Origin of the sequence: Acidovorax temperans, assembly GCF_006716905.1 — a bacterium.
GTDB classification, from domain to species: Bacteria; Pseudomonadota; Gammaproteobacteria; order Burkholderiales; family Burkholderiaceae_C; genus Acidovorax; species Acidovorax temperans.
In genome coordinates, this window is record NZ_VFPV01000005.1 from 56,259 (window position 1) to 168,256 (window position 111,998).

The 111,998-nt window shown below is 62.5% G+C and carries 110 protein-coding genes, 5 pseudogenes and 1 CRISPR repeat array (1 of these 116 only partly in view); of the genes and pseudogenes, 54 read left to right on the top strand and 61 right to left on the bottom strand.

Annotation, left to right across the window (positions count from 1 at the left end; genetic code table 11):
* A protein-coding gene (locus BDD18_RS21185) for a thiolase family protein (RefSeq protein WP_199865950.1) crosses the window boundary here: on the bottom strand, positions 1–221 show its beginning. The gene continues 973 nt to the left of window position 1, outside the view; 221 of the gene's 1,194 nt are visible here — the first part of the coding sequence; it begins with the start codon at positions 219–221; its stop codon lies beyond the left edge, outside the window.
* Positions 218–616 (bottom strand): Zn-ribbon domain-containing OB-fold protein, encoded by a 399-nt coding sequence (locus BDD18_RS21190; protein ID WP_142085783.1) that lies wholly within the window; start codon positions 614–616, stop codon positions 218–220. Before BDD18_RS21190 ends, BDD18_RS21185 begins: the two co-directional genes overlap by 4 nt.
* Before the next feature lie 138 nt (positions 617–754).
* Between BDD18_RS21190 and BDD18_RS21195 the strand changes: the two genes are divergently transcribed.
* The 5 genes from BDD18_RS21195 to BDD18_RS21215 all read left to right on the top strand — a co-directional run bounded on the left by BDD18_RS21195 (position 755) and on the right by BDD18_RS21215 (position 5,563).
* Positions 755–1,450, top strand: coding sequence for an SDR family oxidoreductase (locus tag BDD18_RS21195; RefSeq protein WP_060987190.1), 696 nt, complete (start codon positions 755–757; stop codon positions 1,448–1,450).
* Positions 1,451–1,560: 110 nt separating this feature from the next.
* Positions 1,561–1,974 (top strand): bacteriohemerythrin, encoded by a 414-nt coding sequence (locus BDD18_RS21200; RefSeq protein ID WP_233559581.1) that lies wholly within the window; start codon positions 1,561–1,563, stop codon positions 1,972–1,974.
* 66 nt (positions 1,975–2,040) lie between these two features.
* On the top strand, positions 2,041–3,027 hold the full coding sequence (locus BDD18_RS21205; RefSeq protein ID WP_060987189.1) for a fumarylacetoacetate hydrolase family protein: 987 nt from the start codon (positions 2,041–2,043) through the stop codon (positions 3,025–3,027).
* Between the two features lie 124 nt (positions 3,028–3,151).
* A complete protein-coding gene (locus BDD18_RS21210) occupies positions 3,152–4,783 on the top strand; it encodes an AMP-binding protein (RefSeq protein WP_142085785.1) in 1,632 nt (543 codons plus the stop codon).
* Positions 4,784–4,795: 12 nt separating this feature from the next.
* Positions 4,796–5,563, top strand: a complete 768-nt coding sequence (locus tag BDD18_RS21215) for an SDR family NAD(P)-dependent oxidoreductase (RefSeq protein ID WP_142085788.1) — start codon at positions 4,796–4,798, stop codon at positions 5,561–5,563.
* 8 nt (positions 5,564–5,571) lie between these two features.
* On the opposite strand, the gene BDD18_RS21220 is transcribed toward BDD18_RS21215, so the two are convergent.
* The 3 genes from BDD18_RS21220 to BDD18_RS21230 all read right to left on the bottom strand — a co-directional run bounded on the left by BDD18_RS21220 (position 5,572) and on the right by BDD18_RS21230 (position 9,442).
* Positions 5,572–7,209, bottom strand: a complete 1,638-nt coding sequence (locus BDD18_RS21220; RefSeq protein ID WP_142085790.1) for an AMP-binding protein — start codon at positions 7,207–7,209, stop codon at positions 5,572–5,574.
* 3 nt (positions 7,210–7,212) lie between these two features.
* On the bottom strand, positions 7,213–8,196 hold the full coding sequence (locus BDD18_RS21225; RefSeq protein WP_170207444.1) for a Bug family tripartite tricarboxylate transporter substrate binding protein: 984 nt from the start codon (positions 8,194–8,196) through the stop codon (positions 7,213–7,215).
* Positions 8,197–8,329: 133 nt separating this feature from the next.
* Positions 8,330–9,442: an aldo/keto reductase gene (locus tag BDD18_RS21230; RefSeq protein WP_142085794.1), complete on the bottom strand. Its 1,113-nt coding sequence runs from the start codon at positions 9,440–9,442 to the stop codon at positions 8,330–8,332.
* A gap of 175 nt (positions 9,443–9,617) precedes the next feature.
* On the opposite strand from BDD18_RS21230, the gene BDD18_RS21235 reads away from it, so the two are divergent.
* The 9 genes from BDD18_RS21235 to BDD18_RS21275 all read left to right on the top strand — a co-directional run bounded on the left by BDD18_RS21235 (position 9,618) and on the right by BDD18_RS21275 (position 19,574).
* Positions 9,618–10,598, top strand: a complete 981-nt coding sequence (locus BDD18_RS21235; protein WP_142085796.1) for an amidohydrolase family protein — start codon at positions 9,618–9,620, stop codon at positions 10,596–10,598.
* Positions 10,595–11,488 (top strand): DMT family transporter, encoded by an 894-nt coding sequence (locus BDD18_RS21240; RefSeq protein ID WP_063460666.1) that lies wholly within the window; start codon positions 10,595–10,597, stop codon positions 11,486–11,488. The genes BDD18_RS21235 and BDD18_RS21240 overlap by 4 nt, the downstream gene beginning before the upstream one ends.
* 161 nt (positions 11,489–11,649) lie before the next feature.
* Complete coding sequence (locus BDD18_RS21245) at positions 11,650–13,050, top strand: aromatic ring-hydroxylating dioxygenase subunit alpha (protein WP_063460665.1); 1,401 nt, start codon at positions 11,650–11,652, stop codon at positions 13,048–13,050.
* Positions 13,051–13,087: 37 nt separating this feature from the next.
* Positions 13,088–13,657, top strand: coding sequence for an aromatic-ring-hydroxylating dioxygenase subunit beta (locus BDD18_RS21250; protein ID WP_063460664.1), 570 nt, complete (start codon positions 13,088–13,090; stop codon positions 13,655–13,657).
* Between the two features lie 33 nt (positions 13,658–13,690).
* Positions 13,691–14,971: a cytochrome P450 gene (locus BDD18_RS21255; protein ID WP_060987181.1), complete on the top strand. Its 1,281-nt coding sequence runs from the start codon at positions 13,691–13,693 to the stop codon at positions 14,969–14,971.
* Positions 14,972–15,124: 153 nt separating this feature from the next.
* Positions 15,125–16,435 carry an amidohydrolase family protein gene (locus BDD18_RS21260; RefSeq protein WP_142085798.1) on the top strand — a complete coding sequence of 437 codons (1,311 nt, stop codon included), beginning with the start codon at positions 15,125–15,127 and terminating at the stop codon, positions 16,433–16,435.
* Positions 16,436–16,495: 60 nt separating this feature from the next.
* Positions 16,496–17,410, top strand: coding sequence for a quinone oxidoreductase family protein (locus BDD18_RS21265; RefSeq protein ID WP_242421852.1), 915 nt, complete (start codon positions 16,496–16,498; stop codon positions 17,408–17,410).
* Between the two features lie 184 nt (positions 17,411–17,594).
* On the top strand, positions 17,595–18,995 hold the full coding sequence (locus BDD18_RS21270) for an aromatic ring-hydroxylating dioxygenase subunit alpha (protein ID WP_063460928.1): 1,401 nt from the start codon (positions 17,595–17,597) through the stop codon (positions 18,993–18,995).
* Between the two features lie 42 nt (positions 18,996–19,037).
* Entirely contained in the window at positions 19,038–19,574 is a 537-nt protein-coding gene (locus BDD18_RS21275) for a 3-phenylpropionate/cinnamic acid dioxygenase subunit beta (RefSeq protein ID WP_063460663.1), read from the top strand.
* A 14-nt stretch (positions 19,575–19,588) separates the two neighbouring features.
* Here the strand turns inward: BDD18_RS21275 and BDD18_RS21280 are convergent, their stop codons facing one another.
* Positions 19,589–20,329, bottom strand: a complete 741-nt coding sequence (locus BDD18_RS21280) for a DUF2889 domain-containing protein (protein WP_063460662.1) — start codon at positions 20,327–20,329, stop codon at positions 19,589–19,591.
* A gap of 122 nt (positions 20,330–20,451) precedes the next feature.
* On the opposite strand from BDD18_RS21280, the gene BDD18_RS21285 reads away from it, so the two are divergent.
* The gene (locus BDD18_RS21285) at positions 20,452–21,252 is read left to right on the top strand and encodes an SDR family NAD(P)-dependent oxidoreductase (RefSeq protein WP_060987175.1); all 801 of its coding nucleotides are present in this window, start codon (positions 20,452–20,454) and stop codon (positions 21,250–21,252) included.
* A 17-nt stretch (positions 21,253–21,269) separates the two neighbouring features.
* Here the strand turns inward: BDD18_RS21285 and BDD18_RS21290 are convergent, their stop codons facing one another.
* Positions 21,270–22,901: an ATP-dependent acyl-CoA ligase gene (locus BDD18_RS21290; RefSeq protein ID WP_060987174.1), complete on the bottom strand. Its 1,632-nt coding sequence runs from the start codon at positions 22,899–22,901 to the stop codon at positions 21,270–21,272.
* 149 nt (positions 22,902–23,050) lie between these two features.
* Between BDD18_RS21290 and BDD18_RS21295 the strand changes: the two genes are divergently transcribed.
* The gene (locus BDD18_RS21295; protein WP_082836424.1) at positions 23,051–23,824 is read left to right on the top strand and encodes a TetR/AcrR family transcriptional regulator; all 774 of its coding nucleotides are present in this window, start codon (positions 23,051–23,053) and stop codon (positions 23,822–23,824) included.
* A gap of 35 nt (positions 23,825–23,859) precedes the next feature.
* On the opposite strand, the gene BDD18_RS21300 is transcribed toward BDD18_RS21295, so the two are convergent.
* Complete coding sequence (locus tag BDD18_RS21300; RefSeq protein ID WP_170207445.1) at positions 23,860–24,879, bottom strand: universal stress protein; 1,020 nt, start codon at positions 24,877–24,879, stop codon at positions 23,860–23,862.
* A gap of 218 nt (positions 24,880–25,097) precedes the next feature.
* Between BDD18_RS21300 and BDD18_RS21305 the strand changes: the two genes are divergently transcribed.
* From BDD18_RS21305 to BDD18_RS21350, 10 genes are all read left to right on the top strand, one after another.
* On the top strand, positions 25,098–26,186 hold the full coding sequence (locus tag BDD18_RS21305; RefSeq protein WP_060987172.1) for an amidohydrolase family protein: 1,089 nt from the start codon (positions 25,098–25,100) through the stop codon (positions 26,184–26,186).
* Entirely contained in the window at positions 26,183–27,028 is an 846-nt protein-coding gene (locus BDD18_RS21310) for a fumarylacetoacetate hydrolase family protein (protein WP_060987171.1), read from the top strand. The genes BDD18_RS21305 and BDD18_RS21310 overlap by 4 nt, the downstream gene beginning before the upstream one ends.
* Before the next feature lie 19 nt (positions 27,029–27,047).
* Complete coding sequence (locus tag BDD18_RS21315) at positions 27,048–27,953, top strand: 3-hydroxyacyl-CoA dehydrogenase (RefSeq protein ID WP_142085802.1); 906 nt, start codon at positions 27,048–27,050, stop codon at positions 27,951–27,953.
* Entirely contained in the window at positions 27,950–29,125 is a 1,176-nt protein-coding gene (locus BDD18_RS21320; protein ID WP_063460659.1) for a thiolase family protein, read from the top strand. Before BDD18_RS21315 ends, BDD18_RS21320 begins: the two co-directional genes overlap by 4 nt.
* The gene (locus tag BDD18_RS21325) at positions 29,122–29,655 is read left to right on the top strand and encodes a carboxymuconolactone decarboxylase family protein (protein ID WP_242421851.1); all 534 of its coding nucleotides are present in this window, start codon (positions 29,122–29,124) and stop codon (positions 29,653–29,655) included. Before BDD18_RS21320 ends, BDD18_RS21325 begins: the two co-directional genes overlap by 4 nt.
* Positions 29,652–30,200 carry a glutathione peroxidase gene (locus BDD18_RS21330; protein WP_060987168.1) on the top strand — a complete coding sequence of 183 codons (549 nt, stop codon included), beginning with the start codon at positions 29,652–29,654 and terminating at the stop codon, positions 30,198–30,200. The genes BDD18_RS21325 and BDD18_RS21330 overlap by 4 nt, the downstream gene beginning before the upstream one ends.
* Entirely contained in the window at positions 30,187–31,383 is a 1,197-nt protein-coding gene (locus BDD18_RS21335; RefSeq protein ID WP_242421850.1) for an MFS transporter, read from the top strand. Before BDD18_RS21330 ends, BDD18_RS21335 begins: the two co-directional genes overlap by 14 nt.
* 67 nt (positions 31,384–31,450) lie before the next feature.
* Complete coding sequence (locus BDD18_RS21340; protein WP_063460924.1) at positions 31,451–32,029, top strand: glutathione S-transferase family protein; 579 nt, start codon at positions 31,451–31,453, stop codon at positions 32,027–32,029.
* A gap of 60 nt (positions 32,030–32,089) precedes the next feature.
* Complete coding sequence (locus BDD18_RS21345; protein ID WP_060987167.1) at positions 32,090–32,866, top strand: SDR family oxidoreductase; 777 nt, start codon at positions 32,090–32,092, stop codon at positions 32,864–32,866.
* A gap of 1 nt (position 32,867) precedes the next feature.
* Positions 32,868–33,296: a dihydroneopterin aldolase gene (locus tag BDD18_RS21350; protein WP_060987166.1), complete on the top strand. Its 429-nt coding sequence runs from the start codon at positions 32,868–32,870 to the stop codon at positions 33,294–33,296.
* Here the strand turns inward: BDD18_RS21350 and BDD18_RS21355 are convergent.
* The 8 genes from BDD18_RS21355 to BDD18_RS21390 all read right to left on the bottom strand — a co-directional run bounded on the left by BDD18_RS21355 (position 33,290) and on the right by BDD18_RS21390 (position 41,171).
* A complete protein-coding gene (locus BDD18_RS21355) occupies positions 33,290–34,510 on the bottom strand; it encodes an MFS transporter (RefSeq protein WP_063460656.1) in 1,221 nt (406 codons plus the stop codon). The two genes, BDD18_RS21350 and BDD18_RS21355, sit on opposite strands and share 7 nt — an antisense overlap.
* 55 nt (positions 34,511–34,565) lie before the next feature.
* Positions 34,566–35,402: an SDR family NAD(P)-dependent oxidoreductase gene (locus tag BDD18_RS21360; RefSeq protein WP_063460655.1), complete on the bottom strand. Its 837-nt coding sequence runs from the start codon at positions 35,400–35,402 to the stop codon at positions 34,566–34,568.
* On the bottom strand, positions 35,399–35,824 hold the full coding sequence (locus tag BDD18_RS21365) for a hypothetical protein (protein WP_063460654.1): 426 nt from the start codon (positions 35,822–35,824) through the stop codon (positions 35,399–35,401). The genes BDD18_RS21360 and BDD18_RS21365 overlap by 4 nt, the downstream gene beginning before the upstream one ends.
* Positions 35,825–36,083: 259 nt before the next feature.
* Entirely contained in the window at positions 36,084–36,434 is a 351-nt protein-coding gene (locus BDD18_RS21370; protein ID WP_060987163.1) for a nuclear transport factor 2 family protein, read from the bottom strand.
* 15 nt (positions 36,435–36,449) lie between these two features.
* Complete coding sequence (locus tag BDD18_RS21375; RefSeq protein ID WP_060987162.1) at positions 36,450–37,481, bottom strand: hypothetical protein; 1,032 nt, start codon at positions 37,479–37,481, stop codon at positions 36,450–36,452.
* A gap of 20 nt (positions 37,482–37,501) precedes the next feature.
* Positions 37,502–38,791, bottom strand: a complete 1,290-nt coding sequence (locus tag BDD18_RS21380) for a cytochrome P450 (RefSeq protein ID WP_060987161.1) — start codon at positions 38,789–38,791, stop codon at positions 37,502–37,504.
* A 47-nt stretch (positions 38,792–38,838) separates the two neighbouring features.
* The gene (locus tag BDD18_RS21385) at positions 38,839–40,416 is read right to left on the bottom strand and encodes a phytoene desaturase family protein (RefSeq protein ID WP_060987160.1); all 1,578 of its coding nucleotides are present in this window, start codon (positions 40,414–40,416) and stop codon (positions 38,839–38,841) included.
* 29 nt (positions 40,417–40,445) lie between these two features.
* Positions 40,446–41,171, bottom strand: coding sequence for a TetR/AcrR family transcriptional regulator (locus tag BDD18_RS21390; RefSeq protein WP_158603247.1), 726 nt, complete (start codon positions 41,169–41,171; stop codon positions 40,446–40,448).
* Positions 41,172–41,508: 337 nt separating this feature from the next.
* Between BDD18_RS21390 and BDD18_RS21395 the strand changes: the two genes are divergently transcribed.
* The 3 genes from BDD18_RS21395 to BDD18_RS21405 are packed head-to-tail and all read left to right on the top strand — an operon-like array spanning position 41,509 to position 44,567.
* Positions 41,509–42,780, top strand: coding sequence for a cytochrome P450 (locus BDD18_RS21395; protein WP_063460652.1), 1,272 nt, complete (start codon positions 41,509–41,511; stop codon positions 42,778–42,780).
* A gap of 10 nt (positions 42,781–42,790) precedes the next feature.
* The gene (locus tag BDD18_RS21400) at positions 42,791–43,777 is read left to right on the top strand and encodes a Bug family tripartite tricarboxylate transporter substrate binding protein (protein ID WP_157891323.1); all 987 of its coding nucleotides are present in this window, start codon (positions 42,791–42,793) and stop codon (positions 43,775–43,777) included.
* Positions 43,778–43,787: 10 nt separating this feature from the next.
* Entirely contained in the window at positions 43,788–44,567 is a 780-nt protein-coding gene (locus BDD18_RS21405) for an SDR family oxidoreductase (protein ID WP_142085806.1), read from the top strand.
* On the opposite strand, the gene BDD18_RS21410 is transcribed toward BDD18_RS21405, so the two are convergent.
* From BDD18_RS21410 to BDD18_RS21450, 9 genes are all read right to left on the bottom strand, one after another.
* Complete coding sequence (locus BDD18_RS21410; RefSeq protein ID WP_063460922.1) at positions 44,564–44,977, bottom strand: VOC family protein; 414 nt, start codon at positions 44,975–44,977, stop codon at positions 44,564–44,566. The two genes, BDD18_RS21405 and BDD18_RS21410, sit on opposite strands and share 4 nt — an antisense overlap.
* A 119-nt stretch (positions 44,978–45,096) precedes the next feature.
* Positions 45,097–45,417, bottom strand: coding sequence for a 2Fe-2S iron-sulfur cluster-binding protein (locus BDD18_RS21415; RefSeq protein WP_060987152.1), 321 nt, complete (start codon positions 45,415–45,417; stop codon positions 45,097–45,099).
* 27 nt (positions 45,418–45,444) lie between these two features.
* Complete coding sequence (locus BDD18_RS21420; RefSeq protein WP_063460921.1) at positions 45,445–46,569, bottom strand: acyl-CoA dehydrogenase family protein; 1,125 nt, start codon at positions 46,567–46,569, stop codon at positions 45,445–45,447.
* A gap of 29 nt (positions 46,570–46,598) precedes the next feature.
* Positions 46,599–47,414, bottom strand: a complete 816-nt coding sequence (locus tag BDD18_RS21425) for a crotonase/enoyl-CoA hydratase family protein (RefSeq protein WP_060987151.1) — start codon at positions 47,412–47,414, stop codon at positions 46,599–46,601.
* Positions 47,415–47,425: 11 nt separating this feature from the next.
* A complete protein-coding gene (locus tag BDD18_RS21430) occupies positions 47,426–48,523 on the bottom strand; it encodes an acyl-CoA dehydrogenase family protein (RefSeq protein WP_063460650.1) in 1,098 nt (365 codons plus the stop codon).
* A 10-nt stretch (positions 48,524–48,533) separates the two neighbouring features.
* Positions 48,534–49,703, bottom strand: coding sequence for an acyl-CoA dehydrogenase family protein (locus tag BDD18_RS21435; protein ID WP_060986061.1), 1,170 nt, complete (start codon positions 49,701–49,703; stop codon positions 48,534–48,536).
* Between the two features lie 39 nt (positions 49,704–49,742).
* Complete coding sequence (locus tag BDD18_RS21440) at positions 49,743–51,050, bottom strand: amidohydrolase family protein (protein ID WP_060986060.1); 1,308 nt, start codon at positions 51,048–51,050, stop codon at positions 49,743–49,745.
* Between the two features lie 365 nt (positions 51,051–51,415).
* Complete coding sequence (locus BDD18_RS21445; protein ID WP_142085808.1) at positions 51,416–53,215, bottom strand: putative bifunctional diguanylate cyclase/phosphodiesterase; 1,800 nt, start codon at positions 53,213–53,215, stop codon at positions 51,416–51,418.
* Positions 53,216–53,362: 147 nt separating this feature from the next.
* Positions 53,363–54,334, bottom strand: coding sequence for a Bug family tripartite tricarboxylate transporter substrate binding protein (locus tag BDD18_RS21450; protein ID WP_142085810.1), 972 nt, complete (start codon positions 54,332–54,334; stop codon positions 53,363–53,365).
* Positions 54,335–54,494: 160 nt separating this feature from the next.
* Here BDD18_RS21450 and BDD18_RS21455 point away from each other — a divergent pair, with 160 nt between their 5' ends.
* Positions 54,495–54,941 (top strand): hypothetical protein, encoded by a 447-nt coding sequence (locus BDD18_RS21455; protein WP_142085812.1) that lies wholly within the window; start codon positions 54,495–54,497, stop codon positions 54,939–54,941.
* 129 nt (positions 54,942–55,070) lie between these two features.
* Here BDD18_RS21455 and BDD18_RS21460 read toward each other — a convergent pair whose 3' ends face one another.
* The gene (locus BDD18_RS21460; protein WP_082836396.1) at positions 55,071–55,907 is read right to left on the bottom strand and encodes an IclR family transcriptional regulator; all 837 of its coding nucleotides are present in this window, start codon (positions 55,905–55,907) and stop codon (positions 55,071–55,073) included.
* 332 nt (positions 55,908–56,239) lie between these two features.
* Here BDD18_RS21460 and BDD18_RS21465 point away from each other — a divergent pair, with 332 nt between their 5' ends.
* On the top strand, positions 56,240–56,467 hold the full coding sequence (locus BDD18_RS21465; protein ID WP_060985465.1) for a ferredoxin: 228 nt from the start codon (positions 56,240–56,242) through the stop codon (positions 56,465–56,467).
* A gap of 118 nt (positions 56,468–56,585) precedes the next feature.
* On the top strand, positions 56,586–57,533 hold the full coding sequence (locus BDD18_RS21470; RefSeq protein WP_142085814.1) for a VOC family protein: 948 nt from the start codon (positions 56,586–56,588) through the stop codon (positions 57,531–57,533).
* 53 nt (positions 57,534–57,586) lie between these two features.
* On the opposite strand, the gene BDD18_RS21475 is transcribed toward BDD18_RS21470, so the two are convergent.
* The 3 genes from BDD18_RS21475 to BDD18_RS21485 all read right to left on the bottom strand — a co-directional run bounded on the left by BDD18_RS21475 (position 57,587) and on the right by BDD18_RS21485 (position 60,201).
* A complete protein-coding gene (locus BDD18_RS21475) occupies positions 57,587–58,324 on the bottom strand; it encodes an SDR family oxidoreductase (protein ID WP_063460647.1) in 738 nt (245 codons plus the stop codon).
* 11 nt (positions 58,325–58,335) lie between these two features.
* Complete coding sequence (locus BDD18_RS21480) at positions 58,336–59,190, bottom strand: SDR family oxidoreductase (protein ID WP_063460646.1); 855 nt, start codon at positions 59,188–59,190, stop codon at positions 58,336–58,338.
* A 66-nt stretch (positions 59,191–59,256) separates the two neighbouring features.
* Complete coding sequence (locus BDD18_RS21485; protein ID WP_063460645.1) at positions 59,257–60,201, bottom strand: LysR family transcriptional regulator; 945 nt, start codon at positions 60,199–60,201, stop codon at positions 59,257–59,259.
* Positions 60,202–60,315: 114 nt separating this feature from the next.
* Between BDD18_RS21485 and BDD18_RS21490 the strand changes: the two genes are divergently transcribed.
* From BDD18_RS21490 to BDD18_RS21505, 4 genes are all read left to right on the top strand, one after another.
* The gene (locus tag BDD18_RS21490; protein WP_142085816.1) at positions 60,316–63,801 is read left to right on the top strand and encodes an indolepyruvate ferredoxin oxidoreductase family protein; all 3,486 of its coding nucleotides are present in this window, start codon (positions 60,316–60,318) and stop codon (positions 63,799–63,801) included.
* Positions 63,802–63,844: 43 nt separating this feature from the next.
* Positions 63,845–64,594: an electron transfer flavoprotein subunit beta/FixA family protein gene (locus BDD18_RS21495; protein WP_142085818.1), complete on the top strand. Its 750-nt coding sequence runs from the start codon at positions 63,845–63,847 to the stop codon at positions 64,592–64,594.
* A complete protein-coding gene (locus tag BDD18_RS21500; protein ID WP_142085821.1) occupies positions 64,595–65,530 on the top strand; it encodes an electron transfer flavoprotein subunit alpha/FixB family protein in 936 nt (311 codons plus the stop codon).
* Between the two features lie 505 nt (positions 65,531–66,035).
* A complete protein-coding gene (locus BDD18_RS21505) occupies positions 66,036–67,595 on the top strand; it encodes a methyl-accepting chemotaxis protein (RefSeq protein ID WP_142085824.1) in 1,560 nt (519 codons plus the stop codon).
* Between the two features lie 164 nt (positions 67,596–67,759).
* A CRISPR array of direct repeats spans positions 67,760–68,389; the repeat unit is 36 nt; unit sequence GTTGTAGCTCCCGCTCTCACCCCGGATAGCTACACT.
* Between the two features lie 181 nt (positions 68,390–68,570).
* On the opposite strand, the pseudogene BDD18_RS21510 reads toward BDD18_RS21505, so the two are convergent.
* From BDD18_RS21510 to BDD18_RS21545, 8 genes and pseudogenes are all read right to left on the bottom strand, one after another.
* Positions 68,571–69,761: pseudogene (locus tag BDD18_RS21510) on the bottom strand (Tn3-like element IS1071 family transposase); the annotation flags it as partial.
* 152 nt (positions 69,762–69,913) lie between these two features.
* Positions 69,914–70,714: pseudogene (locus tag BDD18_RS21515) on the bottom strand (IS5 family transposase); the annotation flags it as partial.
* 179 nt (positions 70,715–70,893) lie between these two features.
* Entirely contained in the window at positions 70,894–72,147 is a 1,254-nt protein-coding gene (locus BDD18_RS21520) for an MgtC/SapB family protein (RefSeq protein WP_009238019.1), read from the bottom strand.
* The gene (locus BDD18_RS21525; RefSeq protein ID WP_009238018.1) at positions 72,120–72,314 is read right to left on the bottom strand and encodes a hypothetical protein; all 195 of its coding nucleotides are present in this window, start codon (positions 72,312–72,314) and stop codon (positions 72,120–72,122) included. Before BDD18_RS21525 ends, BDD18_RS21520 begins: the two co-directional genes overlap by 28 nt.
* Positions 72,315–72,322: 8 nt before the next feature.
* Positions 72,323–72,529: an eL24 family ribosomal protein gene (locus BDD18_RS21530; RefSeq protein ID WP_024542659.1), complete on the bottom strand. Its 207-nt coding sequence runs from the start codon at positions 72,527–72,529 to the stop codon at positions 72,323–72,325.
* Positions 72,530–72,969: 440 nt separating this feature from the next.
* Positions 72,970–73,506: a transposase gene (locus BDD18_RS21535; RefSeq protein ID WP_066690338.1), complete on the bottom strand. Its 537-nt coding sequence runs from the start codon at positions 73,504–73,506 to the stop codon at positions 72,970–72,972.
* A gap of 57 nt (positions 73,507–73,563) precedes the next feature.
* Positions 73,564–73,899, bottom strand: a complete 336-nt coding sequence (locus tag BDD18_RS21540; protein ID WP_066690341.1) for a helix-turn-helix domain-containing protein — start codon at positions 73,897–73,899, stop codon at positions 73,564–73,566.
* Positions 73,880–74,146 (bottom strand): type II toxin-antitoxin system RelE/ParE family toxin, encoded by a 267-nt coding sequence (locus BDD18_RS21545; protein ID WP_241229588.1) that lies wholly within the window; start codon positions 74,144–74,146, stop codon positions 73,880–73,882. Before BDD18_RS21545 ends, BDD18_RS21540 begins: the two co-directional genes overlap by 20 nt.
* 302 nt (positions 74,147–74,448) lie before the next feature.
* Here BDD18_RS21545 and BDD18_RS21550 point away from each other — a divergent pair, with 302 nt between their 5' ends.
* The 6 genes and pseudogenes from BDD18_RS21550 to BDD18_RS22220 all read left to right on the top strand — a co-directional run bounded on the left by BDD18_RS21550 (position 74,449) and on the right by BDD18_RS22220 (position 84,387).
* Positions 74,449–75,042 (top strand): recombinase family protein, encoded by a 594-nt coding sequence (locus tag BDD18_RS21550; RefSeq protein ID WP_066690344.1) that lies wholly within the window; start codon positions 74,449–74,451, stop codon positions 75,040–75,042.
* Positions 75,039–78,071: a Tn3 family transposase gene (locus tag BDD18_RS21555; RefSeq protein WP_125958919.1), complete on the top strand. Its 3,033-nt coding sequence runs from the start codon at positions 75,039–75,041 to the stop codon at positions 78,069–78,071. The genes BDD18_RS21550 and BDD18_RS21555 overlap by 4 nt, the downstream gene beginning before the upstream one ends.
* Positions 78,072–78,087: 16 nt before the next feature.
* Positions 78,088–79,437: pseudogene (locus BDD18_RS21560) on the top strand (Tn3-like element IS1071 family transposase); the annotation flags it as partial.
* 197 nt (positions 79,438–79,634) lie between these two features.
* On the top strand, positions 79,635–80,699 hold the full coding sequence (locus BDD18_RS21565; RefSeq protein ID WP_170207446.1) for a class I SAM-dependent methyltransferase: 1,065 nt from the start codon (positions 79,635–79,637) through the stop codon (positions 80,697–80,699).
* Between the two features lie 295 nt (positions 80,700–80,994).
* Positions 80,995–83,964, top strand: a complete 2,970-nt coding sequence (locus BDD18_RS21570) for a Tn3 family transposase (protein ID WP_338071836.1) — start codon at positions 80,995–80,997, stop codon at positions 83,962–83,964.
* Positions 83,965–84,159: 195 nt separating this feature from the next.
* Positions 84,160–84,387, top strand: a complete 228-nt coding sequence (locus tag BDD18_RS22220; protein WP_170207447.1) for a hypothetical protein — start codon at positions 84,160–84,162, stop codon at positions 84,385–84,387.
* Positions 84,388–84,457: 70 nt separating this feature from the next.
* Here BDD18_RS22220 and BDD18_RS21580 read toward each other — a convergent pair whose 3' ends face one another.
* The 4 genes from BDD18_RS21580 to BDD18_RS21595 all read right to left on the bottom strand — a co-directional run bounded on the left by BDD18_RS21580 (position 84,458) and on the right by BDD18_RS21595 (position 85,763).
* The gene (locus BDD18_RS21580; RefSeq protein ID WP_066693091.1) at positions 84,458–84,820 is read right to left on the bottom strand and encodes a hypothetical protein; all 363 of its coding nucleotides are present in this window, start codon (positions 84,818–84,820) and stop codon (positions 84,458–84,460) included.
* 93 nt (positions 84,821–84,913) lie between these two features.
* Positions 84,914–85,102: a type II toxin-antitoxin system RelB family antitoxin gene (relB, locus tag BDD18_RS23020; RefSeq protein ID WP_142085829.1), complete on the bottom strand. Its 189-nt coding sequence runs from the start codon at positions 85,100–85,102 to the stop codon at positions 84,914–84,916.
* On the bottom strand, positions 85,084–85,509 hold the full coding sequence (locus tag BDD18_RS21590) for a type II toxin-antitoxin system VapC family toxin (protein WP_066693088.1): 426 nt from the start codon (positions 85,507–85,509) through the stop codon (positions 85,084–85,086). Before BDD18_RS21590 ends, relB begins: the two co-directional genes overlap by 19 nt.
* Positions 85,506–85,763 (bottom strand): FitA-like ribbon-helix-helix domain-containing protein, encoded by a 258-nt coding sequence (locus tag BDD18_RS21595; protein WP_066693085.1) that lies wholly within the window; start codon positions 85,761–85,763, stop codon positions 85,506–85,508. Before BDD18_RS21595 ends, BDD18_RS21590 begins: the two co-directional genes overlap by 4 nt.
* A gap of 275 nt (positions 85,764–86,038) precedes the next feature.
* Between BDD18_RS21595 and BDD18_RS21605 the strand changes: the two genes are divergently transcribed.
* The 4 genes from BDD18_RS21605 to BDD18_RS21620 are packed head-to-tail and all read left to right on the top strand — an operon-like array spanning position 86,039 to position 90,518.
* Complete coding sequence (locus tag BDD18_RS21605) at positions 86,039–87,718, top strand: Mu transposase C-terminal domain-containing protein (protein WP_142085833.1); 1,680 nt, start codon at positions 86,039–86,041, stop codon at positions 87,716–87,718.
* A 2-nt stretch (positions 87,719–87,720) separates the two neighbouring features.
* Entirely contained in the window at positions 87,721–88,629 is a 909-nt protein-coding gene (locus tag BDD18_RS21610; RefSeq protein ID WP_003830789.1) for a TniB family NTP-binding protein, read from the top strand.
* Entirely contained in the window at positions 88,626–89,843 is a 1,218-nt protein-coding gene (locus BDD18_RS21615) for a TniQ family protein (protein ID WP_142085835.1), read from the top strand. The genes BDD18_RS21610 and BDD18_RS21615 overlap by 4 nt, the downstream gene beginning before the upstream one ends.
* Before the next feature lie 60 nt (positions 89,844–89,903).
* Positions 89,904–90,518: a recombinase family protein gene (locus BDD18_RS21620; protein ID WP_015063516.1), complete on the top strand. Its 615-nt coding sequence runs from the start codon at positions 89,904–89,906 to the stop codon at positions 90,516–90,518.
* Positions 90,519–90,525: 7 nt separating this feature from the next.
* Here BDD18_RS21620 and BDD18_RS22665 read toward each other — a convergent pair whose 3' ends face one another.
* From BDD18_RS22665 to merT, 7 genes are read right to left on the bottom strand one after another with little or no spacing between them, the layout of a single operon-like run.
* Positions 90,526–91,518, bottom strand: coding sequence for a DUF3330 domain-containing protein (locus tag BDD18_RS22665; protein WP_113935374.1), 993 nt, complete (start codon positions 91,516–91,518; stop codon positions 90,526–90,528).
* On the bottom strand, positions 91,515–91,751 hold the full coding sequence (merE, locus tag BDD18_RS21630; RefSeq protein WP_113935373.1) for a broad-spectrum mercury transporter MerE: 237 nt from the start codon (positions 91,749–91,751) through the stop codon (positions 91,515–91,517). Before merE ends, BDD18_RS22665 begins: the two co-directional genes overlap by 4 nt.
* Positions 91,748–92,113, bottom strand: a complete 366-nt coding sequence (merD, locus tag BDD18_RS21635; protein WP_113935372.1) for a mercury resistance co-regulator MerD — start codon at positions 92,111–92,113, stop codon at positions 91,748–91,750. Before merD ends, merE begins: the two co-directional genes overlap by 4 nt.
* Positions 92,114–92,130: 17 nt before the next feature.
* Positions 92,131–93,816, bottom strand: coding sequence for a mercury(II) reductase (gene merA / locus BDD18_RS21640; RefSeq protein WP_137821424.1), 1,686 nt, complete (start codon positions 93,814–93,816; stop codon positions 92,131–92,133).
* 39 nt (positions 93,817–93,855) lie between these two features.
* Positions 93,856–94,278 (bottom strand): organomercurial transporter MerC, encoded by a 423-nt coding sequence (gene merC, locus BDD18_RS21645; RefSeq protein ID WP_113935370.1) that lies wholly within the window; start codon positions 94,276–94,278, stop codon positions 93,856–93,858.
* A 27-nt stretch (positions 94,279–94,305) separates the two neighbouring features.
* Entirely contained in the window at positions 94,306–94,581 is a 276-nt protein-coding gene (gene merP / locus BDD18_RS21650) for a mercury resistance system periplasmic binding protein MerP (protein WP_004099005.1), read from the bottom strand.
* Positions 94,582–94,593: 12 nt separating this feature from the next.
* Entirely contained in the window at positions 94,594–94,944 is a 351-nt protein-coding gene (gene merT / locus BDD18_RS21655) for a mercuric ion transporter MerT (RefSeq protein ID WP_004099002.1), read from the bottom strand.
* Positions 94,945–95,015: 71 nt separating this feature from the next.
* On the opposite strand from merT, the gene BDD18_RS21660 reads away from it, so the two are divergent.
* Together BDD18_RS21660 and BDD18_RS21665 are read left to right on the top strand one after the other, a co-directional pair.
* Positions 95,016–95,450 carry a mercury resistance transcriptional regulator MerR gene (locus BDD18_RS21660; RefSeq protein ID WP_010981353.1) on the top strand — a complete coding sequence of 145 codons (435 nt, stop codon included), beginning with the start codon at positions 95,016–95,018 and terminating at the stop codon, positions 95,448–95,450.
* A gap of 117 nt (positions 95,451–95,567) precedes the next feature.
* Positions 95,568–95,837: a helix-turn-helix domain-containing protein gene (locus tag BDD18_RS21665; protein WP_244939189.1), complete on the top strand. Its 270-nt coding sequence runs from the start codon at positions 95,568–95,570 to the stop codon at positions 95,835–95,837.
* A 19-nt stretch (positions 95,838–95,856) separates the two neighbouring features.
* Here the strand turns inward: BDD18_RS21665 and BDD18_RS21670 are convergent, their stop codons facing one another.
* Together BDD18_RS21670 and BDD18_RS21675 are read right to left on the bottom strand one after the other, a co-directional pair.
* Entirely contained in the window at positions 95,857–96,072 is a 216-nt protein-coding gene (locus tag BDD18_RS21670; protein ID WP_066693083.1) for an antitoxin VbhA family protein, read from the bottom strand.
* Positions 96,069–96,344, bottom strand: coding sequence for a hypothetical protein (locus tag BDD18_RS21675; protein ID WP_066693082.1), 276 nt, complete (start codon positions 96,342–96,344; stop codon positions 96,069–96,071). Before BDD18_RS21675 ends, BDD18_RS21670 begins: the two co-directional genes overlap by 4 nt.
* Positions 96,345–96,482: 138 nt before the next feature.
* Between BDD18_RS21675 and BDD18_RS21680 the strand changes: the two genes are divergently transcribed.
* From BDD18_RS21680 to BDD18_RS21690, 3 genes and pseudogenes are all read left to right on the top strand, one after another.
* Positions 96,483–97,562, top strand: coding sequence for an IS630 family transposase (locus BDD18_RS21680; RefSeq protein WP_142085838.1), 1,080 nt, complete (start codon positions 96,483–96,485; stop codon positions 97,560–97,562).
* Positions 97,563–97,679: 117 nt separating this feature from the next.
* Positions 97,680–98,786 carry an IS5 family transposase gene (locus tag BDD18_RS21685; protein WP_142085841.1) on the top strand — a complete coding sequence of 369 codons (1,107 nt, stop codon included), beginning with the start codon at positions 97,680–97,682 and terminating at the stop codon, positions 98,784–98,786.
* Between the two features lie 355 nt (positions 98,787–99,141).
* A pseudogene (locus BDD18_RS21690) lies at positions 99,142–99,564 on the top strand (LexA family protein); the annotation flags it as partial.
* A gap of 3 nt (positions 99,565–99,567) precedes the next feature.
* On the opposite strand, the pseudogene BDD18_RS21695 reads toward BDD18_RS21690, so the two are convergent.
* Positions 99,568–100,164: pseudogene (locus BDD18_RS21695) on the bottom strand (IS5 family transposase); the annotation flags it as partial.
* Here BDD18_RS21695 and BDD18_RS21700 point away from each other — a divergent pair.
* On the top strand, positions 100,163–100,432 hold the full coding sequence (locus BDD18_RS21700; protein ID WP_142085843.1) for a hypothetical protein: 270 nt from the start codon (positions 100,163–100,165) through the stop codon (positions 100,430–100,432). The pseudogene BDD18_RS21695 and the gene BDD18_RS21700 sit on opposite strands and share 2 nt — an antisense overlap.
* Before the next feature lie 33 nt (positions 100,433–100,465).
* Here BDD18_RS21700 and BDD18_RS21705 read toward each other — a convergent pair whose 3' ends face one another.
* Genes BDD18_RS21705 through BDD18_RS21725 form a run of 5 tightly spaced genes read right to left on the bottom strand, consistent with a single transcriptional unit; the run spans position 100,466 to position 103,781 of the window.
* The gene (locus tag BDD18_RS21705) at positions 100,466–101,617 is read right to left on the bottom strand and encodes a tyrosine-type recombinase/integrase (RefSeq protein WP_170207448.1); all 1,152 of its coding nucleotides are present in this window, start codon (positions 101,615–101,617) and stop codon (positions 100,466–100,468) included.
* Positions 101,614–102,147, bottom strand: coding sequence for a hypothetical protein (locus tag BDD18_RS21710; protein WP_066698117.1), 534 nt, complete (start codon positions 102,145–102,147; stop codon positions 101,614–101,616). Before BDD18_RS21710 ends, BDD18_RS21705 begins: the two co-directional genes overlap by 4 nt.
* Entirely contained in the window at positions 102,144–102,659 is a 516-nt protein-coding gene (locus BDD18_RS21715) for a hypothetical protein (RefSeq protein WP_142085848.1), read from the bottom strand. Before BDD18_RS21715 ends, BDD18_RS21710 begins: the two co-directional genes overlap by 4 nt.
* Complete coding sequence (locus BDD18_RS21720; protein WP_170207449.1) at positions 102,656–102,886, bottom strand: hypothetical protein; 231 nt, start codon at positions 102,884–102,886, stop codon at positions 102,656–102,658. The genes BDD18_RS21715 and BDD18_RS21720 overlap by 4 nt, the downstream gene beginning before the upstream one ends.
* A gap of 10 nt (positions 102,887–102,896) precedes the next feature.
* The gene (locus BDD18_RS21725) at positions 102,897–103,781 is read right to left on the bottom strand and encodes a hypothetical protein (RefSeq protein ID WP_142085852.1); all 885 of its coding nucleotides are present in this window, start codon (positions 103,779–103,781) and stop codon (positions 102,897–102,899) included.
* Positions 103,782–104,538: 757 nt separating this feature from the next.
* Between BDD18_RS21725 and BDD18_RS21730 the strand changes: the two genes are divergently transcribed.
* Positions 104,539–105,519: a DNA-binding protein gene (locus BDD18_RS21730; protein WP_142085854.1), complete on the top strand. Its 981-nt coding sequence runs from the start codon at positions 104,539–104,541 to the stop codon at positions 105,517–105,519.
* A 296-nt stretch (positions 105,520–105,815) separates the two neighbouring features.
* On the opposite strand, the gene BDD18_RS21735 is transcribed toward BDD18_RS21730, so the two are convergent.
* Together BDD18_RS21735 and BDD18_RS21740 are read right to left on the bottom strand one after the other, a co-directional pair.
* The gene (locus tag BDD18_RS21735; protein ID WP_066692578.1) at positions 105,816–106,382 is read right to left on the bottom strand and encodes a type II toxin-antitoxin system YhaV family toxin; all 567 of its coding nucleotides are present in this window, start codon (positions 106,380–106,382) and stop codon (positions 105,816–105,818) included.
* Positions 106,379–106,705, bottom strand: a complete 327-nt coding sequence (locus tag BDD18_RS21740) for a type II toxin-antitoxin system PrlF family antitoxin (protein ID WP_066692577.1) — start codon at positions 106,703–106,705, stop codon at positions 106,379–106,381. Before BDD18_RS21740 ends, BDD18_RS21735 begins: the two co-directional genes overlap by 4 nt.
* A 286-nt stretch (positions 106,706–106,991) precedes the next feature.
* On the opposite strand from BDD18_RS21740, the gene BDD18_RS21745 reads away from it, so the two are divergent.
* Entirely contained in the window at positions 106,992–107,444 is a 453-nt protein-coding gene (locus BDD18_RS21745; RefSeq protein WP_066692576.1) for a hypothetical protein, read from the top strand.
* Between the two features lie 29 nt (positions 107,445–107,473).
* Here the strand turns inward: BDD18_RS21745 and BDD18_RS21750 are convergent, their stop codons facing one another.
* The 3 genes from BDD18_RS21750 to tnpA form a co-directional block, all read right to left on the bottom strand.
* Positions 107,474–108,553: an IS630 family transposase gene (locus tag BDD18_RS21750; protein WP_142082741.1), complete on the bottom strand. Its 1,080-nt coding sequence runs from the start codon at positions 108,551–108,553 to the stop codon at positions 107,474–107,476.
* A 76-nt stretch (positions 108,554–108,629) separates the two neighbouring features.
* Complete coding sequence (locus BDD18_RS21755; protein ID WP_142085856.1) at positions 108,630–109,694, bottom strand: tyrosine-type recombinase/integrase; 1,065 nt, start codon at positions 109,692–109,694, stop codon at positions 108,630–108,632.
* Positions 109,695–110,390: 696 nt separating this feature from the next.
* Positions 110,391–110,780, bottom strand: coding sequence for an IS200/IS605 family transposase (gene tnpA / locus BDD18_RS21760; protein WP_142085868.1), 390 nt, complete (start codon positions 110,778–110,780; stop codon positions 110,391–110,393).
* Between the last annotated feature and the right edge of the window lie 1,218 nt (positions 110,781–111,998).

Consider the following 111,998-nt stretch of genomic DNA (forward strand, 5'->3'; position numbering starts at 1 on the left):
GCATTGGGGCCCACCGGGGAAAAGCTGTTGCCATTGTTGTTGTCGCCTGGCCAGCAAGCCACGCCATCGATGTCCTTTCGCGTGAGCCCCGCATCGGCAATGGCCTCCAGGCATGCGTCCAGGGTCAGGCGCATAGCGGACTTGTCGGATGGGCGGGCCACTTCGGATTGGCCTACGCCGGCGATCGCCACGTTTTTTTCGTACAGATGGTCGAACATCATTCGGCTTTCTTGAACAGAGGGAGCCAGACGTCTTCGTGCTGCTCGAAAGTGACATGCACCGGCATGCCGATTCGCACCTGATCGGGCGCTAATTCCACTACGTTGCTGAGCAGGCGCAGGCCGGGCTGATCGTCGAGCTCGACGATGGCCACGACGTAGGGTGCGGCCAGCTCGGGCTTCCACGCCTGGTGGTTGATGGTGTAGGTGGCGATGCGGCCGCGGCCGGTTGTGGCCTGCGGCGCCACATCCAGCGAACCACAGAATGGGCAGATCGGAGCGGGTGGATGAAAGAACCGCCGGCAGGTGCTGCAGCGATGGATCATCAGTCGGCCCGATTCCCCTCCCTGCCAAAAGGCCGATGAGTCGCTGGTGATCTGGGGCAGTTTTCGTGGCATGAACGCGGGGTATGTCGGGCTGGCAGTGGGTTGAATCAGGGCCGCTACGAATTGACGCAGGCGGGCTGAGAGAGTTTAATATCTGAACAAATTGCGTCAATGTGTCTAACTAATGGTTTCTACCAACCATCTGCATCTATGAGTGAACATTCTTTGGCGAACCGCCATATCGTTGTGACCGGCGGCCTGGGCGTGCTGGGCCGTGCCGTGGGGGCCGTGCTGGTCGAGCAGGGAGCCCGCGTTGTCCTGCTCGATCGTGTTGCTGCCCAGGATGTGCCTGGGATCACGGCGGTGATCGGCGGCATTGACCTGACCGACCCGGATGCCACACGGTCCGCATTCCAGCAGGCAAGCGAGCGGCTCCAGGGCTTCGATGGCCTGGTGAACGCCGCCGGGGGGTTCCGATGGGAAACGCTGGAGAGCGGAACCCTGGAGTCGTGGGATGCGCTCTATGCGATGAATCTGCGCAGTACCGTGGTGGCGTGCCGGGAGGCTCTGCCACGGCTGTTGGCGGCCGATGGCTCAGGCATCGTCAACGTGGGAGCGCTGGCTGCACAGAAGGCTGGAATGGGAATGGGGGCTTATGCGGCGTCCAAGGCTGGCGTCGCGCGGCTGACCGAAGCGCTTGCCGAGGAGGTCAAGGATCGTGGCGTGCGTGTGAACGCTGTTTGCCCCAGCATTCTGGACACGCCTGCCAACCGGGCCGATATGCCCGATGCCGACACCGCGCGCTGGGTATCGCCGCGCTCGCTGGCTGCCGTCATCGCGTTTCTGTTGTCGGACGATGCCAGCGCCGTCACAGGCGCGTGCATTCCGGTGGCCGGTCGGGTGTGATCATGGAAGACATGCGCTTGTCCCAGGAGCATTCGTCACCCGGGGCCGTTGGAGAGGGCGGCGGCAATGCCATGGCTTGGTCCGATCGCTACTTGCTTGGGCACGGTGACATGGATGGCACCCATCGCGAATTTGTCGCGTGCGTGGCGGCCCTTCAAACAGCGAAAGATGTCGATCTTGCGGGGTGCCTTGCCGCTTTCGAAGCACATGCCGTCGAGCATTTCGAGCAGGAGCGGCGCTGGATGGACTCCACCGGGTTTCCTGCCGCACAGTGCCATGTGGACGAACATACGGCGGTTCTGCGTTCCGTGCACGAGGTGCAGGAGATTCTGCGCAATGGCGGTCCAGGGCAGATAGCCCGCGATCTCGCCCATGCGCTCGCGAATTGGTTCCCAGGACACGCCGATTACATGGATGCTTCGCTTGCCCAATGGCTGGTCAAGCGCAGCCATGGTGGAGCGCCGGTGGTGCTTCGCCGCCGGCTGGAGCCCGCTGACGCGCCGCCTCTGCCGCCGGCCAACTGAGTCTTCGTTCCCGCTAGAGGCGCTTTGCCCCTGGTTTTCAATCCCCCCACAAGAGAAACGATCAATATGAGACTGGTGACATTTCAGGCTGCAGGCGAAGCCGCCCGCGCAGGCGCATTCATCGAGGGCGACCAAGCGGTGCTTGACTTGCGGCAGGCGGCGCAGACCGTGCATGGCGGCAGCGCGGACGCACTGGCGAGCATCCTCGCGCTGATCGAAGCGGGGCCCGCTGCCTCCGAGCTTGCGCGCGACCTGATCGCGCGCGCGCCCCGTGCGGCCGTCCGGGAGCGCAGCGCGGTCAGAATCCTGGCGCCCATCCAACCGCCACCGCAAATGCGCGATGCCTCTTGCTTCGAGCTGCATCTGCGCCAGAGCTATGCGGCAGCACGGCGGGCACGCGCGGCGCGCACACCGGATCCGGAGGCCACACTGAAGGCCATGAACACCCGCTCAGACGAGCGCGCGATCGAGACCTTCCTGCGCCAGCCCATCTACTACAAATGCAACCGTTTTGCGACCATCGGCGTGGACGACGATGTCGTGTGGCCCGGCTACAGCAAGGCGCTCGATTTTGAGCTCGAGTTCGGCTTCTACCTAGGCGCGCGGGCCAAGGACGTGCCCAAAGAGAAGGCGCGCGAGTACATCTTTGGCTACACGATCTTCAATGACATCAGCGCGCGTGATGCCCAGGCCGCGGAAATGGGCGGCATGCTGGGGCCGGCCAAGGGCAAGGACTTCGATACCAGCAACGTGATGGGGCCCTGCCTGGTCACTGCCGATGAGCTCCCCGATCCCTACAACCTGAACATGGTCGCCCGTGTCAATGGCGAGGAATGGGGGCGCGGCAATTCGCGCGACATGTATTGGAAGTTCGAGGATGTGATCGCGCATGTCTCGCGCTCCGAAACCCTGCATCCCGGTGAGTTCATCGGGTCGGGAACGGTGGGCAATGGCTGTGGCCTGGAGCAGATGCGCTACCTCAAGCCTGACGATGTCGTGGAACTAGAGGTGGAGGGCATCGGCCTGCTGCGTACGCGCATCACGCAGCCTTGATGGGCGTCCTCCACCCACGGGCGGGCGCCCTGGTTCCGTCGCCGCGGTGGCATGCAGCATGCTTCCGATCGGCGCCTTCACACAACGCAAAAAATCTGCCGCCGGTCGCGGCAGGGCACATCGAATGAGCAAAGACATTGATAGCGCACCTGGCTGGACGCCAGGACTGCGCGACACTCCCGTGGCGGCCTTGGCCCGCGCGGTTCTCGCGCATCCGGACAAAATCCTGTTCGATTTCAGTGGCGAGAAAACCACCTACGCCGAGTTCGACGCTCTCAGCAACCGCATGGCCCATGCGCTGCAGGCATTGGGGGTGAAGGCCGGCGCCACCGTCACTTCGCTGTTCGACAACCACCTCGACGCCGTGGTTCTCTGGATCGCGCTCAACAAGCTGTCCGCCGTGAGCGTTCCGTTGAACACGGCGCTCAAGGGCGAGTTCCTGCGCCACCAGGTGGCCGACTCGGGGGCCGAGATCGTGGTGTGCGATGCGGCCTACGCTCCGCGCCTGTTCGAGGTGGCCGGGCACCTTCAAGGCATTAGGCGCCTGTTGGTGCGCGGGGTTGTGGAAAATGGGTGTCCAGACGTTGGTTTTGCCATCGAAAGCCTTGACGATCACCGGGGGCACGACACCACGCCCCTGGCCGAGCTGCCCGATCCGGCCGCGCTCAACGCCCTGATCTACACGTCCGGGACAACAGGGCCTTCTAAGGGCTGTATGATCAGCGGCAACCAGATGTGCCATGTGGCGCGCCTGCTCCTGCGGGCTGCGCCGTTCGGCCCGAACGATGTGCTGTGGACCCCGTTGCCGCTGTTCCACATGAACGCGATCGCGACCGGCGTGGTGTCCACGCTGCTGGTGGGTGGAACGATCTCGATCGCTCCACGGTTCTCGGTCAGCGGCTTCTGGCCTGCCGTGGAGGCATCCGGGGCCACCGTGGTGTCCATCCTGGGCGCCCTGGGTACGCTGTTGGCCCAGGCCCCGGACAATGACGCGATGAGGCGCTGCTTCGGCCAGATCCACACGGTCAAGGGCAATCCGTTCACGGAAGACATCAAGGCGATCTGGCGCACCCGCTTCGGCGCGCGCCACATCGGCTCCAACGCCTACGGCTTGACGGAGGCGCTGATCACGTCGGTGCCAGCCGGCGAGCCGGTTCCTCCAGGCTCGTCGGGACGGTGCGCTCCCGAGTTCGACGTGCGCATTTTCGACGACCAGGACAATCCGCTGCCGCCCGGGCAGGCCGGCGAGGTTGTGTGCCGGCCCCTGCATCCCGACATCATGTTCAAGGGCTACTGGCGCCGGGCCGAGGACACGCAGAAGGTGATGGGGAACATGTGGTTCCACACGGGAGACATTGGCAAGTTCGACGAGGCCGGGTTCTTCTACTTCGTGGACCGCAAGAAGGACTATCTGCGCCGGCGGGGGGAGAACATCTCCAGCTTTGAGATGGAATCGGCGATCCTGCAGCATCCCGACATCGAGCAGGTCGCGGTTCATGCCGTGCGGTCGAATCTGGGCGAGGACGACCTGAAGGTCACCGCCAAGCGGGTGGCGGGTGCCCAACTCACCGAAGAGGCCCTGTGCCGCTGGATGGTGGATCGGGTGCCTTATTACGCCGTGCCCCGTTACATCGAGTTCCGGGTAGAACTGCCGGTCAATCCGCAGGGGCGGGTTCTGAAGTACCAGCTGCGCGATGAAGGGGTGACGCCTGCCACCTGGGACATCGAGTCCTCCACCATCAAAGTGCAGCGCTAGAGGAGCACCACCATGTCCGTTTCAGAATTGGCCGGCCGCCGCATCCTCATCACCGGAGGGGCCAGTGGCATGGGCGAGGGCCTTGTGCGCTCGCTGACGGGCATGGGGGCGCTGGTCGTGTCCATGGACCTGAACCGCGAACGCGGCGAAGCCGTTGCCAAGGCGGCGGGAGCACGGGGCTTCATGGAGGTCGATGTGGCCGACGAGGGCTCGGTTGCGGGCGCGGTCGATGCCGCCTGCACCCGCCTGGGCGGCCTGGATGTGCTGATCCATGCCGCGGGCATCGCGCCGTCTTCGCCGGCGCAGGGGACCAGTCTGGCGTTTTGGGAAAAGGTCTTTGCTGTCAATGCCACGGGTACCTTCCTGATGAACCGGGCGGTGTTTCCCCATATGAGGGAGCAGGGCGGCAGCATCATCAACTTCGCTTCTGCAGCCGGCGCGCTGGGGCTTCCCAACAAGTCTGCCTATTCGGCCGCCAAAGGGGCTGTCCTGGCCTGGACCCGCACCGTGGCCCAGGAATGGGGGCCCTACAACATCCGCGTGAATGCGATCGCCCCGGCCATCTGGACGCCCATGTATGACCAGACCCGTTCCGAAATGAGCCCGGAGCAACTGAGCGCGCACGATGCGCTGATGGCCAGGGTGATCCCGCTGGGCGGCAAGCTGGGCGACATGGCGCAGGATCTGGTGCCGGTGCTCGCCTTCCTGGCATCTCCCGGCGCGCGTTTCATGACCGGCCAGATCTTTGCCGTCGATGGCGGGACGCTGATGGTGCGCTGAGCCGGTGGTCAGGCAGGAGCGGCACCTGCCAGCGGACGCAGTTCTCCCGCCAGCAGCGCTTGCCGGACTGCAGCGCGGCCGACTTTGCCGGCATCGGTGCGCGGGACGTGCGCGAGGAGGAGGTGCCTGGGCCGCTTGAAGGAAGCCAGGTGCTGCCTGCAGTACGCCATCAGCTCGGCACGCAACGCCTCCAGCGCGTGCGATGGGGCCGGCTCGCGGGGTTGGACCAATGCGCAGACACTCTGGCCCCATTCGGGATCCGGCAGTCCCACGACGACTGCGTCGGATACCAAAGGATGCTGCATGAGAACGGCCTCGATCTCGGCAGGGTAGATGTTGACGCCGCCGGAAAGAATGAGATCGGAGCGGCGGTCGCAAAGGTAGAGCCAGCCTTCCTCATCGAGGTATCCATAGTCTCCCGCGGTGAACAGGTCACCGCGCTTGACGGAACGGGTCTTCTGTGGATCGTTGAAATACTCGAAATCGAAGCCATCATTCATGTAGATCAACCCGGGCTCGCCGGCAGGAAGCTCGGCTCCGCCCTCATCCAGGATGGCGAGCTTGCTGAACGGATACCTGCGGCCCACTGTCCCGGGGCGCCGCAGCCAGTCGTCGCTACCGACATAGGTGCCCCCTCCCTCGCTGCAAGCGTAGTACTCGTGCAGAACAGGGCCAAGCCACTCGATCATCCGGCGCTTGGTCTCCGGCGGGCATGGGGCAGCCGCGTGAATGACGGTTCTGAGGCTCGAAAGGTCGTAGCGCTGCCGGATAGCCTGCGGAAGTTGCAGCAGGCGGTGGAACAGGATCGGCACCAGCTGCACGCTGTCGATGCGTTCGCTTTCGATCAGGGCGAGCACGCGTTCGCTGTCCCATTTTTCCAGCAGCACGATCCGATGCCCGAGATGCAGCATCTGGATGGCGCGGGAGCCGGGAGCCGCGTGGTAGAGCGGCGTGCAGACCATGTGCGCCCCATTGCCCGCGCGCAGGCCGAACATGCCCGAATAGAGCGGAAGGGTGCGCGCCAATGCCCCTTCGGGGGGCAATCCTGTCAGCGGCCGCCGAATTCCCTTGGGGCGTCCCGTGGTGCCGGAGGAATAGAACATGGTGCTGCCTGCCAGCCGGTCGCCAAGAGGGGCGTCGGGCTGCGCGTCCAGCAAGGATTGCAGATCGCGAAAACCCGGTATGTCTCCCGCAACCGCCAGGCGCCCTTGCTCGGGGAGTGCCGCCTGTCGGGCCGCCTGGCTGGCCGTGGAGGCAAAGCGATGATCGGCAATCAGCACGCGGCTCATGCTGTTGGACAACAGGTAGGCCAATTCTTCGGCCGTCAGGTGCCAATTCAAAGGCACCAGGTAGGCGCCTATTTGCGAGATGGCCAGCGCGCTCGCCAGCCAGTCGCTGGAGTTCGGCAACAAGACCGCGACGGCGTCGCCGGTCTTCGCACCGCAGCCGCGCAGCGCATGGGACAGGCGATCGACGCGGTCGCGCAGCTCGCCGAACGTGCTGCAGCCGCCACTGGATTCCGTGATCGCGATGCGGCTGGGCTGCCGCTCGGCAATTTGCCAGAAGCCCAACGCACCCTCGCAAAGGTAAGCGGGATCGACCGCAGGCATAGGGTTGGCGTTGGCCGGGGATCTGATTTCAGGCATGGACTATTCGATCGTGATGCCTGCCGCCCGGATGGCCTGTGCCCAGGCCAGCGTATCGCGCTTTTGCAGGGTGGCAAGCTGGTCGGGCTTGCCAAGCAGTGGCTGCAGCCCGATGCTGGTAAGGAATGCCTGGCCCTCGGGCGCTTCCAGCACCTCGTTGATCAACTGGTTGAAGCGTTGGATTGCGAAGGCTGGCATCCCGGCCTTCCCGTAGAGAGCCAGCCACGCGGAGACGTCGAAATCAGCGACGCCCGACTCCGCGAGGGTAGGAATGTCGCTGGCGGCGGCGATGCGCGCGCGCGTCGTCACGGCAATTGCACGCAGGCGGCCGGAGCGCACATGTGGCAGGTAGCCCTGAGGGTCGCCAAAGGCGTAGTCAAGATGGCCGCCGATGATGTCGGAAACCACCTGGGCCAAGGTCTTGTACGGCACGAAGGTCGCCTGCAATCCCAGGCGCTGCTTGAGAATCTCGCCAGCGAGCCTTCCGGTGATCGCCGAACTGGCGTAGCTCAACTGGCCCGGCCTGGATTTGACGAAGGCGACGAACTCCTGAAACGTGCTGACCGGCACGCGCGCGGGGTTGACCACCAGGATGTAAGGCACGGTGGCCATGGAGGCGATCGGCGCGAAATCCTTTTCCGGATTGAATGGGAGGGTTTTGTACAAGCTGACGTTGGCCGCCTGGGTCGAGGATCCTGTCATCAGGAACTGATGCCCATCGCCTTTCATGCGGGCGACAGCGTCCGCCGCAATGTTGCCGCCTGCGCCAGGCTTGTACTCGATGACGAACACGATCTCGGGATGGCGCTTTTGGATCTGCTCGGTGCAGTAGCGAATCAGCCCGTCGATGGCACCGCCACCGGCGTATGCCACCGTGATCGAGACTGGCTTGGTGGGCCAGGTGGTTTGGGCGTAGCCAGGAGCTGCCCATGTCGGGAGTGCACTGGCCGCGAGGCCAAGCATCCGACGCCGGGTCCAGAAAATCATGTGGATGTCTCCGTTTCGATTGGCCGGGAGGCCATGCCTGCCATTTTCACCGGTTCCTCCGAGGCTCTTTCGTGCGAGTTCCCCGGACATTTGCCATAGGTGGGCGGGTTCTCCAGGGGCGCTGGTCTGTCGCTCAGCGCCAGCCGCCACTGCGAGCCGCAGGAGGTTCGTCAAAGTGGGGAGGGTGGGGCGACACGCTGGCTCCCCCGTGCATGCGCGGCTGAATGGCGCTCAGAAAGTTGTAGGGAAACAGCGGTGGCAACGCGCTCACCTGATCAAGCCGGGTACGGAGTTCGGAAGGCAACTCGAAGTCCAGCGCGCCCAAGCTGTCCTGCAGCTGTTCGAGCCGGGTGGCGCCCAGGATCACCGAGCTGAGCGCCGGGCGGCCCGACAGCCAGTTGATGGCCACCCTGGCCATGGGCTGCCCCAATTCATTGGCGACGGATTCGAGCGCCGCGACGATCTCCCAGTTGCGCGGCGTCAGCTTGTTCAGCGCGGGTGTCGCCACCGCGGCGGTGGCCTTGATGCGCCCAGCCTGCTGTGCTTGTGCCTCCACATTGGGCTGGTACTTGCCGGACAGCAGGCCGCCGCCCAAAGGACTCCAGGCCACCAGCCCGAGGCCCACTTCCTGGCACATGGCGGGAAACTCGTACTCGATGCCGCGCTGCACCAGCGAATACTCGAGCTGCACCGCGCAAGGACCTTCGAGGCCATGGTACTGCGCCAGGGTGGTGATGCGCGCGGCATACCAGGCGGGCACGTCCGAGAGCGCCCAGTGGCGGATCTTGCCGGCGCGCACCAACTGATCCATGCTGCGCAGAACCTCCTCCGCCGGCGTGATGCCATCCCATGCATGGAGGTAGTAGAGATCCACATAGTCCGTCTTCAGCCGCGCCAGCGAGGCATCCAGGGAACGGATCAGATTCTTGCGGCCGTTGCCCGCGGCGTTCGGGTTGCCTTGCGGGTTCTGGTGATTGAAGCTGTACTTGGTGGCCAGAACGACGCGATCGCGCAAACCCGTTTCCGACATGAACTCGCCCAGCCAGGTCTCGGCGGTGCCTTGCGTGTAGATGTCAGCCGAATCGATGAAATTCCCCCCGGATGCCAGGTAGGTGTCGAACATCGCGCGTGCGGTCTCCCGATCGCAGCCCCAACCGTTCTCGGTGCCAAAGGTCATGGTACCCAGGGACAGGCGCGAGACGCGCAAACCGGTATGGCCAAGCAGGTGGTATGTGGTGGGTTGCATCGGGTCTCTCAGGTTCTTGCTGAAATTGAAACACATTGACAATAAGTGTTCAAACATTAGACTGTGCTGGCTCGGCTGATGTCAAGTCCGGGCGGCTGTCCCGGGGGCCATTCCCCGTCCCATCACCCTGACGACCTATGCTGATCGACGCCCCGCACACCTGCTGACTCCTGGAATGCTTAACCGCCACGATTTCTGGGGGCCTTTCATGAAGATGCAGGGGTTCACCGTCGGGCACTTCGCGCTGGGAACCAAGCAAAAATCGAAGGCCGCCTCGGACCAGCAGGCGGAGGCGAACCTGCTGGCAAAGATGACGCATGCCGCGCGCCGCGAACTGATGGCCCAGCGCGGCGTGGACCAGATAGTGGTGTCCACGCCCTCGCATGCATTCATGTACTGGGCGGACGACTTCGGAAGCGAATACGCGCGCATCTGCAACGACGAGATGTCCGCCTACTGCGCCCAGGACCCGGCGCACTTTGCTTTCTGGGCACACGCCAACCTGGCCGATCCGGTGGCGGCTGCACGCGAGATCGAGCGCGCCGTCACGCAACTCGGGGCCAAGGGGGTCTGCGTGGGGGGCGCCAATTTCAAGGGCCTGCAGGCCTACAGCGAGGAATTGTTCCCCGTTTGGGAGGCTGTCACGCGGCTGGATGTGCCACTGATGGTGCATGGTTACAACCAGTCCGTATGGTGGGGCGACAAGCATGCGGAAGACCGTTTCGAGACCACCTCGATCGTGGGCGATTGCGTCGATGAAACCCTATTCTTCTGGTACCTGATCTGCGGCGGCGCGCTGGACGTGTTCCCCACGCTGAAAACCTACATCAACCACGCCGGTGGCATGGCGGTGTTCCAGCTCGGGCGCCTGGCCGAGCTGAACAAGTCGATGGCGCCCGACGCACGCAACAAGCGCCCGTTCATGGACTACCTGTCCAACTTCTGGTTCGACCTGGACGTGCACCATCCGGCGCTGCGCCGCGCCGTGGTGGAGGTGGTGGGTGCCGATCAGATCCTCTACGGCACCAACTTCGGGGGGGCCTACGACAATGGCGACCTGACCGCCGGACTGGGCCTTTCCGACGCCGACGTGGCCAAGATCCGCAGCGGGAATGCGCGCCGCCTGCTGAAGCTCGATACCTCCGTCGCGGCATGACGGGTTTTGTCCTGAGCCGACGCCAGGTCTGGCTGCTCGTGTTCGTCACCCTGTTCTGGGGGGTGAATTGGCCCATCATGAAATCAGCCGTCGGCGCCTATCCCGCGATGGCGTTCCGGGCCTGGTCCATGGTATTGGGCCTGCCGTGCCTGTGGGTGGGACTGAAGCTGCTGCGGGTGCCCCTGCAGGTGCCACGACGGTACTGGGGCGAGTTGCTGCTGCTGGCAACCACCAACATGGTGGCCTGGCACCTGTGTCTGATGTGGGCTTTGCCGGGCCTGAGTTCCGGCCGGGCGGCGATCATCGGCTACACCATGCCCGTGTTTTCGGCGCTCTGGGGCATGTTGCTGTATCGCCAGCGCCTGTCCCGGCCGCAATGGGTGGGCGTGGGAAGCGCTACTGCAGGCGTGGTGTTGCTGCTGTGGCATGAATTCTCGCGCCTCAGCGGGGTTCCCTTGGCCGGGCTCACCCTGCTGGCCGGAACCGCGGTGTGGGCCCTGGGAACCCAGCAACTGCGGCGCAGCGCCATGGATGTGCCTGTGCTCGCGATCGGGTTCTGGATGACGGCGATCACGACAGTCGCGGTTCTGCTGTATGTGGGGAGCACCGATGGCCTGCCCGCGAACCAGCCTTCGCCACGGGTCTGGGCAGCGATCGCCTACAACGCACTGTTGATTTTTGGGTTTTGCCACGTGGCGTGGTTCGCCCTGGCCCGCGCCTTGCCGCCAGTCGCAGCGAGTGTCAGCATTTCCCTGATCCCCGTGCTCGGGCTGCTGTCGGGCGCGCTGTGGCTGAACGAGGCGCTGCATTGGCAAGACGGGGCCGCGGTGCTCTTGATCATGCTGGCGATTGGCGTTGCCTTGCATCCGGCGGGAACGGAGACTTCTTGAAGGCGCCTTTCACGGCCATCCCCCCCCCTGGTAATTTGCGATAGATCAACAGGGCAGGCGTTTCGGCTTCGGGTAAACCTCTAGAAGTTGAACGCAAATAGAAAAACTGTCCTAAATTGTCTCCATGCCGGCAATCGTGCCGGTCCCAAGGAGACGATGAAATGTTGACGCGTAGCAATCCGGTGTTGTCCGACGGAACCAGGATCTCGGACCTCATCAATCTGGACACCCGTGAAGTGAAGATGCGGGTCTTGTCCGATGCCGAGCTGTACCAGCTCGAGATGGAAAAGATCTTCGCCAAGACCTGGGTCTTCCTGGCCCATGAAACGGAAATACCCAACTCGGGAGATTTCGTCCAGCGGGATATGGGTTCGGATTCGGTACTCGTCACGCGTGACCGCGAGGGCCAGGTGCACGTGGTGCTCAACGTCTGCACCCACCGGGGCATGAAGGTCTCCACGCTGGACGTGGGCAACACCCAGGCCCACATGTGCATCTACCACGGCTGGGCATTCAAGCCCAATGGGGACTTCATCGGCGCCCCCGTCGACAAGGAGTGCATGCACGGGAAGATGATGAGCAAAGAGCAACTCTCGCTCACCAAGGCCCGCGTGGCGGTCTACGGCGGCATGATTTTCGCCACCTGGAACCTCGACGGCCCTTCCTTCGACGAGTTCCTGGGAGACGCAAAGTTCTACTACGACACCATGTGGTGCCGTACCACCAGTGGCATGGAGGTTTTGGGGCCGCCGCAGCGCTTCATCATCAAGGCCAATTGGAAGACAGCTGCCGAGCAGGGGGCATGCGATGGCTATCACACGCTGACCCTGCACCGCTGGCTGGGTGAGATCGGCCCCTATGCGAAGAAGCCCAATGCCGAAGGAGGTGGGGCGGACCTGACACCGGAAATGTATGGCGTTGAAGTCTGGACTGACCATGGCCACACCATGCGTTGTATCGATCTGGGCCGTAAGGTTCACCGGATCACAGGCAGGGATCCAGCCGAGCTTTCGGCCCAGGAAAAGCTCACTGTCCTGCCCCCCCCGGGCTTGACGGCCGAGATGATCCCCGATGTGGTGAGCCGCCTCTCGCCTGAGCAGATCGAGATCATGAGCTCCAACCCGCCGCAAGTGGGCAACTTCTTTCCCAACGGACTGTTCGAGTTCATCTACCTGCCGACGGCCGATGGCAAGGTGACGGGCGCGATGGCCCTGCACACCTATGTGCCCATGGGGCCGGATAAGTTCATGTTCATGAACTGGATCCTGGCAGAAAAGGATACGCCGCCCGAGCAGAAGGCCGCGATGCTGCGCATTTCCTGCCAGTTCCTGGGCACTTCCGGCATGGTGGAGCAGGACGACTCGGACACCTGGCCGCACCAGACCATCGTCTCCAAAGGGGCGATGAGCAAGAACATCACGCTCAAATACCAAGCCAAGTATGAGACCGGCAAGCCTGACGGCTGGCCGGGTCCCGGTCATGTTGGCAGCGGCTTCACCAAGGACGACACCAACTGGAGCTTCTGGCAGTACTGGCACGAGCTGATGACTCGCGAGTCTTGAGCCGCCGATGCCAACCCTTCACCACCAGGAGATCACCATGCTTGCCAACCTGCTCGAACCCACACCTCTGCCATCCACCGTGCGCGGCAACCGCATGCCTGTCGGCAGTCCCCTTTACAACGAATGCGTCGAATTCCTCATTGACGAGGCGGAGATGCTCGATGAACTGCGCTTTGACGAATGGCGCGCGCTGCTGGCGCAGGACATCGAATACAACGTCCCGCAGCGCTTGACACGCCCTGTGCGCATGCAGGACGGCACGACCATTCGAACCGTTCAGCACATGCACGACAACTATGCCTCGTTGATGCTGCGCGTGCGCCGTATCACGGAAACCCGCAGCGCCTGGTGCGAAGACCCTCCCTCGCGCACGCGCCGGATGGTCAGCAACGTGCGCGTCTACAAGACCGACAAGCCGAATGAATTCAAGGTGCAGAGCTACATGCTTCTCACCCGGAACCGATTCGATTTTGACTATTTTGACCTGATCCCCTGCGACCGCCATGACGTGTTGCGCAAGGAGGGCGGCGCCTTGCAACTGGCGCGGCGCGAGGTCCTGATTGACCAATCCGTGCTCGGCACGCCCAACCTCGGCATTTTTCTGTGACCTGCGGTGTCGCCTTCCACCTTTGAGGAAAAAATGAAAACCACCTATCGTTCCGAGAAGCTCGAAGAGGCTTTCGCTGCACTTTCGGCCAACTACCGAGGGACCGACATCGACCTGTACGCGGTGTGCCGCGACAGGCGCGCGACGTCGCCGGTCGCGACCGGCGACTTCATGAACAGCATCGGCGTGCCCACGCATGCCGGTGCCAACCACGGCCACCCGACCTTCACCCTGTTCAAGTACAACGACGTCAAGAACGTGCTGCAGGACTCCGCCACCTTCAACAGCCGCTTCATGGCCAAGGGCTTCGGCAGCTTTTTCAGTGCCGACGGACTGGTCATCACGGCCATGGATGGCGAGGCGCACCGCAAGGCCCGCGGGCTGCTGCAGCCGGTGTTTGCACCCGATGCCGTGCTGCCCTGGCGCGCCGCGATAGAGCACCAGATCCGCGACGAGTTCATCCTGCCCCTGGTGCCCGACAAGCGCGCCGACCTGCTGGACTTCGGCCTGTACTTCCCGATCCGCGTCATCTACGGATTGATCGGCTTTCCCGACGAGGAACTGGGCAATTTCTACGAGTACGCGGCGATGGGCCTGACCGTGCTGGCTGGCCCGAAGATCGACCCGGCCGAGGAGGCCGCGTCCCGCGAGCGCGCGATGAAGGCCACCAACACCTTGTATGAGACCGTGATGGCGCTGGTCAAGCGCCGCCGCGCCGAAGGAGCTCCCGGAGACGACCTGGTGTGCCGCCTGCTGCGCGCCGAATTCGAGGGGCGCAAGCTCGACGACCACGAAATCACGACCTTCGCGCGTTCGATGGTGGCCGCCGGCGGCGAAACCACCACCCGGACCTTCAGCTCAATCATGACGCTGCTGCTGCAGCGTCCCGCCCTGGTCGAACGGGTCCGCAACGATCGCAGCCTGGTGTCCAAGCTGATCGACGAGGGGGTGCGCTTCGAGCCCGTGTCCACCGTCAAGGTGCGCCAGGCCGTTCGCGATGTCGAGATCCGGGGCGTGCAGATCCCAAGGGATGCGATGGTGCAGTGCGTGGTCGCCTCCGCCAACCGCGACGAAGAGATCTTCGATAACAGCGACACCTTCGACATCGACCGCCGCCAGAAGCCGTCCTTCACCTTCGGCTTCGGCCCGCACATGTGCATCGGCCAGTACCTGGCGAAGATGGAGCTTTCCATCGCCATCAACGCGGTGCTCGACCTGTTCCCCAACATCCGGCTCGATCCGGATCGCCCCGCGCCCGTGATCGCCGGCAGCATGCTGCGCGGCGCGTCCTCTGTGCCCGTGATCTGGGACTGAAGCCCCAGGCCGTCAAATCAGCCGCACGGTATTCCCCGCCGGACGTGCCCGCCGCGATGTGCGGCGCGGCCGGCGCGGCGCAGATTCCCGATCGTCCCAGGCGCGATCGGGGTTTCATCTTTTGTTTGCATATTCCTTTATCTGGAGTCCATCATGAAACTCGACGACCTCATTCTTGTCAGCGTTGACGACCACGCGATCGAGCCGCGCGGGGCTTTTGATCGCCACATGCCAGCCAAATTCAAGGGCCGCCAGCCCAAGGTGGTTCAAAGCAGGGGCCGTGACGTCTGGGTCTTCGAAGACCGCGCGACAGGCTACATGGGCCTGAACTCCGTGGTGGGGCGCCCCAAGGACGAATACGGCATGGAGCCTTTGGGCTACGAGCACATGCGCCGCGGGACGTGGGACATCAAGGCCCGGGTGGACGATATGAACGCCAATGGTGTGCTGGGCTCCATCTGCTTCCCGACCTTTCCCGGTTTCGCGGGGCAGCGCTTCCAGCAGTACAGGGATGCGCGGGAGGTTTCGTTCGCCGCCATCCAGGCCTACAACGACTGGCACCTGCACGACTGGTGCAATGCAGCGCCGGGGCGGTTCATTCCGCTGAGCCTGATTCCATGGTGGGATGGTGAACTGGCTGCCCAGGAGATCCGCCGCATGGCCAAGCTGGGGGTTCACGCGATCTCCCTCTCGGACAACCCCGCGCTGCATGGGTTCCCCTCGATCCACTCCGACCATTGGGATCCGGTGTGGAAGGCTTGCGCGGACAATGACGTGGTGATCTGCTGCCACATCGGCACCGGCGTCAAGGCCGAGCATGCCTCGGACCTCACGCCGATCGATGCCTGGATCACCTCGATGCCGATCTCGATCGCCAACTCGGCCGCCGACTGGATATGGGCCCCCATGTGGAAGAAGTACCCCAATCTGCGCATGGCCCTCTCCGAGGGCAGCATCGGATGGATTCCATACCTGCTGGAGCGTGCCGACTTCACCTACCGGCACCATCACGAGTGGACCATGACGGACTTCGGCGGCGGCAAGCCCAGCGACGTCTTCAGGCAGCACATCATCACCTGCTTCATCGAAGACGAGTTCGGCTTGCGCAATCTGGCCGACATCGGCGAAGACAAGGTGACCTGGGAGTGCGACTACCCGCACTCCGACTGCACCTGGCCGGGTTCGCCGGAGATCTTCCATGCGCAGACCCGGCACCTGACGGACGCGCAGATCGACAAGATCGGCCACCTCAACGCCATGCGCGAGTTCTCCTACGACCCGTTCTCCATCCTGGGACGCGAGAACTGCACCGTGGGAGCGCTGCGGGCGCAGGCCAAGCACGTGAGTGTCGAACCGATGCTGGGCATGGGGGGGGCCAAGCCGGTGCGGCAGACGGGCAAGTCGGTGACCTCGGGCGACATCAACAAGATGTTCGCTGATGCGGACGCAGAGACCGCGCTGTAGCCTTTGGGAGCATCAGATGAGCCATCTCTACGATCTGGGGGCTGCATGATGCGGGCGGCCGTGATTGCCGAGCGCGGACTGCCGCCGGTTCTGCAGGACTTTCCCGAACCACAGGCTCGCGAGGGCGCGACCTTGATCAAGGTCGATACCGCGGGGCTGGGAGGCTGGGATGTTCTGGGGGCCTACCGCCTGGGCGTGCAATTCCCGTGCGTGATTCGGGGCGAGGGGGTAGGCCACGCCCCGGACGGGCGCCGGGTCTATTTCGGCGAGCGCTCGGTGGCGCCCTTCGGGGCCTGGGCCGAACGCACCTTGGTACCTACCGAAGAGGTGTGGGACGTTCCCGACGATGTCGACGATGCGCTGGCCATCACCATGGGCATCGCGGGCACCGGCGCACTGCTGCCGCTGGAACAGGCCCGCATCCAGCCTGGCGAAACCGTGCTGATCTTGGGGGCCACGGGAACGCTCGGGCAGCTCGCCCTGCAGCTCGCGCGCATTCTGGGCGCTGGCCGTGTGGTGGGGGCGGCCCGCGATGCGGCCGCCCTGGAGCGCTTGCGCGCGCGGGGCCTGGCCGACGCGGTGGTGGCCCTGGGCGGCACCGACGATGCCGTGGCCCTGAAGGCCGTGGCGGGCGAGGGGTTCGACGTGGTTCTCGACGGCGTATGCGGTGCGCCCATGCTCGCGGCGCTGAAGGCCACGCGCTGGGGCGCGCGCATCCTCACCGTCGGCACGGGGGGCGGGCGCGAAGTGAAGCTCGATATCGCCGACCTGCTGTTCCGCACGCTCAGTTGCGTGGGTACGGGGCAGCGCTCGGCCAGCGATCGCGAGGCCACCTGGCGCCGGCTCCTGCGGATGGCGCACGAGCATCGCATCACCTTTGACCATGTCGGGTATCGCTTCGACCAGATGCCGGACGCCTGGGCAAGCCAGGTGGCGGGGCCACATGCCAAGATCACCGCTTCTCTCAAGGCCTGATCGGAATTCGGCACGAACCAGAAGGATGGCGCGGATGCCAGGCTGGGAGGGTATGCGCGAACCTAGTGTTAACCCTGGTTTTTGGCGGCATTTGGGCCACTGGAACGGGCTTTATATGTACAGACTTTGCTAGGTTGTTTATATTTCGTCCCCACAGCTGCCCAAACAGATGAAGGAGACACGCATGCTAAGCCCCACCCCCCCCACGCTTTCCGATGGAACCAAGGTCGTTGATCTGGTCAATGTGAACACACGGGAGGTGCAGATGCGCGCGCTCTCGGACCCCGAGCTCTACGAGCTGGAGATGGAGCGGATCTTCGGCAAGATCTGGGTTTTCCTCGGCCATGAGTCCGAGATTCCCAACTCGGGGGACTTCGTCACTCGCGACATGGGTTCCGACTCGGTGCTGGTCACGCGCGATAAGTCGGGCGAGGTTCACGTGCTTCTCAACCTGTGCACGCACCGGGGCATGCGGGTTTCGACCCTGGATGCGGGCAACACGCAGATCCACACCTGCATCTACCATGGCTGGGCTTTCCGTCCGAACGGAGCCTTTCTCGGCGCGCCGGTCGAGAAGGAGACGATGCACGGCAAGATGATGAGCAAGGAGGAACTGGGGTTGAAGAAGGCCCGGGTCACCTTGTATGGCGGGCTGATCTTTGCAACCTGGAACATCGATGGCCCCTCGTTCGAGGAATTCCTTGGCGACGCCAAGTGGTACTACGACATCCTTTTCAAGCGCACCGACAAAGGCATGGAAGTGCTGGGGCCGCCGCAGCGCTTCACGGTGCGTGCCAACTGGAAGGCAGCAGGGGAGCAGTCTGCCGCCGACGGCTACCACACGCTGACCCTGCACCGCTGGCTTGGCGAGGTCGGCAACTATTCCAAGAAGGGCGAAGGGGAGGGCAGCGGTGGCGACCTGAGCCCAGAGATGTACGGGGTGGAAGTCAGTTCGCCGCACGGGCACGCGTTGCGATGCATCGACCTGGGGCGGAAGATTCGCCGCATGACCGGGCTCGATCCCGACGTGCTGAGCGTGGACGAAAAGCTCAATGCGCTCCCGCCAGCCGGCATGACGAAGGAGATGGTCGAGCAGCTCAAGCGCAACCTCACGCCCGAACAGCTGCATGTGCAGACCAGCATGCCGCCGCAGGTCGGCGGCATCTTCCCGAACGTGCTGTTTGGCTTCGTCTACATCCCACAGGCCGATGGCTCGGTGGTCGGCTCGATGACCATGCATGCCTACGTCCCGAAGGGGCCCGACAAGCTGGAGTTCGTGAACTGGATCTTTGCGGAAAAGGACGCCCCGCAGGAGTTGCGCGACAAGATGCTCAGGCAGACCATCCAGCTGTTTGGCACATCAGGCATGGTGGAGCAGGACGACTCCGACACCTGGCCGCACATGACCCTGGCCGCCAAGGGCGCGCAGGGCAAGAAGATGACCCTGAAGTACCAGGCTGTCTATGAAACCGGGGCGCCCAAAGGCTGGCCCGGCCCGGGCATCGTCAACGAAGGCTTCACCAAGGACGACACGCAGTGGCACTGGTGGTTGTACTGGCGCCAGCTCATGGGCGACGCGGTCTGATCCTTCCTTGCAACTCGATACCATCCAATCTCGGAGACTCCCATGAGTGAAGCCCAAGGCGCCCTGGTGCCTATCGGATCGCCGGTTTACAACCAGATCCTTCAATTTCTGTACGTCGAGGCGCGCCTGCTTGACGAAATCCGCCTCAAGGAATGGGGCGCCCTGCTCGCGCAAGACCTGATCTACTCCGCTCCCTTGAGGGAAACACGGCCGGTCAACCAGCAGGCGGCATCGGTGGTGCGCACCATGCAGCACTACCACGACGATTGGCGCTCCGTGATGGGGCGCATCGTGCGCCTTACCGGCACCAAGAGCGCCTGGGCGGAAGATCCACCATCGCGCACGCGCCGACTCGTGACCAACGTTCTGGTCGAAGAGACGGACAAGCCCCAGGAATACAGTGTGCGCAGCTATCTGCTAGTGACGCGCAGCCGGTTCAACTTCGATGAATACGACCTGATCAGCGCGGAACGCAGGGACATCCTGCGGGCTGATGGCGAGGGGTTCAAGCTGGCCAAGCGCGAGATCCTGCTGGACCAGGCCGTGCTGGGTACGCCGAATCTGGCCATCTTCCTTTGACCTCGCGCTTGCCTTCAAGCCTTGAACGCGAGCCATTCCTGGTCATCGCGGCATAGCTGGCCGGGCTGCCACGTGAAATTCCAGGTCGAGCCCACTTGGCGCAAAGCCAGAGGGGCTCTTCCAGGCTGCTGCGCATAGCAGGCCCCGGTCGTTCTGGCATGGCGCTGTGCATCGAGGGGACGATTCTTCCCCATGGAAATCACGGCACATCGCCGCAATACCAGTGCTGCTTCGGCCATGTCTTCGGTCAGGTGGGCAAACGCCCAGCGCGCCATGCCCTGGCGCAACCCGATGCCTTCGTAAGGGGGAGGCCCTACGATGTCCAGGTCCTGGATATCCCAGGCCAGCAGCCGGATGCCGTCGCGATCGAGGGTCGCGTATGTGCGTCCTTCGATTCTCAGTGGCACCTCGATGTCATAACGGCGTCGCGGCAGGGCCCGGGACGCGGCGGCCGCGGCCAGGCCGCTGAGTTCCAGCATGTGGGTGCATTGCTCGCTGGGATCGACTTGGCGCATCACGCCGTGAGCGCTTGTCGCAGGGGGAGTGCCGACCAGCTGTTGGAGTTGGCCAGCCGCCGAAGGACACAGGCTGTAAGGGTGGCGAGGAGCTTCGCCACGCACGAAGGCGATGAGCCCATCCCGGACGACGAGTTCGACCCGGAAATGATGGAAGTCATCCTCCAGCGCGGCCCGGCAGCGAAAGCCGGCTTCCACGGGATCGGTTGCGATCAGAATGCGGCGTCGGAATACAGGCATGGGTACTTTCTTTCGGGGCCTCTGCCGTCGGCTGGCAACGCGCGAAGCCTGATTTTTCCGGCTGACACGAAGTGTCTTAAAGTGTACGATAAAAAGAATTCTGTCTAATATAAGGAGATTCAATGGGCTTGCTGAAAGACAAGGTGGCGCTGATCACCGGAGCGGGCGGTGGTATCGGACGCGGCATTGCACGCTGCTATGCGCGAGAAGGCGCTGCGGTACTGATTGCCGAGCTCGATCCCGTGACCGGCGCCGAGGCCGAGGCCGAACTCCAGCAGATGGGCGCGCGCGCCCTGTTCGTGCCCACCGACGTGCTCCGCAAGGACAGCGTGGAAGCCGCTATTCAGGCCGCAGCGGATAGCTTTGGCGGGCTCGACATTCTCATCAACAATGCCTTCGTCCCATCCGAGAACGTGTTGCTGGAGGACAAGACGGATGCGATGCTGGAGCGTACGCTGACATCTACCGTCTGGGCGTCCTGGTGGGCCATGCGCGCTGCCTTGCCGCACATGCGTGCGCGCGGTGGTGGGCGCATCATCAATTTCACGTCGATCGACGTGGACATCGGAGCCTGGCAGCATGCCGACTACAACACGGGCAAATCCGGTGTCGTCGGACTGACGCGCAGCGCGGCGGCCGAATGGGGCCGGTTCAACATCACTTGCAACGCCATTGCACCGACAGCCATGGGGGCGACATTCCATAAGCTGGCCGCCGAAATCCCCGGTTTCGCCGAGCGCTCGGCCGCCGCCCGGCCCATGGGTCGCTCGGGTGATCCGGAACTGGATATCGGGCCAGTGGCCGTCTTTCTGGGCTCGGAGATGGCGCGGTTCGTGACTGGAATCACCATGCACGTGGACGGTGGGCTGCATTTGCCAGGCTACAACTCGCGCCCGGCCCATGTGCCGGTGCGCGAATACTGATGCACCGGAGACAGGCTTCAGCGCTTGGTGACCTGTATGCCGCTGGTTTCCTGGTCCCAGGTGGCCGGTGTGCAACCTTGGTCGCGCAGTTCATACTTCAGAACCCGCCCCTGGGGGTTCTTGGGAAGGCTGTCGCGGAATTCGATGTAACGCGGCAGGGCGTAGTAGGGGACGGCGTCGATGGCCCACTGGAAAAGATCCTCGGGCGCCAGCGCCATGCCAGGGCGCAGCATGGCGGTCACCTTGACGTCGTCTTCCCCCTTGTCGGACGGGACGGCGTGCACGGCGACTTCGGCCAGGGCCGGGTGGCGGGCGAAGGCAGCCTCCATCTCGAAGCTGGAGATGTTTTCGCCGCGTCTGCGCAGGTAGTCTTTCTTGCGATCAACGAAATAGAAAAAGCCTTGCTCGTCGAACTTGCCAATATCCCCGGTGTGCAGCCAGAGGTTGCGCATGATCTTCAGCGTGTCTTCCGGCCTGCGCCAGTAGCCCATGAACATGATGTCCGGGCGCAGCGGCCGCACCACGATTTCGCCAGAAGTCCCGGTCGGCACTTCCCGGTCGAGGTCGTCCACGATGCGCACGTCGAAATCGGGAATGCGCTTTCCAGACGAACCGGGTGCGGCATACTCGCCACCGGCCAGCGAAGTGATCACTGCCGCTTCGGTGAGGCCATAGCCGTTGCCGCCCACCTGTTTCGCGCCGAAGCGTTCGCGCCAGATGGATTTGACTTCCTCCGTGAACGGATTGCCCCGCACTGTATGGATCTGCCCCTTGCAGCGCCGCCCGGCCTCGGTATCCGGCGCGTTGGCCAGCATCGCCCCCATGCTGCCCAGGATGGAGGCGATGGTGGCACCGCTGCGCTCCACTTCGGGCCAGAAGTTCGACACCGAAAAACGCGGAACGAAAGCGACGCGGGCGCCGACCAGAATCGATGCCAGCACGCCCACGCACATGGCGTTCATGTGGAACAGCGGCAGGGGCGTGATCGTGACGTCGTTTTCGTTGGCCGGCCCGGCGCGCAGTTGCAGACGCGCCAGATTGCACATGTAGTTGTAGCTGATCATGCAGCCCTTGGACGGTCCGGTCGTGCCCGAGGTGTAGATGAGGCAGGCCAGTTCCCAGGGCTGGGGTTTGCGCTCGAACGCGCTGTCATCGCTGCCGCGGTGTTCGTCGAGCGAGGCCAGGGGCAGGGTGCCGCACTGCCTGTCGCCGGGCGTTCCCCGGGTCAGGACCTGCTGCACGTCCGGCAACCCGTCCGAAACCGCCGCGATGCGTTCGGCATACGCAGCCTCGCAGACCACGAGCGCCGCGCCAGCATCGGCAATCTGGTGGCGCAGGAATTCACCCTTGAGCGCGGTGTTGATGGGTACGCTGACGGCGCAGAGCTTATTGATGGCGAACCAGCACAGCACGGCATCGATGTTGTTGTCGAGCATCGTCACGACCGTCTGGCCGGGTTGCACGCCCAGCGCCGCGAACGCATGGGCCAAACGGGTCGACTGGCGATCCACTTCGCCGTAGGTATGGAGTTCACCCGAGAAGTCGAGCAACACCCGGTCGGAATGTTTGGCTACCGCGCGTTCGAGCGCCGCAATGACCGTATCTTGTTGACCGAGGGACCACGTGTCGGGATTGCCGATTCCTGCCATGCAAAACGCTCCAAGCCACACCCAAGGATGCAAAAAATTCTAGATAAAGATGAGAATTCTATATTTAGATTTTTCACCGCGCGTGCTGGTAAACCCTTGGCCGCATCGCCAAGCGCCGAATCTCTCACTGAACCTCAGAAAGCATGGAAATGACCCTCAAGAGCACGAACAAGCAAGCCGCAGTCGCATCGAAAGCGGTTGGCAAGCCCCGTCGCAGGGTGGTGGATCGTGGCGTTGCGGCGCCTGTTGTGCAGAAACCTGCGGCGGCTGTCGCCATGGTGGAGAAGAAGAGCCCGGTGGCCGCAGAGACAGGGCCGGTTGGCGTACGCCGTGGGCGCAGCAACCGGCGTTCCGAGCAAACGATTGCGAACATCCTGATGGTCACCGAGAACATCGTGCTGAAATCTGGCGCCGAGCGGATCTCGATACTCGATGTCTGCCGCGAGGCGGGTATTTCCCGCGGCACGTTCTATCGCTATTTCGCGTCTCAGGATGAACTGCTGGATGCGTTTGCCCGTCACAAACGCGAGCAGTTCCATGTCACCTTGGCAGAGGCCGTCCAACCCTACCAGGACCCCGACGAGCGCTTCGACGCGTTGATTCGCTACCTGGACCACTACTTGGAGCATGGCCGCGCGCGCCGGTTGCTGGTCGCCGCACCGGAATACGCCCTTGGTTTCTTTCGCCGCATCTTCCACGACTCGGTGGTCCGGTTCCAGGACGTTCTCGGCTCTGTTTTCGATGCCTGGGAGGCTCGTTTTGGCGTCAAGGTGGATCGGGAACTGGTATGCGAACTCCTGATCCGCTATGTGTTGAGCGAGCAACTGGTGCCGGGGGATGCTGATCGCAAGACGTTGCCCCGGCGCATTGGCCGAATGGTGGAGGCCCTGGCCACAGGTGCACCCCCCCGCGCTAGGCGGTGAATTGTCTCCTGCGGCAGTGGCATGCACCCGTCACCCTATTGCAGGGCGGTAGCGATGCGCGCGAACAATTGCCTCATCGGCATCTCGGGGGAGTGGCTGAAAAGGGGGTCGTGGTGCGCGGAAAAGGCTTTGTAGACAACTGACCAGTCGGCGCTGGTCAGATGCCGGCGTGCAGCCGGGAAAATGACGGTCTCCTCCAGGGACATGTGCTCCCAGACCGCGCCGCTCAGGCGCTGGACGGCAGCGGTGACTGCTTCCGCGGCGTCTGCATCTCCATGCCCGTGACGGGCGAGGGTGGTGAACAAGGCATCGATCAAGGTGTTTTCCAGCACATGCTGCCGTTCCAGTTCGTCCAGCACTGCATTGTGTTCGCTCGTGCGCTGCCGGAGCAGGCGGAAGATGAAGGCCTCTTCCTTGGGGTGGTGCAGCCTCGTCGGAAACTGGCGCAGGTAGTCAGCCATTTGCCGCATCAGCGCCACGTCGGGAATCGTGCCATCGATACGCCCTGCGCGATCCAATTGCTGCAGGCCGGTGAGTACCGCAGCGATGGAACGATGTTCTCCCGCCACGATGGCGAGCGCGCGGTTCGCGTCGGCCTGCTCGTCATTCGACTCGATGCTGGCCACATGCACGGGAAGGTTGGCGATTTGCAGCAGCTGGCGGGTCACGCTGCTGTGCAGCCAACCCCGCAAGCCAGGCACGCGGCCGTGGGAACTCACGAAGAGCAGATCGCAGGCGTGCCGTTGCGCCGCTTCGAGAATGGCCTGGGCCGGATGGTCGCTGACGAGCGCATCCGTCGAGCATTCGACGCCGCCGATCCTCGCGGCCGTGGCCGCCTTGAGCAGCACCGCATGTCGGGGCATGTCGCTTTCGGCGGTGAAGGCTTGGCGGTCGAGCGAATGCAGCATGGAGCCTTCGCCGGTGGCGGCCAGATCGGGGGCCGCGTGGAAAAAGGTGATCCGGGCCCCCAGTGCCCGCGCAAAGCTGACCGACTGGGTGACGGTTGCCATTCCCAGCGGGGTGTCGTCCAGGGCGACGAGTAGGTGTTTGTACATAAAGAGCTCCATGCAAGACAGTCTTCAGGGTGCCTGTAGCGGCTGTGTCGTCGCCTCAGTGTTTGCGATAACTTGAACAGAATCTCTGTTTTTGATTAATATCGCATTGACGCAGTGCAAACGCATGCCGGATTTCTGGCGGCTGTCACTGCTTCAGTAGCACGCGAACGACATCTGCACCGGCCCTTGGGGCCGTGCCCGAACCTGAAAGAATCATCATGCTGATCGACCTCCACGCCCATGCCCCGCTACCGGGGTACTACAACCAGCATCCGTTTTGGGGGCCGTTCTTTGAGCGGCACCCGGATGGCGACGTCAAGCTTCGCGTTGGCCATTGGGTGCTGCGCCTGGGCTCGCCCGAACGCAAGGCAGCGGTTCGTGCCGGGAAGGGACCGAGCGTCGAGGAATACATGGCCCGTTGGGCGGATCCGAAGAACCGCCTCAATGGCATGGATGCCGCAGGGCAGAATGCGCAGGTGCTGTCGGTGCCTTCGCACTGCTACATGTACTGGGCCGACCCCGAGTTCTCGGTGCGCTTCGCCACCAAGGTCAACGATATCCTTGCCGACTACTGCTCGGCCGCGCCGGATCGCTTGATGTTCTGGGCCCATGCGCCGCTGAATGCGCCGCACGACGCAGCCAAGGAAATCCGCCGCGCCTGCACCGAACTCGGCGCGAAGGGCCTGGTGGCCGGCGGCGCGAACTTCGGCGGGTTGGAGGCGGATTCGCCGCAGCTCGACGTCGTCTGGAAAACGATGTGCGACCTCGATCTGCCGATCTTCATCCACGGCTACAACCAATCGGTCACCTGGGGCATGCAGGCCGACCATGACCAGTACGAAACCACGGCCATCGTCGGCATGAACTACGACGAGACGCGCTTCTTTTGGTATCTGATCAATGGCGGCGTTCTGGATCGCTTCCCCAATCTCAAGGTCTACATCACCCATGGCGGCGGGTACATCCCGTACCAGCTCGGCCGCCTGGCCCAGACCAACCGCAATCTCGACGTGGCGTTCAACAAGAAGCCGGTCGAGGAGTATCTGAAGAACTTCTGGTTCGACGTCGAATTGCACGAAGTGCCGATGCGCCAGGCACTGATTGACATCATTGGTGCCGATCGCGTTCTGTATGGCAGTAACTTCGGCGGCAGCGACGCCGTTCGCCACGACCTGACCGATGGCCTGCGCCTGTCGGACGACGATCTGCAGAAGATTCGCTGGAAGAATGCGTGCGAGCTGCTGCACCTGGATCCTGCCAAGCTGGGCAAGCCCGCCGTCCAACCTGCTGCCAGAGTCGCTGCATGAAGCTCGCACGCTGCACCGATGGCGGTGCCCCGTTCTGGGCGCTGGTCGATACCGAACGCGACGAACTGCGCCCGATCGAGGGCGGGGTCTCTGATTGGGGTCCGGCTATCACGCGCGGCGAGGGGGAGGCTGCGCTGCGCTTCCGTGGCGCCGTGCGTGCGCTCGACTCGGTGCGGCTTCTGCCACCCATCGAGAAGACCAACCGGGTGGTGGTCGCTGGGGCCAACTACGCCAAGCATCTCGCGGCCGACTTCGGCATCAAGAGCCACAGCCAGCCTATCGCCTTCCTGAAGGCCCATGGCGCGCTCATCGGGGCGAACGACGCATTGCGCTACCCGCCCCTGACGCAGGAGCTGGATCACGAGGTGGAACTGGTGGCCGTGATCGGCGACACGGTCAACCGCGATGACCCCATCTCCAGCGTGCTGGGATACACCGTGGGCAACGACGTGAGCTCGCGCGATCTGCAGCGCAGCGGACCGCCCGGTGTCGGAATGGATCTGTTTGCGGCCAAGAGCGGTGACCAGACCACGGGCCTCGGCCCGTGGATCGTGACGCGCGATGAGTTTGCGCGCGAGGGAAAGCTGTCGCTGCGCCTGCTGCTGCGCGTGAATGGGGAAATTCGCCAGGACGGCGACACGGCCGAGATGACCTGGGATGTCGCGGAACTGGTGAAGTTCGTGGACGAGCGCTCGCGTTTCGAGAGCGGCGATGTCATGTTCACCGGCTCGCCGGCCGGCACGGGGCAGGGTTCCGGCAAGTTTCTCAAGCCCGGTGACGTGGTCGAGGCCGAGATTCCCGGCATCGGTCTGTTGCGCAACATCGTCACGACAGCCCAATAAGCAATCAGGGAGACAGTACATGAGCATTACGCAAAACAAGGTGGTCGTCGCCGGTGGCGGCCTGATGGGAACCGGCATCGCCCATGCCTTCGCCAGCTCCGGCTTCGTCACCGTGCTGGTGGACAGCAACGAAGCTGCGGCCGCCAAGGCACTTTCCGCCGTGGCCAAGATCCTGGACGACGGGGTTCGCCTCGGCAAGCTCGATGCGGCGGTGGCCGATGCGGCGAAATCCAGGCTTACGACGCAAGCCGATCTCGCTGCCGCATCCGCGGGGGCTGCACTGCTGGTCGAGACCGTCACCGAGAACATCGCGGTGAAGAAGCAGGTGGTGGCCACGTCCGCCGCCCACATGCTGCCCGACGCCATCATCGCCACGAACACCTCCGCGCTGAGCGTGACCGAGATCGCCACGGCCGTGCCCCAGCCTGAACGGGTGGTGGGCATGCACTTCTTCAACCCGGTGCACAAGATGAAGCTGGTCGAGCTGGTGCGCGGCATCGCCACCAGCGACGAGACCGTGGCCAGAACCCGCGAATACAGCGACGCGCTGGGCAAGACGTCGATCATCGTCAACGAGTCCCCGGGCCTGACCACCAGCCGGATGTCGGCCATGCTGGGCAACGAGGCGATGTGGATGCTGCAGGAGGGCGTGGCCACTGCCGAGGACATCGACACAGCGCTGCGCATGGGCTTCAACCATCCGATGGGGCCCCTCGAACTCGGAGACCTGACCGGATGGGATACCCGGCTGTCGGTGCTTCGTTACCTGCACTCGACGCTGGGCGACAAGTTCCGTCCCTGCCCTCTGATAATCAAGATGGTGGCCTCCGGCCGCCATGGGCGCAAGACCGGCGCGGGCGTGTACCAGTACGACGAAAAAGGCCAGCGCATTCCTGGCTCCGGCCTGAAAGCGAGCGTTCTGTGAGTCGCCCGGATGTGGTGATCGTCGGCGCGGTTCGCACGCCCGTCGGAAAATTCAAAGGCAGCCTGGCGCCCGTGCGCGCCGATCACCTGGGTGCCGTCGTCCTGGACGAGCTCATTACCCGTTCGGGGCTTGAGCCGGAATTGGTGGACGACGTCATCTTCGGCTGCGTCACCCAGGTCGGTGAGCAGTCGGCCAATATCGCGCGCACGTCACTGCTAGGGGCCGGCTGGCCCTGCACGATTCCTGGCCTGACGATCGACCGCAAATGCGGTTCGGGTGAAGAGGCCGTGCACGTGGCCGCGGGCCTGATTGCGTTCGGGTCGGCCGAGGTGGTCGTGGCCGGCGGTGCCGAGAACATGAGCCGGGTGCCCATGGGCAGCAACCGCAGCATCCATGGGGAGGCCTTTGGCTGGATGGTCGCCGAGCGCTACGAAATGACGAGCCAGGGTGAAGCGGCCGAGCGCTTGTGCGACCAGTGGGAGCTGGGCCGGGAAGACCTCGATGCGTTCGCCGTGGAAAGCCATCGGCGCGCTTGCGCGGCTGCCTCTGCCGGCCATTTCGAGAAAGAAATCGTGCCGGTGCCCGTGATGCAGGTGCGCGAGAAGGGCGCAGAGGGCGAGGCGCACTTGTTCTCCGCGGACGAAACGATCCGTCCCGGTACGGCCGTCGAGAAGCTGGCGACCCTCAAAACCAGCTTCCGCGCGGACGGTCGCCTGACTGCCGGGAACTCTTCGCAGATCTCGGATGGGGCGGCGGGTTTGCTGCTGATGTCTTCGGTCAAGGCCCGGTCGCTGGGCCTCAAGCCCCGCGCGCGCATTCTCGCCATGACCACGGTGGGCTCCGATCCCACGCTGATGCTGACCGGGCCGGTCGCGGCCACCCGCAAAGTGCTGGCGCAGGCGGGGCTCACACTGGACGACATCGACCTCTTCGAGATCAACGAGGCGTTTGCCTCGGTTCCCCTGGTCTGGATGAAAGAGCTGGGCGTGTCTTCCGAGCGTTTGAACGTCAACGGCGGTGCCATCGCGCTGGGGCACCCCTTGGGGGCGAGCGGAGCGCGCATCATGACGTCGATGCTGCACGAGCTGGAGCGTCGGGGCGGACGTTATGCGCTGCAGGCGATCTGCTGCGCCGGCGGCATGGGGACCGCCACCCTCATCGAGCGGCTGTGACCGTGGCGCGCCTGCCGCTGGTGCCGCTGGCCGATTTTCCGGCGCAACTGCGCGAGGCCGTGCGGCGGGGCGTCGAGACACGCATGCTCAGTTCCACCGTGCCGGTGCAGGTCTGGGCCCACCGGCCGCAGGCCGCGCTGGCATGGCTGGCGCTGCTGGACCAGTTCCACAGCCGCGGCGTGCTGGACGGGCGGCTGCGGGAACTGGTGCGGCTGCGCATCGCCAGCATCACGCAGTGCCAAGCCTGCCAGCTGGCGCGCAAGAGCGACCGCGTGGACGCGCAAGACCTGGAAGCCCTCAATTGCCAGCAGATCGGCAGCGCCCACTTTTCGCCCGCCGAGCGGGCCGCGCTGGCGTATGCCGAGCTGTTCGCAGCCGATGCGCATGCCATTGGAGAAGGGCATTTCACAGCGTTGGCCGAGCACTTTTCGACCGCCGAGAGCGTTGAACTGCAGATGTTCTGCGCTTTGATGCTGGCGGGCGGCCGCATGACTTTGGTTCAACAAGCCTACCAGGAGGTATCACCGTGAGCACATCGATCTTCGACATTCCCCTTCAGGCCCTGAACGGCTCCGATACGAGCCTCGCCCCCTTCAAGGGACAGGTGATGCTGGTCGTCAACGTGGCTTCCCAATGCGGGCTGACCCCGCAGTACGCCGGCCTGCAGTCCCTGTACGACCGCTTTCGCGACCGTGGCCTGCACGTGCTGGGATTTCCCTGCAACGATTTTGCGGGCCAGGAGCCGGGAAGCGAGGACGAGATCCGCGACTTCTGCGACACCAACTACCGCGTGAGCTTTCCGCTTTTCACCAAATTGCGGATCAACAGTGAGCCCAGACACCCGCTCTATGCCGCCCTGATCGCTGCGCAGCCTCATGCCGTCGCGTCCGGCGATCCACGGCTGCGCGACACCTTGTCCAAGCATCAACTGCTGCCCAAGGCAGATACCGATGTGATGTGGAATTTCGAGAAATTCCTGATTGGCCGTGATGGGGCCGTGGTGGCCCGTTTCGCTCCCGACGTGGCACCCGATGATGCAAGGCTGATCGCGGCCATCGAGGATGCCCTCGGTTGATTCCATGGCGCGCAGCGGGCGTTTCAGTTTCGGATGGACGCTGCTGACGCTGGTCGCCGCGCAGGTCGGATTGCATGGCTGCCTCAACGGCATGCGCATGACCGTCCCCTTGTTGGCGGTGAGCGAATCGCGGGGCCCTGCCGTGATCGGGTTGTTGATGGCGCTGTTTGCCGCCTTCCCCTTTGTGCTCGCCATTCCTGCCGGGCGCCTGGTGGATCGTCGGGGGTACCACCTGGGAACGCGCATTGGTGCCTTGCTGGCGCTGGCGGGGGCCGCTCTTGCCGCTTCGGCGTCCCATGTCTGGGCTCTGGGAGGCGCCGCGGCCCTGGTGGGGGCGGGCTCTGCGGTGGGCATGATTTCACTGCAGCGCACGGCAGGCCGGCTGGCCCGGGGCGAGGCGGAACGCCTGCGGATCTTCAGCTGGGTGGCACTCGCGCCGTCCATCGCGACTTTCATGGGCCCGGTCCTGGCGGGCATGCTGATCGACCATGTGAGCTATCGCGCGGCTTTCGTCGGACTGGCTCTGCTGCCTCTGGGGACGCTGCTCGCCACCACCCGAGTCCCTGCCGAGGCGCCTCGGGCGCCCGCGAAACGGACCGATACTCCCCCGAAGGCTTGGGACCTGCTGGGCGACCGCGATCTTCGGCGACTGTTCTTCATCAATTGGCTGATTGCCGCCTGCTGGGATGCACACGCTTTTGCGTTGCCGATCCTGGGTCACGAGCGGGGCTTGAGCGCATCGGCCATCGGCACGGTGCTGGCCAGCTACGCCGTCACCTCAGCGGCCGTGCGGCTGGCGATCCCCTTTTTGGCGGAGCGTCTCCAGCCCCGGTGGGTGATGACCGGTGCGCTGACCTTGACGGCATCGGTTTTCCTGCTCTATCCCTGGTTGGACAGCACGTGGGCCATGGCGGCTTGCGCCGGCACCATAGGCCTGGGACTGGGGGCCATCCAGCCCGCTGTCATGTCCAGCCTGCACACCTTTGCACCGCCGGAGCGCCAAGGCGAGGCCCTTGGCCTGCGGTCCACCGTCATCCATTTCTCCACCTTGGTGATGCCCTTGGGTTTTGGCGCCGCCGGCGCCGCGCTGGGTGTTGCCCCGGTGTTCTGGATGACCGGTGCGGCGCTCTCCGCGGGTGCCTGGGCTGCTTTTGGGTTGCCGACCCAGGCCAGGCACGACTGATAAAGAACGATGACGCGGTTTTGCACGGGCGTCGATCACATCGCCTATCTCGCTACAAGGACACATGATGCTGAAGCTGTATCACGCACCCGGCTCCAATTCGGCGCGCATTCTGTGGCTGCTGGAGGAATTGGGCATGGAACGGGAGGTCGTGGTGGTGAAATACCCGCGCAACGATGGCAGTGAAGCCGATCCGCGCAATCCGCACCCGCATGGGTTCACGCCCGCGCTGGAGCACGATGGCCACTTGGTATCCGAGACGGCTGCCATTGCGCTTTACCTGACCGATCTGCATCCCGAGGCCGAGGTCGGCGTGCCGGCGGGGCATGCGTTGCGTGGAGCCTATCTCACCTGGCTCTTCTATCAGGTGGGTTTGACCGAACCCCTGGTCTACATGGAGGGGAAGGGCCTGCTGGCGCAGGATCCGGCGATGCGCGGCCTGAATCAATCAATGATGCAGCACATCCGGCACACGCTGTCACGCGGCCCCTACCTGCTCGGGCAGCGTTTCACCGCTGCGGACATCCTGTTCATGAGCTTGTTCGAGACTGCGCGCCCGCTGCTGGGCGGCTGCCCGGTCATCGAGGCCTATCTGGCCCGCGCCGATCGCCCTGCGCGGCGCCGGTCCTTGGCGCTGGATCGCTGAGCCGCGGTACGGCGGCCCGCCGCTTTTCTGCCTGGTATTTTTTATTGAGAGCCTGAACCGATGTCCCGTTCTGTCGTGCTTGTTACCGGCGGTGCTCGCCGCATTGGACGCGTGATCGCGCTTGATCTGGCTGCGGCTGGATGGAACGTGGCGATCACCTACCGGCACTCGTCGGAGGAAGCTCAGGACACGCTCAGGGAACTGCGCCGCAGTGAAGGACAAGCGGAAGCGCTCTACGCCGACTTGAGCGATGAGACCGGTTGCCGAGCGCTGGTGCCCGAGGTGGTGAGGCGATTCGGCCGCATCGATGCCGTGGTGAACAATGCGTCCGTTTTCGAGTACGACAACGCCGAGACCTGCGGATTGGCGGCGATGGAGCTTCACTGGAAGGCCAACACCGCGCCCGCCATCTTGCTGGCGCAGGCCTTATACCAGCATCTGCTGGATACCGGGAGGACAGGGTGCGTGGTGAATCTGCTCGACCAGAAGCTGTGGAACCCGAACCCTGACTATTTTTCCTACACCCTGTCCAAGGCGGCGCTGGAAGCAGCCACAAAAATGTTGGCCATGGCCATGGCGCCGCGCTTGCGCGTAGGAGGTGTGGCCCCGGGGCTCGCCCTGCTGTCCGGGCCGATGAACGAGCGGGAGTTCGAGTTGGGCCAACGGCTCAATCCGCTGGGGCGAAGCTCCCCGCCGGAGGATATCGCCGACGCGGTCCGCTTCCTGCTGACATTCCCGGCTTCGACAGGCTCCACCATCCTTGTCGATGGAGGCCAGCACCTGACTCGCCAGCCGCGCGACGTGATGTTCCTGGCACGCGAGATGGGAGCCCGCTGAAATGTCCAACACCCTTCTGACTCCTGCATTGGCGCGGTGTCGCCGCCTTTTCCTGCGCAACCATGTGGTGGACATCAACATCGGGGCGCATGCCTTCGAGCAGGGTCATCCGCAGCGTGTGCGTATCAATGTGGATCTGTACGTTCCCCTGGCGTGCAGCACACCGGTGGATGACGATCTGGGGGAGGTCGTGGACTACGATTTCGTGCGTGAGGCGGTTCGGGAGCGCGTGGGCCGCGGGCATATACAGCTTCAGGAGACGCTGGCGGATGATCTGCTGCGCGCGCTGCTCGCGCATCCCCAGGTACTGGCAGCACGCGTCTCGACCGAGAAACCCGATGTCTACCCCGACTGCGAAGCGGTCGGCGTCGAGGTGTTTGCATTCAAGGACGGCGTGACTGCTGGCACCCTGGGGCCGCAAGCTCAGTGACGGGCGCGCTCTTCCAGGCTGGCGCCACGGGTCCACAGCAGTAGCAGCAGGCTGGCAATCGCCGATGCCGCCAGGGATGCACCCACCGAGGTGCGTTCCGCGATGGTGCCCCACAGAATGGCCCCCGCCGCGCTGCCGCCCATGATGCTCATCTGGTAGATCGCCATGCCCCTTGCGCGCAAGGTGGCCGGCAATGCCAATTGCGCGCACATGGTGAGCGTGTTGGCCACACACAGCCAGACCGCACCGGACAGGGCGAGCGCTGGCGCGAGCGTCCACGCGCTGGGCGCCCAAACTGCGCCCAGCGTGGCCAGCGCGTGCAGCCACACGCCCCCATCGATGATCCGGTTGCGCGCCGCCAGTGCCGGGAGGCGGGGCAGGGCCATGGCGGCGAGCACGGCCCCCGCGCCCATGGAGGCCAGCAGGGTGGTGTAGGTGGTTTCGTTGGCGCCGATGTCCTTGGCGACCAGGGGCAGCAAGGCCACCAGCGCTACGGCCTGGGTGAAGAAGATGAAAGCGCGGAACAGCACCGCCCGCAGTATGGGAGAGGTCCGGGCATGGCTCACGCCATCGCGCATGGCCTGCAGCAGGCGCGGGCGTTCGGCGGAGGGAACATGGGGGGCAATGGGAGCACGCCAGATCAGTACGCCGGCCAATATGGACAGCACGGCGTTGAGTGCGAACACCATCGCCGTTCCCTGCCAGGCCAGGACGATGCCCGCGACGATAGGGCCCAGCACCCGCGTCAGGTTGATGGCCAGGGCGTTGAGGGTCAGGGCAGAGGCAAGCAGGCGCCGCTCCACCAGGTCCGGCACTAGGGCCGAGAACACCGGAAACCGCAACGCCAGTCCAACGCCATTGAGCAGGCACAGCAGCAACAGCGTTCCTGGGGTCAGGGCATCGATGCCTGCGAGCACCGCCAGCACGGCCGCCACAACGGCGATCCAGGCTTGCGCCACGGCGAGGAAACGCCTGCGGTTGAGCAGGTCGGCCAGCGCGCCGCTGGCCAGGCCCAGCACGAACAGCGGCAAGGTGCCGGCCGCCTGTACCCAGGCCACCCACGCGGGACTGTCGGTGAGCTGGGCCATGCGCCAGGCGGCGGTTACCTCGTGCATCCACATGGTCATGTTGCCGGACAGCCAGGCCAGCCACAGGTAACGGAAGCCCGACCCTCGGAACGGGGCGAGCAGCGAGTCGGCGGGGGTGTGTGGCATCAGGCCGATTTGTCCAACGCCTTGCGCCAGCCGCTATGGAAGAGGTTCACGTGGTTCAACTGCTCTTCCTGGACTTGGCCATATCGACGAGGTCGGCCATGGTCGGGTTGTGCGCCAGCATGCCGCCGTCGGCGATGTACGTCTGCCCGTTGATGTAGCGCGCCTCGCCTGAGGCCAGGAAACACACCAGCGCTGCGATGTCCTCGGGCTCGCCGAACTCGGGCACCAGCAGGTGGCGCTGCATTACGTCGATCACGCTCGCGGCCGCGCCACGCGTGCCGGGAGTGAGCACCAGGCCGGGCGCGACGGCATTGCAGCGCACGCCCTGGGCGCCATGGTGGGTGGCAATCTGGCGGGTCAGGCCGATGATGGCTGCCTTCGACACGCTGTAGGCCATGCGCGTGATGTCACCCGAGAAGCCGCCGGTCGACGCGGTGTTCACGATCGCGCCACCGCCTTGGGCGATCATGGTCGGCAGCGCGTACTTGCAACCCGCCAGGTAGCCGCGCAGGTTCACGGCCATGACCTGATCCCAGACCTCGAATTCGATGTCGATGGCGTTCTTGTCCTTGGCATGGATGGCCGGAGAACTCAATGCGGCATTGTTATGCAGCACGTCCAGTCGCCCGAAGCGCTCGACCGTGCCCTGAACGAGTCGCTCGATGCTTCGCACGTCTGCGGCGTCGAAGACCTGCGCACTGGCACGTGGGCCCAGCTCCGAAGCCAGCGCTGCGGCCCGTTCGGCGTTGACGTCGGCCACGACCACGGTGGCGCCTTCGGCGACGAGGCGACGGCAGGTGGCCTCGCCGATGCCGGAAGCGCCACCGGTGACGATGGCAACCTGGTCCTTGAAGCGGCCCACGTGGGGGCCGGGAAGCGCGGGCTTGCTCATGGGGTGTCCTGCGACGGGGTGGCGGCGAAGCCGCGGAACTGTTCCAGGTTCACGACGGCATCCTCCGGAGGCTTGAGGAAGTAGCGCACGTGCAGGCTGCCGGGACCGAACCGGTAGGTCTCGATGCTCTCGATCACCTGGTTCGTGCCGAGGATGCAGTTGCGGTGGTGCACAGCGGCCTCGTTGCCGTTGATGATGGTGCTCACGACCTCTAGGCGGAACTGGTGGTTGTGCTTGTCGTACATCTCTTCGATGACGAGCCAACCATCGGCCTGCTGCGTGCGGCCCACGTATTCGATGTCGAGGAGGTCTGGGGCCGCTTCGCGGTACAGGGCCAGCAGGCCGGCCTTGTCGTGGTTGTTCCAGCAGCGAACCTGGCCGCTCATGAAGCGCTTGATCTGTTCTGAAGGGATCTGATGCATGGTGATTTATCTTTGTGAAGGCAGCACTCATGTCGGCAGCCCATGGAAACGGGATGAGATCGCAATGATTTCCGGGATCTGCAGTTTCGGCAGAGCACTTTCGCTATAGGCCCAGCGGGCAACCGTCACGCGCGGCTAACGGTCTGCCTCGCAGGGGCTCAAGCACCGGCTGTGGAGTTGCTCGTTCAGCGATGGTGGCAGAGCTGCGGAGCGCGCTTGCCAAGGCTTTCGGGTCGGGTGCAGGGCATCTTTCACTGCTTCAAGGCTGGTGAATGAAATAGCGCACGGTCAGCCTGCCATTGTCGAAGTGGTATAGCTCGATGGTCTCGATGGTCAGCGAATTGCCCCGCACCTTGTTCCGGTTGTGGCATGCGACCTCGCTCCCATTGATGATCAGGGCCACTTCTTCGATCTCGATCTTGGAATTTTGCTGCGCCCACATGCCTTCCAGGATCGTCCAGCCTTCGGCCGCAGGACCTCGACCGACATACTCGATTTGTAGGCTCTCGGGCGCTACGGAGCGGTAGGCAGCGAAGAAGCCTTCCTTGTCGCCGGCGTTCCAGGCCCGCACCTGGGCGTGCAGGAAGTGTTCGATGGTGGTTTTGTCCATGACATGGTCTCCAGTTCAGATTTCGGTGCCACGGACGTTGCGTGCCGTGCCATTGCGCTTGTCGCTTTCGCCCCAGGCCATCCAGCGGTCGGGCTCGCGCGTATCGCCTACCCGGCGCCATCGCCCTTCCTGCTGGGCTGTGATGGGAAAACCGCCCACGAAGTCGAGCATCCGGCCTTTGGGGTCGGGCAGGAACTCCCATTCCTCTTTGCCTTCCAGGATGATGCGCGCGTCCTCGGCGAACCAGCCGTCCTTTTCATGGCGTACCGTGCCTTCGATATCCGTGGTGCAGCGAACTTCGCCCTTTTCGTTCTGGACAATGGCGTAGCCCAGTTTGTCGTGGCCGACCAGGAAGGAGCCGACATCCCAGCTCCCGTCCTTGTAGATCGTGGCAAAGTTCCACCAGATGACATGCATCTTGTTGTTGACGACCAGGTCCTTGTGCATGTGGATGGCGCCGCCTTCCGCCATCCAGGCCTGGTCCAGGGAAATCATGCCCTTGACCTTTCTGCCCTCGCAGGTGCCCTGCACGTCGTAGAGCTGTGCGACGTAGAAGGTGCCCCAGTCCACCCCGGGCAAATACCACTGCATGCCATTGCCGATGAGTTGGCCGGTGAGGTCGAGCAAGCCTTCTTCCCGCCAACTGAACCCGGTGCCAGAGGCGGTCAGCCGCCAGGGCTGACCGGGATCCTCTGGATGGCTGGACCACCAGGCGGTGTCGCCATCGAGCCCGCGTGCGGGAAACAGGGTGAGCGCTCTGGGGGCGATCTTTTCCTTGTCGATGCGGATGTTCTGGCCATCCAGGCGGGTGCTCTGGTAGATGAACTTGGTGGGGTTGGGCGTGCTGTCCGGCGCGTTGAGAGCCCGCACCACCGAGTAGATGTGGCCTTCATCGTCGCGCACGCTGCCAAACGGCATGTGCTTGGTGAGCTTGAGGCCGAAGTGGTCGCGCAGATCAGCCAGCCTGGCGCCGCTGACCTTTTGCGGGCCGACCAGGCATTGGTAGGCGAAGTCGGAGCGCTCGGGGATCGTATCGAAGGTTCGCATGATCGGAGGGGCCTTCCTGATCAATCCCAGATGACGTGCACGCTCTTGGCCCCGCGCAGATGGGCGCCTTCGATTTTGGGCGCGGGTTGCTCGGGGTCGAGCCGCACGTTGGGCATGAGGTCCAGAATCCCGTTGATCGCGCAGTTCAGTTCGAGCTTGGCCACGAACTGGCCAATGCACATGTGCGGGCCAAAGCCGAAGCCGAACGACGGCTTCTGGCGTCGATCGATGTCGAACACGTCGGGATTCTCGAAGGCGCTTTCGTCGCGGTTGGCCGAGGCGACCATGCACTGGACGAAGGAGCCCTTGGGGATCGTCACGTCACCGATCTGTACGTCGGCGGAAGTCTCGCGCACCTTGAACGTGGAGGAGGGCTCGAAACGCACGGCTTCGTCGATCAGCTTGGGCACCAGATTGCGGTCGTTGCGCACGCGGTCGAGCAGGCCGGGGATGGTCAGCAGGAACGTCATCGCCGCACTGAAGGTTCGTGTGGTGGTCTCACCGGCAGCGGGCAGCAGCGAGCGGGCGAAGGTCGCGACCTCGTGGTCGTCGAGCTTGTGGCCCTCGTATTCGGCGTTCATCAGGCGGGTAATGAGGTCATCGCCCGTTGCACCTTCGGCGCGGCGCCGCTGGACCTGCTCCATGAGCGCGTCGTACAGGCTCTTGACCGCAATGGCGGCGACTCGGCGGCCTTCCTCGGCCTTGGCTTTGTCAAGCTGGTTGGCCGCCAGCATCGATAGCGCCCAGACTGCATATTGGTTGTACTGATCGGGGTTGTCTTCCGGGAAGCCTACGAGGGCATACATGGCACGCACCGGAAAGTTCAGGCCCATTTCCATGAGGTCGGCTTTCTTGTCGGGCAGCAGAGGCATGATGAAATCCTCGCGCGCGACGCGGTCGATCTTCGGGCGCCACTTGTTCACGTTCTCCGGCATGAACGCCGGCTGCAGCAGGGCGCGCACCTTGCGGTGGGCCTCGCCGTCCATGCCCAGGATCATCAGGCCATCCCACACCTTGCCCATGCCTTCGAGGATGAATCCGCTGGTGAAGGTGTTGGCGTCTTTGAGCACATTCATCACGTCTTGATACTGGAACACGGCGTAGGTCGGACGGGTCTGCAACCCGGCGTTGGTCGGAACCCCAAGGAACTTGGCAATGAAGTCGCCTTCGTAGACGCGTGTGGTCTTGCGCATCTCGCGGCAGGCGGCATACAGGTCGTCCGTTTTGCCGCGATAGAGGTCGGACACGCTGGCATAGGCCGCTTCGAGCTTCTGGGCGTTCTCGGTGGTGGTTTTGGTCGTGGTATTCATGGAGCGTCTCCTTTAGGGATGGATATGGGAAAGTGGGGATAACGGACTTACTTCAGATAGCGTTTCACGCGGCCAGCGGCTATGCGGCCCGGCAGCCCATTGATGCCACCGCCGGGATGGATGCCGGCGCCGCCGAAGAACAGCCCCTTCACCGGCAACGTGTCGCCGCCGAGCCCGAAGGCCGGCCGCATGAGCCCTGTGCGCGAGGCACCGGTGTCGATGTGCACCACGCAGCCGTTGGGAACATTCAGCCGACTGGCGAAGTCGGGTGCTGCTTCGGCGCGGCGGCCAATCTCCTGTGACTTGAGCCCTGGCAGGTACGCGTCCGTTTGGTCGATGACCATTTGTGTCACCGGGGCACGGATGGCATCCCATCCTTCGCGTGGTTCGAGGGGCATGGCGATCGGATACAGGTAGGCGATGTCCTGGCCTTCGGGGGCCTGCGTGGGGTCCACGGCACTCGGTGCCGTGGCCCACAGATAGGGCAGTCGGGAGACATCGCCACGCGCTGCGCATTTGAAGTTGTCGAGCACCGCTTCCACGGTGCCGATCAGCAGCACGCTCTTGCGAAGACTCAGTCCGTCGGCGCGCAAGGCTTCGTGGCGGCTGGCGCGAACCTGGCCGCGAAGTGCGACGTCGATCTTCATGGGCGAGCCGCCGTGGGCATTGGCTGGCGCCAGATCGACCCGCGTCAGGTAGCGGCGTTCTATGGCGCCAGGTGTCACCATATTCAGGGCAATCTTGGGGTGCACCGCCGCGACAACGCTGCGTGACTCGAGCACTTCGCCGCTGGCAAGCCGGACGCCCTGGGTTTGACCGCCACGGGCCACGATCTCAGCAGCAGGAGCATTGAGCCGAATCTCGCCCCCCAGTTCCGTCAGGCGGGCCGCCAGGGCGTCAGACAGAGTCTGCATGCCTCCCACGGCGCGGCCCAGGCCGAAGCGCTGGATGAAACCCAGCAGCGCGAAATAGACCCCGGTACCCTCGCCTGTGATAGGGCCGGCGGCACCCAGCAGGCAGCACAGGGCGGATTGCGTGACCGGGTGCTCGAACCGTTCCATGATGGAGGTGTAGGCGGGGCTTTTCATCAAGCCCATGAGTTCCGGCCTGAGGTGCCGGTTCTTGATCAGCACCTTGAGCGCCTGCCATTTCGCTCCTAGGTTCATCTGCGCGGGATCGACCCGCATCATGGGGATCGCCAAGTCGATGAAGGTGTTTACCAGTTGCATCAGGGCCAGGAACTCCGTGGCGTCTGCCGTGCTGAAACGGCGGATCTCAGCGGCGGTCTGCTCCGCGCTGCGGCCGAATACGAGTGAGTTGCCATCCGGATGCAGATAGACATAGCCAGGCTCCATTTCGGTCTGACGAAAGCCGTGGCGCTCCAACTGGAGCTCCTGCGGCATCATGGGATGCACGCGCAGAGACATCAGATCGAGGGCGCAGGGGTGCACCAGATGATTTGGGGCTTCGGGTATCAGATAGCCGGAGGAGGCCATGCCACCGACCTTGCCGAGGGATTCGACGACGATGACCTTGCGGCCCTCGGCGGCGAGATAGCAGGCGCTGGCCAGCCCGTTGTGGCCTGCGCCGATGACGATGGCGTCATAGAGAGGTGTAGTGCTCATACAGATTTCTGGAAAAGAAGAGGGCGGGCTTAGGCGGGCGCGACTGGCTTCCACCAATGCAAGTGTTCGGACGCATCCTGGAGCCGCTGCCAGGCGATGGCCACGGCGATCCTGGCCGCCGGGAGCTTCATGCCCAGGCCGAGCAGGATCATGACCACGGTCTCGCGGATGCAGGCCCCATTGAGCTGTCCCGTACGGGAGATGCGCCGAGCCCCTTCGACACTGGTGCCTATCACCAGATCGAAGGCGGCCTCGATCGAGTCGAACTGGAAGACGCCTTGCTCGCGTCCATAGTTCAGGCTGCGGAAAGCCAATTGGCGGCGCGGATCGTCGCCGTTGATGCGATCGACCAAGTCCGCATGCGAAACTATGGCGCCGTGGGCAGGATCCATCGCCGCACGGGCCAGCGCCATTAACGGGCCCGTGGCGAGCATCACTGCGCCGTCATCCAGGGGCTCGAACAGGCGTTCGAAACTCTGCAGCATTTCGCTCGCTGTGGTGCGGCCGATCTCCGCAAGAACTTCGTCCAGCGTGTCGAAGTATTTATAGAAAGTGCCGCGGGAGACATTGGCCGCACGGATCACGTCATCGATCACGGGGCGGCGTTTTCCCGCGCTCTTGCGGTAGGCGTCCATGGTGGCCGCAATCAGGCGTTCGCGCATGCGCTCGCGCCGCTCCCGCGCCACCCGCCGGCGGTGATCACCCAAGGGATGTTGATCCTTTATTGGGTCGATCGGAGGCAGATGCGCGTCCATGATCGGGCGGCCTACAGCGCATTCATCGAGGTATTGGCCATCCGAGAGGGTTCTGTCAACCTGCCTCGCCGCTCCGGCCACACGGCCAGTGCTTTCGCCGACTCCTTGGGCCTTTGGACGGCGAGCCTCAGAGAGAGGCGGGCTTGAGGAATGGTTGCTCATGAAATAATTGAACACTTTTTTTGATTGTGATCATATGTTGATCGAAGTGACATAGGTGTTTACTATGTGCCTTCACGGGTTTACGAGTTATTTGATATGTGTTAAATGATGCACAATTCGAAAAAATGTCTATAAATCACCGAGCGCGATGCAAAGTTTGCGAAGGAAACCTGCGATGACCAGCACCAGAACTTCATCCCTCGAACGGGCATTTGCGGGGGTCGCGGACAACTACCGCGGATCCGACGTCGATCTCCATGCGGTCTACGCCGCCATGCGCCGAAATTCCCCCGTGGTGGCGGAAAACTTCATGGCCGGGCTCGGTGTGCCCAATATCGCGGGCCAAGATGCGAACCGTCCGACGTTCACGGTCTTCAAGTACCGTGACGTGATGGCGGTGCTTCGGGATCCGACCCGCTTTACCAGTGGCTTCATCGCGGAAGGCCTGGGCGCTTTTTTTGACGGCTTGATCCTGACAGGGATGGACGGAGAGGAGCACCGCCGGGCACGGGCACTGCTGCAACCGGTCTTCATGCCCGACGTGGTCACCCGGTGGAAGCCTAAGATGGACGCCATCATTCGCGATGAATACCTGCTGCCGCTGGTAGCCTGCAAGCGCGCTGACCTGATGGACTTCGCGCTGCACTTTCCCATCCGACTGATCTATTCGCTGATCGGTTTTCCGGAAAATGATCCAGAGCGCATCCACCAGGTCGCCGCCTGGGCCCTGGCCATCCTCGCGGGACCCCAGGTCGACCCGGAAAAGGCAGCCCGGGCGCGCGGAGCGGCCATGGAGGCCGCCAAGATGCTCTATGACGCAGTCAAGGAAGCGGTGGTTCAGGTGCGGGCCGAAGGCGCGACGGGGGAGGATTTGATCAGCAGGCTGATTCGCGCTGAGTACGAGGGCCGCCAGTTGGACGACCATGAGATCTCGACCTTCGTGCGCTCGCTGCTGCCGGCCGCCGGTGAGACCACCACGCGCACCTTCGGGTCGCTGCTGGTATTGCTGCTGGAGCGGCCGGAACTGCTCGAGCGTGTGCGGAATGATCGCGCGCTGGTCGGCAAGGCGATCGACGAAGCGGTTCGGTTCGAGCCCGTCGCGACATTCAAGGTGCGCCAGGCGGCTGAGGATCTGGAGATCGGTGGCGCGCAGATCCCGAAGGGCGCGATGGTGCAGGCGATCGTGATGTCGGCCAATCGTGATGAGGAGGCCTTCGAGCAGGCCGATCGGTTCGACATCGACCGCAAGCCCAAGCCCTCGTTCGGCTTTGGCTTCGGTCCGCACATGTGCATCGGCCAGTTCATCGCCAAGACCGAGATGCAGGTGGCGCTCAATGCCGTGCTGGATCTATTGCCCAACCTGCGGCTGGACCCTGCGAGGCCCGCTCCCCGGATCTCCGGGGCCCAGTTGCGTGGCCCCCATGAAGTGCACGTGGTGTGGGACTGAAGGAGTTCCCATGAAGAACCCGTTCCAGATGTCTCGTCGCCGTTGGCTGCTCGTGAGTGCGGCCGGCATTGCTTCCAATCCGCTTGCTGCCCAGGATGCCTTTCCTCGCCGGCCCGTGAACCTGGTGGTACCTTTTCCGCCTGGAGGCCTTGCCGACAGCGTGGCGCGGCAGTTCGCGCCGTCGCTGGAGCGGGTGCTTGGCCAGCCCGTGGTGGTTCAGAACCGCGCGGGCGCGGCCGGTGCGATCGGCGCGGCCGCCGTCGCCAGCGCCAAGCCTGACGGCTATTCGATCCTCTTCACGCTGTCGAGCTTGTCAACCTTGCCTGAGCAAGCCCAAGTCAACCAGCAAAAGCCGGCATTCCTGCTGAGCCAGCTCAAGCCGGTGGCGCGCATCAGCACCGATCCGCTCGCTATCGTGGTGAGGGCCGATAGCCCTCTGCAAACCTTGAGCGACCTGATGGTCCGTGCGCGTTCGCGGCCCGGCGAGATGAGCTATGGCTCGTCAGGGAACTATGGCACCGTGCACATTCCGGTGGAGATCTTTGCCCATGAGGCCGGGCTCAAGCTCAACCACATCCCCTATGCGGGAGGCGCGCCCCTGATGGTGGGGCTGCTTGGCGGCCAGGTCGATTTCACGATGTTGCCGCGTTCCTTGATCGCTTCCCATGTCCGGGCGGGTAAGCTGCGCGTCCTGGCCACCGTGGGGGCGGAGGCGTGGCCACAGTTCCCGTCCGCTCCAAGCACCGAGGCCTCGGGACTGAACGTGGGCGTGCTGCCGTGGACGGGGGCTTTCGTACCGTTTGACGTGTCACCGACCGTGATGGAGCGGTTGCAGTCGGCGTTTCGCATCGCCGCCGAGAATCCCGAATTCAAGCAAGCGTTGCTCAAGGCAGAGGGAACTCCCGCTTACCTCGACGCGGACGAGTTCCGGGCATTCTGGAGTCAGGACGCTGCACGCATGAACCAGGCGGTTCGGCGCATGGGCAAGCTCGAATAGGAAGTGACCGATGGATCTGGGCATCGCTGGCCGCAAGGCCATCATTTGCGCTTCTTCGAGAGGACTCGGGAAGGCATGCGCCTTGGCGCTCGCGCGGGAAGGCTGCATGGTGGTCATCAATGGCCGCAATGCGCAGGCGCTGCATGCAGCCGCTGCGGAGATCGCGGCGGTGTCGGGCCAGCCTCCGGTCGCCGTCATGGGGGATGTCGGCACCGATGCGGGGCGCGCCGCGCTGCTGGCCGCCTGTCCGTCCCCTGACATCTTGGTGACCAACAACGGCGGGCCAGCGCCAGGCGAAGCCGGGCAATGGGACCACGCAACGTGGATCGCGGCCGTCGAGAGCAACATGCTCAGCGGCATTTTGCTGATCCAGGCGGTGGTGCCCGGGATGCGGGAGCGCCGCTTCGGGCGCATCGTCAACATCACGTCGGCCATGGTGAAATCGCCGAAGCTGATGCTCGGACTCTCGACGGCCTCGCGAGCGGGCCTGACCGCCTTCTCGAAGGCCATGTCCAACGAGGTGGTGCGGGACAACGTCACCATCAACAACCTGCTGCCCGAACGCATCGAGACCGACCGCATCGCATACATGACTGGGCAACTGGCCCAGCGCAGGCAGATTTCCCAAGAGCAAGCCCGCGCGGAGTTGCTCAAACCGGTCGCTGCCAGGCGGTTTGGGCGACCTGAGGAGTTCGCGGATGCTTGCGCTTTCCTGTGCTCGGCCCAGGCGGGCTACATCAGTGGCCAGAATCTGCAGGTCGACGGCGGCAGCTATGAAGGCCTGATCTAGCGGCGGCTGCTGGAAAGTGTTTTCCAGTCTTTGGGCGGGGCTTCGGTTTCGGCGAAGTCCAGTTCGACTTCAACGCCATTGGGATCGGAGAAAAACAGTTGCCATGTCCTGACCGATCCTGGCGCACGGATGAGTCGCAGCCCCACATTGTGCGAACGCAAGGTGGCGGCGGTCTCCTGCAATCCCTCGGCCCAATAGGCCATGTGATCGAGCGCGCCACGACGGGGCATAGGCATTCGATCCACAGCGACCACATGCAGGATGGGCTGATTCCCCGCATAGAGCCATAACCCCGGAATCGGAAATGGAGGGCGCGGGCCCTCGCGCATGCCGAGCAGATCCACGTAGAAAGCCCGCGTCGCCTCCAACTGATCCGTCACGATGGTGAAGTGGTCTGGGCGCTTGATCATGATGCTTCCCTTTCGCATGCGGGCCGTCTGGCGGGACGCGGGGAGATGGGCGTGCAGTGCACGAAGCGGTGGCGAGTTGGTGGGGGGCGCTCCGCACCGGGCTCCCCCGTGCCCGCCCGCTACTGCGCCGCGGGCAAGCGCACCACCATACCATCCAGGGCCGCCGTGACCATGATCTGGCACGACAGCCGACTGTGGGGCTGACGGGGCTCGCCTGTGCAGTCCAGCATGGCATCTTCGGTGTCGTCGATAGAGCTGAGCTGCTCGGCCCAGGGTTGCTCGACGTATACGTGGCAGGTCGCGCATTGGCAGGCGCCGCCGCAGTCGGCGTTCATGCCTGGAAGCCCATTGGCGAGCGCGGCTTGCATGACGCTGGTGCCTTCGGCCACGTCCAGCTCGGTACGTTTGCCATCGGGTGTGACATAGATGATTTGCGGCATGGGGTCTCCTTAAAATTGAATCGGTAATCAGAGCGATCGGCTGATGATTTCTTTCATGATTTCACTGGTTCCGCCGTAAATGCGCGCCACTCGGGCATCGACCCAGGCGCGGCTGATCATGTACTCGCTCATGAAGCCGTAGCCCCCGTGCAGTTGCAGCAGTTCGTCCAGGATCTTGCCCTGCATTTCGGAGCCCATGAGCTTGCACATGGCACCGACTTCCGCGCTGAGTTCTCCACGCATCGCCTTGGCCAGGCAGTCGTCGACGAACACGCGCAGCATGGTGGCCTGGGCCTTGCATTCGGCGAGCTTGAATTTGGTGTTCTGGAAGTCGAACACTGTCTTGCCGAACACCTTGCGGTCGCGGGTGTACTGGATCGTCTGTTCGATGAGCGAGTCGATCGATGCGGCCGCGCGGATGCCGATGATGGTGCGTTCCCAGGCCAGTTGGTGGGTCAGGTACTTGAAGCCCTGGCCTTCTTCGCCGAGCCGGTTTGCCATCGGAACCGAGACGTTGTCGAAGAAGAGCTCCGACGTGTCCTGGCCCTTGAGTCCGATTTTTTCGAGCCTGCGGCCCTTGGAAAAACCAGGTTGGTCGGTTTCGACGCAGATTAGCGTCAGCTCCTTGGCTGCCGGATCCAGCTTGGTGGCCGTCACGGCCAGATCCGCGTTGCCCCCGTTGGTGATGAAGGTCTTCTGGCCGTTGATGGTATAGATGTCTTCGCCGCGCACGGCGGTGGTGCGCATGCTGCGCAGGTCGCTGCCTATACCGGGCTCGCTCATTGCGATCACGCCAATCGTCTCGCCGCTCACCATCTTGGGCAGCCACCGCTGTTTCTGCTCTTCCGTGCCGTAGGCCACGATATAGGGCGCGACGATTTCCGAGTGTGTGGTGAATCCGACCGCGGTGGCGTTGACCCGCGCAAGTTCTTCGATCATCACGGCCGAATGGCCGAAATCGCCGCCCGCGCCGCCGTACGCTTCAGGGACGGTGGAGCACAGCAGGCCGGCTTCGCCAGCCTTGAGCCAGACGCTCTTGGGCACGATACCCTCGGCCTCCCAGGCGTGCAGGTGGGGCACGATCTCACGTTCAATGAAGCGGCGGGCCTGTTCGCGGAACTGCTCGTGGTCTTCTCGGAATACGGGGCGCATGGAAATGTCCTGGTTCTGGGGGCTCGCCATCAGCGTCCGGTGAACTGCGCGGGGCGCTTGTCCAGAAAGGCGTTGACGGCTTCGAGGTGGTCTTCGGTGTGGTGGGACAACGCTTGGTAAGCCGATGAGAGCTCCAGCAGCGTGTCAAGGCGCACATGCTGGCCTTCGCGCAGCAGGCGCTTGGTTAACCGAAGCGCATGCGACGGGTTGAGGGCGATGCGCTGGGCGAGCGCCTGTGCCTGGCCCAGCAACTGGTCGGCGGGAAAAACGTCGGCAACCAGGCCCCAGGACAGCGCCTTGGCGGCATCGATGGTGTCGCCGGTGAAGGCCAGGAGGCTGGCCTTGGGCATGCCGATCACGCGCGGCAGCAGCCAGGCGCCACCGTCCCCGGGCACGATGCCGACCTTGACGAAGCTCTCCGCGAACAGGGCCTTGTCACTCGCAATCCGGATGTCGCACATGCAGGCCAGATCCAGGCCCGCGCCAATCGCAGGACCATTCACCGCTGCGATCACCGGCACGTCGAGCTCGTAGAGCGCGAGGGGAATGCGCTGGATGGTGTCGCGGTAACTGTCGCGCACCTCGTAGGGGCTGCCCGCGAAAATGCCGCCGCGCTGCTGCATGTCCTTCACATTGCCGCCAGCGCAGAAAGCACTGCCTTCGCCGGTCAGCACCAGGGCCTTGATGCTGTGGTCTGCACGAATCTGGCGGCACAGGGCCACCAGTTCATCCATGTGCGCGGGATCGGTCAGGGCGTTGCGCGTCTCGGGACGGTTCAACCGGGCGGTCAGCACGGGGCCGTCGCGTTCGATCAGCAAGAAGGGGGTAGGGCTTTGTTCGCTCATGGGGTGGGAATTCATGTGGAGGACAGGGCTGCCAGGCGGCCACTGGTTACGGCAGGCCACAGCGAGGCAGAGCCGCCTTGGGCGACGGCCCTTCCCAGCCGCTGTGTCCAGTGCCCCTGGTTGCCGAACTCGCTGCGCCAGGCCCAGAGCCGGCGGGTGCCCAACTGCAGCGCATGCTCGTGCGTAAAGCCGATGGCGCCGTGCACTGCATGGGCCATGGCGGCCACCGCACCGGCGGCTTCTGCGCCGCAGACCTTGGCCGCGGCAATCTGCCAGGCCGCCAGTTGGCTGCCCGATTCCGCGAAGGCGGCCTCGGCGCTGACGAGCGCGCTGCCCGTGTGCTGAGCCATCTGCGCCAACTGGTGCTGAATGGCCTGAAATGCGCTGATGGGCTTGCCGAATTGAACCCGCTCGGTGGCGTAGCGGGTGCTCAGATCCAGCGTGGTTTCGAGGGCTCCGGCCATCTGGGCCGTGCGCAGCATGGCCCCTCCCCACCAGATCACATCGTCGGGCCAATCGGCGGGGACATCCGCGATCGCGATGGGCGTGGTGTTCTTGAAGCTGAGGTCGTCCCGCGGCTCGCCGGCGGTGTTCTGCTTGGTGCTCACTTCCGCGTCGCGGCGCGACAGCAGGATCAACGTCGTTCGTTCGCCGGGGACGAGAGCGACGACGTGCTCCACATCGCGCCCCCAGGGTACGTCGCACAGCGTGCCTGTGACGAGGGTTTCCGCAGGCGCAACCCAGGGTGCGTCGAAGAAAGCTCCTTTTGCGGCATGGTTGAGCGACAGCGTGCTGCGCATGGAGATGCCCAGCGGTTCATTGCGGGCCTCGATCCCGCACTGGCCCAGCAACCAGTTCGCGAACATGGTCTCGGGCAGGGGCAGGGGCAGATTGTGGCGTCCTGCAGCCTTCACGACCCCGTACAGGTCTTCCCAGGAGGCGCCAGCGCCGCCCAGGTGTTCCGGCGCGGCGGCCACAGCGAACCCGGATGATTCGAGGGCTGCCCACAGGTCGGCCGGCCAGTGGCCCGCCTCGCAGTGGCGGATCAGTTCCGGGGTGACGAGATCGGCCAGCAGCCGCTCGATGGTGGATTCAAACAATTCACGCATGCTTGTGTTCTCAACGCAGCCCGAGACCGCGGGCGATGATGCCGCGCAGGATTTCGCGTGTGCCACCACGCAGCGAGAAAGAAGGTGCCATCTGCATCAAGGCCGCCAGCACTTGCGCATGGTCACTGCCCCCGCCGACGGCGGGCGCCACATCGAGCACCTGTTGGGCGAGTTCAGGGATCTCCTGCTCAAACGCAGCACCCAGATCCTTCAGGCAGGAGGCCGCCCAGGCGGGGTTGCCTCCTGCGGCCAACTCGGCCGTGACCGCCAGCGACATCTGGCGCAGCACGACAAGGCGCGCGCTCAGGCGACCCACGGCATGGGCCTGCAGGGCATCCGGTTGTGCTCCGACGGCGTCGATCAGCGTGTGCAGCAGCGCCATGCTGCTCAGGAAACGCTCTGGCCCGCTGCGCTCGAAGGCGAGTTCCGCGGTGACTTGTTCCCAGCCCTGGCCTTCGGTGCCGATCAAGGCATCGGCATCCAGGCGGACGTCGTCGAGGTAGACCTCGTTGAAGTGTTCACCGCCCGCCAGGTCACGGATCGGGCGCACCGTGACGCCGGCGGCCTTCAGGTCAATGATGAACTGCGACATGCCTTCATGGCGCGCAGCCTTCTCGCCCGTAGCAGCACCCGTGCGCACCAGGGCGATCATGTATTGCGCGTGGTGGGCATTGGTGGTCCAGACCTTCTGGCCGCTCAGCCGCCAGCTGCCATCGCCCGCCGCTTCATCACGCACCGCGCGGCTGCGGATCGAAGCGAGGTCCGAGCCCGAGTTGGGCTCGCTCATGCCGATGCAGAAATAGACCTCGCCCTTGCAGATCCCAGGCAAGTACTTCTGGCGCTGGGCTTCCGTGCCATAGCGCAGGATCAGGGGGCCGCTCTGGCGGTCGGCGATCCAGTGGGCGGAGACGGGGGCCCCGGCCGCCAGCAGCTCTTCGATCACGACATAGCGCGCCCAAGGGCTGGCGTCGTGGCCGCCATACTGGTGTGGCAAGGTCATGCCAAGCCAGCCGCGGCACCCCAATTCCCGGCTGAAGGCCGGGTCGGCGCCCATCCACGAGTCCGCGCGGCGCAGGGCGCTCCGATCCTTGAGTGCGGTGGCGAGAAAGCGCCTCACCTCGGCCCGGAGCGGCTCGACGTCTGCGGGGATGCGGTGGTATTGGAAAGATGCAAGCGCCATAGGGTACGGCCGGTTTCCTGGGTTGATGCCGATGGCGGGTTACAAGGCGGTCTGGGCGTCGGCGGCGGCAAACATCTTGTTGATGTCGCCCGAGGTGACCGGACGCTCCGGGTCACGGAGCGGAGCCGCGCCACCCATGCCGCAGGCCGGCTCGATGCTCACGTGCTTGGCCTGCGCCTTCAGCGCGCCGACGGTGCAGTTTTCGCGGCCCAGGATGGCGAAGGGGTCGTAGGAGAACTCGCGCATCGCATTCAGGTGCGTGATCTTGTTGATGACCTCGTCGCTCAGGTGCTGAGATTGCTTCCAGAACACGTTGGCGGATTCCGGCCATGTGCAGTCGGAGTGCGGGTAGTCGCATTCCCAGGTGACCTTGTCGACATTGATGAAGTCCAGATTGCGCAGGCCGAACTCGTCCTCGATGAAGCAGGTGATGATGTGCTCGTTGAAGACGTCGCTGGGCTTCTTGCCGCCAAAGTTGGAGTTGGTCCAGGCGTTGTGGTGGTTGTGGGTGAAGTTGGCGCGTTCCAGCAGGTAGGGGATCCAGCCGATGCCGCCTTCGGACAGGGCCATACGCAGCTTGGGGAATTTCTTCCACATGGGGGCCCAGATCCAGTCGGCGGCGGAGTTGGAGATGGAGATGGGCATTGACGTGATCCAGGCATCGATCGGCGACTCGTCGGATGCATGGGCCGCTTTGACGCCGGTGCCGATGTGGCAGCAGATCACCACGTCGTTGTCCGCGCATGCCTTCCACAGGGGATCCCAGTAGCTGTTGTGGATGGACGGGTACCCATGCACGGTAGGGTTGTCGGAGAACGTGAGGGCATGCACACCCTGCTTGGCCAGGCGCTGGACTTCCGCCGCCGCCGCCTGCATGTCGAACCAAGGAGCCATCATCAAGGGAATGAAGCGGCCCGGTGCAGCGTTGCACCAATCGTGCAGATGCCAGTCGTTGTAGGCCTGGATGGCTGCGAGCGAGACACCGCGGTCTTCGTAGCTCTGAAACCGCTGTCCCGCAAAACCCGGGAAGGTCGGGAAGCAGATCGAACCCAGAACGCCATTGGCATTCATGTCATCGACACGGGCCTTGATGTCCCAAGTGCCGCGGCGCATCTGTTCGTAGCCCAGCGGCTCCATGCCGTATTCCTCTTTGGGGCGGCCGACCACCGAGTTCAGGCCCATGTAGCCCGTGGCTTTTTCCTCGAACACCCAGACGTCGCGACCTTTGTGGTTCTCGACGCGGGGCTCGCGCCCCTTGTACTTCGCGGGCATATGGCGGGCGAATGCATTGGGTGGCTCGATGGCGTGATCGTCAACGCTGACGAGGATGAGATCTTCCAGTTTCATCTTGTCTCCAGAGGGTGAGGCGATGGGGCTTGGCTCGGGGTGGCCGAACCAACGGCATAGGGTGGGATGCTAGATCAAATACTGTACAGATTCAAGAATAATGTTCATATTTGGCAAGGAGTACATGCGATTCTAGGGAATACCACTAGCCGAACCGGCTAGGTGGGCGCCTCCCTGGAACATTTCGGCGCCATGCGGATGAGGGGCCTGGAGTCCGGCAATCCAGTGCACATCTGAGCCGAGGTAATTTCGGCTTGCGCCCTAGATCAAAGTGATTTTTTGCTATTAATTTGGAAGCTGTATGCGCTTGCCACGCTTTGTTTTCTTGGGGTTGGTGCCGCAATTGCACGCCTTTTCCGGAGGCGTTATGGCAGCCATCCAGGCTGGCTGCGCAGGAACTGTCCGAGTTCACCTGACGGCAGCGGGCGGCTGAAGTGGTAGCCCTGGGCTTCGTCGCAGCCCTCCTCGCGCAGGAACTCCAGTTGCGCTTCGGTTTCCACGCCCTCGGCTGTGGTCTGCATGCCCAGGGCCTGGGCCATGCGGATGATGGCGCTGACGATGGCACGATCGTTGTTGTTCCGATCCAGATCCTGGACGAAGGACTGGTCGATCTTGAGCTTGTAGATCTGGAAGCGCTTGAGCTGGCTCAGGGAAGAGTAGCCAGTGCCGAAATCGTCCATCGACAGGCGCACACCGCGGGCTCGCAGCTTGTCCATCGTGGCAGCGGCTTGGTGCGGATCATTGATGGCCACGCCCTCGGTCAGCTCCAGTTCCAGCGAATCGGGAGGGATTCCGGTGTCCTGCAGTATGGAGTTGATGATTTCAGGCAGTTGCGGCTGGCGGAACTGAATGGCAGAGAGGTTCACGGCCACCTTCAAATCGCGCAGTCCGTCCTGGCGCCACGTCTGCAATTGCCGCATGGCAGTGCGCAGCACCCATTCGCCGATCTGCAGGATTTGGCCGCTGTCCTCGGCGATGGGGATGAATTCGGCCGGCGAGACGCGGCCCAGTTCGGGATGGTCCCAGCGCAGCAAGGCTTCCACGCTGTGGACGCGGCCGGTGCGTAGCGTGACTTGGGGCTGGTAGTGCAGCGAGAGTTGGTTGCGATCCAGTGCGCGGCGCAGCGCGTTTTCCACTTGCAGCGCGCGCCGCGACTGGGCCTGCATCTGCGGCGTGAAGAAGCGGTAGGTGTCGCGGCCGGCCCGCTTGGCGTGGTACATGGCCGTGTCGGCGGCCTGGGTCAGGGAGTCAATGTCATGGCCGTCATCGGGATACAGCGCGATCCCGATGGAGGGGGCGATCATGAGCTCGTGGTGGTCGATCCGATACGTCAGGCGCGATGCCTTCTGCAGTTTGGCGGCGATGCGCTCGGCGCCCTGGGCATTGGCGTTGGGTAGGAGCAGCACGAACTCGTCGCCGCCGATGCGTGCCACGGTGTCACACTGGTTCACGACTGTGCGCAGCCTTCGAGCAAACTCAATCAGCAGCGTATCGCCGACGCGGTGGTTCAGCGAGTCGTTGACGTGCTTGAAATGGTCGAGATCGAGAAACATCACTGCCAGTTGCCTGCCGCTGGCTCGGGCCAATTCAATGGCTCGCTCGGTGTGCTCGGCCAGCAGTGTTCGGTTAGGCAGGCCCGTGAGCGCGTCGTAGTGCGCCATCCAGTAAATGCGCTCCTGGTCGAGCTTGCGGTCGGTGATTTCGCGGTGCAGGTTCTCCACGGTGGCCCTGAGCCCCCGCTGAGGCCGCTGCTTGAACTGCTCGTGCGCTTCATTCAGGGCCTGTTGCGCGAGCAGGTTCTCCCCCATGTCACTGACGATCCAGATTGAGCCCTCGTGCAGGTTGTCGGCGTTAATGAGGCGGCCCGTAAGCTCTCCCCAAAACAGGCTGCCGTCCTTGCGCCTTAGGCGACGCTGTGTGCGATAGGCATGGCCCGCGCTGAGCGTGGTGTAGGCCTCGCGCCCAAGGCTGCGCAAGTCGCCTCGGCTGGGATGCAGTTGCTCGCTGCCCACGCCGACCAGCGCGTGCTCGTCTGGGTATCCGAAAATGTCCGCGCATCGCCGGTTGCAGCGGACAATGACACGTTGGCGGATGAAGACGATGCCGACGCCCGCAGTGTCCAGCGCGTGCTGTTCCCGCAGGTTGCACTCGACGGAGGCGGCCATTGCTGACGGATAGTCCAGGGTATCCCTGCGGGTTGGGTCCCGCCAGGTTATTTCACCGTGCTCTGGGCCGGAGCCTGGAAACCAACCAGTGGTAAAAGGCTGACAAGAGGTGTGCATCTGATGGTGCTCTTCATGAGATCCAGCCGCTTACTCGGCTTGGATGCCTGCGGCCCTAATGATCTTTCCCCATAGATCACGTTCTTTTGTTTGGTATTTCCCAAGCTGGCCCAGGGGCTGGATGAACGCTAACGTGCCCGATGCCTTCATGGCTGCTTGCACTGCCGGCGTCTCATTGGCTTGAACCAGCAAGCGGTACATCTTTTGAACGATCGGCTCGGGAGTCATGGCTGGCAGATAGGCTGCCAGCCAGAAACCTATGTCCATGCCATCGATTCCGCTTTCACGGAAGGTTGGCAGGTCGGGTGCGAATGGGCTGCGGACTTCATCGGTCACGGCCAGTGCTTTGATTTTTCCGGAACTGACGTAAGTCCAGGCCGAAAAGTCGGTGAACATGAAGTCGATTTCTCCACTGATCAGATCCGGCATCATCGAGTTGCCGCTGCGATAGGCTGCCCCTACCACTTTCACTGCGGCGGTCTGCTGCAGTACCTCGGCGGGCAAGCGGCTGGTGATGCTCGTGTAGCCGAAAGTGAACCGGCCTGGATTGCTCTTGATCTGCTGGAGGAACTCCTTGGCAGATGCCGCCCTGACCTTGTCCGGATTGACATACAGGTACATCGGGCCCTTGGAGAGTGTCGTCAAAGGGACAAAGCCGTTGACTGGGTCGTAGGGCAGGTTCTTGATCACGTGGGGGTTGCCGGTGAATGCCACGTTCCCCGAGATCAGAAGGTTGTATCCATCGGGTTTCGCCGAACCGATCAATTGCGCCGCAATGCCGGAACTGCCGCCAGGGCGGTTTTCGACCACAACAGGCACTCCTGCAGCTTTGGACATCTCGCTTGCGAGGGCTCGGGTGTAGACGTCTGGGGCCGAACCCGGCGTGAAGGGAGTCACGACCTTGATGGGTTTTTCCGGGAAGCCGGCGGCCCCGGATGCATCGGCACCCGCCAAAAAGCACATGAGCATGAGCGCCGTGACCCAAGCTGGAGCCTTCTTCATAGTTTGTATAAAGAATTAAATTCTGTATCTAGAATTTTTTGATTCTGATCGGCCCGCGCTGCTTTGGGTATTGGGGTTCACCCTGGCTGGCCATTCCTTTCTGTTGTCCTGATTGGCTTGGGCTGTACTTACAGGTCCCGACGGACCGCAGGCGATGCGCATGAATGCGCGCCTGGGGCGGGTAGTGCTGGTGACGGAGAGGTCCTTGATCAAGGGCGGGAGCGGCCCAGTGGAGTGGGGCAGGCGGTCGTCGCGTCCCAGGCTGCTGGATTGGGTTGGGATCGGTGTTTTCCCTGGTTTTGAGCGGAAAGAGGCGCATGGAGCGCTTTCTGTTTTGACGCAGGAAGTTGGAATTTGTACATTTATGGAAAAAGTGCCTTTGATTTCCTGTGTGCACAGCCGTCCTGCCATCAGAGGATCGAACCATGGAGACAAAATGCCTTCCTTGATCTTTACGACCGTCTCGAGCCTTGCGGTGGTTGTTGCTGTGCTGTGGCATTTCGCCGATGCCGCTGTCCACCAGCCCAGTCATGTTGGTCATCTGCATGCCCACACGCCCCCTATGGCGAGCGATTTTTGGACACTGATGTCTCACGGCTTCCGCTAGATTTCAGCGCATCACTTGGGGGGCGAGCCTTGTGGGCTCGTGCGAACGTGAGCAGCCGCCGCTAGATGCGGGATTGGGGCATGGCTGCAGTGGTGGCTGGTGTTTGAGCCTGTTTTCCAGGCCTGGGTCTCAAAAAAGCACAGATTCCAGCCGGGTGCCCAATTCCTTCAGCGACTGTCCAAGCGCCTTGATCCGTACTTCGGCATCGCTGTGCTGGCTGCGGATCATGACAGCCGAAACGGTGTAGGCAATGCTGCGCGTGGTGTCGCGCACAGGGGCGGCGATCGCAAGGACGCCGTCGGAGAAATACCCGTCGTCAACGGCCCATCCGTGGCGTTGAGCTAGGTGAACCTGTTCCAAATACTCCTCAAACGATAGCGCGCGTGCCCAGCGAATACGGGCGAATTCAGCGCGCAGATCGTTTTCAGAGAGATTCATCTGCCCAACGAAAAGCCGGCCGCTGGCCCCCATCAGGACAGGCAGGCGCTGGCCCAGCGGCATGTAGATGTGCAGATCCGTAGGGCTGGATTCGGAGCTGACGAGCACGATCCTGTCATTGCCCATCCGGCGCCAGAGCGTGACCGTGATTCCGCGCGCGATGGCAAGTTCGCGCATGAGCGGCAATGCCAACTGGACGCGCTGGCCCTGTGTCACCAACTGCTCTGCCAAGCGAGCCAGCCCAAGGCCTGCAGAGTACGTTTTGGACAGCGGATTGAAATCGACGACATCTTCCGAGACCAGGGTTCGGAGGATGTTGAAGCAGGTGCTTGGATTGATTTCCAGGTGCCTCGCTATGTCCGCTGCTCGCTCAGGAGCCCCCTTGTGCGCGAGGTATCGAAGGACTCCGATGGCATTCACCACGGGCTTCACGATGACGCCGTGGCTCGATCCTGATTTCTTGGAGTTGTCGGCCAAAGTCGGAGCTTTGCCCGGCGCGGAGCTGTCTTCGGTCACAACGGATTCCATGTTGTCCAGTGGTCAATTGAATGCAGGTCACTGCCTCGGAAGTGTTGGAACGAGGGGGCGTCACAAAACTTCCACCTGTCTGCAGCAGCGGGCATTCTAAGTGGCGAAGTGCATTCTGTATGGAGTTTTATCTATCGTACGTCTGTTCAGGGACGTCCTGTGGGGACGGGAGTACCGGGTCGGCTCGTGGGTCGTTGCGCGCAGGTGCAAAGTGTGGGGGCGCGAAGGGCGGTTTAGGGAGAACCCTGAAGTAAAAATCAACACTTTATCGAATAATGTGCATATGTCTGTACGCGCAGCAACATCGAACCCGCTGCATCGAAAGGAAAATTATGAGTACCCACGGGAAAACCCCCACACTTCGAGTGATCGTGGATCGCGGTCGTTGCTGCGGCTACGGGCTGTGTGCCCAACTCTGCCCCGAGGTGTACAAGCTGGATGAAAACGGCTTGGTATATGTCGAATCCGAGCTCATCCCTGGCGGGCTTGAGGAGGAGGCGAGGGAAGGGGCCGCGGCCTGCCCCGCGGAAGCGCTGGTCATCGAAGCGATTCAGTCGTGATTGGCCGGGGGGCAGCAGGGTCTGCCGTCGGCGGGCGCTGGCGCATCCCATGGCTGGTTGTCGCCGATGACTCGTTCTGCGGGGCATCGGTTTTTTTAGCTTACGGGAAAGCATCAACATGGACATCATAGGTATTGGATACCTCGGCTTCGAGACAACCAAGGTGGACGAATGGCGGGAGTATGGACCGCAGGTCATGGGTTTTCAGGTTGGCCAGTCTCCGGCGTCAGATCCGGACTCTCTCTACTTCCGCACGGACGATCGGCGGCACCGGTTTGCCTTCCATCCCGGCAAGATCGATCGCTTGGCCTACATCGGCTGGGAGGCCAAGGGAAAGATCGAGTTCGAGGCGGCGTTTGCCCGATTCCAGGAACACGGCGTGGAAGTCACCATGGGCGATGCGGCCCTGTGCGAGCAGCGTGGCGTCAAGGGAGTGTTCCGTTTTCGTGACCCGGTCGGCTACCAGCATGAGATGTTCCATGGTCAAAAATGGATGCCCCGTTCCTTCACGCCAGGCCGCCCTCACGGGGGCTTCGTGGCCGGCGTGCGGGGGTTGGGGCATCTGGTCGTGATCACTCCGCAATGGCCACCCGAACTGCAGGATTTCTTCGTCAAGCTGATGGGCTTCCATTACTACGGCCCAGGGGCCGGCAAGGGCCAGACGGCGTTTTACCGCTCCAAGCTCAACAGCTACACTAGCCACGATATCGCCTATGGATACGGGCCTGGGAAGATGGGTGTCCAGCATGTGGGCCTGTTTGTGAAAAGCCTGCGCGACGTCGGCGAGACCTACGACATCGTGAAGCAGCGCGGGATCCCGATGATGATGACGCTGGGACAGCACTCTCAAGATCCGCACGCTTCCTTCTACCATTTCTCGCCGGGCGGCTTTGCACTCGAGACCATCACCGAGCTCGAACCCTGGCATGACGACGGCTTCGAACTCAATCCCGAGAAGCTTAGCATCTGGGGTCATGAAGTGGTGGGCCCGATCCTCGGCCCGAGCGTACGGACGCCCGAAGAACTGCTCGAGCCCGAGTTGCTGGCCAAGTACAAACAGGGATGACGCAGCCCGCTTGCCGACTTCCGCGCTGGGCCGCCAGCACGGGAGTCGGCGTTTCAGACTGATTCCGAAGACGAGACCATCAGCATGCGCGCCACGCTAACGTGCTTTGGCTGCTCGAGCATGTAACGCACGGCGGACGCGACATCCGACGACTGTAGGGCCGGTGTCTGGTCCGCCCGGACCGGCTGGCCCGAGGCGCGCAGCCGGTCAAAGATCTCGGTTTCCGTGGTGCCGGGCGCGATGGTGCCCACACGCACGCCACTGCCTTTGAGTTCGACACGCAGCGCAGTGCTGAACACCTCGACGGCCTGCTTCAACCCGGCGTACACGCCCATGGAAGAATGGCTCAGGTATGCCCCCACGCTGGACACGTTGATGATGGCGCCCGCGCCCTGTTGCTTGAATGCGCGCGCAAACACATAGGAAGTCCGGACCACGGCATCGTAGTTGGTGCGCGTCATCTGCATCAGGCCATCGAGATCGATGGTTTCGAGTGTGCCGGTGACCAGCATGCCGGCGTTGTTGACCAGGATGTCGGCGCGGCCGTAGGTTCGGTGGGCCAACTCCAGCAGAGCCTGCGCCGTGGCGGGCTCATCGATCGCTGCGCTCAGGGGGACTGCCGGGCCGGGGAGCTGGGCGCACAGCGCATTCAAGCGCTCGGCGCGGCGCGCGGTCAGCACCAGGCTGCAGCCCGCGGCGCTGAGCTCATGGGCAATGGCTTCGCCGATACCTGACGATGCGCCGGTGACGACGGCGACCTTGCCTTGCAGGTGTCGTTTGGCCTCGTTCACGTAGCCGGGCCTCAGGCTTGGGTGTCCGGGCTGGGATAGCGCAAGGCCATGGCCGCGCCGAAGTCCCTTTTGAGGGTCGGGTAGTAGGCAATCTGTCCGCCCATGCCGCCGGCAATGTCGATGGAGGCCGCGCTGATGAAGCTGGCGTAGTCGCTTGCGAGGAACAGCGCCATGCCGGCGACGTCTTCCGGCTTGCCAAAACGCCCCAGGGGGACAACTTTGAGGACCATGGCGTCGAATTCCTCGCGCGGCGTGCCGGGCGGCATCTCACGGTAGTGGCGGTCCCACTGCCCGGTGTCGATCCAGCCCATGTTGAGGGTGTTGACCAGGATGTTGTCTTTGGGCAGCGACATGCCCAGCGATTTGGACATGGCGATGCAGCCCGCGCGGTTCACCACGGAGGGGATGCCGTCCGGGGTGATCTGGGTGCCGGCCAGCGCATTGATCTCGACGATGCGCCCCCAGCGCTGCTTTCGCATGTGCGGGACCACGGCCTGGATGAAGCGGAAATGGCCCATCTGCAACACGTTGGCGTGCTCCAGGATCTGCTCTGGCGTGAGGGTGTCGAGGTTGCCGCCGCGGCCTTGGCCCGCGTTGTTGATCAGGACGTCCACGCCGCCCCAGGCGGCTGCGATCTCATCCACGAAGGCTTTCACGCCCGCGGTGTCGGTGACGTCGACCGCGCGCGCGATCACGGCTTGCGCCGTCGTCGCCAGTTCGGCTCCCACCGCTTCGATGTCGGCCTGCGTGCGGGCGCAGACCGCAACGCGGGCCCCTTCTTTAGCAAAGGCACGGGCAATGGCCCGGCCAATTCCGCGCGAGGCGCCCGTCACGATGACGCGCTTGTGGCTCAAATCGATAAGCATGTACTGTCTCCTGGTTATGCAGAATATCTGGCAGATTGTAGGCAGAAATTAAAAAATAGTTCATATCTAGGTTCTTGCCGTTGCCTGTGCGCCGTTAGCGAATGATCGGCCCAGGAACTGCTCCAGCGCTGCTGCGCAGGGGCTCAATGCACGGCCTGCGGACCAGGCCAGGCCGACTTCCATGACCGGCAGCCGTGCGTCCATGGGAACGGCGTGGATGCGCCGCCCATCCAGGGACCATGGCCGGAACACCATGTCCGACAGGATGGTCACGCCCAGGTTGAGAGCGACCATCTCGCGCAGCGCCTCCATGGAAGACGTCTGGATAATCTTGTGGGGTGTGTGCCCCGCGTCGGCCCAGTACCGCCGGGCATTGCGGTCGCCTTCGTCCACCATGGGCAGGATGTAGGGGAGCGCCGCAAGTTCTTCGAAACTCACGCTCCCCCGGCCCGCGTATTCATGGCCCGCAGCCATCCAGAGCTGACGCCTGGACCTTTCCAGGACGCGGGTTTCCAGGCGCTCCGGCGCTTCCAGGTTGGACAGCAAAAGTGCGCCCATTTCCAGTTGGCCGCTCGCCAGGCGGACCTCGATGTCCTTACGCGGCATTTCCTCGAGCGAGAGTTCTATCCGGGGATACAGCTCGCAGAAACGCGCGAGGGCGGGCAACAGGAAGTACCCCAGGACGGTGTAGGTCGCGGCCACTTCCAGCTTCCCGTGGAGGTCGCGCCCATGTATCGGAAAGCGGGCCGCCTCGTTGGCCATGCGCAGAACGGATTCGGCGTGCTGCAGAAAGCCTTGTCCCTGCAAGGTGAGGGTGACGCCTTGGCGTCCGCGATCCAGCAAGGCCGTGCCCATGGCCTGTTCCAGGTCCGCGATCGCCAGGGTCATGGCCGACTGCGACAGGCCGATCTCTGTTGCGGCAGCCGAGATTTGCCCGCAGCGCGCCACGGCCACGAAGTAGTGCAGTTGGCGCAGCGTGAAGCGCGGCAGGGCAGGCAGACCGATTGTCATTGGAAAGGCAAATACCTGGGGTTCAAAAATTGAATTTGACTATGCCATAAATATGAACAAAATATAGATAAATGTTTAAATAAAAGGTTGCGCGAGCAACCTGGAGATATCCCCATGACCCCTCCCGTTTCCCTGGCGGACAAGTACGAATTGCCCGCCGGCCGTGTCTACATGAACGGTACGCAGGCGCTGGTTCGGCTGCTGCTGGCGCAAAAGGCGCGTGACGAGGCCGCCGGGTTGAATACCGAAGGTTTCGTCTCCGGCTATCGTGGCTCTCCCCTGGGCGCCGTAGACCAGGAGCTGTGGAAGAACCGGGCGCTGTTGGACAAGCACAAGGTGCGCTTTCAGCCCGGTCTCAACGAGGAGCTGGCGGCAACGTCGGTCTGGGGCACGCAGATGGTGAGCCTGGATCCGAAGGCACGGGTCGATGGCGTGTTCGCCCTCTGGTACGGGAAGGGACCGGGCGTGGACCGCAGTGGCGATGTCTTCAAGCACGGGAACATCGCGGGTGGCGCTCCGCATGGCGGCGTGCTGCTGGTGGCGGGAGACGACCACGCATGCAAGTCATCCAGCCTGCCGCATCAGAGCGAGCATGCATTCATCGCTGCGATGATTCCGGTGCTGCATCCTTCGGGAGTACACGAATTCATCGAATTCGGACTCCACGGATACGCCATGTCGCGCTACTCCGGATGCTGGGTGGGCTTCAAAGTGATCAGCGACACGGTCGAGTCCTCGTCGTCGTTCGACATCGATCCGATGTCGGTCGAGATCAAGATTCCACAGTCCTACCCGGTTCCCGCCGACGGCTTCTCGATCCGCTGGCCCGATCCTCCGCTGGAGCAGGAGAACCGGCTGCAGCGCGAGCGCCTGTATGCACTGCTCGAATACGTGCGCCTGAACAAACTCAATCGCCAGGACTGGGCAGTCCCGGACGCACGCCTGGGTATCTGCACCACCGGCAAGAGCTACCTGGACGTGCGCGAGGCGCTGTCGCTGCTGGGCTTGGACGAGGCGGCCGCACAGGCGCTGGGTGTGCGCCTGCTCAAAATCGGCGTGGTCTGGCCTTTGGAACCCACCTGCGTGGTTGAGTTCGCACAGGGCCTCGACGAAATACTGGTCGTGGAGGAAAAGCGCCAGGTACTCGAATACCAGATCAAGGAGCACCTCTACAACGAACCCCATCGCCCCCGCGTGGTCGGCAAATACGATGAATCGGGCGAATGGGTTCAGGTTCCCAGCAGCGGCATCCTGCTGTCGCCCAATGGCGAGCTCACGCCAGCCGGCATCGCTGATGTGATCGCTGCGCGCCTAGTAAAGGTGTACGGGCAAGGCGTGCTGCCGGAGTCGGTGCGGGTGTGGTTGGAGCGTCAGGCGGTGGTGGCAACTCGTTCCCCATCCGATGCGCCTGTGCCCCAGCGGCTTCCTTACTTTTGTTCGGGCTGTCCCCACAACACCAGCACCCAGGTGCCGGAGGGGTCGCGCGCGCTGGCGGGGATCGGCTGTCACTACATGTCGATGTGGATGGATCGCCGCACGGAAACTTTCAGCCAGATGGGCGGCGAAGGGGTGCCGTGGATAGGGCAGGCGCCCTACACGGATACGCCACATGTGTTCGCCAACCTGGGCGATGGAACCTACATGCACTCGGGCTCCCTGGCCATCCGGGCTGCCGTGGCTGCCGGTGTCAACATCACCTACAAGCTGCTGGTCAACGATGCTGTCGCCATGACGGGAGGTCAGCCAGTCGAAGGCGCACCTTCGGTGCCCCAGTTGCTGCGGCAGCTTGCCGCCGAAGGCGTGAAGGAACTGCACCTGGTGAGCGACGAGCCCGAGGCCTTTCAGGCCTTGGACGACTTCCCCAAGGATGTCAAGGTGTCGCACCGTGACGGCATGGACGCGCTGCAGCGTGCGCTGCGCGACGTCAAGGGGGTGTCGGTGATCGTCTATGCGCAGACCTGCGCGGCCGAGAAGCGCCGCCGGCGCAAGAAGAAGACCCTGGTCGATCCGGCGCGTCGAGTGGTCATCAACGAGGCCGTGTGCGAAGGCTGCGGCGATTGCGGCGTGCAGTCCAACTGCGTCTCCATCCTGCCACTGGAAACGCCCTTGGGGCGCAAGCGGCAGATCGATCAGAGCGGCTGCAACAAGGACTTCTCCTGCGTGCGCGGATTCTGCCCAAGCTTCGTGGTGCTCGATGGCGCCGAACTGCGAAAGCCCCAGCGTGACCGCGTGGCGCCGCCTACCGGCATGGCGCGACCCGAGCTGCCAGTCTTGGCACGCCCCTGGAACATTCTGGTGGCCGGGGTCGGCGGCACCGGCGTGGTGACCATCGGTGCCCTCATGGGGATGGCCGCGCATCTCGAGGGCAAAGGGGTGCTGGTGCTGGACATGGCAGGTTTGGCGCAGAAGGGCGGGGCCGTGATGTCCCATGTGCGGCTGGCGGCGGATCCCGTCCAACTGCATGCCGCGCGGGTAGCGCGCGGACAGGCGGACGTGGTGCTCGGCTGCGACCTGATGGTGGCCGCGGCCGGAGATGCGCTTGCTTCCATGGCGTCCGGGCGCACTCGCGCCGTGTTGAATACGGACGTGGCCCCCACGGGCAGCTTTACACGGGATCCCGACTGGCAGGCGTCGCCCGATGCGATGCTCGAGCGGGTCGGTTCGGCCGCTGCCCAGGTAGAGTCTCTGGAGGCTTCCCGCCTGGCGGTCGCCCTCATGGGGGATGCTGTGGCCACCAACGTATTCCTGCTGGGCTTTGCATGGCAAAAAGGCTGGGTGCCTCTGCAAGAGGATTCGTTGCTGCGCGCCATCGAACTCAACGGCGCCGCGGTGGGCATGAACCGCGCAGCGTTTGCCTGGGGACGCCAGGCTGCGCTGGATCCTGCTGCGGTGCGCCTTGCGGCCGGGCTGCCTTCCGACGAGAAGGTGATGCTGATGCCGAGCAGAACAGCGTCTCTTGCGAGCATTCTGGCCGATCGCACGGAGCGGCTCGCCGACTACCAGAATGCACGCTACGCGCAGCACTACGCGGCGGTCGTGCGGCGTGTTTCCGATGTCGAGAAGGCGCGTGTCGGGGGAGAGCGCCTCGCGCGCGAGGTCGCGATGAGCCTCTACAAGCTGATGGCCTACAAAGATGAATACGAAGTTGCTCGCCTGCACACCAGCAGTGATTTCCTCGCCCGGCTGCAAGAGCGCTTCGAAGGTGATTTCACCGTGAGCTACTACCTGGCACCGCCGCTGCTGGCGCGCCGCGACGCGCAAGGCCGTCCAGTCAAGCAGCGCTACGGCGCCTGGGTGCAGACGGCCTTCCGTCTCCTGGCCCGTTTGCGGTTCCTGCGCGGAACAGTTTTCGATCCGTTCGGCTGGACTCGGGAGCGGCGGGAGGAACGTGCGGCAATCGACGAATTCGAGGCCTTGGTTGAAGACCTGCTGAAAGACCTGAACAGCAACAACTTCAACGAGGCGTTGGCGCTCGCCCGTTTGCCCCAGCAAGTGCGAGGCTATGGCCATGTGAAGGCGCGCGAGCACGAGGTCGCGCAGAAGAAGGCCTTGGAGCTCCTGGCCCGCTGGCGAACGAAGACCGGCCTTTCCCAAGGCTAAGGCAGTCAGGAAAAAGCTGCTACTCATTCCAAAGGAGATACATATGAGAATTCTTGTCCCTGTCAAGCGCGTGGTGGACTACAACGTGAAGGTCCGCGTGAAGTCGGATAACACGGGTGTGGACATCGCCAACGTGAAGATGAGCATGAACCCCTTTGACGAAATCGCCGTTGAAGAGGCCGTGCGCCTGAAAGAAAAAGGCCTGGTGACCGAAGTCATCGCAGTCTCCTGCGGCGTGGCCCAATGCCAGGAAACCCTGCGCACCGCCATGGCCATCGGCGCTGACCGCGCCATCCTGGTCGAAACCGACGCCGAACTGCAGCCCCTGGCCGTGGCCAAGCTCCTCAAAGCCCTGGTCGACAAAGAACAACCCCAGCTCATCATCCTGGGCAAACAAGCCATCGACGACGACGCCAACCAGACCGGCCAAATGCTCGCCGCCCTGGCAGACCTGCCCCAGGCCACCTTCGCCAGCAAGGTCGAGTTGGCTGCCGACAAAGTCAGCGTGACCCGTGAAGTGGATGGCGGCCTCGAAACCCTGGCATTGAGCCTGCCCGCCGTCATCACCACCGACCTGCGCCTGAATGAACCCCGCTACGTCACCTTGCCCAACATCATGAAGGCCAAGAAAAAGCAGCTGGACACCGTCAAGCCAGAAGACCTGGGAGTGGACGTGGCACCCCGCCTCAAAACCCTGAAAGTGACCGAGCCTGCCAAGCGCGGCGCAGGCGTCAAGGTGGCCGACGTGGCTGCCCTGGTCGAGAAACTCAAGAACGAAGCGAAGGTGATCTAAATGTCGGTACTCGTTATTGCTGAACACGACAACGCGTCCATCAAGGGCGCGACGCTCAACACCGTCGCGGCCGCGGCCGCCTGCGGCGGCGACGTGCACGTGCTGGTGGCCGGCCACAACGCCGGTGCCGCAGCCGCTGCCGCTGCGCAGATCGCCGGAGTCGCCAAGGTCATCCACGCCGACGCCGCCGGCCTGGAACACGGCCTGGCCGAGAACGTGGCCGCCCAGGTGCTGGCCATTGCCGGCAACTACAGCCACATCCTGTTCCCCGCCACCGCCGGCGGCAAGAACGTGGCGCCCCGCGTGGCCGCCAAGCTGGACGTGGCCCAGATCAGCGACATCACCAAGGTGGTGGGCGCCGACACCTTCGAGCGCCCCATCTACGCGGGCAACGCCATCGCCACCGTGCAGTCGGGCGATGCCGTGAAGGTCATCACCGTGCGCACTACGGGCTTCGACGCCGCGCCCGCCACGGGCGGCTCCGCCCCCGTCGAGGCCGCCGCAGCCGTGGCCGATGCGGGCAAGAGCAGCTTCGTGGGCCGCGAAGTCACCAAGAACGACCGCCCCGAGCTCACCGCCGCCAAGATCATCGTCTCGGGCGGCCGGGCCCTTGGCAGCGCCGAGAAGTTCACCGAAGTCATGACGCCCCTGGCCGACAAGCTGGGCGCGGCCATCGGCGCATCGCGCGCCGCCGTGGACGCGGGCTACGCCCCCAACGACCTGCAGGTGGGCCAGACGGGAAAGATCGTGGCGCCGCAGCTCTACATCGCCGCAGGCATCTCGGGCGCCATCCAGCATCTGGCTGGCATGAAGGACTCCAAGGTGATCCTGGCGATCAACAAGGATCCCGAGGCCCCCATCTTCAGCGTGGCCGACTACGGCCTGGAGGCCGACCTGTTCACGGCCGTGCCGGAACTCGTCAAGGCGATCTCGTAAGGAGGCTCTACGCCATGGGTTTGCTGCGCCAATGCCTGCAGGAAGTGCGTGAGCGGGAATGCCCGCAACCGCCTATTTTTACCCCGCCATGCACAGTTGCGCACCACAATCCTGTGCAGTGGCATCACCTCGAAGGTGCACAGCGAGCTTCTGTTCGCGAGTTGCACCGCCATGCTTTCCATCACCGCATCTTGGGAGCCCAGAGCGTGGAGGGCTAGTCAATATGGCCGTTTTCACCCCGGCAAGCTTAGCGCTCGTTTAAGCCCAAGTCTTCCAGCGCATCACCACTGTGATCCAGCATCTGCGCTGTGGGCACGGCTACGCATAAGGCAGGCGTTGCAAGTCCACTGCCGTGCGGACTGGGGCTTCCTAATCCGTGTCATGGTTTTCATAGGGTTGCAGTGCCTGGGTTTCTCACGCTTTAGGTATCAACATCCATTTGGCGCGGTCAGCCGTTAGCAAGCCGTGCAGCCCGCGACCGGCGCGGGCCCACCAGGGAGCCTCCATGCGCATCAATCTGCCGGTGACCCAGCAGAACTTCGACTATTCCGGCGACGAGCTGCTGGTGTCCAGCACCAACACCAAAGGCGAGATCACCCACTGCAACCCGGCCTTCGTGCGCGTGAGCGGCTACGGCTACGACGAGCTCATCGGCCAGCCCCACAACATCATCCGCCACCCCGACATGCCCGCCGAGGCCTACAAGGACCTGTGGCGCACCATCGGCCGGGGCGAGCCCTGGACGGGCCTGGTCAAGAACCGCCGCAAGAACGGTGACCACTACTGGGTGCGCGCCAACGTCACGCCCATCCTGGAAGGCGGCAAGCCGCGCGGCTACATGTCGGTGCGCACCAAGCCCAGCGCCGCCGAAGCCGCCGCCGCCGAGGCGCTGTATGCCCAGATGCGCCGCGAGGCGGACGCAGGCTCCCGCAGCTTCTCGCTGGAGGCGGGCAGCGTGCGCTACCACGGCCTGCGCGGCTGGCGCCAGCGCCTGGCGCAGATGGCGCTGCTGCCCCGCATGGCGTTGATGCTGGCCGTGCTGGTGCTGCTGGCGCTGGTGCCCGACATGCTCGGGCTGCAGGGCGCGGCGGCCTGGGGCGCGCGCGTGGCGCTGCTGGTGCTGGGGGCTGGTTGGGTGCTGTGGCGCTTCCAGGCCACGGTGCTGCAGGGGCTGCACGATGCCACGCGCTTCGCGTCCGACATCTCGGCCTGCAACCTCGCGACCTCGGTCGGCACGGACTACCCCGAGCCGCTGGGCGCGCTCATGCAGCGGCTGCAGCAGACCCAGGTGAACCTGCGCGCCGTGGTGGGCGACGTGCGCACCGAGGTCGGCAACTTCACCCGGTCGGCCGCCGAGATCACGCGCGGCAGCCTGGACCTGTCGGCGCGCACCGAATCGCAGGCGAGCAGCCTGGAGGAGACCGCCGCGTCGATGGAGCAGCTGGCCAGCACCGTGCTGCAGACGGCCGAGACGGCGGCCAAGGTCTCGCAGGAGAGCGCGCAGAGCAGCGAGGTCGCCTCGCTCGGCGGCCAGGCCGTGCAGGATCTGGGCGCGGCCATGCAGCAGATGAAACACTCGTCCGCCAAGATTAGCGAGATCGTGGGCGTGATCGAAGGCATCGCCTTCCAGACCAGCCTGCTGGCCCTGAACGCCGCCGTGGAGGCCGCGCGCGCGGGCGAGCAGGGCCGGGGCTTCGCCGTGGTGGCAGGCGAGGTGCGCGCGCTGGCCCAGCGCAGCGCCAGCTCGGCCAGGGAGATCAGCGGCCTGATCGGCGAGACGGTCGACCAGATCGCCAGCGGCGCCCAGCAGATGGACCACGCGGGCACCACCATCCGCGGCGTGGTGGACGCGGTGGAACGCGTGAGCGCGCTGGTGCAGCAGATCAGCAGCGCCACGCGCGAGCAGTCGCAGGGCATCGCCCAGGTCAACGAGGCCGTGACCCAGCTCGACACGGTGACGCAGCAGAACGCCGCGTTGGTGGAGCAGTCCACGGCGGCGGCGCAGGGCCTCAAGGACGGTGCCGAATCGCTGGGGCGCGCAATGGATGTGTTTCGGCTGGGGTGAAACAGCGGTATGCATCGCTCGTGCCTGCCGTTTGGAGGCACCGTAGTGCGACGGGAGGATAGTAACGGAAATTTTATATATAGACAAAAAATGCAAATATGTATAAATTTTGATGCCGCTGTCCCTTTGTCTAGAGAGGCGGTGCGGACGGTCCCCACCGGGTGGTTGTAGCTCCCGCTCTCACCCCGGATAGCTACACTGAGCACGTTTGTAGACCAGTTCTACACAGAGTTGTAGCTCCCGCTCTCACCCCGGATAGCTACACTTCAGCGGTGTTCGCCATCACCAATGCTGCTGTTGTAGCTCCCGCTCTCACCCCGGATAGCTACACTTCGTCACTGCGAAGGGACGCTGATAGTTCTGTTGTAGCTCCCGCTCTCACCCCGGATAGCTACACTCGCATTAGCTGAATTTCATCAACCACCGACGTTGTAGCTCCCGCTCTCACCCCGGATAGCTACACTAGGTGGGCCTCATGGAACTCAAAGCGCCCGGTTGTAGCTCCCGCTCTCACCCCGGATAGCTACACTACATGGCTCTGCTGATACCGATCCGCGACAGTTGTAGCTCCCGCTCTCACCCCGGATAGCTACACTGGCAACCCAGGCATTGAGCGCCGCAGCAACGTTGTAGCTCCCGCTCTCACCCCGGATAGCTACACTCTCATGAACGCACGCTGCGCAAGATGTACCGTTGTAGCTCACGCTCTCACCCCGGATAGCTACACTACACGACGCGAGGCCGTGCTGCGTGAGATAGTTGTAGCTCCCGCTCTCACCCCGGATAGCTACACTCGACCATCACGAAACCCGCTCCAGGCTTGGCTTGAAGCGGGGTCTCCTCGTTTTCAGTGCAATAAGTGACGGTACGAAAAGCTAGCACTGGCGCGGAGGTGGTGTTGGTAGATCGTTGATTTCATTGACTTTCCTGTTCACTTTCAAATCTGCGATTCGTGGCGTCAAACCGTGGTCGGTTTCATCCATTGGTGCCAGTTATCGATGCATTTGGCCGCGAAGGCAGGATTTGGTCAGCATAGCGGTCAACCGGGAAGCGAAACACACCCCGCAAGTTGATGCTCTCCAGCCTGGTGGGCGCAATCTTCCCGATCAGTTCCGGTGGAATGACCTGGCGGCGGTTCGACCAGCGATCCAGGACCGCCTGCATCTGTGAGGTATTCCACGCCATCACGATGTTGGCCATCAGGCTCAACGCATCGGCCACAGCCTGCATTTCATCGACACGTTTGGCCTGCGCCGGGCTGATCCGGCCGGTATAAATGGCGCGCTTGAGGGCGTTAACAGCCTCGCCCCGATTGAGCACCCGGCGCAACTCGTTCCTGAAAGCGTCCTTGACAAAGTAGTCAGCCAAAAACGCCGTACGCAGCAACCGCCCCAATTGCACGCCAGCCTCATAGATTGGATCGCCCTGGGCGGCAGAACCGAACCGCGCAAGAGCTGCCACCGCACTGGCATGTCCGCTCATGACCGAGGCTGCCAGGTGCACCAGACTATCCCAATGCTTTTCGATCAAAGCGACGTCGACATTGGCTTCGCACACCGCAGCGATTTCTGCGGGCACTTTGGTGCCGCGTGGCACAAAGAGGTGGCGCTGTTTGAGTTCCTTCAACCGCGGGCAAAGATCAAAACCAAGCAAACGGGCATGTGACATGGCAAAGTCGGTGTAGCCATGGGTATCCACAGCAAGCTGGCTGGTCTCCAGCTTTTCTTGGCGGATGACACCTTCAATGGCCACGCCCGCCTGGCGCTCATTGAGCACAAAGGGCTGCGCATGGAAGATGCCCCACCGGTCTTTTACATGGGAGTAGATTCCAATGGAAGGTGTGTTGCGCCGAGGATCAAGCCGGGCTTGCCACACCCGTTTGGTGGTCTCCATGCTCATCATGTCAGAAGATGCCAAATCGGACCGCCCCCAGGTGGCGGCAATCGGGTGTCGCTGCATGAATTCCAGCACAGCCTGGCAGGCCTGGCTCAGACGCCGTTCGTCCCGCGCCCAGCGCATGGCCTGGCGAATGCTGGTGGCAGACAATTGCGGAATCATGCGCGCGCATTCGACCGCAGTCAGACTGGTGCCGTGGGCCATGATGCCGGCATAGACCATCAGCAGCTCGTCGGTAGAGCGCGGCTCACGTCCGAGCATGATCCAGCTAACAGGCCGTTGAAAAAATGCTCATCGAACGCGCCAGGGTCGTGGATTTCGAAGAAGCGAGTCGTCCAGACGCGCCTACGAAGCGAATGCGAGGGCCATTTCGGCCTGTTTGCAGGCCGTTTTGCCCGTTTCGGGCGCACGTATCCCATGGCTCACGCATGATGCGCGTCCCACCAGCCGCCGATGCTGCCCATGCGCACCAGGTTGTAGGTGGCAAAGCACAGCAGGGCCTGGCCCGCGAGCTTGGCCTGGCCGATCAGCTTGGTCTTGGCCAGACCACCCACCGTCTTGATCCAGCCAAAGGCCTCCTCGATGCGCTTGCGCACCTTCAGACTGGTCTTGTAACCCTCGTGGCGCTTGATGCGGCCATCGACGGCCGAGTGCTTGTCCTTGGCCGCCACGTGTGGCGTGACCTTGAGCTTTCTGCAGCCCTTGATGAAGGCCTTGCTGTCGTAGCCTTTGTCGGCACCGACCGTGGCCCGCTTGTTCCTGTTGCCCCGGCGCCCCAACATGGCCAGCGCCGCTTCGCGCTCGCCAGTGCCATTGGCGTGTGTGATCTCCACATCCACGATCAGCCCGTTGCGGTTCTCCATGAGGATGTGCCCCATGTGGCACAGGCGGGACTTGTCACCCGTGCTCTTCTTGAACAACCGTGCATCGGCGTCCGTGGTGCTTTGGTGGGTGTCGTTGCAGCGCTCCTGCCCTTTGAAGTCCACCTCGGGGTTGCGTCCGGGCGGCGTGCCGCTGTCATCGTCTTTGCGCTTGAAGCTCTTGTGCGAGGCCCAGGCTTCGATGAGCGTGCCGTCCACGCTGAAGTGCTCGTCGCTGGCAAGCCGCCCCCACTGGGCGCTGAGCTTGACGCGCTCGAAGAAGGCACGGGCGAGGTCTTCGTTGAACAAGCGTTCGCGGTTGGCGCTGAAGGTGGAGTGGTCCCAGACTTTGTCCTCGATGTTGGGGTTGTAAGCCGGAACCGCCGAAATTTCCGTTAGCCAGAGGGGCAACTCGCGTCTGAACCTCAGTCCCGCCCATCTTGGCTCATCACCCAGCTTGCGTAGCACAGCACCCTTTAGATCAGCGGACATGGCGCAGAGCCGTAGGAAGAGCTGCAAGCCGTAACTACACGAGAGATTGGTCAAGCATAGCCAACCCACCCCATGCCGATTGCAATGCCTATCCCGATAGCCATCATCCCAGGCAGGCAGCGCAACAGGAAGTCGCGCCCTGCGACCCAGGCGAGGAGGCCAGTTTTGAAGCACAGGTTAGAGAGAATCGCCAGGCCGATCGCGTTAGCGGCTACCTCGGCGCCCAGTTTCCCATTCCCAAACAGGCGCAGGGTCGACAATGCGATGGCATCAAGTTCGGTCAGCCCGGACACGGCGGACGCCAGGTAGAGCCCGCGGGTTCCCGCCCAATCGGACAGCCACGAGGCTAAAAGTAAAATGATGGCATACATCGCACCGAAGCTCAGCGCAACCCGTAACTCGGTCGGATTGGCAACTTCCGGCAAAAGAAGTGGCCCCCCCGTCCGCGAACGATGCCAGACGAACAGTACCGCCAAGCCGCCTGCCACCAGGTTGCCGACCAACACTGGCCAAAGGGTCGCCATCAAGGAGGGCGCGATGGCAACGGCGATCATGCCCAGGCGCACGGACAAGACCAGATTGGCCATGAGAATGACGATCGACGACGTCAGCGCCATGGTCGGCGTCTGGCGGGCATGACGGGCGTACACCAGGGTAGTCGCGGTGCTCGACACCAGTCCTCCCAGCAGACCGAGCAAGGGCGGGCCAAAGCGATCTCCGACCGCACGCATGGCCAAATAGCCGGCGAGGCTCAAGCCGGATATCAGGACGACCATCATCCAGACGTGGTGAGGATTGAAAGCGCCATAGGGTCCATAACCGACGTTGGGCAGGAGCGGCAGCACGATAAAACTCAGCGTAGCGAACTGCAGGATCGACACCAGGTCGCGGGAAGTAATCCGTGAACTCAAGCCGCGCAGTTCGGCCTTGAAATGGAGCAGCGCTGCGGCAGCAATGGCTAGCATAACAGCATAACGACCGTGGCCGAGCCAAACCATCGCTCCGAGGGTGAACGAAAGCAGGATGGCCATTCGTGTGGTGGGGCCAGCGTGGCTCTCGCTCTCCCCGGTCGCGGTCTGACCGAAAACCATGATGCCCGTCATGGCCAGCAAGGCGGCAGGGAGAAACCACGGCGCCCCGACGCTCTGGCCGACGAGGGCGGCGATGGAGCCGAACAGCGCGGCCAAGGCCGAAGTTCGTAACCCCATTGCCGAACCGGCGCGTTCACGCTCAACCCCGATCAGAAGGCCGATGGCCAGGCTGGTCAGAAAAGAGATCAGATGCTCGTTGACGTTAGGGTCCATTGGCGCTTCCCGTAGTTCACCTGACCAACTGTCGGGCAGATGGAAAAATAATTGTTGAAATATGAGGTAGTAACGCCCATCACCTGCGGGAACTGACCTACGCCTTCGAGGAGATGGGGCAGGCTTGGGCCAACCGCCTGATCGAACTGCTGGTCGCCGCTTGCCATGAGGTCGATCAGGCGGCGGCGTGCTGACGCCCGAACGCCTTGCGTCCTGCCGCAAGGATTACGACGCCATTCTCGCGGACGGCGAGGCAGCCAATCCGCGCGCACCGCCTTCCGGCAAACGCGGGCTCGCGGCCGGCGTGATCGAAGCGGTGCGGCGATTCCGGCTTGACGGTCATGCCGCAGACGGGGTCGGTGATCGGGTGGTGCTCGTGCATGGCTGTGTCTCCCTTCTTGTATGGCGGCGCGCCGGCGGCGATCGGCTAATCGAGGTGTCCGGAATTAGTTGACCACTACAGTCTGATCCGGCGAAGATTGGCATAACCCAGCCCCTACCTGTTTGTAATTCCCCTTTTATCCATCAATTCACTTGTCAATTAAGGAGAAAAAATGCCCAAAAAGATATTGATCGTTGCCGCAGCGGTGATAGCCATCGCGCTTAGCGGCTGCGCCGGCAACGGCAGCTATAGCGGAGGTCACGGAGGCGGTGCGAGCAGCGGCGGACATTCCCACTGATTGGAAGATATCCGTCGCGACTGAACGAAGATGAGCGTCCCTGGCCACGCCCATCTTCGTCGTTAGCGGCTTTGTGGAAGCGACGCCATTGCACTGGATTGCAAGCCGGTACCGCCGAGAATTTCGTCACCCGCTCCGACGATCAGCCGGCAAGCTGCTTGATGCGTTCGGCAAGGTGTCCGAACGCTTCGTTTATGTACTCCAATGTCTTGGCTTCCGCGCCCTGGGCGCGTAGCGAGTCTTTGAAGCTGTCCAGTTCGGCCAGCCATTGCCGATGCAGCCGACCCAGTTCGTTGACTTGCTGCTGGAAGACTTGCAGGCTGCCGCTGCCACGAAATGCTTGATAGCCGCGCTCCAGGGTTGCCGCCGTGAGCAGCAGTTGGGTAGCCCGTTGTTTATGCTCCTCAGAAAACTCGGCCAGCCCATCATAGGGTCGCGATGTCTTGTTGCGCTCGGCTTCGGAGGCTTCCTCCATGATGTGGGCGTAGCGGTAAAACCCAGGATATTCGCGAGACAACGCCATGAACTGCTGGTCGGAGGTGCCGACCCAAATCTTGTGCAGGTCGGGCACGTATCCCATCATGTGGTTGATGATGGCGTGCGTTTCGCGAGTGTTCTGGGCGGCGAGTTGCTGCATGTGCTGGTCGATCTTCGCGGCCAGCCGGCGAAAGTCATTCATGCTCAGGCATGCCCCCGTTTTTCATCAGCGATGCGGTCGTTCATCGGGCGCCTCCGGTCAGGCGGTTGCAAGCGTCAGGTGGCCGACCGGCTCGGTTGCCGGCCGCACCTTGATTTCGATGTCGTAGCCGAGGCGGTTCAGGCAGTCCATCAGCTTGCGCTCGGACAGGTTGGTGAAGTCGCCGTGCATCATGCCCGATACCTTCGGTTGCGGGATGCCCATACGCTTGGCCGCCGCTTGTTGCGTCAGGTCAAGGGCGCGCATCGCCTTCCTGATCTCGATGACCAGGCCGGTCTTGATCTTCAGCTTTTCGGCATCGGGCAGCCCCAGGTCGGCGAAGACGTTGCCCGAGCTTCGTTGAGCCTCGACGCCTTCAATGATTCGTTTTTGCATTTCGTAGCTCCTGTGCCATTGCCTCGGCCACCTTCAGCCGAGCGCGGATGATGTCCATGTCCACCTTCGGCGTGGCGATCCCGCTCTTGCTCTTCTTCTGGAAGCAGTGCAGGACGAACACCGCTTCCGCAAACTTGACCGTGTAGACCGCCCGGTACGTGCCGCCGGCATCGTCTTCGACGACCTCCAGCACGCCAGCCCCGCCGAAGCCCTTGAGCACCTTGGCCGCGTCGGCCTGGTCGCCCATCTAGGCCAGCGACAGCGCGTAACCGAAACGCCGTCGCACATCGGGCGACAACGCCATCAGATCCCTGTAGCTGCTCGCGATCCATTCGAGCGGTTTTTCTTTGTCGGCCATGGAAATAGTTTATACCTGTTCAGGTAATACGACAAGCACGACAGTCACAAAGCAGGTGTCGCTAAACAAGTGTTTTGCGACCTATCTGCAACAGTCATGTGCACCAACCTCTGGATGGCCTCAAAATTGTGCGGAAAACCATGTCGCCATGCGCTACCATACGGAAACCCATTTTTAATGGTTATCCGCCTATGTTGGTTGGCTACATGCGCGTGTCGTCGGACTCCGACCGCCAGAGCACGGACTTGCAACGCGATGCGCTGCTCGCCGCCGGCATCGATCCGCGCCATCTGTTCGAGGATCGAGCATCCGGCGCGAAGGATGACCGTGCCGGCTTGGCGCGGGCGCTCGAATTCGTCCGGCCTGGCGATGTGCTGGTCGTGTGGAAACTCGACCGGCTCGGCCGCTCGCTGTCGCATCTGCTCGCCATCGTGACCTCGCTCAAGGACAAGCGGGTGGCGTTCCGCTCGCTGACGGAGAACCTGGACACCACGACGCCCTCGGGCGAGTTCCTGTTCCAGGTGTTCGGCGCACTCGCGCAGTATGAGCGCGCCTTGATCCAGGAGCGCGTCGTCGCTGGCCTGACCGCCGCGCGCAAACGCGGCCGGATCGGCGGGCGACCGCAGGCGATCACCGGCGAGAAGCTCGACGCCATCGTCGCCGCGCTGGACGGCGGCATGTCCAAGGCGGCGGTATGTCGCAATTTCAGCGTCAAGCGCACCACCTTGATTGAGACCCTGGCGCGGATCGGCTGGACGGGCTCCCGTGGAGCGTCATCACGATGATCGGCAAGAGCGAGCGGTTGACCATCCTTTCGGATGCCGAGCAGGAAGCCCTGTACGGCCTGCCGGATTTCGATGATGCACAGCGGCTGGAATACCTGGCACTGACTGAAACCGAACTGGCGCTCGCCAGTAGCCGGCCCGGCCTCCATGCTCAGGTCTATTGCGTCTTGCAAATCGGCTACTTCAAGGCCAAGCGTGCCTTCTTCCGTTTCGACTGGAGCGAGGTCGAGGACGATTGTGCCTTCGTGCTGAGCCGCTATTTCCACGGCGAGCCGTTCGAGCGCAAGGCGATCACCAAGCACGAGCGCTACACCCAGCGCGAGCGGGTTGCCGAGTTGTTCGGCTACCGGCCGTGGGCAGCCGACTTCCTGCCGCAACTGGCGCAGCAGGCCGAGCAGATCGTGCGCCGTGACGTGACGCTTGGGTTCGTCGCCGCCGAGCTGATCGTCTGGCTCAACGGGCACAAGATCATCCGGCCCGGCTACACCACCCTGCAAGAGCTGGTCAGTGAAGTCTTGTCCGCCGAACGTCGGCGGCTGGGCAGCCTGCTGGCGGAAGTGTTGGACGAATCAGCCAAGGCCACGCTGGCCCAGCTCCTGGTTCGTGACGACACCCTGTCGCAACTGGCGGCGCTCAAGCAGGACGCCAAGGATTTCGGCTGGCGTCAGATGGCCCGCGAACGCGGGAAGCGCGCCACGCTGGAGCCGCTGCACGGGATCGCCAAGGCGCTGCTGCCCAAGCTGGGTATCTCGCAGCAAAACCTGCTGTACTACGCGAGCCTGGCGAACTTCTATACCGTCCATGACCTGCGCAACCTGAAGGCGGATCAGACCCGGCTCTACCTGCTGTGCTATGCCTGGGTGCGTTACCGGCAACTCACCGACAACCTGGTCGATGCGATGGCCTTCCACATGAAGCAACTAGAGGATGAAAGCAGCGCGGGCGCGAAGCAGTCCTTCGTCGCCGAGCAGGTACGACGCCATCAGGAAACGCCGCAGGTTGGCCGCCTGCTGTCGCTGTACGTGGACGACAGCGTGACCGATCCGACGCCGTTCGGTGAGGTGCGCCAGCGCGCCTACAAGATCATGTCCAGGGACGCGCTGCAAAGCACCGCGCAGCGCATGAGCGTCAAGCCGCTGAACAAACTGGCGCTGCACTGGCAGGCGGTGGACGGTCTGGCCGAACGCATCCGACGCCATCTGCGGCCGCTGTACGTCGCGCTCGACTTCGCCGGCACTGATCCGGACAGCCCGTGGCTCGCGGCGCTGGCCTGGGCTAAGGGCGCGTTCGCCAAACAGCAGCGCCTGTCGCAACGGCCGCTCGCCGAATGTCCGGCGGCCACGCTGCCGAAACGCTTGCGGCCGTACCTGCTGACCTTCGACGCCGATGGCAAGCCGACTGGCCTGCACGCCGACCGCTACGAGTTCTGGCTGTACCGCCAGGTCAGGAAGCGCTTCCAGTCGGGCGAACTCTACCTCGACGACAGCTTGCAGCACCGGCATTTCTCCGACGAGTTGGTTTCGATGGACGGGAAGGCCGACGTGCTGGCACAGATGGACATCCCGTTCTTGCGGCAGCCTGTCGATACCCAACTCGATGCGCTGGCGGCCCAGCTGCACGCGCAATGGCTGGCGTTCAACCGCGAGCTGAAACAGGGCAAGCTGACGCACTTGGAATACGACAAGGACTCGCAGAAGCTGACTTGGCGCAAGCCCAAGGGCGAAAACCAGAAGGCGCGCGAGCAGGCGTTCTACGAGCAACTGCCGTTCTGCGATGTCGCTGATGTGTTCCGCTTCGTCAACGGCCAGTGCCAGTTCCTGTCGGCGTTGACGCCATTGCAGCCGCGTTACGCGAAGAAGGTAGCGGATGCCGACAGCCTGATGGCGGTCATCATCGCGCAGGCGATGAACCACGGCAACCAGGTCATGGCGCGCACCAGCGACATCCCGTACCACGTGCTGGAAAATACCTACCAGCAGTACCTGCGCCAGGCGTCGCTGCATGCTGCCAACGACCGCATCAGCAACGCCATTGCCGCGCTGCCGATCTTCCCGCATTACTCGTTCGACCTCGATGCGCTGTACGGCGCCGTCGATGGGCAGAAATTCGGCGTCGAACGGCCGACCGTGAAGGCGCGCTACTCGCGCAAGTATTTCGGGCGCGGCAAGGGCGTCGTTGCCTACACGCTCTTGTGCAACCACGTGCCGCTGAACGGTTATCTGATTGGCGCGCATGAGTACGAGGCTCACCACGTGTTCGACATCTGGTATCGCAACACGTCCGACATCGTGCCGACCGCGATCACCGGCGACATGCACAGCATCAACAAGGCCAACTTCGCCATCCTGCACTGGTTCGGCCTGCGTTTCGAGCCGCGCTTCACCGACCTCGACGACCAGTTGCAGGAGCTGTATTGTTGCGCCGACGATCCGGCGCTGTACGAGAAGTGCCTGATCCGGCCGGTCGGCCAAATCGACCGGCAACTCATCGTCAGCGAGAAGGCGAACATCGACCGGATCGTCGCCACGCTGGGCCTGAAGGAAATGACGCAGGGCACGCTGATCCGGAAACTGTGCACCTACACCGCGCCGAATCCGACGCGGCGCGCGATCTTCGAGTTCGACAAGCTGGTGCGCAGCATCTACACGTTGCGCTACCTGCGCGACCCGCAACTCGAACGGAACGTACACCGCTCGCAAAACCGCATCGAGTCTTATCACCAGCTACGCTCGACCATCGCCCAGGTCGGCGGGAAGAAGGAATTGACCGGCCGTACCGACATCGAAATCGAGATCAGCAACCAGTGCGCCCGGCTGATCGCCAACGCGGTTATCTACTACAACTCGGCCATCCTGTCGCGGCTGCTGACGAAATACGAGGCGGCCTGCAACGCCAGGGCGCTGGAACTCATCACCCAGATATCGCCGGCGGCCTGGCGGCACATCCTGCTGAACGGGCATTACACCTTCCAGAGCGACGGCAAGGTCATCGACCTCGATGCGCTCGTGGCGGGGCTGGAACTGGGGTGACGGAAATTTCGGCGGTTCCGGCTTACAACCCCTGGATGATGAACTCCATTTGTCGCCATTGCCCGCAGAGGACGAAGACCCAGAAGTGACCAAGCTGCGCGCGGCTTTGGATCACCGCATCGGTGAGGTTCAATTGCCGGAAGTGATTCTGGCCGTTGACGCCCAGGTGCGCTTTAGCTGGATCATGCTCGGACGTGAGCCGCGCTCTACCGACGAGCTGCTGATGGTCTATGCCGGCATCATGGCCCACGGCACCAGTCTGACTGCGGTCGAATGCGCGCGCATGATTCCGCAATTGTCTGCCACCAGCATTCGCCAGGCCATGCGCTGGGCGCGGGACGAACGGCGTCTGAGCCAGGCCTGCCAGGCTGTGCTGGAATTCATGCAGCGACACCCGATTGCCGCCACCTGGGGGCGGTCCGATTTGGCATCTTCTGACATGATGAGCATGGAGACCACCAAACGGGTGTGGCAAGCCCGGCTTGATCCTCGGCGCAACACACCTTCCATTGGAATCTACTCCCATGTAAAAGACCGGTGGGGCATCTTCCATGCGCAGCCCTTTGTGCTCAATGAGCGCCAGGCGGGCGTGGCCATTGAAGGTGTCATCCGCCAAGAAAAGCTGGAGACCAGCCAGCTTGCTGTGGATACCCATGGCTACACCGACTTTGCCATGTCACATGCCCGTTTGCTTGGTTTTGATCTTTGCCCGCGGTTGAAGGAACTCAAACAGCGCCACCTCTTTGTGCCACGCGGCACCAAAGTGCCCGCAGAAATCGCTGCGGTGTGCGAAGCCAATGTCGACGTCGCTTTGATCGAAAAGCATTGGGATAGTCTGGTGCACCTGGCAGCCTCGGTCATGAGCGGACATGCCAGTGCGGTGGCAGCTCTTGCGCGGTTCGGTTCTGCCGCCCAGGGCGATCCAATCTATGAGGCTGGCGTGCAATTGGGGCGGTTGCTGCGTACGGCGTTTTTGGCTGACTACTTTGTCAAGGACGCTTTCAGGAACGAGTTGCGCCGGGTGCTCAATCGGGGCGAGGCTGTTAACGCCCTCAAGCGCGCCATTTATACCGGCCGGATCAGCCCGGCGCAGGCCAAACGTGTCGATGAAATGCAGGCTGTGGCCGATGCGTTGAGCCTGATGGCCAACATCGTGATGGCGTGGAATACCTCACAGATGCAGGCGGTCCTGGATCGCTGGTCGAACCGCCGCCAGGTCATTCCACCGGAACTGATCGGGAAGATTGCGCCCACCAGGCTGGAGAGCATCAACTTGCGGGGTGTGTTTCGCTTCCCGGTTGACCGCTATGCTGACCAAATCCTGCCTTCGCGGCCAAATGCATCGATAACTGGCACCAATGGATGAAACCGACCACGGTTTGACGCCACGAATCGCAGATTTGAAAGTGAACAGGAAAGTCAATGAAATCAACGATCTACCAACACCACCTCCGCGCCAGTGCTAGCTTTTCGTACCGTCACTTATTGCACTGAAAACGAGGAGACCCCTACAATGCGGTCGCCAGCACATCCGCATCACACATTTCTTGCCTGCTTATGCCCATGAGCGCATCCCACATCGCCTCCACGCCTTGCCCCGTTTGCGGCTCACAGGCCATTGAACCCATCGCCCGTGTCGATGGCAAAACGGGCGAAACGCTGCTTACCGTCAATTGCAGCGCCTGCGGCCTGGGCCGCATTGACCCCTTGCCCACTCAGCCAGAACTGGAAGCCTGGTACACCCACCGCTACCGACAGGACTACAAACAAGCCGTTTCACCCGCGCTCAGGCATGTGTTGCGGGCTGGTCGCAATGCGCTCGACCGATGGGGGTGGTTGCAGACGCAACTTGCGCAAGGCGTCGGGCATTTGCCTTCGTCCGCCGTCACGCTGGACATTGGAGCCTCCAGTGGCGAGTTCGTCGACCTGATGCGCCAGCGTGGCATGCAGGCCCACGGCATCGAACCCCATGCGGGCTATGCTGCCCACGCCCGCGAGACATTGGGCCTGTCGGTCGAGCATGGCGCGCTGCACCAGGTTCTACCCCGGCAGGCAGACCAGCGTTTCGACCTCATCAGCATGTTCCACGTGCTGGAGCACCTGGTCGATCCGGTGGAAACCTTGCGCCTGTTTGCGCGCAAAGTGTCGCCACAGGGGCACTTGCTGATCGAGGTGCCGAACGCAACTCGTTTCTGTGCACCCCGCTACATGTTTTTCAGGGCGCATACCCTTTACTTCACCCAGGCATCGCTGCACCAAACCCTCCGTGCAGGCGGTTGGAGTGTGGTGGCGCACAACCATGCAGACGACGACAACCTCATGGTGCTGGCGCGCCCGGCACCTGACCCCGGCGCCGCCCATGTGCCTGCCAGCTGGCAACCCGGCCGCGCACTGATCGAAGCCCAAAACCGGCGGACGTGGCCCGCCTACCTGGCGGACCAGCTTCGCAGCGGTCGTTGGTTGCGCAAGCTTCGCCAGCGCCAGGAAGAAAAACAAGCGGTGCGGGGCGTCTCGTCGGCGCGAAGCCTGCTGGACGCCCTTTACCAGGATGAGCTCCGCCTGCCGGGTGCCCCGGCCGCCACATCGGGTGGGTGCAGTCAACCCGCTTGCAAGCCCTGGCGGCGCTGAGCATCGGGGGTGGCCTGGGTGCCGCCATCGACCTCTGACCTGACACGATCCGGCTGGTGCGGGAGCCGTTGGCGTCCCGCCCGGGATCCTCTGCACGAATCGAGCGGCAAGTGTGCGCTGCGGATCGGGATGGACTGCAAGGCGCAAAACGGGGTCTCCTCGTTTTCAGTGCAATAAGTGACGGTACGCAAAGCTAGCACTGGCGCGGGGGTGGTCTGGGTAGACCGTTGATTTCATTGACTTTCCTGTTCGCTTTGTAAACGGGTATGGTGGCCTCCCACTTTTGAGGTTCACGATGCAGGGTTGGCACACAACGTTTTTGGGGATGCGTGGGCTCCCCCGCGATATCAGCGACTTCGAGATGAAGGCATTTTTCACCTTCGATGGTGCCGAGCGCGACGCAATCAATGCACGCCGAGGTGATTCCCACAAGCTTGGTCTGGCGCTCCATATTGGTTTCCTGCGCATGAGTGGGCGTTTGCTCGGTGCCTTTCGGGTAATTCCAGTAGCCTTGTGGCGCCACCTTGGCAACGAGCTTGGCATTGCAGCACCAGAAGTCGCCTCGCTGAGAGCCATGTATGAACGCGGGCGCACGCTATTCGATCACCAACAAGTAGCCTGCACGGTCCTTGGATTCCAGTGGATGAGCGAGCACCAGCGCCGCTCACTGGTACGTGAACTGCGCGACGAAGTGGCGCGCTGCGCCGACCGCGATCAGCTACTCGTGCGGGCGCGTCAATGGCTGTACAAGAACAAGCTGGTGATCGTGCACGAGCGGGCAATTCGGACACTGATTGCGGCGGCACTTGCCCAGCTTGAAGTTGAAACAGGCACCGCCATCGCCGCCAGCGTTGATCCAGCAACACTTGATCGCTGGCGAGCCTCAGTTTCAGAGCTGCGCCCAGATGGACAAACCCAGCAGAGTTGGCTATGGGCTGCACCGGCGAAACACTCAACCCGCCAAATCAGCGAGGTACTGGAGCGCATCGACCTGCTTTACACGCTGGACGTTCATAAGCACCTGGCAGACATCCCCGATCTCATCTTGCGCCGCTACGCGCGCCGACTTGTCTCCAGGCCGCCCTCAGCCGGAGCCAAGATCAAAGAGCCAGCGCGCACCGTGGAGGTCGCATGCTTTCTTCGGTATTGCCTGTTCACCACCACAGACCAGTTGATCCTTATGGTGCAGCGCCGGATCGCCGATCTGTGGCGTCAGGCTGCCGCCGATGTCCCCGCTACCGTCAATTGGGCCGCAATGTACAAAACGCTGCTCGGCGAACTTGTTGCCTTGAGCGCGCAAGGTGCGGTGCCAGATGCTGAGTTGCGTGCCCGTCTTGAAGCCTTGATCACCGAAACCCAGAAACGCAAACCACCGAGCAGGGCCTCCCTGGTCCGCGAGGGATTGATTGATGGAATTCGCCCCGTGCGGTCGTTGCTCGTCGCCATTGCAAAGCTGCCCTGGCAGGCCACCGGCGAGCATCCTGCCATCGAGTACCTTGCCAAGCTGCAAGCTTTATATCTCAAAGGATCCAGAAAGCTGCCAGTTGAAGTGGTGGCACCAAGTCTGGGAATGATCTGGCAGGTTTCGATCTCCAGCCCAGACCGGGAACGGGCGTTTCAGGCGTTGGAGGTGGCCACCCTGTTTGCCCTGCGCCGCGCGGTGCGCAATGGCTCGGTCTGGATTGAGCACAGCCTGAGCTTTCGGGGTCGTGCGCGCTTGTTCTTCACGGACGAGCGTTGGCAGGCAGAGTCCAAGAAACACTATGCCCGTCTATCGTTACCCAGCAAGGCTGCCACTTTCTTGAAGCCTTTGCTGGCCAGAGTAACTGCCGGTGTCGATGCGGTGGCCGCTGCAGCCCGCAGTGGCGTACTGCGCGTGGATGATGAACTCCATTTGTCGCCATTGCCCGCAGAGGACGAAGACCCAGAAGTGACCAAGCTGCGCGCGGCTTTGGATCACCGCATCGGTGAGGTTCAATTGCCGGAAGTGATTCTGGCCGTTGACGCCCAGGTGCGCTTTAGCTGGATCATGCTCGGACGTGAGCCGCGCTCTACCGACGAGCTGCTGATGGTCTATGCCGGCATCATGGCCCACGGCACCAGTCTGACTGCGGTCGAATGCGCGCGCATGATTCCGCAATTGTCTGCCACCAGCATTCGCCAGGCCATGCGCTGGGCGCGGGACGAACGGCGTCTGAGCCAGGCCTGCCAGGCTGTGCTGGAATTCATGCAGCGACACCCGATTGCCGCCACCTGGGGGCGGTCCGATTTGGCATCTTCTGACATGATGAGCATGGAGACCACCAAACGGGTGTGGCAAGCCCGGCTTGATCCTCGGCGCAACACACCTTCCATTGGAATCTACTCCCATGTAAAAGACCGGTGGGGCATCTTCCATGCGCAGCCCTTTGTGCTCAATGAGCGCCAGGCGGGCGTGGCCATTGAAGGTGTCATCCGCCAAGAAAAGCTGGAGACCAGCCAGCTTGCTGTGGATACCCATGGCTACACCGACTTTGCCATGTCACATGCCCGTTTGCTTGGTTTTGATCTTTGCCCGCGGTTGAAGGAACTCAAACAGCGCCACCTCTTTGTGCCACGCGGCACCAAAGTGCCCGCAGAAATCGCTGCGGTGTGCGAAGCCAATGTCGACGTCGCTTTGATCGAAAAGCATTGGGATAGTCTGGTGCACCTGGCAGCCTCGGTCATGAGCGGACATGCCAGTGCGGTGGCAGCTCTTGCGCGGTTCGGTTCTGCCGCCCAGGGCGATCCAATCTATGAGGCTGGCGTGCAATTGGGGCGGTTGCTGCGTACGGCGTTTTTGGCTGACTACTTTGTCAAGGACGCTTTCAGGAACGAGTTGCGCCGGGTGCTCAATCGGGGCGAGGCTGTTAACGCCCTCAAGCGCGCCATTTATACCGGCCGGATCAGCCCGGCGCAGGCCAAACGTGTCGATGAAATGCAGGCTGTGGCCGATGCGTTAGCGGATAGTTTCGTTAGGTCGCTTCTTATCCTTAGACAGCCGAAAAACGGCCACGTCCATGATGTCGCGGCTATCTTTGGTCGCCACGTCGTACAGCATCGGCACGAAAAAATCGGCCTGTGCATCGCCCTCTGGAGGCTTACGCAGAGTGCTGCCGCCGGATGTGTCGGCCGGGCGGTCGTTGCCGTGCAAAAAGCGCCGCTCGGCCTGCTCGAACGTCTCGCCCGGCAGGGCCTGCGCCTCTACCGCCTTGCGCCGCTTCGCTCTGATTTCCTCCATGCGTGATTGCGTGCCGGATGCTGGCCCGCTGGCCGGCTTCACGCCGGGCAGCACGCCACCGGCACCAAGGATGCCGCCCAAGGGCTGGAAGCCATCAACGCGTACCGGCTCGGCTTTGCGCTCTGGTGAGCGAAAGAACCGCTTGGCGGCCTCGGCCTGCCGCTTCGCTGCTTCTTCGCCAATGCCCGAGTCGATGAGCTTTTGCCGGAACTCGTTTGCGGTGAAGGCTTCGCGGCGGGCCTCTGCCGTCTTTTCGGCGACGTTGGCGGCTTCGTCGGCCGGCAGGCCCATTTCAATCAGCTCGGCGCAGTAGGTGGCTTCGTCAAACGGATCACCATCAAGGTTTTTTGCTGTCTGTCCTGCGCCATTTTTGGTAGTATTGGTCATGGTCATTTGCCTGTTTTGGTGATGGTCAGCAGCCCTTTATGAGTTCGCCACTCCGGGGCTGCACCCCGGCCCGACACTGTTAGAGCAGTGCCGGGCCTTTCTTTTTCCTGCGTCAGTGCGGGCCGGTTTCCTCGCACCAGTTGGACGAATCCACGATTATTTCGGGGTCAAGGTGCGTCACGTCGGCCAGCGTCGTGAGTGCCTTTTCAAACGTCCGAAAGCGTACCGGGCGGCCGTCGTGCGTGATGGCGTGCAAGGTCTGACCCTGCCGGGCGTACAAGGCGAAGCCTTGGCCGTCGTCGGGGTAAAGCACGGCCTGCACGCGCTCCCCGTTAGGGGTGTCGCAAGCGGCATTCAGACGGTGGAACGTCCACGCCCTGCCCTTCCTCACCTTCGGTTCGATCTGCTCGAAAAACCCGCTCACTGGCACCTCTGCCGCATCGAGTGATGCGCCCAAGTGTTGATCTTCATTCATCTTCGCCACTCCTGAAAAACCGGCGTTAGAGCGCCGGGGTTGGTATTGGTGACAAGTAGATTTCGCCGGCGAGATCCGTTTGTCACCACGTCGTCACGGCGCTTTCCGCGCCGCGTGTTCTGTCGGCCTGCCCTTTCCCAAGCGGGCAAGCTGGGCATCCATCCGGGCCATGACTTCCTCATGCGGGATGCTTGGCCTTGGATCGTCGATGGCGGCCTGAATCTCGGCGGCTAGCCATGCTGTGTGTTTCTCTTGGGCCGTGGTCACTGCGCCACCTCCCACGGGTTGATGACATTCAGCCCGGCAGCCTCAAACGGGGTGGTGTCACGGGTGGCGACGGCGAAGCCGTTGGCAAGGGCGACGGCCGCAATGAAGGCATCAGCCGTTTCGACCGCCAAGCCGGCATCGCGGGACTTGGCCAGCAGCTCGGCATAAGCCTTCGTGCAAGCCATATCGAACGGCAACACCCGGTTAGCGAACATCGGCAGCAAGCGCTTTTCCAAGTTCTCATGCAGGCCGTCCCGACGCTTTCCGGCCGGCATCAGCGCAATACCCGCACGCAGCTCGGCTACCGTAATCGCGGAAAGGTAGAGTGTTTCCAGCGCCTGCGCGTCGATCCAGTCAAGGACGCGGGCATTAGGCTCCCGGCGCTGCGGCTCCGAAATCACGTTCGTATCGAGCAGGATCATTCGAAGCTCACCGCACGGGCCGGAGACTTGATGCGCGCGCGCTCAAACAAGGCGTGTTCTTCATCCGTCAGGCCGCCAGCCTCGCGGGCGATGGAAGCCAGGAACGAACCAAGTTTCATGCGGCCCTCTGGCTTCGCTGCCCGCTCCAAGATGTCGCGGATTTCGGCCTCGGTGCTGCGGCCATGCTGGGCGGCTTGGATTCGGATAGCCCGATGCACCTCATCGGGCAGATTTCTTACATTCACGTTTGCCATTTGGTATATCTCCATCAAGAGCTATCAATGCACCCATTGTATAGCAATGACGCCAAACCGCAAGCATTTCATGCTGCATGGGCAACTTGAGTAGCCAAAAATGGCCTAGCCAATTTAGATTGCCATTTGAGGGCGTCTTTTCAGAAGACGACTGCACCAATTGACGGGGCGTAACGCCAGGTGTGCAGTCGGCTCCTGACCACGCAATATCAGAAGTCATCTGCACCAATCTCGACTATGCTCAATACTCGTGTGCACCAAAGCGAGGTGTGAGCATGGCGTCAGACACATCATTGATTGCCGAGCAAGGCGTGGCCACCCTGCCCGATGCGGCTTGGGCGCAGGCCCGGCAACGGGCGGAAATCATCGGGCCGCTGGCAGCGCTTGATGTGGTCGGGCATGAAGCCGCCGATGCCGCTGCTCACGCGCTTGGCCTGTCCAGGCGGCAGGTGTATGTCCTAATCCGCCGTGCCCGGCAAGGTGCTGGGCTTGTGACGGACCTGGCTCGCAGCCGATCCGGCGGCGGAAAAGGCAAGGGACGCTTGCCGGAATCAGTTGAGCGCATCATCCGCGAGTTGCTGCAAAAGCGCTTCCTGACCAAGCAGAAGCGTAGCCTGGCAGCGTTCCACCGCGAGGTCGCGCAGGCTTGCAAAGCGCAAAAGCTGCGGGCGCCGGCGCGCAACACCGTGGCTCTGCGGATCGCCGGCCTCGATCCGCTCAAGGCCACTCGCCGCCGGGAAGGTCAGGATGCGTCCCGCAGCCTGCAAGGTGTCGGTGGTGAGCCTCCCGCCGTGACCGCGCCACTGGAACAAGTGCAGATTGATCACACGGTCATCGACCTGATCGTGGTGGACGAGCGCGACCGGCAACCGATTGGCCGTCCGTATCTGACCATCGCCATCGACGTGTTTACCCGCTGCGTGCTCGGCATGGTCGTCACGCTGGAAGCGCCGTCATCTGTTTCGGTCGGCCTGTGCCTTGTGCATGTCGCCTGCGACAAGCGTCCCTGGCTGGAGGGTCTGAACATAGAAATGGAGTGGCCGATGAGCGGCAAGCCCAGGCTGCTCTACCTGGACAACGCGGCCGAGTTCAAGAGCGAAGCGCTACGCCGAGGCTGCGAGCAGCATGGCATCCGGCTTGACTATCGCCCGCTCGGGCAGCCGCACTACGGCGGCATCGTGGAACGGATCATCGGCACGGCGATGCAGATGATCCACGACGAATTGCCAGGGACGACCTTCTCCAACCCTGACCAGCGCGGCGACTACGATTCCGAAAACAAGGCCGCCCTGACGCTGCGTGAGCTGGAGCGCTGGCTCACATTGGCGGTCGGCACCTACCACGGCTCCGTGCACAACGGCCTGCTCCAGCCGCCGGCAGCGCGCTGGGCCGAAGCTATCGCGCGGACCGGCGTGCCAACCGTCATCACTCGCACCACGGCTTTTCTGGTCGATTTTCTGCCCATCATCCGCCGCACGCTGACCCGCACCGGCTTCGTCATCGACCACATCCATTACTACGCCGATGCGCTCAAGCCGTGGATAGCTCGGCGCGACCGCTTGCCTGCGTTCCTGATCCGGCGCGACCCGCGCGACATCAGCCGCATTTGGGTGCTGGAGCCGGAGGGGCAGCACTATCTGGAAATTCCATACCGCACCTTGTCGCACCCGGCTGTCACCCTCTGGGAACAACGACAGGCGCTGGCGAAATTGCGGCAGCAAGGGCGCGAACAGGTGGATGAGTCGGCGCTGTTTCGCATGATCGGCCAGATGCGCGAAATCGTGTCCACCGCACAGAAGGCCACGCGCAAGGCGCGGCGCGACGCGGATCGACGCCAGCACCTCAAGGCATCGCCTCCGCCGGACAAGCCGATTCCGCCGAAAACGGACGTTGCTGATCCGCAGGCAGACAACCTGCCTCCGGCCAAACCGTTCGACCAGATCGAGGAGTGGTAGCCGTGGACGAATATCCCATCATCGACTTGTCACACCTGCTGCCAGCGGCACAGGGGCTGGCTCGGCTGCCGGCGGACGAGCGCATCCAGCGCCTTCGCGCCGACCGCTGGATCGGCTACCCGCGCGCGGTCGAGGCGCTGAACCGGCTGGAAACCCTGTATGCGTGGCCAAACAAGCAACGCATGCCCAACCTGCTGCTGGTTGGCCCGACCAACAACGGCAAGTCGATGATCATCGAGAAATTCCGGCGCACGCATCCGGCCAGCTCCGACGCGGACCAGGAACACATGCCGGTGCTGGTCGTGCAGATGCCGTCCGAACCGTCGGTGATCCGCTTCTACGTCGCGCTACTTGCCGCGATGGGGGCACCATTGCGCCCGCGCCCACGGCTGCCGGAAATGGAGCAACTGGCGCTGGCACTGCTGCGCAAGGTCGGCGTGCGCATGCTGGTGATCGACGAGCTGCACAACGTCTTGGCCGGCAACAGCGTCAACCGGCGGGAATTTCTCAACCTGCTGCGCTTCCTCGGCAATGAGCTGCGCATCCCATTGGTCGGGGTCGGCACGCGCGACGCCTACCTGGCCATCCGCTCGGATGACCAATTGGAAAACCGCTTCGAGCCCATGATGCTGCCGGTGTGGGAGGCCAACGACGATTGCTGCTCACTGCTGGCCAGCTTCGCCGCTTCGCTTCCATTGCGGCGACCCTCGTCGATTGCCACGCTGGACATGGCCCGCTACCTGCTCACACGCAGCGAGGGCACCATCGGCGAACTGGCGCACTTGCTGATGGCGGCGGCCCTCGTCGCCGTGGAGAGCGGCGAGGAAGCGATCAACCACCGCACGCTCAGCATGGCCGATTACACCGGCCCAAGCGAGCGGCGTCGGCAATTCGAGCGGGAACTGATGTGAAGCCAGCGCCACGCTGGCCGCTGCATCCGGCTCCCAAGGAAGGCGAAGCCTTGTCTTCATGGCTCAACCGCGTGGCCCTTTGCTATCACATGGAGGTGTCCGACCTGCTGGAGCACGATCTTGGTCACGGCCAGGTTGATGACCTGGATACCGCGCCACCACTGTCGCTGCTGATGATGCTCTTCCAGCGGAGCGGCATCGAGCTGGACCGGCTGCGTTGCATGAGTTTCGCCGGCTGGGTGCCTTGGCTACTGGATAGCCTTGATGATCAGATTCCAGACGCATTGGAAACCTATGCGTTCCAGCTCTCGGTGCTGCTGCCGAAACTCCGCCGTAGGACGCGATCCATCACGAACTGGCGTGCCTGGCTGCCCAGCCAGCCGATACATCGCGCCTGTCCGCTCTGTCTGAACGACCCGGCAAACCAAGCCGTACTGCTTGCATGGAAGCTGCCCCTGATGCTGAGCTGCCCGCTGCATGGTTGCTGGCTGGAATCCTATTGGGGCGTGCCTGGGCGGTTTCTCGGCTGGGATAACGCCGACACTGCGCCGCGCACCGCCAGCGACGCGATTGCAGTGATGGACCGGCGTACCTGGCAGGCACTGACGACCGGCCATGTGGAGCTGCCGCGCCGACGCATCCACGCTGGATTGTGGTTTCGGCTAATACGCACGCTGCTCGATGAGCTGAACACCCCGCTTTCGACGTGCGGAACCTGCGCGGGGTATCTCCGCCAAGTATGGGAAGGCTGCGGGCATCCGCTGCGTGCTGGGCAAAGTCTGTGGCGACCGTATGAAACCCTGAACCCGGCAGTACGATTGCAGATGCTGGAGGCGGCGGCAACGGCAATCAGCTTGATTGAGGTGAGGGATATTAGCCCGCCAGGCGAGCATGCAAAGCTGTTCTGGTCCGAGCCCCAAACCTGGTTCACCAGTGGCCTGCCGGCGAAAGCGCTGAAGCCCGAACCCGTCGATCACTGGCAGCGTGCGGTCAAGGCCATTGATGAGGCCATCATTGAAGCGCGGCACGACCCCGAGACGGCACGCTCGCTGTTCGCGTTGGCTTCCTATGGTCGGCGCGACCCCGCTTCCCTGGAACAGTTGCGCGCTACCTTCGCGAAGGAAGGCATCCCCACGGAATTTTTGTCACATTACGAGCCTGACGAGCCCTTTGCATGTCTTAGACAGAATGACGGGTTAAGTGACAAATTTTGACGACCAGAACTTTCCGGTTCACACTGTCACATAATCGAACGTATATGTGACAGGTGCAAGATGCTGATTGGCTACATGCGGGTATCGAAGGCAGACGGCTCACAGGCCACCGACTTGCAGCGCGATGCGCTAGTCACTTCTGGCGTCGATCCCACCCAACTTTACGAGGATCAGGCGTCTGGCAAGCGCGAAGACCGCCCTGGCTTGGCGAGCTGCCTAAAGGCGCTGCGCGAGGGGGATACGCTGGTGGTGTGGAAACTGGACCGGCTCGGGCGTGACCTGCGCCACCTGATCAATACCGTCCACGACCTGACCGGCCGTGGTGTCGGACTGAAGGTGCTGACCGGCCACGGTGCGGCCATCGACACCACGACGGCCGCCGGCAAGCTGGTCTTCGGCATCTTTGCCGCGCTGGCCGAGTTCGAGCGCGAACTGATCGCCGAGCGCACCGTGGCGGGCCTGGCCTCGGCACGGGCGCGCGGTCGGAAAGGTGGCCGGCCGTTCAAGATGACGGCCGCCAAGCTGCGCCTGGCGATGGCGGCAATGTGCCAGCCCGAAACCAAGGTCGGCGACCTGTGCCAGGAACTCGGCATCACGCGACAGACCCTGTACCGACACATTTCCCCAAAAGGCGAGTTGCGCCCAGATGGGACGAAACTACTCAACCGTACCTGACAAGTAGTCAGCCTCCGCCTGACGGCGGCGAATCGCAAGCGCTCGGCTTGGCGCTGGTTTCGGTCGCAGTAATGGCGCGTGCCTGGAAGCGCTGGTAGCACTCCAGCCCGCAGAAGTGCTCGACGTACTCCGCGCCTTCCGGGGTGAAGGCGGCATCGAGCGGGATTTCCTTGCAACACACGCAGCAAGCGGTGCTCGGTTCGTTGACGTTCATGGTGGTGTTTCTCCATTGGTTGACGAAGCTGGCGAAGGTCGCCGCCGGCATCGGCTTGGCGAACAGAAAGCCCTGCACCGTGTCGCAGCCGGCCTGCCGCAACCACGCCAGGCTGTCGGGTGTTTCCACGCCTTCGGCCACTACCTCCATGCCCAGCCCATGCGCGAGCTGGATCACCGCCCGCACGATGCATTGGTCGCGGGTATCGTCCGGCAGCCTGGCAACGAACGATTGGTCGATCTTCAGCGTGGTGATCGGGCAGCACTTCAGATGTTGCAGGCAGGAATAGCCCGTGCCGAAGTCGTCGGCCGCGAAATGCACGCCGAGGGCACGCAAGGCGTCGAAGGTGGCGAACAGGGCCGGATTGCCGAAGGCGACCGATTCAGTCAACTCGATCTCCAGACATTCGGCGGGTAAGTCCGCATCGGTCAGCACCCGCTGAATCTCGGCATCGAACATCGGCCCGACCTGACTCGCGGACACATTGACGGCGAGCCGGAACGGCTGCCACGCCAATGCTTGCCACTTGCGCATCTGTCGGCAGGCTTCGCACAGCACCCACGTGCCAATTGCCGGCATCAGGCCGGACGACTCGGCCAGCGGTATGAACTGACCTGGTGGCAGCAGTCCCAAGCTCGGATGCCGCCAGCGCAGCAGCGCTTCCGCGCCGACGATCCGGTTATTACGCAGATCGACCAGCGGCTGGTAATACAGCTCAAGCTGCCGGCTCGCCGCCGCCTGCGCCAACTCAGTCGCCGTCCATCCGGCGGGGTGCGAAGTCATCATGATCCGCCCCGGAAGGCGCGCAGTAGCCGCGTCACGGACAGAATGAATAAGCCGGTCAGCGTGAGGGCTGCAATACCCCAATGTTCCCCGATGAATGCGCCGGCTGTCGTTCCGGCCAGCACAACGGCGAGAATCGGCAAATGACAGGGACAGGTGAGCACGGCCAACGCGCCCCACAGATAGCCGGTGAACGGCTTGGGTGTTTCGGTCGGCAAACGCTCGGGACTGTTCATAGCAGACTCTCCGCGTGCTGTGCCGGCTCGGTCGGCAGGGTGGCCAACTGCACTTCCAGATCGGCCAACGCTTCGCGTCGGCGTTCGACGAACTGGCGCAGCACGGCAAGCTGCGCTGCGGCCTGGTCGCTGTCCGCCGTATCGAGTGCCCGGCACAACCGCGCCAGCGCATCGAGGCCGATGCCCGCTTCGAAGGCCGCCCGCACGAAGCACAGCCGTTGCAAGGCCGCCTCGTCGAACAGGCCGTAGCCGCCTGGGGTGCACGCCACCGGCCGCAGCAGTCCGCGCAGCAGGTAGTCGCGCACAATATGCACGCTCACCCCGGCATCAAGGGCCAGCCGGGACACCGTGTAGGCGTTCATAGAACACCTCCTTTTCCTCACCCAGCGCAGCAGGAAAGCTGCTTCACGTCCTTGTTGAAGGTCTGCGCCGCGAGCTTCAGTCCTTCGACCATCGTCAGGTAGGGGAACAACTGGTCGGCCAGCTCCTGCACCGTCATGCGGTTGCGAATCGCCAGCGCTGCCGTTTGGATCAGCTCGCCCGCTTCCGGCGTGACCGCCTGCACGCCGATCAAGCGCCCGCTGCCCACTTCGACTACCAGCTTGATGAAGCCGCGCGTATCGAAGTTCGCCAGCGCGCGCGGCACGTTGTCCAGCGTCAGCAATCGGCTGTCGGTCTCGATGCCGTCGTGGTGTGCTTCCGCTTCGCTGTAACCCACGGTCGCCACTTGCGGGTCGGTGAACACCACCGCCGGCATCGCGGTCAGGTTCAGGGTTGCGTCGCCGCCCGTCATGTTGATCGCCGCACGGGTGCCGGCCGCTGCCGCCACATATACGAACTGCGGCTGGTCGGTGCAGTCGCCGGCGGCGTAGATGTGTTCCACGCTGGTACGCATGCCGGAGTCGATGACGATAGCGCCTTGCGGATTGAGTGCGATGCCCGCCGCTTCCAGATTCAGGCTGCGCGTGTTCGGCGCTCGGCCGGTAGCGACCAGCAGCTTGTCGGCGCGTATTTCGCCGTGCCCCGTGGTCAGCACGAATTCGCCGCCTTCATGCGCGACCTGGCTGGCCTGCGTGTGATCCAGTACCTCGATGCCCTCCATGCGAAACGCGGCCGTGACGGCTTCGCCGATGGCCGGGTCTTCGCGGAAGAACAGCGTGCTGCGTGCCAGGATCGTCACCTTGCTGCCGAGTCGGGCAAAGGCTTGCGCCAGTTCCAGCGCCACCACTGACGAGCCGATCACGGCCAGGCGTTCGGGAATCGTGTCGCTGACCAGGGCCTCGGTCGAAGTCCAGTAGGGTGACTCTTTCAAGCCCGGGATCGGCGGCACGGCCGGACTGGCACCCGTGGCGACCAGGCAACGGTCGAAGGCCACAGCGCGCTCGTTACCATCGTTCAAACGAACGACAAGGCTCTGGCCGTCCTTGAAACGCGCTTCGCCGTGCAGAACGGTGATGGCCGGATTCCCGTCCAGGATGCCCTCATACTTAGCATGACGCAGTTCGTCGACGCGCGCCTGCTGCTGGACCAGCAACCGCTCACGCAAGATCGTCGGCGGCGTGGGCGGCATGCCGCCATCGAACGGGCTTTCGCGACGCAAGTGGGCGACGTGGGCGGCGCGGATCATGATCTTGGACGGCACGCAGCCGACATTCACGCAGGTGCCGCCGATGGTGCCGCGCTCGATCAGCGTGACGTGCGCGCCTTGTTCGACGGCCTTCAGCGCTGCCGCCATCGCGGCGCCGCCGCTGCCGATCACGGCGATATGGAGCTTGCCAGCATCCCCGCCAGCCTTGTCATCACTGCCCAGCCATTCGCGCACCTTGCCGAGCAATCCGCCGCCCGCCGGAGCCACGGGCGCATCGGCGAGCGTAGCCCGATAGCCGAGTCCGGCCACGGCAGCGGTCAGCGTATCCGGCGATGTGTCGGCCTCGATGGCGAGCCTGGCGCTGCCCTTGGCATAGGAAACCTCCGCTGATTGCACGCCAGGCACTTTCTCCAGAGCTTCCTTGACGTGAACCGCGCAGGAGTCGCAGGTCATGCCGGTAATTTTGAGGGTGGTCATTCATCGTTCCTTTTCTGTGTTGGCTGCCGACTTCCGCCGTCAGCCTTGTTTCGTGGGGAGTTCGCAACCGTCCGGGCCGCAACGGCGATGTGCCGGCGAAACCAAGTCCCAGATCGACACGCCGACCATCAGCGCCAGGCCGGTGTATACGAGGTGTGCTGCCCACCAGTTGCCAAGCAGCCAGACAGTTCCAGCGAACACGATGGCTGGCCCGATCATGCCGAGCAGACTGCGGTGCCATTGGCGATGACTGAGCCAGCCCAATGCGTTCGCCAGCAAAGCCACGACAGCGAACAGCGGCAGCAGCTTGGAGATGAACAATCCTTCGTATTCCTGTAGAAAACCGAGGCCGATGGCCGCGCCCAAGCTGGCGATGGCCGGGAAGCACACGGCGCAGCCCATCGCGGAAACAACGCTGCCAAGCGCGCCAGCCTTGTCGGCAATGCGTGTGATCAGTCCCATGATCGCCCCAGGTTCGGGTTCAGTGGTTCACTGCTTGATGCTGGAGGGATAGCCCGCATCGGTGGTGGCCTTGGTCAGCTTCTGCACGCTGGTCTTGGCATCATCGAAAGTGACAACCGCTTCGCGGGTCTCGAAGGTCACGTCAACCTTGCTGACGCCTTCGACCTTGGAAATCGCCTTCTTGACGGTGATCGGGCAGGCGGAGCAGGTCATGCCCGGTACAGACAGCGTGACGGTCTGAGTGGCGGCCCACACCGGGGCAACAATGGCGGCGAGCGCGAGGGAGGCAAACAGTTTTTTCATGGTGAACTCCGATCAGTAGAAAAATGGCATGACGTAGGGAAATCCGAGGGCGACCAGGACCAGCACGGCCACGACCCAGAAAATGAGCTTGTAAGTAGCTCGCACTTGGGGAATCGCGCAGACCTCACCCGGTTTGCAGGCTTGCGTAGGGCGGTAGATGCGCCGCCAGGCGAAGAACAACGCGACCAACGCTGCACCGATGAAAATCGGGCGATACGGCTCCAGCACGGTCAGGTTGCCGATCCATGCCCCGCTGAATCCCAAGGCGACCAAGACCAGCGGCCCGAGGCAGCAGGCCGAGGCGAGGATGGCGGCCAGCCCGCCAGTGAAGAGCGCGCCGCGCCCGGTTTGTGGTTCAGACATGCGCTTGTCCTTTCGAATTTGAATTGGATAGCGTAACCTTACTTCCGTACTCATGTACGGAGTCAAGCGGTATGGAAAATAATTTGGAGAACCTGACCATTGGCGTTTTTGCCAAGGCAGCCGGCGTCAACGTGGAGACCATCCGGTTCTATCAGCGCAAGGGCTTGTTGCCCGAGCCGGACAAGCCCTATGGCAGCATTCGCCGCTATGGCGCGGCGGACGTGACACGGGTGCGATTCGTGAAATCGGCCCAGCGGTTGGGCTTCAGCCTGGATGAAATCGCCGAGTTGCTGCGGCTCGACGATGGCACCCACTGCGAGGAGGCCAGCAGCCTGGCCGAGCACAAGCTCCAAGACGTGCGCGAGAAGATGGCCGATTTGGCGCGCATGGAGGCTGTGCTGTCTGACCTGGTGTGCGCCTGCCATTCGCGGCAGGGGAATGTTTCGTGTCCGCTGATTGCGTCGTTGCAAGGTGGAACGAGCTTGGCAGGGGCTTCCACAGCTTAGCGTGCTTTATTTTCCGTTTTCTGAGACGACCACAGATCAGAAAAGACTGTGCAGCCGACTCTTGATATTCCGTGCAGTCACCTTCTGAAAATGACAGAGTCCGCGCAGGACATGCTTTTGAAACTGGCCCTGCAAATGGCCCGCGACGATTACGAGGACAGGCGCGAACGCCAGCGCCAAGGCATTGAGCTGGCGAAGGCTGCGGGCCGGTATGCCGGCCGCAAGACCGATACCGCCACCCATGCCCGCATCGTGGCCCTGCGCGAAGGCGGCAAGAGCATCGCGGAAACGGCAAGGCTGGCCGGGTGCAGTCAAAGCCAAGTGAAGCGCGTATGCGCGATGGCCCGGCCAGCGGTTGGCGACAAAAAGGAGCTGGCCAGGTCGTGAAGCTGTCGCCAAGACAGCTTCAGCGCGGCAAGCGCTGCGCCTGCTCGTTGATGCCCTCGATCACCTCGGAAATTTCGATTTCCCCATTGACGTAGCGCACGGCCAAAGCGTCGCATTCCGGGCTTAGCTTAAACCCTTCCAGCCCAACAGATGCGCGGGCGAAATCGACCGCCTTCTGACGCTTGCGGCGCTCGTCGTCGGTGATCGGCGCGGGCGTTTTGGTGTCTTTGCTCATCCGCTGATCCTGACAAGGTGGCGAACGAGGCCGGCCCAGCCTTCGGGATGCTTGCCGCCTGCAATGTGCTTGCACAAGTCTTCGCCCATCTGCTCGATGCCGTCCTTCTTGCCGTACAGCTCGACATACTGCGCCGCCACCAGCTCCAGATTCTCAAACACCCGGCGTTTCAGTTCATCCGTCGAACATTTCTGCAAGGCCACAAGTTCGCTCTCTGTGCAGTCCGCCACCGGCTTTTTCAGAAGTGCATTGGCTTTGTCGCGGCTACTCATTCAGCACCCCTACCCTTCGGCCTGACCGTGAAGTCCACGCCATTTTCTACGGCGATGGCTAGTGTGGTGTCTCAAAAATAGATAGAACTATTTTGACCGGTGTTGGTCGAATCAGCTTCCTTATAGGAGACTACGCTGATGGCCCACCCTGGACGCCCCGCCACGAAGCTGCAGATCACCGATGCCGAGCGCGCAGAGCTGCATGCGCGACTGCGCGTACGCAAAGCGCCCGAGGACGAGAAGCTGCGCATGCGAATCGTGCTGGGCTGCGCAGATGGGGAGTCGGGCACCATGATTGCCCAACGCTTGGGCACGACGGTGCAAACTGTCTCCAAGTGGCGGCGGCGCTACCGGGCGTATCGTCTGGCGGGTTTGACCGATGCCCCGCGCGCTGGCCGCCCGCGCAGTGTGGGCGACGAGCAGGTTCAGCTCATTGTGGACAAGGTTCGCCAGAGCAAGCCTGACAACGCCACGCACTGGAGCGTGCGCCAGATGAGTCGGCACGCTGGCGTATCGCCCGCGACGGTGCAGCGCATCTGGCATGCCTTTGGGCTGAAGCCGCACCTGCAAGAAACCTTCAAGCTATCGACGGATCCCCATTTCGTGGACAAGGTACGGGATGTGGTGGGGCTGTATATGGCACCACCCGATCGCGCCTTGGTGCTGTGCGTGGACGAGAAGAGCCAGATCCAGGCTCTGGATCGCACCCAACCAGGGTTACCACTGACGTTTGGCAAACCCAGCACGCGCACGCACGATTACAAGCGCCATGGCACAACGTCGCTGTTTGCAGCGCTGGATGTGGCCACTGGCAAAGTCATAGGACAGCTCAAGCGCCGTCACCGCAGTGTGGAATTCCTGCAGTTCCTCAAAGCCATCGATGCAGCGGTGCCTGGCGAACAAGACATCCACCTGATCATGGACAACTACGGCACGCACAAGACGCAGGCAGTGCGGGCCTGGCTAGCAGCCCATCCTCGCTACCACGTTCACTTCACGCCCACCTCAGCGTCCTGGCTCAATCTGGTCGAGCGTTTCTTTAGCCAGATCAGCGAGCAGTGGATCAAGCGCAGCGCCCACACCAGCGTTGCTCAGCTGGAGCAATCCATACGGGAATACATTGATCGTCACAACGAGGATCCCAAGCCGTTCGTGTGGCATAAAAGTGCGGACACCATCTTGGCATCTGTGGCGCGGGCAGCTAGCTCTATTATTTGATGCTTACTTTTGAGACACCACACTAGCAGGCTGCTGAAATACTCCCCACCGACAGTCCGCGACAGCCGCCCAGCCGCGACAATCAAGCCCCCCACTGACCAGACAGACGAGCCATCCATGCGCGGAGCCGACACCTTCACCGAGAGCCTGTTCACGATGCGCCATCTCGATGACTTCGTGCCCGCCGACCACCCCCTGCGGGTGATCCGCATCATGGTCAACAAGGCCCTGGAGAAGATGGACGATCTGTTTGCCCAGATGTATGCGGCCGACATCAAGGGCGGGCGCCCCAGCATTGCCCCCGAGAAGCTGCTGCGCGCCATGCTCATCCAGGCGCTCTACAGCGTGCGCTCGGAGCGCCAACTCATGGAGCAGACCCAGTACAACCTTCTGTTTCGCTGGTTCATTGGCCTGGCCATGGACGATGCCGTTTGGGTGCCCACCGTCTTCAGCAAGAACCGCGAACGTCTGATCGAGCACGATGCGGTCATCGAGTTCTTCAATCAGATCGTGCAACAAGCCCAGGAGCAGGAACTGCTCTCGGGCGAGCACTTCAGCGTGGATGGCACCCTGATCCAGGCCTGGGCGGGCCACAAGAGTTTTGTGCGCAAAGACCGCCAGGGCGACGACGATACCGACGCGGGGAACTTCAAAGACCAAAAGCGCAGCAACGACACCCACGAGTCCACAACGGACGCGGATGCAAGGCTGTACCGCAAAGGCAAGACAGCCAGCGAGTTGCGCTTCATGGGCCACACACTCACCGACAACCGCCACGGGCTGGTGGTCAGCGCCGTGGTCACACAGGCCGACGGATATGCAGAGCGCGAAGCGGCCAAGGCCATGATCAACGATGCGCGGCAGGCACTACCGGGCGATGAGCCCATCACGATCACGCTGGGCGCAGACAAGGGTTACGACGCCAGGGAGTTCATCGACGCGCTGCAAGAGATGAACGTGCTGCCCCATGTGGCGCAGAACAAATCAGGGCGTCAATCGGCGGTGCCTGACAGGATCGCGGGCAGCGAAGGCTACGCCATCTCCCAGCAAAAGAGAAAGCTGATCGAACAAGGCTTTGGCTGGGCCAAGACGGTGGGGCACATGCGTCAGGTGGTGGTGCGCGGGATCAAGAAGGTGGACCAGATGTTTGTGCTGACGATGGCGGGCTACAACCTCACGCGGTTGCGCAGCTTGGGGCAAATCCGTCTGCAGGGGCAGGTGTGAGGGAAAAGGGGCGAGAAAACGGGCTGGGAAAGGTAAAAAGGCCGACCTGAAGCACTGATTTTCAGGATACGGAAAGCGGGCGCAAGAAACGCGCGAGGGCCGAGGAAGATGCTCCTGGGCAAGGGGGAGTGAGTATTTCAGCAGCCTGTTAGACGTTTCGCAGGTGGTTGGATTACATATCGCGCCCCTTTCCGGTGGCCGCTGTTCAGCGTCGAGGGAATTCACGCCAGAGTGCTTCGCACTACAAAAAGGGAGCGCCTTGGGGGTGTCGAAGCTGCGCCAAGGGCGGGCTGAAGTGGTGGCTCGGGGGGGGGGCTTTGTCACCAAAATACGGGGTGCTGCATAAAACACCAGTATGTACGCAAGCCCAGTACCCTGCGATCCTTCGCCCCTGATCCTGCCGGTGGCGGGGGACTGCGTTCGCGCCGGGTTTCCTTCGCCAGCAGAGGACTTCCAGGTCGAGAGGCTGGATTTGACCTCAATTTTAGTTTCGCACCCCCAGGCGACGTTTTTCCTGCGTCTGCGGGGCGGCGATTCGATGCATGACGCTGGTCTTTTCGATGGTGATTTGCTGGTGGTGAATCGTGCATTGAAGCCGGTGAACGGGGATGTGGTGATCGCCGTGGTGGACGGGGAGTTCACTTGCAAAACGCTGTGGCTGAAGTTCGGCCGGATGAAGCTGGTGGCCGCAAATCCCACCTACCCGGAAATCGTCCCCAAGGAGGGGCAGACCATCGAGGTTTGGGGGGTGGTTACCGCCTCCATCAAGCGGCTTCGCGGGGGCACCGTCCCCACTGACGCTGGCAATCGGCTCATCGGGCGGTATCTGCTCCAGCAACTCGAGCAGCATGGGCGCATCGCCCACGCTGTTGTCGGTCACCTCGATGGCCCGGATCTCCAACGTGTGGGCATCAACACCCAGGTGCACCTTGCGCCACTGGCGCCGGTACTCGGCCCCGTGCTTCTTGCGTTTGCATTCGCCTTCGCCAAGGAACTGAATGCCGGTGCTGTCCACCAGCAGTTCCAGTGCGGTGGTACTGGCTCGGTAGGGCAGTTGTACCTGCAAAGTCTTCTGGCGTCGGCACACGGTGCTGTAGTCGGGCACCCGCCAGTCCAGGCCTGCCAGACGCAGCAGGCTTTCAACCATGCCCAGGCTTTGACGCAGGGCCAGACCGAACAGGCACTTGATGCCCAGACAGAACTGGATGGCTGCGTTGGAGAAGATGTGCTGGCGCCCGCGTTTGCCGCTGGATGGGGCGTACCACTGCATGCCTTTGTCCAGCCAGATTGTCAGCGACCCTCGGGCTTTGAGCGCGGCGTTGTACTCTGCCCAGTTGGTGGTCTTGTAGCGGGCCTTGGACCCCTTCGGTTCACTCATGTCTCGAGGTTACCAGCTCAGCGGACTGGCTTTGTGCAACAAAGCCATTTACTGGTGGAAAAGCATTTGGATACTGGTGGAAAAGCATTTGGATGAGTCAAATCGCCGCGCCCAGGAGCTGAACGCCGAAAAGCGTCGCACCCAGCAGCTGTATGCAGAAAAGCTTCAAGAGTGCATTACTGCGCAGATTCCCTTGCCAACCTGTAAAGAGAGAGCCCAGAAGCTGGCTTTCCCCAATGGTCTCGGTGGTGTGAAACTCCCCGATTAAGAACCTAAAACAAAGCCCCTCACGGGGCTTTTGTCATTGATCGAGCGGTTCTTCTTTGTCAGAGGCGGCTTCGAGCGCATTTCGCCAGGCCTGTCGCCTCTTGTGGTCGTAGCGTGCCGTCACCTTCAGGCTGGAGTGCCGCGCCTGGGCCTGCACGTACCGTGGGTCTACCCCCGCTTCCATGGTATGCGAGACCCCTGTGTGTCGCATCCAGTGGGGCGATGCCAGCATAAGCCGTTGTGCGGCACGCTTATCTTCATCCTTCACCAACGCAGCCGCCATCTTGAAGATCTCTTTGCAGATCAGGTAGATGGCCTGGGCGGTGACGCCCTTGTCTTTGCCGGTGACCGCAAGGATGGCGGGCAGGGTCTCCTTGTACGCGGGCAGAGGTGACAGGCCCAAGGAGGTGCGGTAGATGCGCAGCTCGTCCATGAGTTTGGAGGTGGCCACGATGGTCGCTTTCTTGCCGCCCTTGCCCACCAGCTTGATGTTCCAACCCTGGGGCGATGGCTCAAAACTCCCCATGGTCAGCATCGCGGCCTCTTCGCGGCGCAGGTACGCGCGGTACAGCAGCTGGGTGATCCAGCGTGCGCGGTGGTAGTGCTTGAGGTCGCGGTCGCTCTCGCGCGGCAGGGCCTCCACGGCTTGCTGGACGGCCAGCCACTCGCGCTCGCTCAGTGCCTCCTCCACCTCCTCATCGGGCGTGGTCTTGCCCATTCCCTCGTGGGCCATCTTCACGGGGTTGAACATGCAGTAAGGGTCAACCTTGGTGCGGCGCAGCTCCCGCATGGCGGTGAACATCCTGAAGAGCACCGTCAGGGTGTGTTTGACGCTCTCGGTGGACAGGGGCTTTCTGAAGGGTTGGTGCTTCCAGCCTTGGGAGAGAAGGTACTCCTCATCGAAGGGGCGAGGGTTCTCCAGAAACACCAGGTAGTCGTTGATGTCCTGGGTGACCACCTCGGGCAGCAGATCGGGTGCGGGCGGTCGCCTGGCGCGCAGCCACACCAAGAAGCGGTAGCACTCCTTTTCGTAGGAGCGCGTGGTGTGCTGGGACTTCTTGGAGTAGGTGTCCAAGAAGGCGCGGATCGCTGATACATCGTCTGTGATGTACCGGGTGATGAGCGCGAGGGAGTCGGCCTCAGCGGTTGGGCGAACCGGGTATTGGTAGGAGGTGAGGGTGTTCATGGCGATACCAGCTCCGCACATGCGCTGGTGGCAGAAGCCTCGGATTGGACTGGCGTGATGCCAAAGGCGAGGAACATGGCGTTGCCGCGCTCGAACAGGTCGAGCATCTTCTGAGCCAGCTCGTGGCGGTCGAGAAACTCCATGCCGACCAGATCCTCTCGGCGGTTGACCTTGACTTGGCAAATCAGGCCCATGAGCAAAGGGATAGCACCCACGTTGCGCATGAGGAACCACAGCCAGTGTGGCCACTGCTGGATCAGCTTGCCAAAAAAGGTGCGAACTTCGGGCACCTCCACCAGCTCACGCGGGTCATTGTCGTAGCCCGTGATGTGGATGAGCAGGGATTCTTGGAAGCGCAGCGCTGTCTCTTTGGAGTCGGTCAGGGCCATCAGGCGCTCCAAGGCGCTCGCGATGTTGCCTGCTTCGATTTCGGTGCGGGTCAGGTCCAGTACCACCAGCGCATCCTCGTTGAAGTTGGCCAAGCCATCAGCGTCTGTGCGCATCAGAATGATTTTGGGGTCTTGGCTCATCTGATCCCTCCACTGCGCTTGATGTTCAATCCTGTGCTCTCGAAATAATAGCGGAAGGTCTTCTCTGGGAGCCATTCCTCGCCCTCGGGGCCCTGCACCAGCAGCTGGAGATCCTTGGTCTTTTGGCTGCCGCGCAGTCGCACGATGTGGGCGCGCTGATCCTCATCGGCAAGGCCGCTGGATCTGACGGCCACCACTTCATCGCCAACCTCGAACTCTGGACGCTCAACAACCACCTCACGTATGGGCTTGAGCTTTTGCTTTGCCGTACGGGCGGTGCGCAGTTCTTCCTTGATCTGGGGGCTGCACTGGGGAATACCGGCGATGGCGCATTCCCACAGGCGGGCTCTGCCGGGGTCTTCGAACACGGTGTACAGGCGCTGCCGGGACACGCCCAGGTACTGAGCGGCATCCCGGATCGACCAGCCCTTGGTGCGCAGGCGCTCAGCCAGGAACCCGCCTTTTCTCGTGCTTTGCAGGGTGGGCTGGATGGAAGAGGGTGGCGCTGTCATGGGGCCAGCCGCTTCAGGCGTTCTGCCGCATGGTCGATGTGGGTCTGGAGTTTGTCCCCGCAGGGGGCGAAGTCGCGGCTCAACAGGGAGGATGTACGCAGGCGCATCACGTAGTCCTGGGCCAAGGACAGTGCCCGCGCCCAGGTGCTCGGGTTGACCACATCGATGATGTCCAGGCTCAGCCGAAACTCAGGGAGTTCGCCGGGTGCTGTCGGGGCAAAGCCCATGGGCGTCATGTCATACACGGGCGCCAACGAGAACGGCTGGGCCCTGTCGGTTAAGCAGGCCTGGTTGCCGCTGTGCATAGGGCGGTTTACTTCGCTGCCTTGCGCTTGGCACCAGCGGGACAAGCAGCAAATAACCAGCTTCATAGAGCTTGTAGCGGGTGTTGAGGGGTGTCGCGACCGCCTGTACTTGCGAAGGATTGGTTGTAACGCACATATTGGAGGCGCTCACTTTTGAGGGAACAAAGCGCGCATCCAGGGGGCCTGCGTAGCTTGTCTGCGCCCTTTTCACGACCGCACTTGCCTCAAGTGAGCACATGTCGTTCAAAAGGGATTGCGGCTTCAGCGCATGGCGCTGGATGTTCAACACAGCGCCCAGGGAAACATCCGTGCATGAAAATTTGCCCTTGCACGAGTCAAACATTCTTTCAAACGGGGTGCCTGGCTTGAACAAGGAACCGTACTTCGTTGCGAAATCCAAGGCGCTTTGTTTGGCGAAGGCCGTTTGAGAATCGGCTCTTCCTACGTAGTAATCTGAGTAGCCAGAGGATTTGAGTGCATTGGGGTAAAAGGTGTACGAGTCCTTCACTCCATAAAAGTCCATACCGCGAATGCCGTTGCCAATGGTGGAGTTCAACACCCAAAACAAAACACCAACCATCAACAAGATCACCGCCATCCGCACCCCGTTCTGAAGCCTGGCGCTATCGCGATCTTTCTCGTATTGCGTCCGGGTGTCCAAAATGGGGGAGCCCACCACTACCGGCTGCGGTTCGTAAGTCTTCCAGATCAGCTTTTCTTGCTCCTGGGCTCGATGCTCACCGAGCTGGTGGAGCGCGACTCCGATGCTATCTCCGGCGCGCACCTTGGCTTCACGAAGCTCGCGTTCGGTGGTCATGTTTCCGGCCAAATAGAGGGGATCGTATTGAGACATGAGGTGACAGGAGTTGAAGCTGATTTCAGCGATTAGGAGATTCTGTCGGCCTTCCTACGGGTGTCAACAACTGTTAATGCAGCAACACGGGGAAACAGCGAAATCGTCAACTTTTTCACGCGGTGTGGCGCTGCTGATGCGCTTTGCAAGGTCGAACGTGACGCTCGCCATTCGGTCAGGTCATTTTTGACACGCATTCGAGGTCAAGGTACCGCGACTATGCCTTCGGTAGTTACAACTTGGCTCGCAAAATAGACACAACTTCTGTTATGCGAACGGTTGATGTTCTTCGCGGGTCAATCGTCCAAAGCTTTGCCTGCTGGGCAATGTAGGTAAAACTTTTGACACCCCGAGAGTGTCAAGCAGGTGGACACTCTCCACACCCTCGACCCAGCCTCATTGTGTCAACTGATTGGACACGGTTTCCAGGTCAGTCAGCTAGAGCGTTCGCGGCCGAGCTTGGCAAGTCCTTGATTTCAAAAGACTTCTCGCGGAACCCTGCATTTTACAGGGAGCCCAAGATCCCCTGAGCACACGGTCTCCAAGGCGCCCGAAAAACTTTTTTGCTCGTACTTTTTACGCTACCCCCTCTGTTTCTTATGATAAGTGGACTAATCATAAAAATGATCATAAAACATAATGAACGCTACGTAAAGCGTAAAGGTTACATAATCCGTAAAAGAGCTAAAATGTCGTATCTATAGCTTCACCAGGAGAAGACATGCAGGAAAACAGCACGGTCAACAGCGCACAGGCCCTTGCCGCTGTCAGCGCCGCCTTAGACAGTCTTCCCGGTGGAGCCACCAGGCAGGAAAAGACCAAGCTCGCTGCCAGGATCCTGTTTCTGGACTTTGGGATCTACCCCTCTGCCAAGGTGGTGCGTGAATTCACAGGACAAGGCTCTCTCACCGACATCAGCCGTGACCTGCAGCACTTCTGGGATGAGTTTCGTAAGCACATGCGGATAAAGCTGGAGGTGCCAGAGGCGCCAGTGGCTCTTCGAGCCACTTTTGGTGAGGCTCTGGGCAAGCTGTGGGCGCTTTCCTGTGAGCATGCCGATAAGAGGATGGAGATCTTCAGGCGCGAATGCCAGGAACACGTCGATGCTGCCCAGATGGCTCTGGAGGCAGCATGCTCATCCCGCACCGAGGCATGGGCGCAGGTAGATACGCACAAAAGCCAGCTGGTCGCCATGCAGGAGCGCCTGGACGCCGCCGAAAAACGGGCCGAGGCCCAGGCAGCGGAAATCGGCGGTCTTGAAGCTCAAGTGGAAGGTTGGAAGCGCCAGGCTGAAGCTGACGCTGCTGCACGCAAGCAGTCGGAGGAGAAGTTCATGGCCGAGCTGGAGAACGAGCGGATCGAGCGCAGAACCGATGCGAAGCGGTTTGAGGGGGAGATCAATTTTGCGAAGCGCCAGATCGAGGCAGCGCGTCAGGTCGAGAAGGATGTGCGTGAGCAGCTGCAGGCCGAAAAGACCAGCAAGGACATCGAGTTGGCTACCTACCGCCAGCGCATGAACAAGGCTGAAGAATCGGTAGTTGCGCTGCGCGCGGAGAATGCAGAGGTTGTCAGCCAAAAGGGTTGGCTGGAGAAAAAGGTGGAGGAGTTGCAGGAGCGGGTCAAGGAATTGGCCAAGGCGGGCTCAGCCAAGGCACCGCGGGCTCCTCGCCGTGCTGCCCTCAAGCGCACCACTTTGCGGTAAGAGGGTCGGCAGGGATTCATGTAAAAAACCGCAGAACTCAGCCTAACCACATGATTCCGTTGAGAAATTCGCGGCTCAGCATCGGCCTCTTTGCCAGCAACCCCAGCGGTCATCCGTACCGGCCGCACCGGGCAGAACAGCTCAAAACCGGCCTCACATTGAATAACGCCAGATTATCAAATGTGAGGAAATGCCGTCACCGTGACCGCAAAGGTGCCGAAAACGGTACGTAATGCCGTATTACGTATCGCAGTACGATTCCCGCCTCAGGAGAAGCACCTCCCGTTCCTGAAAAGTCAGCGTGGAGCGCTCCCCATGCTGCCGCGCAGCCGTGCCACCTGGGCACGCGCTTCTACCAGCAGCTGCTCCCAGTCGCTCGGTGGGTGACCACTGGCCAGCATCTTCTTGAACACCCGATACGCATCAGAATCGCTCTCGTTTGCGCGCTTGGTGTCTGCATCGTTGACCCAGCCCAGGACAATCACCTTGCTGGGCGCGTGGAACCGGAAGAACAGCCGATATTGCTGGAAGAACTTGGCTCTGAACCAGTGCTTGTTTTCATCGCCAAGCGTGTTGCCCTGCCGGTACTCAGGCCGTGCCGGGTCTTGCGGAATCACATCAAACGCCAGGCTGACGATGGCTGCAAGCCTCTTTGCGGAATTCTTCTTCTCGTAGCCCGTCGGGTCTTTCGCTTGCAACTCGGCAACCTGCTGGAGCAGCTTCTCGTACTGATCAAGGAACAGAGGGTGTGCGAAGACCGTCCATCCATGGATAACCACCTCGGGTTGCGGTGTCGATTTTTCCGAGGACTTGGGCAGGCGTGACGGCGGAACACCCGCACCCACATGGCGGATGCGGCTCATTCGTCTTCCGGTGAGAGTGGTGCATCCATGTCGAACTTCACACCAGCGGTCAGCTCGCGCCCCCGTTGCACCAAGCCCATGTCAATGCGCTGGAGACGTTCCGGCTGCGCGGCGATGTCGCGGGCCAGGAAATCCAGGAACTGCCCGATGACAGGATCCGCCTCTGCGGCAGCGGCGCGGGTCAGGACGACCTCGCCAGTGGACTGGATCGCGTAGTGGATCTTGTCGCGCTTACCCAGGCGAAGCGCTCGGCGGACGGTTTCTGGAACCGTGGTCTGGTAGCGGTCGGTCAGCGTGGACTCTGCTTCAAGTGCGGTTGGCATGACGCAATCTCCGGATGGAAGGAGGAATGCCACGCATAGTAATGCATTTGCATTGCCCGTTCAACTGCACTTTTGGCGAGGGCCTACAGCGGGAAGGGGGATGAACTGCAAAAAATGCAGTGCAATCATGGGCTTAATCCCACTTCTGCGGTTTTTTACATGAATCCCTGCCGACCCTCGGTAAGGTCTCTTGCAGAACCACATACAGAGGGAGTGCGGGATGAAATTGAGATCGATGGGAATCTGTGCGGTGCTGTGCTTTCCACTGCTGACACACGCGCAGGGCATGGCGCCCACTTTGCATCCCGAAACCTTTTGCCCTCTGGGTGCCAAGATGGGCATGGCCACGGGGCAATTCAACAAGGTGGATTTTCCGGGGTGCTCCAGCCCACCTAAGGCGGTGACTGCAAACCGTGGCCGCTCTGGGCTGCAGAACACACTGGCCTTCTACTCAATGTCACAGCTAGACAAGGTGCAGCAGCTCGAATACCTGTCGCTGCTGCTCAACGTGAACAACCCTCAGGAGGCCAAGGGAGCGTACGCAGCACTTCTGCCAGCCGCAACGACGCTCTCCGTGCAGGTGCTCGGTGAGATACCCAAAGGTCTGGAGCAAGCCATCATGGCGGGGCAATCCAAGAACTGGAAATCACGGGGATGGCGTGCTGAACTGAAGCGCAAGGAGTTTTCGCCCGCGTCGAACGGGCACCAGCTGACTTACAGGCTTTACCCAGGCAAGTAACAACTAGTGTGGTGTCTCAAAAGTAATCATCAAATAATGGTACTCGCTGCCCGCGCCACAGATGCCAAGATGGTGTCCGCACTTTTATGCCACACGAACGGCTTGGGATCCTCGTTGTGACGATCAATGTATTCCCGTATGGATTGCTCCAGCTGAGCAACGCTGGTGTGGGCGCTGCGCTTGATCCACTGCTCGCTGATCTGGCTAAAGAAACGCTCGACCAGATTGAGCCAGGACGCTGAGGTGGGCGTGAAGTGAACGTGGTAGCGAGGATGGGCTGCTAGCCAGGCCCGCACTGCCTGCGTCTTGTGCGTGCCGTAGTTGTCCATGATCAGGTGGATGTCTTGTTCGCCAGGCACCGCTGCATCGATGGCTTTGAGGAACTGCAGGAATTCCACACTGCGGTGACGGCGCTTGAGCTGTCCTATGACTTTGCCAGTGGCCACATCCAGCGCTGCAAACAGCGACGTTGTGCCATGGCGCTTGTAATCGTGCGTGCGCGTGCTGGGTTTGCCAAACGTCAGTGGTAACCCTGGTTGGGTGCGATCCAGAGCCTGGATCTGGCTCTTCTCGTCCACGCACAGCACCAATGCGCGATCGGGTGGTGCCATATACAGCCCCACCACATCCCGTACCTTGTCCACGAAATGGGGATCCGTCGATAGCTTGAAGGTTTCTTGCAGGTGCGGCTTCAGCCCAAAGGCATGCCAGATGCGCTGCACCGTCGCGGGCGATACGCCAGCGTGCCGACTCATCTGGCGCACGCTCCAGTGCGTGGCGTTGTCAGGCTTGCTCTGGCGAACCTTGTCCACAATGAGCTGAACCTGCTCGTCGCCCACACTGCGCGGGCGGCCAGCGCGCGGGGCATCGGTCAAACCCGCCAGACGATACGCCCGGTAGCGCCGCCGCCACTTGGAGACAGTTTGCACCGTCGTGCCCAAGCGTTGGGCAATCATGGTGCCCGACTCCCCATCTGCGCAGCCCAGCACGATTCGCATGCGCAGCTTCTCGTCCTCGGGCGCTATGCGTACGCGCAGTCGCGCATGCAGCTCTGCGCGCTCGGCATCGGTGATCTGCAGCTTCGTGGCGGGGCGTCCAGGGTGGGCCATCAGCGTAGTCTCCTATAAGGAAGCTGATTCGACCAACACCGGTCAAAATAGTTCTATCTATTTTTGAGACACCACACTAGGCGCGCAGTAGCGGCCGAACCTCAGGTTCCACCGGCTCATCATCCTTGCGCTTGGTGGCTCCCGCCAGTTTCAGCCGTGGGCCCTCGGGCAAGTGCTCACGAAGGTGGAGCAAGCCTTTGGCGTTTTTCAGGCCCGCGCGCAATACCACCTCGTCCTGGTGAACGCCTTCGCGCAGCAGCCGCACCAGCAAGGTGTTGCGCACAATCTGTGGCCCCAGACGCAGTGGCGGTGCTTCACCAACAGAGGCGCAGGCCTTCAGCAAAAAGGCCCGCACCAAGTTCAAAAGCTGTTCGTCGGTCAGAACCTTGCCTGTTTTGCCGGAGAACAGGATCTCGCTGGCAGCGTGCGCTGGCGATGACGCCTTCACCCGCAGCCACTCCACGATGCCTTGGCGGGTGTGCTCAGAGATCAGCAGTTCTCGCACGCGGGTGTAGCTTTCGCCATCCACCTTGATGGAGGCGTCCTGTTGGCCAGACTTGTCCACGAATGCTTGCACCAGCAGCCCGCGCAGCTCAGCCGGGGTGAGCCCCAGCTCGAACAGGACACGCAACAAAGCGCGGTTGCGCACCGCGATCTCACGCTGGGCGATTTCGGGGTCAATCGGCTCATCCAGCATTTGGATGCAGCGATCCCACACGCGAGGCGAAAGAATCGCGCCCAGCGGGTTTTCAATCGGGGGCTTGTCCCTGTCGGCCACAGAGCTGACGGGATTTTCTGGGATGACGCCTTTATCAACGGCGTGGTCATAAACGCGCACCAGGACGCGCCAATAACGGCGCTTGGTGATTGCGCTGACTACTTCTCCAGTTTTTCTGCTGCGTATTCCAGATTGGATAAAGGTCACGACAAAAGGAGGCGTCACATCGGCCCAGTGAACAGGCGGTTCACTGCCCTGCCCTCGTTCGCCATCCAGAAAACGCTTCCAAGTGCTCCAGATATACCGATACGCATCAGCGTCTTCTTCCGAAATGGGACGACGGTCAGAAACCGCGCAGTGGCGCAGCCATTGCTCGAAAATTTCATCAGCGCTGAGGTTGGAAATACTGGTCATGGCGGGCACCTGTGAGACCAGATTTTAAGTTCTCCAGCTGCAAATATCAAATCACTACCAAGAAAAACGAATTTCCGCAGTCATTGGTGTTATTTTTTGCATATAAAACAACACTCTAAGGCCTATGTGTGTACAGCCGACCTCCTTCCTGGTGACATTCTTGTTTTACCCTGAGGCGGGCGATATGTAATCCAAATTAAGGCACCAGTGAAAAATGCCGCAAAGGATGCCTAGCAGAAAGGCTTCGCAGTGTGTCCATAAGAGCGGCGGCACCATATTAACCTGTCTTGGTGTTTAGCCCCCATCGCATTGCATTGGTAAACCCTTGCCCTGACGCTGGTTTTAGGAAGGTAGTACATGAATTTGGGTGGTGACAGTGTGGCTCTAATAATGGTCGCGATTATGTAATCCAATCCTAAACAAATAGCACAGGCGAAAAAAAACCCCGGCCACCGCATGAGCAGTGATCGGGGTTTCGGTGCGATTAATTCGCTAAAAGCCATGCAAGATGGCTTGGCCAGTTAAAACAATAGCGCTTGGTTCTCATAACGAACAGAGCACTTTGCTTTAACTTCCTCAGGGGTACGTTGACCAAATGCGCGGCAAGCCTCGTCCAAGTCAGTTAGCTGCGCAGCAGCTTGGAGGCGAAGCCGCCTGATTTGGGCGGGGAAGGATAGCGCTGCCCGCGCAAGCGGGCATAGGCATTCAATGGGGTGTTTGCTGTTGCTCGATGTACCTGCGGATCACGTCAATGGGCGCACCACCACACGAGGATGCAAAGTAGGAAGGCGACCACAGCATATTCTTCCAGTACCTGTTGGCAATGTCCGGGCGCTCTTTGCGTAGCAGGCGGCTAGAGACGCCCTTGAGGCTGTTCACGAGATTGGACACGGCCACCTTCGGTGGGTAGTTCACCAGCAGATGAACATGATCGTCCTCGCCGTCCATCTCCACCAACTCGGCCTCAAAGTCTTTGCACACGCTGGCGAAATGCAAGCGCAGCCTCTGGATCGCGTCAGCGTCAAAGACATGCCTGCGGTATTTGGTCACAAAGACCAAATGAACGTGCATCATAAAAACGCAGTGCCCGTGCATCGCCACGCAATACCAGGCGCAATCCACCTGCGAATGTCCGCATTAACGGAGCACCCGGCGAATCTTGCGCCACAAGCCGGGATTCCGAGATCCCACCCAACAATTACCCCAGCAATTACCCCAGCGAGCAGCCAAACAAGCAACCCGCGCGCACTCACCCCGCCCTATTCCAGGGCAACCAGCCTGAATCACCGATCCGATCCAGCTGAAATCCTTCCCAACTCAGATCAAGGTAGCCAACCTCAATCCATCCGATATCCAGTTCCGTCTTTGGAATACTTTTAGTGAAGTCTCCCGGTGCAATGTGTGAAAAGAACGGAACACACAATGCAGCTCCCCCGCGTGGACGGTGAGGAACACAAGCAATCAACACCCGGTTTGATCCGTACATCATTGGTACGAAATCAACACGGTAAAAACTTGTGCCCAGTCACCCGCTATGGGTCACCAAGGTAAACGCAACAAGGCGTCGTCCAAGGCAGGCAGTGCCGTAAGTGGCAAACTGAGTTCGATCATCGGTCGAACCTCTTCACTCTACTTTCTACGGAACCCAGGCGATGGGCGCCGCACGCGTTTCAATATCCGGCATCAGACATCCCGCTCTTCATCTGCTCACCTCAACTACACAGTGACCCATATCGGAATTTCTTCCTTGGAATTTCTTCCGGGTATGTGCACGAGGGCAAATGTGGCTTTGGAATGTCCAACACAACGAAGCAATCAAGCTTCCGGTATTGATCGGTACGTAGAGCTAGAACCTTTCCGAATAAACATCGGAGGGATTCACTACTTCAGTCAGTTGGAACTGACAGTGGCTGGGGAACTTCCCCAGCATCGAGACCCAGACGGGCCTTCTTTGGTTTGCTTCGACCATCCCGCTGTGCGCAGGATCTGAAGCTGGTTTGAACGCCGCGAGCGGCAACTTTGAAGGTTGGGCATGAAGCCCAGGAACAACCCGAGGGCCGTTGCGGGTGGATTCTGACATGAAAAGTATCAAAAGTCACTTTTTTGCAGGCTGATTTTTCTCCAAAAACCCGCCGAAAACCGTTTGGAATTCGTGTTTCGCCCCGAAACCCGCATGGGTGCTGGCTTGGCGCAATGGTTCTCCTTGGGTGAGAACGTTTTGTGCAGGGGCAAAAAAGGGGGGCGACCGGCCCTTGGTGATGGGTCTGAACGGGAGGACGCGTGGTGCTCTGGGTTGTGCTGGACCCTATCCGC

Coding starts and splice junctions, on each gene's coding strand:
- BDD18_RS21190 (WP_142085783.1), bottom strand. CDS start 616: ATGCCACGAAAACTGCCCCAGATCACCAGCGACTCATCGGCCTTTTGG.
- BDD18_RS21195 (WP_060987190.1), top strand. CDS start 755: ATGAGTGAACATTCTTTGGCGAACCGCCATATCGTTGTGACCGGCGGC.
- BDD18_RS21200 (WP_233559581.1), top strand. CDS start 1,561: ATGGATGGCACCCATCGCGAATTTGTCGCGTGCGTGGCGGCCCTTCAA.
- BDD18_RS21205 (WP_060987189.1), top strand. CDS start 2,041: ATGAGACTGGTGACATTTCAGGCTGCAGGCGAAGCCGCCCGCGCAGGC.
- BDD18_RS21210 (WP_142085785.1), top strand. CDS start 3,152: ATGAGCAAAGACATTGATAGCGCACCTGGCTGGACGCCAGGACTGCGC.
- BDD18_RS21215 (WP_142085788.1), top strand. CDS start 4,796: ATGTCCGTTTCAGAATTGGCCGGCCGCCGCATCCTCATCACCGGAGGG.
- BDD18_RS21220 (WP_142085790.1), bottom strand. CDS start 7,209: ATGCCTGAAATCAGATCCCCGGCCAACGCCAACCCTATGCCTGCGGTC.
- BDD18_RS21225 (WP_170207444.1), bottom strand. CDS start 8,196: ATGATTTTCTGGACCCGGCGTCGGATGCTTGGCCTCGCGGCCAGTGCA.
- BDD18_RS21230 (WP_142085794.1), bottom strand. CDS start 9,442: ATGCAACCCACCACATACCACCTGCTTGGCCATACCGGTTTGCGCGTC.
- BDD18_RS21235 (WP_142085796.1), top strand. CDS start 9,618: ATGCTTAACCGCCACGATTTCTGGGGGCCTTTCATGAAGATGCAGGGG.
- BDD18_RS21240 (WP_063460666.1), top strand. CDS start 10,595: ATGACGGGTTTTGTCCTGAGCCGACGCCAGGTCTGGCTGCTCGTGTTC.
- BDD18_RS21245 (WP_063460665.1), top strand. CDS start 11,650: ATGTTGACGCGTAGCAATCCGGTGTTGTCCGACGGAACCAGGATCTCG.
- BDD18_RS21250 (WP_063460664.1), top strand. CDS start 13,088: ATGCTTGCCAACCTGCTCGAACCCACACCTCTGCCATCCACCGTGCGC.
- BDD18_RS21255 (WP_060987181.1), top strand. CDS start 13,691: ATGAAAACCACCTATCGTTCCGAGAAGCTCGAAGAGGCTTTCGCTGCA.
- BDD18_RS21260 (WP_142085798.1), top strand. CDS start 15,125: ATGAAACTCGACGACCTCATTCTTGTCAGCGTTGACGACCACGCGATC.
- BDD18_RS21270 (WP_063460928.1), top strand. CDS start 17,595: ATGCTAAGCCCCACCCCCCCCACGCTTTCCGATGGAACCAAGGTCGTT.
- BDD18_RS21275 (WP_063460663.1), top strand. CDS start 19,038: ATGAGTGAAGCCCAAGGCGCCCTGGTGCCTATCGGATCGCCGGTTTAC.
- BDD18_RS21280 (WP_063460662.1), bottom strand. CDS start 20,329: ATGCCTGTATTCCGACGCCGCATTCTGATCGCAACCGATCCCGTGGAA.
- BDD18_RS21285 (WP_060987175.1), top strand. CDS start 20,452: ATGGGCTTGCTGAAAGACAAGGTGGCGCTGATCACCGGAGCGGGCGGT.
- BDD18_RS21290 (WP_060987174.1), bottom strand. CDS start 22,901: ATGGCAGGAATCGGCAATCCCGACACGTGGTCCCTCGGTCAACAAGAT.
- BDD18_RS21295 (WP_082836424.1), top strand. CDS start 23,051: ATGACCCTCAAGAGCACGAACAAGCAAGCCGCAGTCGCATCGAAAGCG.
- BDD18_RS21300 (WP_170207445.1), bottom strand. CDS start 24,879: ATGTACAAACACCTACTCGTCGCCCTGGACGACACCCCGCTGGGAATG.
- BDD18_RS21305 (WP_060987172.1), top strand. CDS start 25,098: ATGCTGATCGACCTCCACGCCCATGCCCCGCTACCGGGGTACTACAAC.
- BDD18_RS21310 (WP_060987171.1), top strand. CDS start 26,183: ATGAAGCTCGCACGCTGCACCGATGGCGGTGCCCCGTTCTGGGCGCTG.
- BDD18_RS21315 (WP_142085802.1), top strand. CDS start 27,048: ATGAGCATTACGCAAAACAAGGTGGTCGTCGCCGGTGGCGGCCTGATG.
- BDD18_RS21335 (WP_242421850.1), top strand. CDS start 30,187: ATGCCCTCGGTTGATTCCATGGCGCGCAGCGGGCGTTTCAGTTTCGGA.
- BDD18_RS21340 (WP_063460924.1), top strand. CDS start 31,451: ATGCTGAAGCTGTATCACGCACCCGGCTCCAATTCGGCGCGCATTCTG.
- BDD18_RS21345 (WP_060987167.1), top strand. CDS start 32,090: ATGTCCCGTTCTGTCGTGCTTGTTACCGGCGGTGCTCGCCGCATTGGA.
- BDD18_RS21350 (WP_060987166.1), top strand. CDS start 32,868: ATGTCCAACACCCTTCTGACTCCTGCATTGGCGCGGTGTCGCCGCCTT.
- BDD18_RS21355 (WP_063460656.1), bottom strand. CDS start 34,510: ATGCCACACACCCCCGCCGACTCGCTGCTCGCCCCGTTCCGAGGGTCG.
- BDD18_RS21360 (WP_063460655.1), bottom strand. CDS start 35,402: ATGAGCAAGCCCGCGCTTCCCGGCCCCCACGTGGGCCGCTTCAAGGAC.
- BDD18_RS21365 (WP_063460654.1), bottom strand. CDS start 35,824: ATGCATCAGATCCCTTCAGAACAGATCAAGCGCTTCATGAGCGGCCAG.
- BDD18_RS21370 (WP_060987163.1), bottom strand. CDS start 36,434: ATGGACAAAACCACCATCGAACACTTCCTGCACGCCCAGGTGCGGGCC.
- BDD18_RS21375 (WP_060987162.1), bottom strand. CDS start 37,481: ATGCGAACCTTCGATACGATCCCCGAGCGCTCCGACTTCGCCTACCAA.
- BDD18_RS21380 (WP_060987161.1), bottom strand. CDS start 38,791: ATGAATACCACGACCAAAACCACCACCGAGAACGCCCAGAAGCTCGAA.
- BDD18_RS21385 (WP_060987160.1), bottom strand. CDS start 40,416: ATGAGCACTACACCTCTCTATGACGCCATCGTCATCGGCGCAGGCCAC.
- BDD18_RS21390 (WP_158603247.1), bottom strand. CDS start 41,171: ATGGACGCGCATCTGCCTCCGATCGACCCAATAAAGGATCAACATCCC.
- BDD18_RS21395 (WP_063460652.1), top strand. CDS start 41,509: ATGACCAGCACCAGAACTTCATCCCTCGAACGGGCATTTGCGGGGGTC.
- BDD18_RS21400 (WP_157891323.1), top strand. CDS start 42,791: ATGAAGAACCCGTTCCAGATGTCTCGTCGCCGTTGGCTGCTCGTGAGT.
- BDD18_RS21405 (WP_142085806.1), top strand. CDS start 43,788: ATGGATCTGGGCATCGCTGGCCGCAAGGCCATCATTTGCGCTTCTTCG.
- BDD18_RS21410 (WP_063460922.1), bottom strand. CDS start 44,977: ATGATCAAGCGCCCAGACCACTTCACCATCGTGACGGATCAGTTGGAG.
- BDD18_RS21415 (WP_060987152.1), bottom strand. CDS start 45,417: ATGCCGCAAATCATCTATGTCACACCCGATGGCAAACGTACCGAGCTG.
- BDD18_RS21420 (WP_063460921.1), bottom strand. CDS start 46,569: ATGCGCCCCGTATTCCGAGAAGACCACGAGCAGTTCCGCGAACAGGCC.
- BDD18_RS21425 (WP_060987151.1), bottom strand. CDS start 47,414: ATGAGCGAACAAAGCCCTACCCCCTTCTTGCTGATCGAACGCGACGGC.
- BDD18_RS21430 (WP_063460650.1), bottom strand. CDS start 48,523: ATGCGTGAATTGTTTGAATCCACCATCGAGCGGCTGCTGGCCGATCTC.
- BDD18_RS21435 (WP_060986061.1), bottom strand. CDS start 49,703: ATGGCGCTTGCATCTTTCCAATACCACCGCATCCCCGCAGACGTCGAG.
- BDD18_RS21440 (WP_060986060.1), bottom strand. CDS start 51,050: ATGAAACTGGAAGATCTCATCCTCGTCAGCGTTGACGATCACGCCATC.
- BDD18_RS21445 (WP_142085808.1), bottom strand. CDS start 53,215: ATGGCCGCCTCCGTCGAGTGCAACCTGCGGGAACAGCACGCGCTGGAC.
- BDD18_RS21450 (WP_142085810.1), bottom strand. CDS start 54,334: ATGAAGAAGGCTCCAGCTTGGGTCACGGCGCTCATGCTCATGTGCTTT.
- BDD18_RS21455 (WP_142085812.1), top strand. CDS start 54,495: ATGAATGCGCGCCTGGGGCGGGTAGTGCTGGTGACGGAGAGGTCCTTG.
- BDD18_RS21460 (WP_082836396.1), bottom strand. CDS start 55,907: ATGGAATCCGTTGTGACCGAAGACAGCTCCGCGCCGGGCAAAGCTCCG.
- BDD18_RS21465 (WP_060985465.1), top strand. CDS start 56,240: ATGAGTACCCACGGGAAAACCCCCACACTTCGAGTGATCGTGGATCGC.
- BDD18_RS21470 (WP_142085814.1), top strand. CDS start 56,586: ATGGACATCATAGGTATTGGATACCTCGGCTTCGAGACAACCAAGGTG.
- BDD18_RS21480 (WP_063460646.1), bottom strand. CDS start 59,190: ATGCTTATCGATTTGAGCCACAAGCGCGTCATCGTGACGGGCGCCTCG.
- BDD18_RS21485 (WP_063460645.1), bottom strand. CDS start 60,201: ATGACAATCGGTCTGCCTGCCCTGCCGCGCTTCACGCTGCGCCAACTG.
- BDD18_RS21490 (WP_142085816.1), top strand. CDS start 60,316: ATGACCCCTCCCGTTTCCCTGGCGGACAAGTACGAATTGCCCGCCGGC.
- BDD18_RS21495 (WP_142085818.1), top strand. CDS start 63,845: ATGAGAATTCTTGTCCCTGTCAAGCGCGTGGTGGACTACAACGTGAAG.
- BDD18_RS21500 (WP_142085821.1), top strand. CDS start 64,595: ATGTCGGTACTCGTTATTGCTGAACACGACAACGCGTCCATCAAGGGC.
- BDD18_RS21505 (WP_142085824.1), top strand. CDS start 66,036: ATGCGCATCAATCTGCCGGTGACCCAGCAGAACTTCGACTATTCCGGC.
- BDD18_RS21520 (WP_009238019.1), bottom strand. CDS start 72,147: ATGGACCCTAACGTCAACGAGCATCTGATCTCTTTTCTGACCAGCCTG.
- BDD18_RS21525 (WP_009238018.1), bottom strand. CDS start 72,314: ATGGCAAGCGGCGACCAGCAGTTCGATCAGGCGGTTGGCCCAAGCCTG.
- BDD18_RS21530 (WP_024542659.1), bottom strand. CDS start 72,529: ATGCACGAGCACCACCCGATCACCGACCCCGTCTGCGGCATGACCGTC.
- BDD18_RS21535 (WP_066690338.1), bottom strand. CDS start 73,506: ATGAATGACTTTCGCCGGCTGGCCGCGAAGATCGACCAGCACATGCAG.
- BDD18_RS21540 (WP_066690341.1), bottom strand. CDS start 73,899: ATGCAAAAACGAATCATTGAAGGCGTCGAGGCTCAACGAAGCTCGGGC.
- BDD18_RS21545 (WP_241229588.1), bottom strand. CDS start 74,146: ATGGGCGACCAGGCCGACGCGGCCAAGGTGCTCAAGGGCTTCGGCGGG.
- BDD18_RS21550 (WP_066690344.1), top strand. CDS start 74,449: ATGTTGGTTGGCTACATGCGCGTGTCGTCGGACTCCGACCGCCAGAGC.
- BDD18_RS21555 (WP_125958919.1), top strand. CDS start 75,039: ATGATCGGCAAGAGCGAGCGGTTGACCATCCTTTCGGATGCCGAGCAG.
- BDD18_RS21565 (WP_170207446.1), top strand. CDS start 79,635: ATGAGCGCATCCCACATCGCCTCCACGCCTTGCCCCGTTTGCGGCTCA.
- BDD18_RS21570 (WP_338071836.1), top strand. CDS start 80,995: ATGCAGGGTTGGCACACAACGTTTTTGGGGATGCGTGGGCTCCCCCGC.
- BDD18_RS21580 (WP_066693091.1), bottom strand. CDS start 84,820: ATGAATGAAGATCAACACTTGGGCGCATCACTCGATGCGGCAGAGGTG.
- BDD18_RS21590 (WP_066693088.1), bottom strand. CDS start 85,509: ATGATCCTGCTCGATACGAACGTGATTTCGGAGCCGCAGCGCCGGGAG.
- BDD18_RS21595 (WP_066693085.1), bottom strand. CDS start 85,763: ATGGCAAACGTGAATGTAAGAAATCTGCCCGATGAGGTGCATCGGGCT.
- BDD18_RS21605 (WP_142085833.1), top strand. CDS start 86,039: ATGGCGTCAGACACATCATTGATTGCCGAGCAAGGCGTGGCCACCCTG.
- BDD18_RS21620 (WP_015063516.1), top strand. CDS start 89,904: ATGCTGATTGGCTACATGCGGGTATCGAAGGCAGACGGCTCACAGGCC.
- BDD18_RS22665 (WP_113935374.1), bottom strand. CDS start 91,518: ATGATGACTTCGCACCCCGCCGGATGGACGGCGACTGAGTTGGCGCAG.
- merE (WP_113935373.1), bottom strand. CDS start 91,751: ATGAACAGTCCCGAGCGTTTGCCGACCGAAACACCCAAGCCGTTCACC.
- merD (WP_113935372.1), bottom strand. CDS start 92,113: ATGAACGCCTACACGGTGTCCCGGCTGGCCCTTGATGCCGGGGTGAGC.
- merA (WP_137821424.1), bottom strand. CDS start 93,816: ATGACCACCCTCAAAATTACCGGCATGACCTGCGACTCCTGCGCGGTT.
- merC (WP_113935370.1), bottom strand. CDS start 94,278: ATGGGACTGATCACACGCATTGCCGACAAGGCTGGCGCGCTTGGCAGC.
- merP (WP_004099005.1), bottom strand. CDS start 94,581: ATGAAAAAACTGTTTGCCTCCCTCGCGCTCGCCGCCATTGTTGCCCCG.
- merT (WP_004099002.1), bottom strand. CDS start 94,944: ATGTCTGAACCACAAACCGGGCGCGGCGCGCTCTTCACTGGCGGGCTG.
- BDD18_RS21660 (WP_010981353.1), top strand. CDS start 95,016: ATGGAAAATAATTTGGAGAACCTGACCATTGGCGTTTTTGCCAAGGCA.
- BDD18_RS21670 (WP_066693083.1), bottom strand. CDS start 96,072: ATGAGCAAAGACACCAAAACGCCCGCGCCGATCACCGACGACGAGCGC.
- BDD18_RS21675 (WP_066693082.1), bottom strand. CDS start 96,344: ATGAGTAGCCGCGACAAAGCCAATGCACTTCTGAAAAAGCCGGTGGCG.
- BDD18_RS21680 (WP_142085838.1), top strand. CDS start 96,483: ATGGCCCACCCTGGACGCCCCGCCACGAAGCTGCAGATCACCGATGCC.
- BDD18_RS21685 (WP_142085841.1), top strand. CDS start 97,680: ATGCGCGGAGCCGACACCTTCACCGAGAGCCTGTTCACGATGCGCCAT.
- BDD18_RS21700 (WP_142085843.1), top strand. CDS start 100,163: ATGTCTCGAGGTTACCAGCTCAGCGGACTGGCTTTGTGCAACAAAGCC.
- BDD18_RS21705 (WP_170207448.1), bottom strand. CDS start 101,617: ATGAACACCCTCACCTCCTACCAATACCCGGTTCGCCCAACCGCTGAG.
- BDD18_RS21710 (WP_066698117.1), bottom strand. CDS start 102,147: ATGAGCCAAGACCCCAAAATCATTCTGATGCGCACAGACGCTGATGGC.
- BDD18_RS21715 (WP_142085848.1), bottom strand. CDS start 102,659: ATGACAGCGCCACCCTCTTCCATCCAGCCCACCCTGCAAAGCACGAGA.
- BDD18_RS21720 (WP_170207449.1), bottom strand. CDS start 102,886: ATGGGCTTTGCCCCGACAGCACCCGGCGAACTCCCTGAGTTTCGGCTG.
- BDD18_RS21725 (WP_142085852.1), bottom strand. CDS start 103,781: ATGACCACCGAACGCGAGCTTCGTGAAGCCAAGGTGCGCGCCGGAGAT.
- BDD18_RS21730 (WP_142085854.1), top strand. CDS start 104,539: ATGCAGGAAAACAGCACGGTCAACAGCGCACAGGCCCTTGCCGCTGTC.
- BDD18_RS21735 (WP_066692578.1), bottom strand. CDS start 106,382: ATGAGCCGCATCCGCCATGTGGGTGCGGGTGTTCCGCCGTCACGCCTG.
- BDD18_RS21740 (WP_066692577.1), bottom strand. CDS start 106,705: ATGCCAACCGCACTTGAAGCAGAGTCCACGCTGACCGACCGCTACCAG.
- BDD18_RS21745 (WP_066692576.1), top strand. CDS start 106,992: ATGGCGCCCACTTTGCATCCCGAAACCTTTTGCCCTCTGGGTGCCAAG.
- BDD18_RS21750 (WP_142082741.1), bottom strand. CDS start 108,553: ATGGCCCACCCTGGACGCCCCGCCACGAAGCTGCAGATCACCGATGCC.
- tnpA (WP_142085868.1), bottom strand. CDS start 110,780: ATGCACGGGCACTGCGTTTTTATGATGCACGTTCATTTGGTCTTTGTG.